This is a genomic window from Pseudomonas sp. ABa2 (genome assembly GCF_056676075.1).
This window is the reverse complement of the sequence record NZ_CM155239.1, coordinates 1173091-1282403: the sequence shown is the minus strand read 5'-3', so window position 1 is coordinate 1282403 and position 109313 is coordinate 1173091. Positions and strand designations below refer to the sequence as shown.

Annotated in this window: 106 protein-coding genes, 1 other RNA gene and 2 pseudogenes (2 of these 109 only partly in view); 43 read left to right on the top strand and 66 right to left on the bottom strand. The window is 67.7% G+C overall.

Going from position 1 to position 109313, the window contains the following annotated elements; all coding sequences use genetic code 11:
- From folM to AC1G9C_RS06105, 7 genes are all read left to right on the top strand, one after another.
- On the top strand, positions 1 to 282 hold the end of the coding sequence (gene folM, locus AC1G9C_RS06135; protein WP_480409704.1) for a dihydromonapterin reductase. 429 nt of this gene lie to the left of the window's left edge; 282 of the gene's 711 nt are visible here — the last part of the coding sequence; its start codon lies beyond the left edge, outside the window; its stop codon occupies positions 280 to 282.
- 22 nt (positions 283 to 304) lie between these two features.
- A complete protein-coding gene (gene folE, locus AC1G9C_RS06130) occupies positions 305 to 865 on the top strand; it encodes a GTP cyclohydrolase I FolE (RefSeq protein WP_457787745.1) in 561 nt (186 codons plus the stop codon).
- Complete coding sequence (gene folX, locus AC1G9C_RS06125) at positions 865 to 1236, top strand: dihydroneopterin triphosphate 2'-epimerase (protein ID WP_031303127.1); 372 nt, start codon at positions 865 to 867, stop codon at positions 1234 to 1236. Before folE ends, folX begins: the two co-directional genes overlap by 1 nt.
- A 77-nt stretch (positions 1237 to 1313) precedes the next feature.
- A complete protein-coding gene (locus tag AC1G9C_RS06120; RefSeq protein ID WP_021444042.1) occupies positions 1314 to 1607 on the top strand; it encodes a DUF1244 domain-containing protein in 294 nt (97 codons plus the stop codon).
- Complete coding sequence (locus AC1G9C_RS06115) at positions 1604 to 1945, top strand: HopJ type III effector protein (RefSeq protein WP_480409703.1); 342 nt, start codon at positions 1604 to 1606, stop codon at positions 1943 to 1945. The genes AC1G9C_RS06120 and AC1G9C_RS06115 overlap by 4 nt, the downstream gene beginning before the upstream one ends.
- A gap of 157 nt (positions 1946 to 2102) precedes the next feature.
- Entirely contained in the window at positions 2103 to 2228 is a 126-nt protein-coding gene (locus AC1G9C_RS06110) for a hypothetical protein (protein ID WP_480410447.1), read from the top strand.
- Positions 2225 to 2689 carry a putative glycolipid-binding domain-containing protein gene (locus AC1G9C_RS06105; protein WP_480410390.1) on the top strand — a complete coding sequence of 155 codons (465 nt, stop codon included), beginning with the start codon at positions 2225 to 2227 and terminating at the stop codon, positions 2687 to 2689. The genes AC1G9C_RS06110 and AC1G9C_RS06105 overlap by 4 nt, the downstream gene beginning before the upstream one ends.
- Before the next feature lie 9 nt (positions 2690 to 2698).
- Here the strand turns inward: AC1G9C_RS06105 and AC1G9C_RS06100 are convergent, their stop codons facing one another.
- The 4 genes from AC1G9C_RS06100 to AC1G9C_RS06085 form a co-directional block, all read right to left on the bottom strand.
- Positions 2699 to 3028, bottom strand: coding sequence for an AzlD domain-containing protein (locus AC1G9C_RS06100; protein WP_480409702.1), 330 nt, complete (start codon positions 3026 to 3028; stop codon positions 2699 to 2701).
- Positions 3028 to 3738: an AzlC family ABC transporter permease gene (locus tag AC1G9C_RS06095; RefSeq protein WP_021444038.1), complete on the bottom strand. Its 711-nt coding sequence runs from the start codon at positions 3736 to 3738 to the stop codon at positions 3028 to 3030. Before AC1G9C_RS06095 ends, AC1G9C_RS06100 begins: the two co-directional genes overlap by 1 nt.
- A gap of 110 nt (positions 3739 to 3848) precedes the next feature.
- Complete coding sequence (locus AC1G9C_RS06090; protein ID WP_480409701.1) at positions 3849 to 4685, bottom strand: AraC family transcriptional regulator; 837 nt, start codon at positions 4683 to 4685, stop codon at positions 3849 to 3851.
- 3 nt (positions 4686 to 4688) lie between these two features.
- Positions 4689 to 5258, bottom strand: coding sequence for a GNAT family N-acetyltransferase (locus tag AC1G9C_RS06085; RefSeq protein WP_480409700.1), 570 nt, complete (start codon positions 5256 to 5258; stop codon positions 4689 to 4691).
- A 191-nt stretch (positions 5259 to 5449) separates the two neighbouring features.
- Here AC1G9C_RS06085 and AC1G9C_RS06080 point away from each other — a divergent pair, with 191 nt between their 5' ends.
- Both AC1G9C_RS06080 and AC1G9C_RS06075 read left to right on the top strand, forming a co-directional pair.
- Positions 5450 to 8932: a hybrid sensor histidine kinase/response regulator gene (locus tag AC1G9C_RS06080; RefSeq protein ID WP_480409699.1), complete on the top strand. Its 3483-nt coding sequence runs from the start codon at positions 5450 to 5452 to the stop codon at positions 8930 to 8932.
- 175 nt (positions 8933 to 9107) lie between these two features.
- Positions 9108 to 10361, top strand: coding sequence for an MgtC/SapB family protein (locus tag AC1G9C_RS06075; RefSeq protein WP_480409698.1), 1254 nt, complete (start codon positions 9108 to 9110; stop codon positions 10359 to 10361).
- 14 nt (positions 10362 to 10375) lie between these two features.
- Here the strand turns inward: AC1G9C_RS06075 and AC1G9C_RS06070 are convergent, their stop codons facing one another.
- Positions 10376 to 11188, bottom strand: coding sequence for a MerR family transcriptional regulator (locus AC1G9C_RS06070; RefSeq protein ID WP_397488073.1), 813 nt, complete (start codon positions 11186 to 11188; stop codon positions 10376 to 10378).
- A gap of 293 nt (positions 11189 to 11481) precedes the next feature.
- Between AC1G9C_RS06070 and AC1G9C_RS06065 the strand changes: the two genes are divergently transcribed.
- A complete protein-coding gene (locus AC1G9C_RS06065) occupies positions 11482 to 12408 on the top strand; it encodes an alpha/beta fold hydrolase (protein ID WP_480409697.1) in 927 nt (308 codons plus the stop codon).
- Between the two features lie 89 nt (positions 12409 to 12497).
- Here the strand turns inward: AC1G9C_RS06065 and AC1G9C_RS06060 are convergent, their stop codons facing one another.
- The 4 genes from AC1G9C_RS06060 to AC1G9C_RS06045 all read right to left on the bottom strand — a co-directional run bounded on the left by AC1G9C_RS06060 (position 12498) and on the right by AC1G9C_RS06045 (position 16114).
- A complete protein-coding gene (locus AC1G9C_RS06060) occupies positions 12498 to 13859 on the bottom strand; it encodes a DNA recombination protein RmuC (RefSeq protein WP_177342898.1) in 1362 nt (453 codons plus the stop codon).
- A gap of 165 nt (positions 13860 to 14024) precedes the next feature.
- Positions 14025 to 14438, bottom strand: a complete 414-nt coding sequence (locus tag AC1G9C_RS06055; protein ID WP_122108769.1) for a tetratricopeptide repeat protein — start codon at positions 14436 to 14438, stop codon at positions 14025 to 14027.
- Positions 14439 to 14817: 379 nt separating this feature from the next.
- Positions 14818 to 15570 (bottom strand): RES family NAD+ phosphorylase, encoded by a 753-nt coding sequence (locus tag AC1G9C_RS06050; protein ID WP_021445018.1) that lies wholly within the window; start codon positions 15568 to 15570, stop codon positions 14818 to 14820.
- A 172-nt stretch (positions 15571 to 15742) separates the two neighbouring features.
- The gene (locus AC1G9C_RS06045) at positions 15743 to 16114 is read right to left on the bottom strand and encodes an XRE family transcriptional regulator (protein WP_021445017.1); all 372 of its coding nucleotides are present in this window, start codon (positions 16112 to 16114) and stop codon (positions 15743 to 15745) included.
- A gap of 131 nt (positions 16115 to 16245) precedes the next feature.
- On the opposite strand from AC1G9C_RS06045, the gene AC1G9C_RS06040 reads away from it, so the two are divergent.
- Genes AC1G9C_RS06040 through AC1G9C_RS06030 form a run of 3 tightly spaced genes read left to right on the top strand, consistent with a single transcriptional unit; the run spans position 16246 to position 19356 of the window.
- The gene (locus tag AC1G9C_RS06040; protein WP_480409696.1) at positions 16246 to 18810 is read left to right on the top strand and encodes an intermembrane phospholipid transport YdbH family protein; all 2565 of its coding nucleotides are present in this window, start codon (positions 16246 to 16248) and stop codon (positions 18808 to 18810) included.
- 4 nt (positions 18811 to 18814) lie between these two features.
- Positions 18815 to 19006, top strand: coding sequence for a YnbE family lipoprotein (locus AC1G9C_RS06035; protein ID WP_021445189.1), 192 nt, complete (start codon positions 18815 to 18817; stop codon positions 19004 to 19006).
- 11 nt (positions 19007 to 19017) lie between these two features.
- Positions 19018 to 19356 (top strand): YdbL family probable chaperone protein, encoded by a 339-nt coding sequence (locus AC1G9C_RS06030; protein ID WP_021445190.1) that lies wholly within the window; start codon positions 19018 to 19020, stop codon positions 19354 to 19356.
- A 70-nt stretch (positions 19357 to 19426) separates the two neighbouring features.
- Here the strand turns inward: AC1G9C_RS06030 and grxD are convergent, their stop codons facing one another.
- The 3 genes from grxD to AC1G9C_RS06015 form a co-directional block, all read right to left on the bottom strand.
- Entirely contained in the window at positions 19427 to 19753 is a 327-nt protein-coding gene (grxD, locus tag AC1G9C_RS06025; RefSeq protein ID WP_003246056.1) for a Grx4 family monothiol glutaredoxin, read from the bottom strand.
- A gap of 100 nt (positions 19754 to 19853) precedes the next feature.
- On the bottom strand, positions 19854 to 21962 hold the full coding sequence (locus AC1G9C_RS06020; RefSeq protein WP_480409695.1) for a molybdopterin oxidoreductase family protein: 2109 nt from the start codon (positions 21960 to 21962) through the stop codon (positions 19854 to 19856).
- A gap of 145 nt (positions 21963 to 22107) precedes the next feature.
- The gene (locus AC1G9C_RS06015) at positions 22108 to 22539 is read right to left on the bottom strand and encodes a hypothetical protein (protein WP_021445192.1); all 432 of its coding nucleotides are present in this window, start codon (positions 22537 to 22539) and stop codon (positions 22108 to 22110) included.
- 336 nt (positions 22540 to 22875) lie between these two features.
- On the opposite strand from AC1G9C_RS06015, the gene argF reads away from it, so the two are divergent.
- Together argF and AC1G9C_RS06005 are read left to right on the top strand one after the other, a co-directional pair.
- Positions 22876 to 23796 (top strand): ornithine carbamoyltransferase, encoded by a 921-nt coding sequence (argF, locus tag AC1G9C_RS06010; protein ID WP_480409694.1) that lies wholly within the window; start codon positions 22876 to 22878, stop codon positions 23794 to 23796.
- Positions 23793 to 24899 (top strand): ABC transporter ATP-binding protein, encoded by a 1107-nt coding sequence (locus AC1G9C_RS06005; RefSeq protein ID WP_480409693.1) that lies wholly within the window; start codon positions 23793 to 23795, stop codon positions 24897 to 24899. Before argF ends, AC1G9C_RS06005 begins: the two co-directional genes overlap by 4 nt.
- Before the next feature lie 72 nt (positions 24900 to 24971).
- On the opposite strand, the gene AC1G9C_RS06000 is transcribed toward AC1G9C_RS06005, so the two are convergent.
- From AC1G9C_RS06000 to ybaK, 3 genes are all read right to left on the bottom strand, one after another.
- Complete coding sequence (locus AC1G9C_RS06000; RefSeq protein ID WP_480409692.1) at positions 24972 to 25778, bottom strand: PhzF family phenazine biosynthesis protein; 807 nt, start codon at positions 25776 to 25778, stop codon at positions 24972 to 24974.
- Positions 25779 to 25907: 129 nt separating this feature from the next.
- Positions 25908 to 27395, bottom strand: coding sequence for a glycerol kinase GlpK (gene glpK, locus AC1G9C_RS05995; RefSeq protein ID WP_480409691.1), 1488 nt, complete (start codon positions 27393 to 27395; stop codon positions 25908 to 25910).
- A gap of 51 nt (positions 27396 to 27446) precedes the next feature.
- Positions 27447 to 27917 (bottom strand): Cys-tRNA(Pro) deacylase, encoded by a 471-nt coding sequence (gene ybaK / locus AC1G9C_RS05990; RefSeq protein WP_031303518.1) that lies wholly within the window; start codon positions 27915 to 27917, stop codon positions 27447 to 27449.
- A gap of 97 nt (positions 27918 to 28014) precedes the next feature.
- Here ybaK and AC1G9C_RS05985 point away from each other — a divergent pair, with 97 nt between their 5' ends.
- From AC1G9C_RS05985 to bfr, 3 genes are all read left to right on the top strand, one after another.
- Positions 28015 to 28773, top strand: a complete 759-nt coding sequence (locus AC1G9C_RS05985) for a DeoR/GlpR family DNA-binding transcription regulator (protein WP_021445198.1) — start codon at positions 28015 to 28017, stop codon at positions 28771 to 28773.
- A gap of 122 nt (positions 28774 to 28895) precedes the next feature.
- The gene (glpD, locus tag AC1G9C_RS05980) at positions 28896 to 30416 is read left to right on the top strand and encodes a glycerol-3-phosphate dehydrogenase (protein ID WP_480409690.1); all 1521 of its coding nucleotides are present in this window, start codon (positions 28896 to 28898) and stop codon (positions 30414 to 30416) included.
- Positions 30417 to 30670: 254 nt separating this feature from the next.
- Entirely contained in the window at positions 30671 to 31141 is a 471-nt protein-coding gene (gene bfr / locus AC1G9C_RS05975) for a bacterioferritin (RefSeq protein WP_021445200.1), read from the top strand.
- A 235-nt stretch (positions 31142 to 31376) separates the two neighbouring features.
- Here the strand turns inward: bfr and AC1G9C_RS05970 are convergent, their stop codons facing one another.
- Positions 31377 to 34451, bottom strand: a complete 3075-nt coding sequence (locus tag AC1G9C_RS05970; RefSeq protein ID WP_480409689.1) for an efflux RND transporter permease subunit — start codon at positions 34449 to 34451, stop codon at positions 31377 to 31379.
- Between the two features lie 6 nt (positions 34452 to 34457).
- Positions 34458 to 35561: an efflux RND transporter periplasmic adaptor subunit gene (locus tag AC1G9C_RS05965; protein WP_021445202.1), complete on the bottom strand. Its 1104-nt coding sequence runs from the start codon at positions 35559 to 35561 to the stop codon at positions 34458 to 34460.
- A 94-nt stretch (positions 35562 to 35655) separates the two neighbouring features.
- Here AC1G9C_RS05965 and AC1G9C_RS05960 point away from each other — a divergent pair, with 94 nt between their 5' ends.
- Positions 35656 to 36291: a TetR/AcrR family transcriptional regulator gene (locus AC1G9C_RS05960; protein ID WP_122108779.1), complete on the top strand. Its 636-nt coding sequence runs from the start codon at positions 35656 to 35658 to the stop codon at positions 36289 to 36291.
- 42 nt (positions 36292 to 36333) lie between these two features.
- Here AC1G9C_RS05960 and AC1G9C_RS05955 read toward each other — a convergent pair whose 3' ends face one another.
- Positions 36334 to 37083: a class I SAM-dependent methyltransferase gene (locus tag AC1G9C_RS05955; RefSeq protein WP_371921468.1), complete on the bottom strand. Its 750-nt coding sequence runs from the start codon at positions 37081 to 37083 to the stop codon at positions 36334 to 36336.
- Positions 37084 to 37222: 139 nt separating this feature from the next.
- Here AC1G9C_RS05955 and AC1G9C_RS05950 point away from each other — a divergent pair, with 139 nt between their 5' ends.
- The gene (locus AC1G9C_RS05950) at positions 37223 to 37990 is read left to right on the top strand and encodes a hypothetical protein (protein ID WP_480409688.1); all 768 of its coding nucleotides are present in this window, start codon (positions 37223 to 37225) and stop codon (positions 37988 to 37990) included.
- Between the two features lie 14 nt (positions 37991 to 38004).
- Here the strand turns inward: AC1G9C_RS05950 and AC1G9C_RS05945 are convergent, their stop codons facing one another.
- The 6 genes from AC1G9C_RS05945 to ppc form a co-directional block, all read right to left on the bottom strand.
- Positions 38005 to 38865, bottom strand: a complete 861-nt coding sequence (locus AC1G9C_RS05945) for a DUF72 domain-containing protein (RefSeq protein ID WP_480409687.1) — start codon at positions 38863 to 38865, stop codon at positions 38005 to 38007.
- Between the two features lie 141 nt (positions 38866 to 39006).
- Positions 39007 to 39351, bottom strand: coding sequence for a hypothetical protein (locus AC1G9C_RS05940; protein WP_021445036.1), 345 nt, complete (start codon positions 39349 to 39351; stop codon positions 39007 to 39009).
- 113 nt (positions 39352 to 39464) lie between these two features.
- On the bottom strand, positions 39465 to 40148 hold the full coding sequence (gene tsaB, locus AC1G9C_RS05935) for a tRNA (adenosine(37)-N6)-threonylcarbamoyltransferase complex dimerization subunit type 1 TsaB (protein WP_457787764.1): 684 nt from the start codon (positions 40146 to 40148) through the stop codon (positions 39465 to 39467).
- A gap of 107 nt (positions 40149 to 40255) precedes the next feature.
- On the bottom strand, positions 40256 to 41041 hold the full coding sequence (locus AC1G9C_RS05930; RefSeq protein WP_021444677.1) for a 5'-nucleotidase, lipoprotein e(P4) family: 786 nt from the start codon (positions 41039 to 41041) through the stop codon (positions 40256 to 40258).
- A 197-nt stretch (positions 41042 to 41238) separates the two neighbouring features.
- On the bottom strand, positions 41239 to 41886 hold the full coding sequence (gene adk, locus AC1G9C_RS05925; RefSeq protein WP_021444676.1) for an adenylate kinase: 648 nt from the start codon (positions 41884 to 41886) through the stop codon (positions 41239 to 41241).
- A gap of 222 nt (positions 41887 to 42108) precedes the next feature.
- Complete coding sequence (gene ppc / locus AC1G9C_RS05920) at positions 42109 to 44745, bottom strand: phosphoenolpyruvate carboxylase (protein WP_457787766.1); 2637 nt, start codon at positions 44743 to 44745, stop codon at positions 42109 to 42111.
- 184 nt (positions 44746 to 44929) lie between these two features.
- Here ppc and AC1G9C_RS05915 point away from each other — a divergent pair, with 184 nt between their 5' ends.
- Positions 44930 to 45274 (top strand): hypothetical protein, encoded by a 345-nt coding sequence (locus AC1G9C_RS05915; protein ID WP_021446420.1) that lies wholly within the window; start codon positions 44930 to 44932, stop codon positions 45272 to 45274.
- A gap of 28 nt (positions 45275 to 45302) precedes the next feature.
- Here the strand turns inward: AC1G9C_RS05915 and AC1G9C_RS05910 are convergent, their stop codons facing one another.
- The 8 genes from AC1G9C_RS05910 to prfB form a co-directional block, all read right to left on the bottom strand.
- Positions 45303 to 45623 carry a PA3694 family proteiin gene (locus tag AC1G9C_RS05910; protein WP_021446419.1) on the bottom strand — a complete coding sequence of 107 codons (321 nt, stop codon included), beginning with the start codon at positions 45621 to 45623 and terminating at the stop codon, positions 45303 to 45305.
- Positions 45620 to 46513 (bottom strand): alpha/beta hydrolase, encoded by an 894-nt coding sequence (locus tag AC1G9C_RS05905; protein ID WP_480409686.1) that lies wholly within the window; start codon positions 46511 to 46513, stop codon positions 45620 to 45622. The genes AC1G9C_RS05910 and AC1G9C_RS05905 overlap by 4 nt, the downstream gene beginning before the upstream one ends.
- Positions 46503 to 47249, bottom strand: coding sequence for a TIGR00266 family protein (locus AC1G9C_RS05900; RefSeq protein ID WP_021446417.1), 747 nt, complete (start codon positions 47247 to 47249; stop codon positions 46503 to 46505). The genes AC1G9C_RS05905 and AC1G9C_RS05900 overlap by 11 nt, the downstream gene beginning before the upstream one ends.
- Positions 47250 to 47393: 144 nt before the next feature.
- A complete protein-coding gene (locus AC1G9C_RS05895) occupies positions 47394 to 48683 on the bottom strand; it encodes a flavohemoglobin expression-modulating QEGLA motif protein (protein WP_021446416.1) in 1290 nt (429 codons plus the stop codon).
- 8 nt (positions 48684 to 48691) lie between these two features.
- A complete protein-coding gene (locus AC1G9C_RS05890) occupies positions 48692 to 49243 on the bottom strand; it encodes a hypothetical protein (protein WP_021446415.1) in 552 nt (183 codons plus the stop codon).
- Between the two features lie 43 nt (positions 49244 to 49286).
- Positions 49287 to 50000 carry a TetR/AcrR family transcriptional regulator gene (locus tag AC1G9C_RS05885; RefSeq protein WP_021446414.1) on the bottom strand — a complete coding sequence of 238 codons (714 nt, stop codon included), beginning with the start codon at positions 49998 to 50000 and terminating at the stop codon, positions 49287 to 49289.
- 144 nt (positions 50001 to 50144) lie between these two features.
- Positions 50145 to 51662 (bottom strand): lysine--tRNA ligase, encoded by a 1518-nt coding sequence (gene lysS / locus AC1G9C_RS05880; protein ID WP_021446413.1) that lies wholly within the window; start codon positions 51660 to 51662, stop codon positions 50145 to 50147.
- 46 nt (positions 51663 to 51708) lie between these two features.
- Positions 51709 to 52804 (bottom strand): peptide chain release factor 2 gene (gene prfB, locus AC1G9C_RS05875; RefSeq protein WP_156350974.1). Its coding sequence is split into 2 segments (ribosomal slippage): positions 51709 to 52731 and positions 52733 to 52804, totalling 1095 coding nucleotides; the frame shifts between segments, so codons are not numbered across the junction.
- Between the two features lie 167 nt (positions 52805 to 52971).
- On the opposite strand from prfB, the gene AC1G9C_RS05870 reads away from it, so the two are divergent.
- Positions 52972 to 54618, top strand: coding sequence for a sensor domain-containing diguanylate cyclase (locus AC1G9C_RS05870; protein WP_480409685.1), 1647 nt, complete (start codon positions 52972 to 52974; stop codon positions 54616 to 54618).
- Here AC1G9C_RS05870 and AC1G9C_RS05865 read toward each other — a convergent pair.
- Both AC1G9C_RS05865 and AC1G9C_RS05860 read right to left on the bottom strand, forming a co-directional pair.
- Positions 54608 to 56263 carry a GMC family oxidoreductase gene (locus AC1G9C_RS05865; RefSeq protein WP_480409684.1) on the bottom strand — a complete coding sequence of 552 codons (1656 nt, stop codon included), beginning with the start codon at positions 56261 to 56263 and terminating at the stop codon, positions 54608 to 54610. The two genes, AC1G9C_RS05870 and AC1G9C_RS05865, sit on opposite strands and share 11 nt — an antisense overlap.
- 104 nt (positions 56264 to 56367) lie before the next feature.
- Complete coding sequence (locus AC1G9C_RS05860) at positions 56368 to 57117, bottom strand: tellurite resistance TerB family protein (RefSeq protein ID WP_021446409.1); 750 nt, start codon at positions 57115 to 57117, stop codon at positions 56368 to 56370.
- 183 nt (positions 57118 to 57300) lie between these two features.
- Between AC1G9C_RS05860 and AC1G9C_RS05855 the strand changes: the two are divergent.
- The 8 genes and pseudogenes from AC1G9C_RS05855 to AC1G9C_RS05820 all read left to right on the top strand — a co-directional run.
- Positions 57301 to 57738: pseudogene (locus AC1G9C_RS05855) on the top strand (LysR family transcriptional regulator); the annotation flags it as partial.
- A 103-nt stretch (positions 57739 to 57841) separates the two neighbouring features.
- Positions 57842 to 58993 carry a putative ABC transporter substrate-binding protein YdcS gene (gene ydcS / locus AC1G9C_RS05850; RefSeq protein WP_480409683.1) on the top strand — a complete coding sequence of 384 codons (1152 nt, stop codon included), beginning with the start codon at positions 57842 to 57844 and terminating at the stop codon, positions 58991 to 58993.
- 119 nt (positions 58994 to 59112) lie between these two features.
- Positions 59113 to 59188: non-coding RNA, sX9 sRNA (locus AC1G9C_RS05845), on the top strand.
- A 122-nt stretch (positions 59189 to 59310) separates the two neighbouring features.
- On the top strand, positions 59311 to 60345 hold the full coding sequence (locus tag AC1G9C_RS05840) for an ABC transporter ATP-binding protein (protein WP_480409682.1): 1035 nt from the start codon (positions 59311 to 59313) through the stop codon (positions 60343 to 60345).
- Position 60346: 1 nt separating this feature from the next.
- Entirely contained in the window at positions 60347 to 61291 is a 945-nt protein-coding gene (locus AC1G9C_RS05835; protein ID WP_480409681.1) for an ABC transporter permease, read from the top strand.
- Entirely contained in the window at positions 61281 to 62087 is an 807-nt protein-coding gene (locus AC1G9C_RS05830; RefSeq protein ID WP_021443129.1) for an ABC transporter permease, read from the top strand. Before AC1G9C_RS05835 ends, AC1G9C_RS05830 begins: the two co-directional genes overlap by 11 nt.
- A 99-nt stretch (positions 62088 to 62186) precedes the next feature.
- The gene (locus tag AC1G9C_RS05825) at positions 62187 to 63611 is read left to right on the top strand and encodes a gamma-aminobutyraldehyde dehydrogenase (RefSeq protein WP_480409680.1); all 1425 of its coding nucleotides are present in this window, start codon (positions 62187 to 62189) and stop codon (positions 63609 to 63611) included.
- 47 nt (positions 63612 to 63658) lie between these two features.
- Positions 63659 to 64135 carry an ester cyclase gene (locus AC1G9C_RS05820; protein WP_480409679.1) on the top strand — a complete coding sequence of 159 codons (477 nt, stop codon included), beginning with the start codon at positions 63659 to 63661 and terminating at the stop codon, positions 64133 to 64135.
- 40 nt (positions 64136 to 64175) lie between these two features.
- On the opposite strand, the pseudogene AC1G9C_RS05815 reads toward AC1G9C_RS05820, so the two are convergent.
- Positions 64176 to 64599, bottom strand: a pseudogene (locus tag AC1G9C_RS05815) (nucleoside deaminase).
- A 29-nt stretch (positions 64600 to 64628) separates the two neighbouring features.
- Positions 64629 to 66338: a single-stranded-DNA-specific exonuclease RecJ gene (recJ, locus tag AC1G9C_RS05810; protein ID WP_480409678.1), complete on the bottom strand. Its 1710-nt coding sequence runs from the start codon at positions 66336 to 66338 to the stop codon at positions 64629 to 64631.
- A 299-nt stretch (positions 66339 to 66637) separates the two neighbouring features.
- Here recJ and pxpB point away from each other — a divergent pair, with 299 nt between their 5' ends.
- Together pxpB and AC1G9C_RS05800 are read left to right on the top strand one after the other, a co-directional pair.
- On the top strand, positions 66638 to 67342 hold the full coding sequence (gene pxpB / locus AC1G9C_RS05805) for a 5-oxoprolinase subunit PxpB (RefSeq protein ID WP_480409677.1): 705 nt from the start codon (positions 66638 to 66640) through the stop codon (positions 67340 to 67342).
- Positions 67339 to 68256, top strand: coding sequence for a 5-oxoprolinase subunit C family protein (locus AC1G9C_RS05800; protein WP_122108798.1), 918 nt, complete (start codon positions 67339 to 67341; stop codon positions 68254 to 68256). Before pxpB ends, AC1G9C_RS05800 begins: the two co-directional genes overlap by 4 nt.
- 22 nt (positions 68257 to 68278) lie before the next feature.
- Here the strand turns inward: AC1G9C_RS05800 and AC1G9C_RS05795 are convergent, their stop codons facing one another.
- Entirely contained in the window at positions 68279 to 68821 is a 543-nt protein-coding gene (locus tag AC1G9C_RS05795) for a YaeQ family protein (RefSeq protein ID WP_480409676.1), read from the bottom strand.
- Between the two features lie 132 nt (positions 68822 to 68953).
- On the opposite strand from AC1G9C_RS05795, the gene AC1G9C_RS05790 reads away from it, so the two are divergent.
- Together AC1G9C_RS05790 and AC1G9C_RS05785 are read left to right on the top strand one after the other, a co-directional pair.
- A complete protein-coding gene (locus AC1G9C_RS05790) occupies positions 68954 to 70153 on the top strand; it encodes a CaiB/BaiF CoA transferase family protein (RefSeq protein WP_480409675.1) in 1200 nt (399 codons plus the stop codon).
- Between the two features lie 4 nt (positions 70154 to 70157).
- On the top strand, positions 70158 to 70409 hold the full coding sequence (locus tag AC1G9C_RS05785) for a hypothetical protein (RefSeq protein ID WP_480409674.1): 252 nt from the start codon (positions 70158 to 70160) through the stop codon (positions 70407 to 70409).
- A 104-nt stretch (positions 70410 to 70513) separates the two neighbouring features.
- On the opposite strand, the gene thrC is transcribed toward AC1G9C_RS05785, so the two are convergent.
- From thrC to xerD, 4 genes are all read right to left on the bottom strand, one after another.
- The gene (thrC, locus tag AC1G9C_RS05780; protein ID WP_122108800.1) at positions 70514 to 71923 is read right to left on the bottom strand and encodes a threonine synthase; all 1410 of its coding nucleotides are present in this window, start codon (positions 71921 to 71923) and stop codon (positions 70514 to 70516) included.
- Between the two features lie 57 nt (positions 71924 to 71980).
- Entirely contained in the window at positions 71981 to 73285 is a 1305-nt protein-coding gene (locus AC1G9C_RS05775) for a homoserine dehydrogenase (RefSeq protein WP_397498375.1), read from the bottom strand.
- Positions 73286 to 73388: 103 nt separating this feature from the next.
- On the bottom strand, positions 73389 to 74114 hold the full coding sequence (locus AC1G9C_RS05770; RefSeq protein ID WP_397498376.1) for a thioredoxin fold domain-containing protein: 726 nt from the start codon (positions 74112 to 74114) through the stop codon (positions 73389 to 73391).
- 92 nt (positions 74115 to 74206) lie between these two features.
- On the bottom strand, positions 74207 to 75103 hold the full coding sequence (gene xerD / locus AC1G9C_RS05765; RefSeq protein ID WP_480409673.1) for a site-specific tyrosine recombinase XerD: 897 nt from the start codon (positions 75101 to 75103) through the stop codon (positions 74207 to 74209).
- Positions 75104 to 75311: 208 nt separating this feature from the next.
- Here xerD and AC1G9C_RS05760 point away from each other — a divergent pair, with 208 nt between their 5' ends.
- On the top strand, positions 75312 to 75992 hold the full coding sequence (locus AC1G9C_RS05760) for a cyclic di-GMP-binding domain-containing protein, MshE-related (protein ID WP_122108803.1): 681 nt from the start codon (positions 75312 to 75314) through the stop codon (positions 75990 to 75992).
- On the opposite strand, the gene AC1G9C_RS05755 is transcribed toward AC1G9C_RS05760, so the two are convergent.
- The 6 genes from AC1G9C_RS05755 to ffh form a co-directional block, all read right to left on the bottom strand.
- Positions 75976 to 76413, bottom strand: a complete 438-nt coding sequence (locus tag AC1G9C_RS05755) for an acyl-CoA thioesterase (protein WP_021446145.1) — start codon at positions 76411 to 76413, stop codon at positions 75976 to 75978. The genes AC1G9C_RS05760 and AC1G9C_RS05755 overlap by 17 nt on opposite strands.
- A 115-nt stretch (positions 76414 to 76528) precedes the next feature.
- The gene (gene rplS, locus AC1G9C_RS05750) at positions 76529 to 76879 is read right to left on the bottom strand and encodes a 50S ribosomal protein L19 (protein ID WP_021446146.1); all 351 of its coding nucleotides are present in this window, start codon (positions 76877 to 76879) and stop codon (positions 76529 to 76531) included.
- A gap of 42 nt (positions 76880 to 76921) precedes the next feature.
- Complete coding sequence (trmD, locus tag AC1G9C_RS05745) at positions 76922 to 77665, bottom strand: tRNA (guanosine(37)-N1)-methyltransferase TrmD (protein WP_480409672.1); 744 nt, start codon at positions 77663 to 77665, stop codon at positions 76922 to 76924.
- 5 nt (positions 77666 to 77670) lie between these two features.
- Positions 77671 to 78207, bottom strand: a complete 537-nt coding sequence (gene rimM, locus AC1G9C_RS05740) for a ribosome maturation factor RimM (RefSeq protein ID WP_021446148.1) — start codon at positions 78205 to 78207, stop codon at positions 77671 to 77673.
- Between the two features lie 8 nt (positions 78208 to 78215).
- On the bottom strand, positions 78216 to 78467 hold the full coding sequence (rpsP, locus tag AC1G9C_RS05735; protein ID WP_003246162.1) for a 30S ribosomal protein S16: 252 nt from the start codon (positions 78465 to 78467) through the stop codon (positions 78216 to 78218).
- 141 nt (positions 78468 to 78608) lie between these two features.
- The gene (gene ffh / locus AC1G9C_RS05730) at positions 78609 to 79985 is read right to left on the bottom strand and encodes a signal recognition particle protein (protein WP_480409671.1); all 1377 of its coding nucleotides are present in this window, start codon (positions 79983 to 79985) and stop codon (positions 78609 to 78611) included.
- A 158-nt stretch (positions 79986 to 80143) separates the two neighbouring features.
- Between ffh and AC1G9C_RS05725 the strand changes: the two genes are divergently transcribed.
- Positions 80144 to 80944, top strand: coding sequence for a cytochrome C assembly family protein (locus tag AC1G9C_RS05725; RefSeq protein WP_480409670.1), 801 nt, complete (start codon positions 80144 to 80146; stop codon positions 80942 to 80944).
- A gap of 10 nt (positions 80945 to 80954) precedes the next feature.
- The gene (locus AC1G9C_RS05720) at positions 80955 to 82241 is read left to right on the top strand and encodes an HlyC/CorC family transporter (RefSeq protein ID WP_021446151.1); all 1287 of its coding nucleotides are present in this window, start codon (positions 80955 to 80957) and stop codon (positions 82239 to 82241) included.
- On the opposite strand, the gene AC1G9C_RS05715 is transcribed toward AC1G9C_RS05720, so the two are convergent.
- From AC1G9C_RS05715 to AC1G9C_RS05695, 5 genes are read right to left on the bottom strand one after another with little or no spacing between them, the layout of a single operon-like run.
- Complete coding sequence (locus tag AC1G9C_RS05715; RefSeq protein ID WP_480409669.1) at positions 82213 to 82947, bottom strand: SGNH/GDSL hydrolase family protein; 735 nt, start codon at positions 82945 to 82947, stop codon at positions 82213 to 82215. The two genes, AC1G9C_RS05720 and AC1G9C_RS05715, sit on opposite strands and share 29 nt — an antisense overlap.
- Positions 82944 to 84125, bottom strand: a complete 1182-nt coding sequence (purT, locus tag AC1G9C_RS05710) for a formate-dependent phosphoribosylglycinamide formyltransferase (RefSeq protein ID WP_480409668.1) — start codon at positions 84123 to 84125, stop codon at positions 82944 to 82946. Before purT ends, AC1G9C_RS05715 begins: the two co-directional genes overlap by 4 nt.
- A 22-nt stretch (positions 84126 to 84147) precedes the next feature.
- Positions 84148 to 84348 (bottom strand): DUF1289 domain-containing protein, encoded by a 201-nt coding sequence (locus AC1G9C_RS05705; RefSeq protein WP_480409667.1) that lies wholly within the window; start codon positions 84346 to 84348, stop codon positions 84148 to 84150.
- Complete coding sequence (locus AC1G9C_RS05700; protein ID WP_397498379.1) at positions 84341 to 84865, bottom strand: gamma carbonic anhydrase family protein; 525 nt, start codon at positions 84863 to 84865, stop codon at positions 84341 to 84343. Before AC1G9C_RS05700 ends, AC1G9C_RS05705 begins: the two co-directional genes overlap by 8 nt.
- A gap of 22 nt (positions 84866 to 84887) precedes the next feature.
- Complete coding sequence (locus AC1G9C_RS05695) at positions 84888 to 85493, bottom strand: CoA pyrophosphatase (RefSeq protein ID WP_021444538.1); 606 nt, start codon at positions 85491 to 85493, stop codon at positions 84888 to 84890.
- A gap of 150 nt (positions 85494 to 85643) precedes the next feature.
- Between AC1G9C_RS05695 and AC1G9C_RS05690 the strand changes: the two genes are divergently transcribed.
- Together AC1G9C_RS05690 and AC1G9C_RS05685 are read left to right on the top strand one after the other, a co-directional pair.
- On the top strand, positions 85644 to 86198 hold the full coding sequence (locus AC1G9C_RS05690; protein ID WP_021444539.1) for an NUDIX hydrolase: 555 nt from the start codon (positions 85644 to 85646) through the stop codon (positions 86196 to 86198).
- 22 nt (positions 86199 to 86220) lie between these two features.
- Complete coding sequence (locus AC1G9C_RS05685) at positions 86221 to 86724, top strand: L,D-transpeptidase family protein (protein ID WP_021444540.1); 504 nt, start codon at positions 86221 to 86223, stop codon at positions 86722 to 86724.
- Positions 86725 to 86785: 61 nt separating this feature from the next.
- On the opposite strand, the gene AC1G9C_RS05680 is transcribed toward AC1G9C_RS05685, so the two are convergent.
- From AC1G9C_RS05680 to purL, 3 genes are all read right to left on the bottom strand, one after another.
- Positions 86786 to 87103, bottom strand: a complete 318-nt coding sequence (locus AC1G9C_RS05680) for a YqfO family protein (protein ID WP_021444541.1) — start codon at positions 87101 to 87103, stop codon at positions 86786 to 86788.
- A gap of 160 nt (positions 87104 to 87263) precedes the next feature.
- Positions 87264 to 87440 (bottom strand): CDGSH iron-sulfur domain-containing protein, encoded by a 177-nt coding sequence (locus AC1G9C_RS05675; protein ID WP_480409666.1) that lies wholly within the window; start codon positions 87438 to 87440, stop codon positions 87264 to 87266.
- A gap of 232 nt (positions 87441 to 87672) precedes the next feature.
- Positions 87673 to 91569, bottom strand: coding sequence for a phosphoribosylformylglycinamidine synthase (purL, locus tag AC1G9C_RS05670; RefSeq protein WP_480409665.1), 3897 nt, complete (start codon positions 91567 to 91569; stop codon positions 87673 to 87675).
- Between the two features lie 167 nt (positions 91570 to 91736).
- Between purL and mltF the strand changes: the two genes are divergently transcribed.
- Positions 91737 to 93203: a membrane-bound lytic murein transglycosylase MltF gene (gene mltF / locus AC1G9C_RS05665; RefSeq protein ID WP_480409664.1), complete on the top strand. Its 1467-nt coding sequence runs from the start codon at positions 91737 to 91739 to the stop codon at positions 93201 to 93203.
- Position 93204: 1 nt separating this feature from the next.
- Here the strand turns inward: mltF and tadA are convergent, their stop codons facing one another.
- The 5 genes from tadA to AC1G9C_RS05640 form a co-directional block, all read right to left on the bottom strand.
- On the bottom strand, positions 93205 to 93681 hold the full coding sequence (tadA, locus tag AC1G9C_RS05660; protein WP_021444545.1) for a tRNA adenosine(34) deaminase TadA: 477 nt from the start codon (positions 93679 to 93681) through the stop codon (positions 93205 to 93207).
- Between the two features lie 77 nt (positions 93682 to 93758).
- Positions 93759 to 95123 (bottom strand): multicopper oxidase family protein, encoded by a 1365-nt coding sequence (locus AC1G9C_RS05655; protein ID WP_480409663.1) that lies wholly within the window; start codon positions 95121 to 95123, stop codon positions 93759 to 93761.
- 177 nt (positions 95124 to 95300) lie between these two features.
- Positions 95301 to 96878 (bottom strand): glutamine-hydrolyzing GMP synthase, encoded by a 1578-nt coding sequence (gene guaA, locus AC1G9C_RS05650; RefSeq protein WP_021444549.1) that lies wholly within the window; start codon positions 96876 to 96878, stop codon positions 95301 to 95303.
- A gap of 75 nt (positions 96879 to 96953) precedes the next feature.
- On the bottom strand, positions 96954 to 98423 hold the full coding sequence (gene guaB / locus AC1G9C_RS05645; protein ID WP_480409662.1) for an IMP dehydrogenase: 1470 nt from the start codon (positions 98421 to 98423) through the stop codon (positions 96954 to 96956).
- Between the two features lie 150 nt (positions 98424 to 98573).
- Positions 98574 to 99125, bottom strand: a complete 552-nt coding sequence (locus tag AC1G9C_RS05640; protein ID WP_480409661.1) for a sugar ABC transporter ATPase — start codon at positions 99123 to 99125, stop codon at positions 98574 to 98576.
- Positions 99126 to 99220: 95 nt separating this feature from the next.
- Here AC1G9C_RS05640 and xseA point away from each other — a divergent pair, with 95 nt between their 5' ends.
- Positions 99221 to 100600 (top strand): exodeoxyribonuclease VII large subunit, encoded by a 1380-nt coding sequence (gene xseA / locus AC1G9C_RS05635; protein WP_480409660.1) that lies wholly within the window; start codon positions 99221 to 99223, stop codon positions 100598 to 100600.
- 53 nt (positions 100601 to 100653) lie between these two features.
- Positions 100654 to 101475, top strand: coding sequence for a peptidoglycan DD-metalloendopeptidase family protein (locus AC1G9C_RS05630; RefSeq protein ID WP_480409659.1), 822 nt, complete (start codon positions 100654 to 100656; stop codon positions 101473 to 101475).
- Between the two features lie 226 nt (positions 101476 to 101701).
- Here the strand turns inward: AC1G9C_RS05630 and AC1G9C_RS05625 are convergent, their stop codons facing one another.
- Positions 101702 to 102100 (bottom strand): DUF6491 family protein, encoded by a 399-nt coding sequence (locus AC1G9C_RS05625; protein WP_480409658.1) that lies wholly within the window; start codon positions 102098 to 102100, stop codon positions 101702 to 101704.
- Between the two features lie 385 nt (positions 102101 to 102485).
- On the opposite strand from AC1G9C_RS05625, the gene leuA reads away from it, so the two are divergent.
- Entirely contained in the window at positions 102486 to 104156 is a 1671-nt protein-coding gene (leuA, locus tag AC1G9C_RS05620; RefSeq protein WP_021441912.1) for a 2-isopropylmalate synthase, read from the top strand.
- A gap of 148 nt (positions 104157 to 104304) precedes the next feature.
- Here leuA and AC1G9C_RS05615 read toward each other — a convergent pair whose 3' ends face one another.
- The 5 genes from AC1G9C_RS05615 to AC1G9C_RS05595 form a co-directional block, all read right to left on the bottom strand.
- Positions 104305 to 105087 carry an amidohydrolase gene (locus AC1G9C_RS05615; RefSeq protein ID WP_480409657.1) on the bottom strand — a complete coding sequence of 261 codons (783 nt, stop codon included), beginning with the start codon at positions 105085 to 105087 and terminating at the stop codon, positions 104305 to 104307.
- Positions 105088 to 105187: 100 nt separating this feature from the next.
- Entirely contained in the window at positions 105188 to 106336 is a 1149-nt protein-coding gene (locus AC1G9C_RS05610; protein WP_480409656.1) for a pyridoxal phosphate-dependent aminotransferase, read from the bottom strand.
- A gap of 140 nt (positions 106337 to 106476) precedes the next feature.
- Positions 106477 to 107952, bottom strand: a complete 1476-nt coding sequence (gene der, locus AC1G9C_RS05605) for a ribosome biogenesis GTPase Der (RefSeq protein ID WP_031302559.1) — start codon at positions 107950 to 107952, stop codon at positions 106477 to 106479.
- 103 nt (positions 107953 to 108055) lie between these two features.
- Complete coding sequence (gene bamB / locus AC1G9C_RS05600) at positions 108056 to 109207, bottom strand: outer membrane protein assembly factor BamB (RefSeq protein WP_122108825.1); 1152 nt, start codon at positions 109205 to 109207, stop codon at positions 108056 to 108058.
- Positions 109200 to 109313, bottom strand: partial view of a tetratricopeptide repeat protein gene (locus AC1G9C_RS05595; RefSeq protein WP_397498536.1) — the 3' end only. 531 nt of this gene lie beyond the right edge of the window; the window shows 114 of its 645 coding nt (coding positions 532-645); its start codon lies off the right edge, out of view; it ends in the stop codon at positions 109200 to 109202. Before AC1G9C_RS05595 ends, bamB begins: the two co-directional genes overlap by 8 nt.

The window sequence follows — 109313 nt, the reverse complement described above, 5'->3', positions numbered from 1 at the left end:
AAGCGCCCCGCCTACTGCGCCAGCAAGGCCGGCCTGGAGAGCCTGACGCTGTCGTTCGCCGCACGCTTCGCGCCGCACATCAAGGTCAACGGCATCGCCCCGGCGCTGCTGATGTTCAACCAGGACGACGACGCCGAGTATCGCCAGCAGACCCTGGCCAAGTCGGCGCTGGGCATCGAACCCGGCCCGGAAGCCTTCTACCTGAGCCTGCGCTACCTGCTGGACAACCCCTACCTGACCGGCACCACCCTGACCCTCAACGGCGGCCGCCACCTCAAGTGAGGCGGCGCCAAGGACAACTGCCATGCACCCACACCTGCCCCAGCACTACCGCGAGATCCTCATCGGCCTGGGCGAGAATCCCGAGCGCGAGGGCCTGCTCGACACCCCCAAGCGCGCGGCCAAGGCCATGCAGTACCTCTGCCACGGCTACCAGCAGTCGCTGGAAGAGATAGTCAACGGCGCGCTGTTCGCCTCGGACAACGACGAGATGGTGATCGTCAAGGACATCGAGCTGTACTCGCTGTGCGAGCACCACCTGCTGCCCTTCATCGGCAAGGCGCACGTCGCCTACATCCCCACCGGCAAGGTGCTGGGCCTGTCCAAGGTGGCGCGCATCGTCGACATGTTCGCCCGCCGCCTGCAGATCCAAGAGAACCTGACCAAGCAGATCGCCGATGCGATCCAGCGCGTGACCAACGCCGCCGGCGTCGCCGTGGTGATCGAGGCCAAGCACATGTGCATGATGATGCGCGGGGTGGAGAAGCAGAACTCGGTGATGAGCAGCTCGGTGATGCTTGGCGCCTTCCGCGAGTCCTGCAACACTCGCCACGAATTTTTGCAACTGATCGGACGGAACAAGTAATGCCGCGACTGGAACCCGGAATGGCGCGCATCCGCGTCAAGGACCTGCGCCTGCGCACCTATATCGGCATCAAGGAGGAGGAGATCAACAACAAGCAGGACGTGCTGATCAACCTGACCATCCTCTATCCGGCGGTCGACGCCGTGCAGGTCAACGACATCGACCACGCGCTGAACTACCGCACCATCACCAAAGCGATCATCGCCCACGTCGAGGGCAACCGCTTCGCCCTGCTCGAACGCCTGACCCAGGAAATCCTCGACCTGGTCATGGCCCACCAGGCGGTGCGCTACGCCGAGGTGGAAGTGGACAAACCGCACGCCCTGCGTTTCGCCGAGTCGGTGTCCATTACCCTGGCCGGCCACCGCTAAGCGGCGCCGCGGTCGGCTTGCCGGCCCCGCGAGGGGCTCTTATCATCGCCGCCACCGCCCGCCCCGGAGAGCCCGAGATGACCGAGCAAGAACGCCTCGAACTGGAAGCCGCCGCCTTCCGCAGCCTGGTGCAGCACCTGCGCACCCGCCCCGACGTGCAGAACATCGAGCTGATGAACCTGGCCGGCTTCTGCCGCAACTGTCTGTCCAAGTGGTACAAGGCCGCCGCCGACGACCTCGGCGTCGAGCTGAGCCCCGACCAGGCCCGCGAAGCGGTCTACGGCATGCCCTATGCCGAGTGGAAGGCCAAGTACCAGAAGGACGCCACACCCGAACAGCAGGCCGCCTTCGACAAGGGGAACAAGGCATGAGCGCCCTCGCCGACTTCCGCCGCCGCCTGCAGCAGGACGACTTCGCCTTCGCCGAGACCCTGGCCTTCGTCGCCGCGCACTACCACTACCAGCCCAGCGCCTTTCGCAACGGCGGCGTGGACAACGCCGCCGGGCAGAACGAAGGCTCGTGCAAGACCCTCGGCCTGGCCCGGCTCGAAGGCTTCAGCCTGGACGAAACCCTGCGCTGCTTCGGCGAGCACTACCGCAGCGTGCTGGCCACCCCGGACGGCAGCGACCACGGCAATATCCGCGCGCTGATGGCCCACGGCCTCGATGGCGTGCAGTTCGAGCAGGCGCCGCTGCGCCGCCAGGACTGATCCAGCCGCGCAACAATTTGCGCAACTGTCGGCAAAAGCTGACAGACATCACAAAGCCAAGCGCTTATCCTGCGCGCCATGAAGAGTCACCAGGGAAGGGGCTCGGCGCGATCCGTGCGGCACTTCCCGTGGTGCGTACACGGCATGGAGTCGCCCGATGCAGCAAACCCTAGTATGGAAACCCTGGAGCAACCCCGGCGTGGAGACCCTGCGCCTGAGTCAGGACGAGGCCGGCATCCACGCCAGCAGCCACCTGATGCAGAGCCTCAGGGCGACAGCATAGTCGCCAGCTACCTGCTCGACTGCGACCCGCGCTGGCGCTTTCGCCGCCTCTGGCTCAAGGTGGACAACCACGGCCCGCGCAAGCTCTGCCTGCAACGCGATCTCCGCGGCAACTGGCTGCACAACGGCGAGCCGCGCCCCGATCTGCAGGGCTGCCAGCACGTCATGCTGTCCGCCTCGCCCTTCACCCACACCCCGCTGCTGCAACGCTGCGCCCTGGAAACCGGGCAGAGCGACGAGGTCCAGGTGGCCTACATAGACCTGCTCAGCTTGCGGATCGAGCCGCGCCGCCAGCACTACCAGTGCCTGCAGCGCCGTCCGGGGCAAAACCTCTACCGCAGCCAGGCCGAAGGCAAGCCGAGCTGCGAGCTGACGGTGGACGACCAGGCCCTGCTGCTCAAGGCCAGCGAGCAATACCTGCGCATGAGCCAGCGCGGGCTGAAGATCAGCACCCTGGTCTAGCGCGTAGCGCTAGATCGGCAATTGCCCGAACGCCCAGCGCAGCAGGAAGAACACCAGCAGGCCGCCGCCGATGGTCGCCAGCAGATGGCGAGTGAAGGTGGCGATGGCGATGGTCGCCAGGCCGGCGAGCAGGTAGGCGTTGTCCAACGCCAGCGCCCAGTGCGTGCCGTCCGGCAGCAGCATGCCGGGCACCACGATGGCGCTCAGCACCGCCGTCGGCACGTAATGCAGGCCCTGGCGCACCAGCGGCGGGAAACGCAGGTCGGGAAAGGCGAACAGGCTGTAGCGGGTGGCGAAGGTGATCGCCAGCATGCCCAGGATCAGCAACCAGATATCCATCACACCAGTTCCTCCTGCAAGTCCGGCTCGCGCCGCTCCAGCCACACCCCGACCACAATACCGCTGGCCGCCGCGGCCATCAGCCCGAGCTTGTAGGGCAGCGCATGACAGGCCAGCGCCACCGCCGCGGCGACCAGCGCCGCCGCCACCTGTGGCTGGCTCCTGAGCATCGGCACGACGATGCCGATAAAGGTCGCCAGCATGGCGAAATCCAGCCCCCAGTCGCCGATATTCGGCACCGCCTGGCCGAACAGCACGCCGATCAGGGTGCACAGCAGCCAGTTGCCGTACATCGCCAGCGCGGCGCCGAGAAAGTACCAGTGCCGATACGGCGCGCTGTCGCCGCGGGCGTAGCGCTGCAGCACCACCGCATAGGCCTCGTCGGTCAGCCAGAAGGCCAGCGGCATGCGCCAGCGCTTGGGCAGGTGGCGCACGTAGGGCTGCAGGCTGGCGCTGTACAGGGCATGGCGCAGGTTGACCACGAAGGTGGTGAGCAGCACCACCGCCATGCCGGCGCCGCCGGCCAGCAGGCTGACGGCGATGAATTGTGCCGAACCGGCGAACACCAGCGCCGACATGCCCAGGGTCTGCCAGGGGCTGAGTCCGGCGGCGCCAGCCAGGCTGCCGAAGATGATGCCGAAGGGCATGGCGCCGAGCAGCATCGGCAGCATATCGCGGGCGCCCTGGGTGAATTCGAGATGACGGGACATGGAACCTCCTTGGGCCGCTCAGTCTAACCGGCGCCCGCGAGCAGGTTCTTGAACGATCTTGCGCCGCCAGGGGGCGCCGTGCGCAGCGAGTCGGGGCCGATCTCGCGGATTTACTGGCGACAGGCCCTGCGGTATTCGCCCGGCCCCACGCCATAGGCCTGTTTGAACTGCCGCGTCAGATGGCTCTGGTCGGCGAAGCCCAGTTGCGCGGCGACGCCGGCCGCGCTGCAGCCGCCCTTGAGCAGGGCGCGCGCCTGCTCCAGGCGGCGCTGCTTGAGCCAGGCATGCGGCGGCAGGCCGGTGGCGCGGCGAAACACCCGGGCGAAGTGAAAGGGCGACAGATTGACCGCCGCCGCCAGCGCCTCCAGCGACGGCGGCTCGCTCAGCTGGCTGGCCAGCAGTTCCTTGGCCAGCGCCACCGCCCGCGGTTCCTGGCCGACGCCACGCGGCGCCGGCTGGCGCGCGTAACGCTGCAGCAGCTCGAGCATCGCCTCGCGCCACAGGGTCTGACGCTGCAGCGCCTCGCTGTGCGGATCCTCCAGCAAGCGGTGCAGTGCGCTCAACCGCGACGCCAGGACCGGATCATGGTGCACGCTGTCGTGGAACATCGGCGGCGCAGCCGGCGGCAGCTCGAGTTCGGCCAGCAGCGCCTCGAAGGTGCCGGGCTGCGGGTAGAACACCCGGTACTGCCAGCCCTGCTCGACGCCCTTGGAACCGGTGTGCACCTCGTCCGGATTGAGCAAGGCGATGCTGCCGGCGCCCGCCAGGTGGTCGACGCCGCGATAGCGATAGCGCTCGGCGCCGGCTTCGAGCACGGCGATCACATGGCCGTCGTGCACGTGCGGGGCGAAACGGTGCTCGATGAAGCGCGCGGACAGCAGCTCCAGCCCGTGCAGATCGTCGCTGGCGCTGAACCGAGCGCGTTCGCCTCCCGCCAATGGCTGCATGGCTCAGGCGCCGAAGCGCGCCTCCAGCTTCTCGCGCACCTGCGGCCACTCCTGATCGGTGATGCTGTACAGCACGGTGTCGTCGAGGCGGCCGTCGGCCAGGCGCCGGTGGTTGCGCAGCAGCCCCTCGCGCACGGCGCCGAGCTTCTCGATGGCGCGCTGCGAGCGCAGGTTGCTGGCGGCGGTTTTCAGTTGCACGCGGACCATGCCCCAGTTGTCGAAGGCATGCTTGAGCATCAGGTACTTGATGCTGGTATTCAGCCCGCTGCCGTGCTGGTCGCGGTCGAGCCAGGTCCAGCCGATCTCGCAGGCCGGCAGGTTGTTCATGAAGTCGCCGAAGCGGGTGGTGCCGACCAGCTGCTCGCCGAGGCGGATGACGAACGGCAGGGCGCGCAACTCGCGCAGATCGCTCAGGGCGCTGCGATACCAGTCCAGGCGCTGGGTGCCGCTCATGTACAGCAGCTCGTCGCGATTGGCCTCGGCCAGCGCCACCAGCGCCGGGATATCGGCGTCGGCCAGCGGCTCCAGGCGCAGGGCGCCGCGTTGCAGAGTCACCAGTTGCGGCTTGAACATAGGGTCCCTCCTCGGACAGCCTCGCAAGCCGGTCACGCTATCAGGCGCGCGCCTGCGGCACAATTGGCCTGCGCTGCCCCGCTCGCTGCGACCTTGGTCGCAACTGACGCGCGCGGGCTTTGGTGCAACACTGCTGCATATCGCCGCCGGCCGTGCCGGCGTTCCGTTCTCTCCTGCGTTCCGGAGTCCGCATGTCGCTGTCCCCCGGGCTGATCGCCGCGGTCGCCCTGATCTACATGGCCATCCTCTTCGCCATCGCCTTCTATGGCGACCGGCGCAGCACGCCCATGCCACCGAAGGTGCGCGCCTGGGTCTACTCGCTGTCGCTGGCGGTGTATTGCACCAGCTGGACCTTCTTCGGCGCGGTCGGCCAGGCCGCCGAACAGCTGTGGTCGTTCCTGCCGATCTACCTGGGGCCGATCATCCTGCTGCTGAGCATGCCCTGGGTGCTGCAGAAGATGGTGATGATCAGCAAGCAGGAGAACATCACCTCGATCGCCGACTTTATCGCCGCCCGTTACGGCAAATCCCAGTCGCTGGCCGTGGTGGTGGCGCTGATCTGCCTGGTCGGCGTGCTGCCCTATATCGCCCTGCAGCTCAAGGGCATCGTCCTCGGCGTCAACCTGCTGATCGGCGAGCACGCGCTGGATACCGGCACCAGTGCCCAGGACACTGCGCTGATCGTGTCGCTGGCGCTGGCGCTGTTCACCATCCTGTTCGGCACGCGCAACCTCGACGTCACCGAGCACCACCGCGGCATGGTGCTGGCGATCGCCTTCGAGTCGCTGGTCAAGCTGCTGGCCTTCCTCGCCGTCGGCGCCTTCGTCACCTTCGGCCTGTACAACGGTTTCAACGACCTGCTCGATCAGGCGCACAACACCGCCGAACTGGAGGCTTTCTGGAACGAGGCGGTGAACTGGCCGGCGCTGCTGGTGCAGACCGGCATGGCGATGATCGCCATTGTCTGCCTGCCGCGGCAGTTCCACGTCACCGTGGTGGAGAACATCGAACCCAAGGACCTGCGCCTGGCGCGCTGGGTGTTTCCCGCCTACCTGGTGCTGGCCGCACTGTTCGTGGTGCCCATCGCCCTGGCCGGGCAGATGCTGCTGCCGGCCGGTATCACCCCGGACTCCTTTGTCATCAGCCTGCCGCTGGCCGAGGCCCATCCGGGTCTGGCGGTGCTGGCCTTCATCGGCGGCGCCAGCGCCGCCACCGGCATGGTGATAGTCGCGTCCGTCGCCTTGTCGACCATGATCTCCAACGACATGCTGCTGCCCTGGCTGCTGCGCCGGCAGAGCACCGAGCGGCCGTTCGAGGCCTTCCGCCACTGGATGCTCACCGCGCGCCGGGTCAGCATCGTGCTGATCCTGCTGCTGGCCTACGTCTGCTACCGCCTGCTCGGCGAGGGCGCCAGCCTGGCCACCATCGGCCAGGTGTCGTTCGCCGCCATCGGCCAGCTGGCGCCGGCAATGTTCGGCGCTCTGGTGTGGAAACAGGCCAACCGCCGCGGCGTGTTCGCCGGACTGATCTTCGGCGCCCTGTTGTGGTTCTACACCCTGGTCCTGCCGCTGGCGGCGCGCGGCATGGGCTGGTCGCTGGCCAGCTTCCCCGGGCTGAGCACCCTGCTCTACGCGCCCATCGGTCTGCAGGTCGACCCGCTGACCCGCGGCGTGGTGCTGTCGCTGGCCGGCAACCTGCTGCTGTTCGCCTGGGTCTCCTGGTTCTCCCGCACGCGGGTGTCGGAGCACTGGCAGGCCGGGCGCTTCATCGGCCATGACCTGGGCACCAAACCGAGCAACCGCAGCCTGCTGGCGGTGCAGGTCGAGGACCTGCTGCTGCTGGCCAGCCGCTTCGTCGGCGAGGAGCGCGCGCGGCAGAGCTTCGTGCGCTTCGCCGAGCGCCAGGGCAAGCCGTTCGAGGCCAACCAGCCGGCCAACAGCGAATGGATCGCCCACACCGAACGCCTGCTGGCCGGCGTGCTCGGCGCCTCCAGTACCCGCGCGGTGGTCAAGGCGGCCATCGAAGGCCGCGAGATGCAGGTCGAGGACGTGGTGCGCATCGTCGACGAGGCGTCCGAGGTGCTGCAGTTCAATCGCGCCCTGCTGCAGGGGGCGATCGAGAACATCACCCAGGGCATCAGCGTGGTCGACCAGAACCTGCGCCTGGTGGCCTGGAACCACCGCTACCTGGAGCTGTTCGACTACCCCGAGGGGTTGATCTACGTCGGCCGGCCGATTGCCGAGATCATCCGCTTCAACGCCGAACGCGGCATGCTCGGCGGCGGCGACGTCGAGGAGAACGTGGCCAAGCGCCTGTACTGGATGCGCCAGGGCACCGCGCACAGCTACGAGCGGGTATTCCCCAACGGCCGGGTGATCGAGCTGATCGGCAACCCCATGCCCGGCGGCGGCTTCGTCATGAGCTTCACCGACATCACCGAATTCCGCGAGGCCGAGCGTGCGCTCAAGGAAGCCAACGAGAGCCTGGAGCGACGGGTCGCCGAGCGCACCCAGGAGCTGTCCAAGCTCAACCAGGCGCTGACCGAGGCCAAGGCCCACGCCGAGGCCGCCAACCAGTCGAAGACGCGCTTTCTCGCCGCGGTCAGCCACGACCTGATGCAGCCGCTCAACGCCGCGCGGCTGTTCTCCGCGGCGCTGGCTCACCAGGACGAGGCGCTGCCGCACGAGGCCCAGGAGCTGGTGCGCCACCTGGACAGCGCGCTGCGCTCGGCCGAAGACCTGATCACCGACCTGCTGGACATCTCGCGCCTGGAGAACGGCCGCATCGCCCCGGACCGCCACCCCTTCGCCCTCTCCAGCCTGTTCGACACCCTCGCCGCCGAGTTCGGCGTGCTGGCCGCCGAACAGGGCATCGACCTGCGCGTGCGCGGCAGCCGCCAGTGGATCGACAGCGACAGCAAGCTGCTGCGGCGCATCCTGCAGAACTTTCTGACCAACGCCTTCCGCTACGCCAAGGGCCGCGTGGTGCTCGGCGTGCGCCGCGAGGGCCAGCATCTGCGCCTGGAGGTGTGGGACCGCGGCGCCGGCATCCCCGAGGACAAGCGCAAGGTGATATTCGAGGAGTTCAAGCGCCTGGACAGCCACCAGACCCGCGCCGAGAAGGGCCTGGGTCTGGGCCTGGCGATCGCCGACGGCCTGTGCCGGGTGCTCGACCACCGCCTGGAGGTGCGTTCCTGGCCGGGCAAGGGCAGCGTGTTCAGCGTCAGTGTGCCGCTGGCGCGCCAGCCGGCGGCCAAGCCCAAGGCGGCGGTCGGCAGCGAGCTCAACGGCCAGCCGCTGCAGGGCACCCAGGTGCTGTGCATCGACAACGAGGACAGCATCCTCACCGGCATGCACAGCCTGCTGTCGCGCTGGGGCTGCCAGGTGTGGACGGCGCGCAACCGCCTGGAATGCGAGCACCTGCTGAGCGAGGACGTGCGCCCGCAACTGGCGCTGATCGACTACCACCTCGACGAGGGCGAGACCGGCACCGAGCTGATGGCCTGGCTGCGCACGCGCCTGGGCGAACCGGTGCCCGGCGTGGTGATCAGCGCCGACGGCCGCCCGGAGCTGGTGGCCGAGGTGCATGCCGCCGGCCTCGACTACTTGCCCAAGCCGGTCAAGCCGGCCGCCCTGCGCGCCCTGCTCAGCCGTCATCTGAGCCTGCGCGGCTAAGCCCGCGATTCGCCGCTGTGAAGCGACTTCCGCGCGCGGCGCGGATGCCATCCGGGGAGTGCCTGCCCCGGCGGCATCCGGGCTGCCTCGGGTTTGTCCGGGCCAACTGATCTGCCGCAATACCCGCCGGCGCCGGCCGACTAGACTGCCAGCATCCCCCGCCCAAGGACGCGCCATGCCCGACGAGCTGCAGACCCTGCTGAATTTCGCCAGCGCCCTGGCCGCCGGTCTGCTGATCGGCGCCGAGCGCGGTTGGCAGGAACGCCATGGCGACGACACCCGCCTGGCCGCGGGCATTCGCACCTACGGCCTGGTTGGCCTGCTCGGCGGCTTCGCCCTGCTGCTCGGCGAGCGCTTCGGCGTGCTCGCCTGGGCGGCGATCTTCCTCGGCTTCGCCGCCCTGGTGCTGACCGCCTATGCCGGCGACCTGCTGCAGCTGGGCGACCGCGGCCTGACCAGCGAGATGGCGCTGCTGATCACCTTCCTCCTCGGCAGCCTGGCCGTCGCCGACCAGGCGCCGCTGGCCGCCGCCGGCGCGGTGGCGGTGGCCTTGCTGCTGGGGCTGAAACAGGCGTTGCACGGCGCCCTGCGCCGCCTCAGCGAGGGCGAAGTGCTCGGCGCGCTGAAGCTGCTGTTCATCTCCCTGGTGCTGCTGCCGGCGCTGCCGAACCAGGGCTACGGTCCCTGGCAGGCGTTCAACCCCTACGTGATCTGGTGGATGGTGGTACTGATCGCCGCCATCGGCTTCGCCGCCTACGTGGCGATCCGCCTGGTCGGCACCCGCCACGGCCTGCTGATCACCGCCCTGCTCGGCGGCATCGTCTCGTCCACGGCGATGACCCTCACCCTCGCCCGCCTGCACGGCGAACGCCGCCTGCATGCGCTGCTGGCCTGCGGCCTGCTGGCCACCTCGGCGCTGATGTTCCCGCGAGTGCTGCTGGAGGTCGGGCTGATCAATCCGGCATTGCTGGCGCAGCTGTTCTGGCCGCTGACCGCCGCCGCGCTGGTCTACAGCGGCGGCGCCCTGGCGTTCTACCGCCTGGCCGGACGCGAGTCGGACGAAAGCGGCGAGCCGCCGCTGAAGAACCCCTTCGAGCTGGGCCCGGCGCTGCGCTTCGCCGCCCTGCTGCTGCTGATCCTGTTTCTGGTCGAAGGCGCGCGGCGCTGGCTGGGCGATGCCGGGGTGTATCTGGTGGCGCTGGTCTCGGGCCTGGCCGACGTCGACGCCATCACCCTGTCGCTGGCGCGCAGCGCGCAGCTGGACCTCGACCAACAGGTGGCGGTACGCGGCATCTTCCTCGCCGCGCTGAGCAACAGCCTGGTCAAGGCCGGCCTGATCGCCCTGATCGGCGGCCGCCAGCTGGCGCTGCGCACGGCGCCGGTGATGCTCGGCGGTTTGCTGGTCGGCGCGGCGCTGCTGCTGTTCTGAACGCCGGACGCCGCTCAGGGGCGCTGCAAGAACCCCTGCAACAGGCGATGCACCCGCTCGCTCAGCTCGCGGTTAGCGGCCACCGGCAGGCCGCGCGCCAGCTCCGCTTCCACCACCTGCTCGACCAGCGGGCGCAGCTGCAGCAGCTGGGCGCTGAGCGGCTCCAGCTGGTCGGCATGCGGCAGCGAGGTCTGCAGCAGCGGGTTGACCAGGTGGCCGACGATCATCTGCACGATGCCGGTGGCGACCTGCTCGACGTGGCCGCGAATCGACTCCAGCTCGTCCAGCAGCGCCGGCAGCGGGATGCCGGCGCGGTACAGCTCGATCCCGGCGGCCAGCAGCCGCGGGCTGGGCACCGCCAGGTGATCGCCGGCGAACTGCAGCAGGCCGAGGGCCTGGGCGCGGTCGATCACCGCGTCATCCAAATCCGCGCCGAAGATCGCCTGCAGCTCGGCGAACTCCAGGCGCCCAGGCTGCTCGGGCTCTCCCGGGCCGCGGATGGCCTGCTCCAGGCCCAGCACGTGGGCCAGGTCGCGGCCCTGAGCCCAGGCCTCGAACAGCTCGCGAATGCTGGCGATGCTGTAGCCGCGCTCGAGTAACTGGCCTATCAGCTGCAGCCGCGCCAGGTGCTCGCCGCTGTAGATGCCGACTCGCCCGCGCCGCTCGGGCGGCGGCAGCAGGCCGCGATCCTGATAAGCGCGCACGTTGCGCACGGTGGTCTGCGCTGCCTGGGCCAGCTCGTCGACCGTGTATTCGGCGGCCGCCGCCGCGGCCATGGGTGCGGCGCTGCCGAGCAGGCGCTGGAAGAACAGGGAGGCTTGGGTCATGGCGCGATCATAGCCGCGCGCTTCGCCCGCCAACAACCGCGCCGACGCCCCCAACCAAGGGCTGGACTTGCCCTGCCCGGCTCCCGCGGCAAAGTCGCGCCATGCGCTATAACCCCTGATTTAGAGCGGCTGCAAGGCGCTCGGTAACGCCGTAACGCGGCCACCTGCCAGGCGCCGGATCGGCTAGGCAAGCGCGCAGCGGCCCTGAACAATGACGATGACATCGAGCGATGTAACCGTCACTTGCCGGAGCCCGCCATGCCCACCTCTTCCACCCCTGCCGGATTCGCCCCATGAACGCGCCGCTGCCCCGCCACGAGCCGCCACCGCAGCGCCTGGAGGTCTTGGGCGACGGCGTGCGCCTGCAAACCTATGCGTGGGGCCGGGCCGACGGCCCGACCCTGCTGCTGGTGCACGGCTACCCGGACAACCACGAGATCTGGCTGCCGCTGGTGCGCGAGCTGGCCGCCGAGTACCGCATCGTCGCCTACGACGTGCGAGGCCATGGCGCCTCGCAGGTGCCGCGGCGCCTGCGCGACTACCGCCTGGACCGGCTGGCGAACGACCTGGAAGCGGTGATCCGCGCCGTCAGCCCGCAGCGCCCGGTGCATCTGGTGGCTCACGACTGGGGCTCGATCCAGAGCTGGGAGGCAGTCACCGAGCCGCGCATCCAGCCGCTGCTGGCCTCCTACACCAGCATCTCCGGGCCCTGCCTGGACCACGTCGGCCACTGGCTGCGCGAGCGCCTCAGCCTGCGCCGCCCGCTGGCGCTGATGCAGGCGCTCAGGCAGCTGCTCAGCTCCTGGTATATCGCCTTCTTCCACACCCCGTGGCTGCCGGAGCTAACTTGGCGCCTGGGCCTGGATCGCGCCTGGCCCTGGCTGCTGCGCCGCCTCGAAGGGGTACGCGGCCTGCCGCCGAGCAGCAGCCAGCGCGGCGACGGCATGCGCGGCGTGCAGCTGTACCGCGCCAATTTCATCCGCAGCCTGCTGCGCCCGCGCGCACGCAGCACCCGGGTGCCGGTGCAACTGATAGTGCCGCTGGGCGACCGCTTCGTCCGCCCGCAGCTGTTCGACGACCTGGCGCACTGGGCGCCGCTGCTGACCCGCCGCGAGGTGCGCGGCGGCCACTGGCAGCTGCTGGCCGAGCCGAGCGCGCTGGCCGGCTGGCTGCGCGAACATGTCGGCCGGCTGGAGGCCGTTCAGGGCGTCTCGAGATAGGCCGCTGGCGGCCGACTGCAGCGCGGAGAAGCAGGGCTGTGGTGCGCGCGGCGCCCCCTGCGCGCCTTAACTTGTAGCCTCGCCGCCGGCTACTCGCCCAGCTCGTCCAGCGCCGGCAGGTCGGCGGCGCGCTCCAGCAGCTCGGCCGGCAGACTCTTGCTGGCGCGGGCGCCGAGCAGCTTGAGGTTCTCCGCGCGACCGATCAGGTTGCCGCGGCCCTCCACCAGCTTGTTGCGCGCGCCGGCGTAGGCCTTGTCCAGCTGCTGCAGGCGGCTGCCCATCTCGTCCAGATCGGCGATAAAGGCGACGAACTTGTCGTACAGCTGACCGGCGCGCTCGGCGATCTCGCGGGCGTTCTGGCCCTGGCGCTCCTGGCGCCAGAGGCTGTCGATGACGCGCAGGGTGGCCAGCAGGGTGGTCGGGCTGACGATCACCACCTGCTGCTCGAAGGCCTCCTGGAACAGATTCGGCTCGGCCTGCAACGCCGCGGCGAAGGCCGCCTCGATGGGCACGAAGAGCAGGACGAAATCCAGGCTGTGCAGGCCTTCCAGGCGCTGATAGTCCTTGCCGGACAGGCCCTTGAGGTGGCTGCGCAGCGACACCAGGTGCTGCTTGAGCGCCTGCTGACGGATCACCTCGTCGTCGGCGGCGACATATTGCTGATAGGCGCTGAGGCTGACCTTGGCGTCGACTATCACCTGCTTGTCGCCCGGCAGGCGAATCAGCACGTCGGGCTGGAAGCGCTCGCCGCCGGCGCCCTTGAGGCTGACCTGGGTCTGGTATTCGCGGCCCTTCTCCAGGCCGGCATGCTCCAGCACCCGCTCCAGCACCAGCTCGCCCCAGTTGCCCTGGGTCTTCTGGCCCTTGAGCGCGCGGGTCAGGTTGGTCGCCTCGTCGCCCAGGCGCTGGTTGAGCTGCTGCAGGCGCTCCAGCTCCTTGCCCAGGGAAAAGCGCTCGCGCGCCTCCTGCTGGTAGCTCTCGTCGACCCGCTTCTCGAACGCCTGGATGCGCTCCTTGAGCGGGTCGAGCAACTGGCCGAGGCGCTGCTGGCTGCTCTCGGCGAAACGCTGCTCGCGCTCGTCGAAGATCTTCGTCGCCAGCTCGGCGAACTGTGCGCGCAGCTCGTCGCGCGCGCCCTGCAGATCGTCCAGGCGCTGCTGCTGGTTGTCCCGCTGTTCCTGCAGCTCGGCGCTCAGCGCCGCGCACTCGGCGGTCAGCCGGCGCAGCTCGGCCTCGTTGCGCTCACGCTGCTGGTTCCAGCTCTGCGCCGCCTCGCGGGCGATCTGTCGCTCCTGCTGGAGCAATTCGTTCTCGCGGCGCAGGCCGGCCAGCTCGCTCTGCTGCTCGACCTTGATCTCGCTGACCTCGGCCAGCTCGGCGCGGCAGTCGTCGAGCTGAGCGGTCAGCCCGGCCTGGGTCAGCTGGGCATGCTCCAGACGTTCCTGCAGCAGCGCCTGCTCGCGCTCGGCGCGCGCCAGACGCCGCTGCCAGGCCCACAGCCCGGCCAGCAGAGGCAGCAGCGCAGCGGCGAACCCGAGCGCGAGGGATAACGGATCGAAAGACATAGACACTCCCAGTGGAACCGCCGGGCAGTATAACCAGCGGTGCAACCAGGGTCAGCGCGGCAGGCGTGCGAGCAGGCGCTTGGCCTCGTGGGAACCCTGGGCCGCGGCCTGCTCCAGCCAGTGACGGGCCTGCTGCGGCTCGCCGGCACCCGGCTGGCTGCACAGCCTCCCGAGCTCCAGCTGGGCGCGGCGGTCGCCGGCGCGGGCGGCCTGGCGCAGCAGCTCGAAGCCGATTCGGCGGTCGCGCGGGTTGCCGCAGTCGCGGCAGAGCAATTGGCCCAGGCGGCTCTGCGCCTGCACGCAACCCTTGCGCGCCGGCTGCTTGAGCAGGTTGCCGGCCAAACGCTTGACGCTGTGGGCATGGCCCAGGCGCGGACTGTCGAGCAGCCAGAGGGCGACGCGCATGGGCAGGCGCGAACTGACGGGAACCGTATCGAGGGAGGTGGCGGATAAAGCGCGGGACATAAGACTGGGGGGCTGGGGCAAGGGCGCGCCACTCTACTCCTTTTTTCGCCAAGGTAAAGCCTTGGCAAAAACGCCGAGCGGCGTTCTAGAGCAAGCGCTTGGGACAATCCACAGAAGTTGTGGATAACTCCGTGCACAACTTGGGCGAAAGGCGCTTCAAGCCCGATGCCATGGGCCTCGCAGACAAACTGTCGATTTTTTCACCAACGAAAAAATTGCATATTTTTCATTGACTTAAAAATCAAGCGCGGAAAATCAAGCGGTTACCGGCGATTCTGACAGTGACGTGACAGGCTGCTTCATCAATGTGCACAACTCGCTGCGGCATAACCGCGCAACGCTCTGTTTCGGGGCATCGCCAGGCGCTTGGCGCAGGGTTTCAGGCCGGTTGCGGCAGCCGTCCCTGCACCAAGAACTGCTCCCAGCGAAACAGCCGCGGCTGGTCCGGGGCCTGGGCATGCTTGAACGCTACGTACGCGGCGGTGGTTTCGCACAGCCAGGGCGTCAGGTTGCGCGGACGCGTCTCGGCGAAGGCCTGCGGCGCATAGAGCGCGACATTGCTGCCACCGTCCGGGCAGCGCGCCGAACGGTACTCGAAGGCCTGCACCCCGGCCGCGCGCATCGCCGCGCCCAGCTGCTGGGTCGCCCGGTAGTCGCTGGGATGAGCGAGCAGGCGCTGATGCTCGCTGAACGGCGGGCGCTGCAGCTGGATGCCGCGCTCGACCCGGTAACGCGCCTCGAAGGTGGAATGCTCGGAGAGGATGCGCCCGCTGGGCGGCGGGCTGGCCATGCCGTGCCACAGCACGAAGCGGTAGTAGGCGGCCTCGGCCATGGCCGTCTCCAGACGCTGCGCGGCATAGAACAGACTCGGCTCGTGCACGCCGCCGAAACGCGAGCCCCAGCGCAGCGGCGGGTAGCGAAACGGCGTCTTCAGCAGGTAATGCAGCGGCTCAGCCGCGCTCGGCAGCGGCGGCTTGCTGCTTTCCAGCAGTTCTTCGAGCAGCGCCTGCTCGGCCAGGTTGTCCACCAGCTGCAGGGTCGCCACCTGCACCTGGCTCTCCACCATGCGCAGCAGCTTGCCGCGCAGCGGCCGGATCTGCCGAGCGCCGTCGCAGCTGTGCCAGATATCCATGCCATCGCCCTCCCTGGTTTATGTCGTGCCTAGAACCTGTTTACGAGCTTGCGAGCTAGAGGTAAACGGTGGCGAAAACGGCCGAGAAAGCGGAGTTTACGCATGTAAATGAGCATTTCGAGACCGTTTTCAACACCGTTTAACCGACGCGCAGCAGGTCGTGAAAAGGTTCTCAGACCTTGCCGCGGATGGCGTCCAAGTACTCCACCACCCGCACCAGGCCCTGCACCTGGCTCATCTGCTGCAGCGGCACGCCGGCCAGGTGGCGGTTCTCGGTGCGCAGAAAGTGGCGCATGTCCTGCTGATTGCCGCCGAACAGGGCGAACAGGGCGCGGTAGACGCGGATCAACAGCAGCGCCAGCTCGCCGGTCTTGCTCTGCGGGCGCAGGCCGCCCTGCTCGTTCCAGCGGCTGACCGCACTGCGGTGCACACCGACGATATCGGCCAGCTCCTGCTGGGTCAGCCCCAGCTGTTCACGGGTATTGAGCAGGGCCTTAGCCAGCACCGCATCGGCGTCGGGCAGGCTGCGAGTCACTGCACTCATCGCGCATTCCTCCGTGTGTTTGTATCAATAGTAATAGTAAAAGCTGCAAATGCACAGCAACGCCTACAACGGCTTGGCACTCGCCCGGGCATTGGGGTACCGTCCCGGCAGACACCGAGCAAGGAGAGAGCATGGGCCGCCGGCGCTTCTGGCTGGGCACCTGCGCCGGCGTACTGGGCGTGCTGCTGATTCTTGGCAGCTACGCCGGCTACCGCGTCCAGCGCCTGCTGAGCGAACAGGGCATCGCCCTCGACTGGCAGGCGCTGAGCCTGTCGCCGCGCGGCCTGCGCCTCGACGGCTTCAGCCTGCAGCAGGGCGGCGCCGCCGCCGGCCTGCAACTGCACGCCGGCCAGTTGCAGCTGGACTGGCTGGCCAGCGAGGCGCCGCGCTACCGCCTGCGCCTGCAGGATCTGCAACTGGACTGGCAGCCGGGCCCGGCGGACGCAACCGCAGCGCCGCCCGGCGACCTGCAGGCCCTGCTCGCGCGACTCGACGCCGCCCTGCCCTGGCTGCCGCGGCGCCTCGAACTGCAGGCGGTGCAAGCGCAACTGCCCTGCGCCAGCGGCCGCTGCACGCTGCGCGGCGACGCCAGCGTGCAGGTACGCAGCGCCGGCCTGCAGCTGCACAGCCGGCTGTTGCACGACGCGCACCGCGCCGAACTGCAGGCCGAGCTGCAGATGCCGGCGCGCGACGTCCCGCTGCAACTGCAGGCCGAGCTGCGGCTGGACGACCAGGCCCAGCTGCAACTGCACAGCCAGCTGCAGACGCAGGCCGACGCCACGCACTGGAGCGGCCGGCTGAGCATGCCGCAGCTGGGCGAGGTGGCCTGGTTCGGCGACTGGCTGAGCCAGTGGCTGCTGAGCACACCCACAGCGCTGCCGGCCACCCCGCAGCAGGCGCGCCTCGCCGCGCAGTGGCAGGTGCAACTGGCGCCCGGCCCCTGGCAACTGGACGACCTGCTCGCCGCACCGGGCTGGCTGCGTCTCGATGCCCTGCTGCAACACCCTTGGCCGCTGCCTGCGCTGGGCCTGGTCAGCGGTGAGCTGGCGGTGGATCTGTATAACGCCGCCGGTCGCTGGCAGGCCCGCGAACTGCACGCCGATCTGCTGCTCGATCCCCTGGGAGCGCCCTGGCTGACGGCGCTGCCCGACGGACTGCGCCCGCAGCAGCTGCACCTGCAGATCGCCCCGCGCGCGACGCCCACCAGCACGCCCGACGCCCTGGCCCTGCACGCGCAACTGCAGGGCCAGGGACCGCTGCGCCTGCAGGGCGAGGCCGATATCGAGCTGCAGCTGCAGAAGGACTGGGCGCTGACCCTGGCGCACCTGCGTCTCGATGCCGACGCCGCCCGAGTCCGCCTGGCCGGCAACCGGCTCGACGACCTGCAGCTGCGGTTGCGGCTAAGCGGCCTGGCCGATGCCCAACGCCTGGACGTCGTCCTCGGCGAAGGCTCGCGAATCGCGCTCCGGCGCCTGCGCAGCGGCGAGCTCGAACTGCAGCAGCTGGGCGCCGAGCTGGGCGCCCTGCACCTGCACGGCACGCCCCAGACGCCGCAGCTCGAAGGGCCGCTAACGCTGCGCACACAACGCCTGCAGCACCCCCGGTTGCAGGCGCAAGGCTGGCAATGGCAGGGCCAGCTGCAGACCACGGGCGAGCGCCAGCGCCTCGCCGGCAGCCTGCTGGGCGACGCCGGGTTGGGCCTGGCCCTGCAACTGGAGCGCGATGCCGCGGGCGAGCTGCGCGCCGCGGCGACGCTCGAAGAACTGTTTCTGCGCGCCGGCAACCCGCTGCCGCAGCTCCTCGCCGACTGGCCGCCGCTGTTGTCGCTGGACAACGGCCGCCTGCAGGGTGAGGCGCAGCTACGCCTGGCGCCGGGCCAGCCGCTGCAGGCGCAGCTGAGCCTCAACGCCCGGGGGCTGAGCGGCATCTACGACCGCAGCAGCTTCGCCGGCCTCGACGGCGAGCTGCGCCTGGCGCTCGAGGGCGAGCGCCTGGACCTGCACCTGCCGCAGTTGAGCGCGCGACAGATCGATCCCGGTATCGCCCTCGGTCCCCTGCAGCTGCAGGCCCGCTACCAGGCGACGCTGGCCCGACCGCTGGCCGGCGTGCTGAGCCAGCAGCGCGCCGAGCTCGGCATACTCGGCGGCAGCCTGAGCCTGGCGCCGCACCAATGGCGGCTGGACAGCCCCAGCCAGGTGCTGCCGCTGCGCCTGAGCGGCCTGGACCTGCAGCAGCTGTTTCGCGTCTACCCGGCCGAGGGCCTGGAAGGCAGCGGCCTGCTCGACGGCCTGATCCCCCTGCGCCTGGGCGCCGGCGGCCCCAGCGTCGAGCAGGGCCTGATCGAGGCGCGCGCACCGGGCGGCCGCCTGCGCTTTCACTCACCGCGCATCCGCGCCATGGGCCAGGCCAACCCGGGGATGAAACTGGTCACCGACGCCCTGGAAGACTTCCACTACGACCTGCTCGGCAGTAGCCTCGACTATGATCAGTCCGGCACACTCAGGCTGGGCATGCGCCTGCAGGGACGCAACCCGGCCATCGAGCAGGGCCGGCCGATCCACTTCAACATCAACCTGGAAGAGGACATCCCCACCCTGCTGGCCAGCCTGCAACTGACCGCCAAGGTGAGCGAGATCATCCAGCAACGGATCCAGCAACGGATGCGCCAGCGTGTCCCCCAAGAAACCAAGGAGTAGCGCCATGCGCCTGTGCCGCTTCCTCGCAGTCCTGAGCCTGGGCCTGCTGTGCCTGGCCTGTACCCCGACGGTACAACTGGCCATGCCCAACGAGCCGATCAATATCAACCTCAACGTCAAGGTCGAACACGAGATCTACATCAAGGTAGACAAGGCCCTGGACAACGTCTTCAACGAAGACAGCGGCCTGTTCTAAGGAGAAGCCCGATGATTCGCCATATTTCGACCCTGCTGCTGGCGCTCTGTCTGAGCCTGCCGGCCTATGCGCTGAACCTCAACCAGGCCATGAGCGCCCTCGGCGCCGCCAAGGCCAGCGGCCAGCTGGGCGAGCAGCCCAACGGCTACCTCGGCGTGGTCAAGCCGGACGGCCAGGCCGAGGAGATCGCCCGCCTGATCAACCAGGCGCGCCGCGCCGAGTACCAGAAGGTGGCCAAAGACAACGGCATCGCCCTCTCCGACGTGGAAGCCATCGCCGGCAAGAAGGCCATCGACCGCACGCCCCAGGGGCAGTTCATCCAGTTGAACGGGCAGTGGCTGAAGAAGTAGCCACTGCCCAGCCGGAGCCCAAAAGCAAAGAACCCGCCGAGGCGGGTTCTTTCGTTTGCAAGCGCAGCGATCAGGCGCCGGCCTTGCTCACGGCGTCCTTGATCAGGGTCTGCAGCTCGCCCTTCTCGTACATCTCGGTGAGGATGTCGCTGCCGCCGACCAGCTCGCCGGCCACCCACAGCTGCGGGAAGGTCGGCCAGTTGGCGTACTTCGGCAGGTTGGCGCGAATTTCCGGATTCTGCAGGATGTCGACGTAGGCGAACTTCTCGCCGCAGCCCATCACCACCTGCGCGGCGCGGGCGGAGAAGCCGCACTGCGGCGCGTTGGGCGAGCCTTTCATGTACAGCAGAACGGTGTTGTTGGCGATCTGCTCTTTGATGGTTTCGATGATATCCATGGGGCACCTCAGCGTAGACTTCCCGACCCCTCGGTCGGCACGGTGGCGCGATTGTAGCGAAAAGCCGAGCGCAATGCTCGGCCTTGCCACGGCATCCGGGCTACGCGGCCACCACCTCCACCGGCACGCCATTGAGCGCGGCGTTGCCGGACAGCGCATCGAGCTGGCGTTCGTCGGTCAGGTCGTTGGCGCTGGCGCCCGGCTGCTCGCGGGCAATCGCCATCTGCACGCCGGGGCGGGCATGGCCCCAGCCGTGCGGCAGGCTGACCACGCCGGCCATCATCTCGTCGCTGGCGGCCACCTCCACCTCGATGCTGCCGACCCGCGAGCGCACCCGCACGCGCTGGCCATCGGCCAAACCACGACTGGCCAGATCCGCCGGATTCATCAGCAACTGGTGGCGCGGCTTGCCCTTCACCAGGCGGTGGTAGTTGTGCATCCAGGAATTGTTGCTGCGCACATGGCGGCGGCCGATCAGCAGCAGCTGGTCCGCCGCTGGCGGTAGCTGCGCGGCGAAGCGCGCGAGATCGCCCAGCAGCAGTTCGGGGGCGGCCTCGATGGCTTTCGATGCGGTCTTCAGCCGCTCTGCCAGGTTCGCCTGCAGCGGCCCCAGGTCGAGCCCGTGCGGGTGATCGCGCAATGCGGCCAGGCTGAGCTTGCGCTCGCTGCGATCGCCATAGGGGCCGAAGCGCAGGCCCATGTCGATCATCTGCTCGGGGGCCATGGTCGGTTTCAGTTCCAGAGCGTTGCGCGCGGCGAAGGCCTTGGCCAGGCCGACGAAGATTTCCCAGTCGTGCAGCGCGCCGTCCGGCTTGGCCAGGATCGCCTCGTTGAAGCGGGTGACGTTGCGCACGGCGAAGACGTTGAAGGTGGTGTCGTAGTGGTCGTGTTCCAGCGGCGCGGTGGGCGGCAGGATCAGGTCGGCATGACGGGTGGTCTCGTTGATGTAGAAGTCCACCGAGAGCATGAACTCCAGACCGTCCAGCGCCTGCTCCAGCTGGCGGCCGTTGGGCGTGGACAGCACCGGATTGCCGGCCACGGTGACCAGCGCGCGGATCTGGCCCTCGCCGGGGGTGAGCATCTCCTCGGCCAGGGCCGAGACCGGCAGCTCGCCGCCGTATTCCGGCAGGCCGGACACGCGGCTCTGCCAGCGGTTGAAATGCCCGCCCGAGGTGCTCGCCACCAGGTCCACCGCCGGCGTGGTGCAGAGCACGCCGCCGACCCGGTCGAGGTTACCGGTGACCAGGTTGATCAGTTGCACCAGCCACTGGCAGAGGGTACCAAAAGCCTGGGTGGAGACGCCCATGCGCCCGTAGCACACCGCCTTGTCGGCGGCGGCGAAATCCCGCGCCAGCTGGCGAATGGCCGCGGCCGGCACGCCGCAACGCTCGCTCATGGCCTCGGCGGTAAATTCGGCAATGGCCGCGCGCACGGACTCCAGCCCCTCCACCGGCAAGTGGCTGGCGCGGGTCAGGCCTTCCTCGAACAGGGTATTGAGCAACCCCAGCAGCAGCGCCGCGTCGCCACCGGGACGCACGAACAGGTGCTGGTCGGCGATGGCAGCGGTCTCGCTGCGCCGCGGGTCGACCACCACCAGCTTGCCGCCGCGGGCCTGGATGGCCTTCAGGCGCTTCTCCACGTCCGGCACGGTCATGATGCTGCCGTTGGAGGCCAGCGGGTTGCCGCCGAGGATCAGCATGAAGTCGGTGTGGTCGATGTCCGGAATCGGGATCAGCAGGCCGTGACCGTACATCAGGTGGCTGGTCAGGTGGTGCGGCAGCTGGTCGACCGAGGTGGCCGAATAACGGTTGCGCGTCTTCAGCAGGCCGAGGAAGTAATTGCTGTGGGTCATCAGCCCGTAGTTGTGCACGCTGGGGTTGCCCTGATACACGGCTACCGCGTTCTGCCCGTGCTCCGCGCGGATCGCGCTGAGGCGTTCGGCGACCAGCTCGAACGCCTCGTCCCAGGCGATGGCCTGCCACTGCTCGCCGATGCGGCGCATGGGCTGGCGGATGCGGTCGGGGTCGTCCTGGATGTCCTGCAGCGCCACCGCCTTGGGGCAGATATGGCCGCGGCTGAAGCTGTCCTGGGCGTCGCCCTTGATCGAGCGGATCTGCGTGCTGCCGTCAGGCTGGAGCTCGGTTTCGATGGCGAGGCCGCAGATGGCTTCGCACAGGTGGCATGCACGGTAATGGAGGGACTTGGTCATGGCCTGGCCTCTTGTTCTGATGCGAGACGACCGGTCAGGTCGCAGACTTCGAACTATGGGCCGGGCAAGAGGACGACGCCAGCAGCGTTCGTCTCATGAATCGGCAGGCATCATGCCTGCCGATTCAGGGTCGCGACTATCCGGATCAACGGATGGCGGTCACGGTGCCCTTGTGGCCGGTCACGCTGACGTTGACGGTCTTGTACACGAAGTAATCCTCAACGTTCACTTCGTAACGCGGGGCGACGATCACGTCGGCACCCGAGGCCTTGACTGCCTTGTAGGCAGCTGCGGACTTGGCGGAAGCCACCGGGTCGAGACCCAGGGCGAAACCACCCTCGCCACCACCGTAGGTCACGCCGTCGGCGAACTGGGTATCGCCACCCAGCTTGAACACACCGAACAGGATGTTCACCGAAGATTGACCGGAGATGGGCTCGCCCACTTTCACGTCGGCCTGCAGGTTAGTCTTGACGGTACCGTTCAGCGGAACGGCCGGCTGGCTGACGTTCTGGCTGGCACAGCCAGTCAGCAGGGCGAGGGCGGAGAAAGCGGCGGCGTAGGCTACGTGTTTCATGCAAAACTCCTTTGCACATATATTCCATGGGTACCCCATTGCGGGGGCAATGCATTGCCTAGGAAAGGCGGCGGCATCCTAGGAGTGCGTCGCAGAGCGGCGCAAGCAGGGATGTCAGTTTTGTGACATCTCGCACGCAGCTTTGGGAAAAGGCTTACAAAACAGCCCTTTGTCATGGCCAAGCGGGCAATTTGCGCCTTCTCGTCATTTCCTTATAAGATCGCGCCTTCCCCCTGTTTCGTCGCACCCTGCGGCCTCCTGCCGCAAGCCTCGCTGTTTTCCCGGTTTTTGTCGCCGACGCGGGCTTGCGACCTGTAGTGAAAAAGGTAGTTAACGATGAGCGCCAGACACTTTCTCTCGATGATGGATTACACACCGGACGAACTGGTGGGGCTGATCCGCCGCGGCATCGAGCTGAAGGATCTGCGCAATCGCGGCGTGCTGTTCGAGCCGTTGAAGAACCGCGTGCTGGGCATGATCTTCGAGAAGGCCTCGACCCGCACCCGCCTGTCGTTCGAGGCCGGCATGATCCAGCTCGGCGGCCAGGCCATCTTCCTCTCGCCGCGCGACACTCAGCTGGGCCGCGGCGAGCCAATCGGCGACGCCGCCATCGTCATGTCGAGCATGCTCGATGCGGTGATGATCCGTACCTTCGCCCACAGCAACCTCACCGAGTTCGCCGCCAAGTCCAGGGTGCCGGTGATCAACGGCCTGTCCGACGACCTGCACCCCTGTCAGCTGCTGGCCGACATGCAGACCTTCCTCGAGCACCGCGGCAGCATCGCCGGCAAGACCGTGGCCTGGATCGGCGATGGCAACAACATGTGCAACTCCTATATCGAGGCGGCGATGCAGTTCGACTTCCAGCTGAAAGTCGCCTGCCCCGAGGGCTACGAGCCGGATGCGCGCTTCCTCGCCCTGGCCGGCGAGCGCGTACAGGTGCTGCGCGACCCACGCGAGGCGGTGGCCGGCGCCCATCTGGTGAGCACCGACGTGTGGGCCTCGATGGGCCAGGAAGACGAAGCGCAGCTGCGCGTGCAGCGTTTCAAGCCGTACCAGGTCAGCCGCGAGCTGCTCGATCACGCCGCCGAAGGCGTGCTGTTTATGCATTGCCTGCCGGCACACCGCGGCGAGGAGATCAGCGAGGATCTGCTCGACGACCCGCGCTCGGTGGCCTGGGATCAGGCGGAGAACCGCCTGCACGCGCAGAAGGCGTTGCTGGAACTGCTGGTCGAACCGGCGTACCACCACGCATGAGCGAGCCGCTGCTGCAACTGCGCGGGCTGAACTGCGGCTACCACGCACACAAGGTGGTGCAGGACCTGGACCTGCATCTGAACGCCGGCGACATCGGCTGCCTGCTCGGCCCCTCCGGCTGCGGCAAGACCACCACCCTGCGCGCCATCGCCGGCTTCGAGCCGGTGCTCGACGGTGAGATCGAACTGGCCGGCACGGTGATTTCCCGCGCCGGCTTCACCCTGGCGCCGGAGAAGCGCCGCATCGGCATGGTGTTCCAGGACTACGCGCTGTTCCCCCACCTGAGCGTGGCGGACAACGTCGCCTTCGGCATCCGCCAGCAGGAGGGCGCCGAACGCGTCACCGCCGAGCTGCTGGAGCTGGTCAAGCTCGGCCACCTGGCCAAGCGCTACCCCCACGAGCTGTCCGGCGGCCAGCAGCAGCGCATCGCCCTGGCCCGCGCCCTGGCGCCGGCACCGCAGCTGCTGCTGCTCGACGAACCCTTCTCCAACCTCGACGGCGAACTGCGCCGGCGCCTCAGCCATGAGGTGCGCGAGATTCTCAAGGCGCGCGGCACCAGCGCCATTCTGGTCACCCACGATCAGGAGGAAGCCTTCGCCGTCAGCGACCATGTCGGCGTGTTCAAGGATGGCCGCCTGGAGCAGTGGGACACCCCCTTCAACCTCTATCACGAGCCGTCGACGCCCTTCGTCGCCAGCTTTATCGGCCAGGGCTATTTCATCCGCGGCCAGCTGCTCGGCCCGGACACGGTGCAGACCGAGCTCGGCGCCATCCGCGGTAACCGCGCCTACACCTGGCCCAGCGGCAGCGCGGTGGACGTGCTGCTGCGTCCCGACGACATAGTGCCGGACCCGCAGAGTTCACTTACGGCACGTATCGTCGGCAAGACCTTCCTCGGCGCCGCCACCCTCTACCGCCTGCAACTGGCCACCGGCAGCCAGCTGGAGTCGATCTTCCCCAGCCACGCCGACCACCTGCCGGGTGACGAAGTGGGCATCCGCGTCGCCGCCGATCACCTGGTGGCCTTCCCGGCCTTGGGCAGCGTGGCGGCCCATGTGCCGCTGGGCGAGTCGGGCGGCGTGCGCCGGGTCAGCAGCAACTGATCCCGGCAACGTCCATAGGCTGTCGCGGGGCCGCCTGGGCCCTGCGCCCCAACGCCCTGCAGACGTGCCCATCTACAGAAACAGCCGGCCACTGGCGATATGCCGGGCATGGCCGGCGATCTTCACCCGCTCGCCCTCCAGCCTGCACAGCAGCTCGCCGCCACGCGCCGAGCACTGCCAGGCGCTCAGCGCGCCTCGCCCCAGACGCTCGGCCCAATAAGGCACCAGGATACAGTGGGTGGAGCCGGTGACCGGGTCCTCGTCGATGCCGATGCTCGGCGCGAAGTAGCGCGAGACGAAGTCGTGGCGCTCGCCGGGCGCGCTGATCAGCACGCCGAGACCCGGCAGTTCGGCCAGCGCCGGCAGGTTCGGGGCGAAGCCGCGCACCTCGGCCTCCGAATCCAGCACCACCATCAGCTCCTGCACGCTGCCGTCGCCATTGCGCAGCGCCAGCACCTGCCGCGGCGCACGCCCCAGTGCCTGCTCCACCGCCGTCCGCAACGCCTGCTCCACCGGCACGGCGCGACGCACCGGGAAATCCAGCTCCAGCAGCCGGCCCTGGCGGGTGACGCGCAGCGCCCCGGAGCGGCAGACGAACTCCAGCGCCTGGCCCGACTCCCGATACAGATCGAACAGCACGCAGGCCGCCGCCAGGGTGGCATGGCCGCACAGCGGCACCTCGCTGGTCGGGGTGAACCAGCGGATATGCCAGCGCTCGCCCTCGCGTACCACGAAGGCGGTCTCGGCCAGGTTGTGCTCGGCGGCGATACGCTGCATCAGCGCCTCGTCGAGCCAGGCCTCGAGGCGATAGACCATGGCCGGATTGCCGGCGAAGGGCTGGTCGGTAAAGGCGTCAACTTGATGGAATTCGAGAGGCATGCTGCATTCCTGGCCAGATGAGAGCCACCAGCATGCCTGCGCAGGGTAAGCCGCAACAGATACAGTTCCTGTTTTCCAGATGCTCTGAGAGCATCGCGGCTGAAGCCGCTCCTACGATCCTGGGGTGCTTCAGGGCTCGCTACGCACCCGTTTCACCGCGTCCAGCCAGCCGGCGTAGAGGCGCTCGCGGTGCGCCTCGTTCATCCGCGGCTCGAAGCGCTGCTGGCGGTGCCAGTGGCTGGCGATGGCCTCGAGGTCGGCGTACAGCCCCAACTGCAGGCCGGCCAGGTAGGCGACGCCGAGCGCGGTGGTCTCGGTGACCTCGGGGCGTTCGACGCCGACGCCGAGAATGTCGGCGAGAAACTGCATGACCCAGTTGTTCTCCACCATGCCGCCGTCCACGCGCAGCGCGCTGGGAGGCGCGGCGCCGTCCTGACGCATGGCCTCGAGCAGGTCGCGGGTCTGGTAGCACACCGACTGCAGGCCGGCGGTGACGATCTCCTTGATCCCAGTGTCGCGGGTCAAGCCGAAGATCGCGCCACGCGCCTTGGGGTCCCAGTAGGGCGCGCCGAGGCCGGTGAAGGCCGGCACCAGGTAGACGCCGCAGGCATCGCCGGTCTGCTCGGCCAGGGCCTCGGTATCGCGCGCGTGGCCGATCAGCTTGATGCCGTCGCGCAGCCACTGCACCGCCGCGCCGGCGACGAAGATGCTGCCCTCCACCGCGTAGGTGGCCTCGCCGTTCAGGCGGTAGCCGACGGTGGTCAACAGGCGATTCTTCGACACCACCGGCGTGCTGCCGGTGTTCTGGATCATGAAGCAGCCGGTGCCGTAGGTACTCTTGACCATGCCCGGTTCGAAGCAGGCCTGGCCGATCAGCGCCGCCTGCTGGTCGCCGGCCATGCCCAGCACCGGGATGCTGGCACCGAGCAGCTCGGCGTCGGTGTGACCGAACTCGGCGGCGCAGTCGAGCACCTCGGGCAACAGGCTGGCGGGAATGTCGAACAGGTCGAGCAGCTCCGCGTCCCACTGCTGGCTGTGGATATTGAACATCAGGGTGCGCGAGGCGTTGCTGGCGTCGGTGCGGTGCACCTTGCCGCCGCTCAGGCGCCACAGCAGGAAGCTGTCCACCGTGCCGAAACGCAACTCGCCGCGCTCGGCCCGATCCCGTGCGCCGGGCACGTTGTCGAGCACCCAGCGCAACTTGGTGGCGGAGAAATAGGGGTCGATCAGCAGGCCGGTCTTGGCCGCCACCATGGCCTCGTGGCCGGCGGCCTTGAGCCCGGCGCAGTAGTCGGCGGTGCGACGGTCCTGCCAGACGATGGCCGGGTGGATCGGCGTGCCGCTGACGGCGTCCCACACTAGGGTGGTCTCGCGCTGATTGGTGATGCCGATGGCGGCAATCGCATCGGGCTGCAGGCCGCTGCTGGCGATGGCCTCGCGGCAGACCTTGAGGGTGGACAGCCAGATTTCCTGGCCGTCGTGCTCGACCCAGCCGTCCTGCGGGAAATACTGCTGGAACTCCTGCTGGGCGCGCGCCACCGGCAGGCCCTGGGCGCTGAAGATGATGGCGCGGGAACTGGTGGTGCCCTGGTCGATGGCTAGCAGGTACTGGGACATGCGCGTTTCCTTGTTGTTATGCGGGTGTTGGCCGTAGGAGCCTTGTCGGTATCACTCGCGACCGATGGCGGCGAAGCTGCCCTGAGTGTGCTGCGCCAGCACCTCGGCCGCCAGTTCCACCTCCAGGCCGCGGCGGCCGGCGCTGACGAAGATGCTGGCATGCTCGCGCGCCGAACTGTCGATAAAGGTACGCAGGCGCTTCTTCTGCCCCAGCGGGCTGATACCGCCGAGCAGGTAGCCGGTGGCGCGCTGGGCCGCGGCCGGGTCGGCCATGTCGGCCTTCTTCACGCAGGCGGCCTGGGCCAGCGCCTTGAGGTCGAGGCTGCCGGCCACCGGCACCACCGCCACCAGCAGCTCGCCCTTGTCGCTGGCGGCGAGCAGCGTCTTGAATACCCGGGCCGGCGGCAGGTCGAGCTTTTCCGCGGCCTCCAGGCCATAGGACGGTGCCTTGGGGTCGTGCGCGTAGCTATGCACCCGGTGTTCGGCCTTGGCCTTCTTCAACAGATCGATCGCTGGAGTCATGTTCGAATGTGAAAATAATCTGAAACGATTGCCGTACCTTAGCCGAAATCCCTTTTCGCGGGCAGCCTATAATGGCAAGCCACCAAAGGAAGCCGCCATGAACCTGGCCCCTCGCCAACACGACATCCTCAACCTCGCCCGCGAACGCGGCTACGTCAGCATCGACGAACTGGCCCTGGCCTTCGCCGTGACCCCGCAGACCATCCGCCGCGACATCAACCAGCTGGCCGAACACGGCCTGCTGCGGCGCACCCATGGCGGCGCCGCCTGCGAGGCATCGAGCATCCACAACACCGCCTACGGCATGCGCGCCGGGCAGATGCGCGAGGAAAAGCAGCGCATCGCCGAGGCCGTGGCCGCGCACATCCCCGACCACGCCTCGCTGTTCATCAACATCGGCACCACCACCGAGGCCATCGCCCGCGAGCTGCTCGGTCACCAGGGCCTGAAGATCATCACCAACAACCTGCACGTCGCCGCCCAGCTCAGCGCCAAGGCCGACTTCGAGGTGCTGGTGGCCGGCGGCACGGTGCGCAGCGACGGCGGCATCGTCGGCCAGGCGGCGGTGGACTTCATCCAGCAGTTCAAGGTGGACTACGCCATAGTCGGCATCAGCGGCATCGACGAGGACGGTAGCCTGCTCGATTTCGACTACCAGGAAGTGCGCGTGTCCCAGGCCATCATCGACAACGCCCGCCAGGTGTTCCTCGCCGCCGATTCGAGCAAGTTCGGCCGCAACGCCGTGGTGCGCCTGGGCTCGATCGCCCTGGTCGACCGCGTGTTCACCGACTGCGCGCCGCCCGCCGCCGTGGCCCGCCTGCTGCACGAGCACAAGGTCCACCTCGACCTGGTCTGAATCGCCGCCAGCACCGTTCGGCGCGAAAGCGCGCGTCGGGCTGGCGTACCTGCGCGCATTCGACTAGCATATTTTCGAAAGTGAACATAACCACATTCGAATTCAATAGCGAGTGCCCTGCCATGCCCCACGACCCTCTCGCCAGCCCTGTCGCGGAAGTCTATGACCTCGCCGTGGTCGGCGGCGGCATCAATGGCGTGGGCATCGCCGCGGATGCGGCCGGCCGCGGCCTGGCGGTGTTCCTTTGCGAACAGGACGACCTGGCCAGTCACACCTCCTCGGCCAGCAGCAAGCTGATCCACGGCGGCCTGCGCTACCTGGAGCACCACGAATTCCGCCTGGTGCGCGAAGCCCTGGCCGAGCGCGAGGTGCTGCTGGCCAAGGCACCGCACATCGTCAAACCCATGCGCTTCGTGCTGCCGCACCGGCCGCACCTGCGCCCGGCCTGGATGATCCGCGCCGGCCTGTTCCTTTACGACCACCTGGGCAAGCGCGAGCGGCTGCCTGGCTCGCGCGGCGTGCGCTTCGGCGCCGGCAGCCCGCTCAAGGCCGAGATCGGCCGCGGCTTCGAGTACTCCGACTGCTGGGTCGACGACGCCCGCCTGGTGGTGCTCAATGCCATGGCGGCGCGCGAGCACGGTGCGCATATCCACACCCGCACCCGCTGCATCAGCGCGCGGCGCAGCAAGGGCCTGTGGCACATCCACCTGGAGCGTGCCGACGGCAGCCTGTTCTCCATCCGCAGCCGCGCCCTGGTCAACGCCGCCGGCCCCTGGGTCGCGCGCTTCATCGGCGAGGACCTCAAGCAGCAGTCGCCCTACGGCATCCGCCTGATCCAGGGCAGCCATATCGTGGTGCCGCGCCTGCACGACGGCGAGCAGGCCTACATCCTGCAGAACGAGGACCGCCGCATCGTCTTCGCCATTCCCTACCTGGAGCGCTTCACCCTGATCGGCACCACCGACCGCGAGTACCGGGGCGATCCGGCACAGGTGTGCATCAGCGCCGAGGAAACCGACTACCTGCTGGCGGTGGTCAACGCCCACTTCAAGCAGCAACTGAGCCGCGCCGACGTGCTGCACAGCTTCTCCGGCGTGCGCCCGCTGTGCGACGACGAATCGGACGAGCCCTCGGCCATCACCCGCGACTACACCCTGGCGCTGGCCGGCGCGCCGGGCGAGGCGCCGCTGCTGTCGGTGTTCGGCGGCAAGCTGACCACCTACCGCAAGCTGGCGGAAGCCGCGATGAACCAGCTGGCGCCGTTCTTCCCCAAGCTGGGCCCGAGCTGGACCGCCAGCGCGCCGCTGCCCGGCGGCGAGCAGCTGGACAGCCAGAGCGCCCTGATCGAAGCGCTCTGCACGCGCCATGGCTGGCTGCCGACCAGCTTGGCCAGACGCTGGGCGGCCAGCTACGGCAGCCGCAGCTGGCGCCTGCTCGACGGCGTGCACAACCTCACCGACCTCGGCGAACACCTCGGCGCCGGGCTCTATGCCCGCGAGGTGGATTACCTGCGCCGCGAGGAATGGGCGCGCAGCAGCGCCGATATCCTCTGGCGGCGCAGCAAGCTCGGCCTGTTCATGACCCCGGCGCAGCAGGCCCGCCTGCAGCAGTACCTGCAACCCCATTCGGCCCACGCCGCCTGAACTTCTGCGTGCCCCATGCCCCGCTCTGCGGGGCTTTTTTATGTTCCGGGGTACTCGCCCGCTTATTCGCCCAATGAGCCCGGGCCAAAGTTTTTATCGCGTCAATTCAACGACTTGGCACTTTGATGCGGAATTAAAACATTCGTATTCAGTTTTATTTTTACTTATGTTTCAAGCACTTAGGTTTGACAGGCGGCGAATTGGGGCAGAAGATTTGACGTTACCAATCTCACCGCAACACGGCAGGAGCGATCATGAAAGGCGACAAGAAGGTCATCCAACACCTGAACAAGATCCTCGGCAACGAGCTGGTGGCCATCAACCAGTACTTCCTGCACGCGCGCATGTACGAGGACTGGGGGCTGAAGAAGCTCGGCGAGCACGAGTATCACGAGTCGATCGACGAGATGAAGCACGCCGACAAGCTGATCAAGCGCATCCTGTTCCTCGAAGGCCTGCCCAACGTGCAGGACCTGGGCAAGCTGCTGATCGGCGAGAACACCAAGGAAATGCTCGAGTGCGACCTCAAGCTCGAACACAAGGCCCACGCCGACCTCAAGGCCGGCATCGCCTACTGCGAGAGCATCGGCGACTACGCCAGCCGCGAACTGATGGAAGAAATCCTCTGCTCGGAAGAGGACCATATCGACTGGCTGGAAACCCAGCTGGGGCTGATCGAGGCGGTCGGCCTGCAGAACTACCTGCAGTCGCAAATGGACGAATAAACCCTGTTCGCCAGATGAAGAACGGGAGCCAGTGGCTCCCGTTTTTTATTGCTGCTGTTCACTGGTTCAAGAAGGTCGTGGGAGGGGCTTTCGGCTCGGGCATCCTGCCTCGCAATCCACGGGGATGTGGTGAATGCCGCAGCCCGTAAGGAACGGGCGCGGCGCTACCCCCTGCATCCATGCAGTCGTGGCCGCAACGAGGAGCGCCGCGAAAGCGCCGCCCCACCCTGGAACTTCAGCGCGCCTCCTCCTCCTTGACCCGGAACCAGGCGGCGTAGAGCGCCGGCAAAAACAGCAGGGTGAGCGCCGTGGCCACCACCAGGCCGCCCATGATGGCCACCGCCATCGGCCCGAAGAACACGCTGCGCGACAGCGGGATCATCGCCAGCACCGAGGCCAGCGCGGTCAGCACTATGGGCCTGAAACGCCGCACCGTGGCCTCGATGATGGCGTGCCAGCGGTCCAGGCCGGCGGCGATATCCTGCTCGATCTGGTCGACCAGGATCACCGAGTTGCGCATGATCATGCCGGCCAGGGCGATGGTGCCGAGCATGGCGACGAAGCCGAACGGCTGGCGGAAGATCAGCAGGAACAGGGTCACCCCGATCAGCCCCAGCGGCGCGGTGAGAAACACCATGGCCGAGCGCGAGAAGCTTTTCAGCTGCAGCATCAGCAGGGTCAGCACCACCACAATGAACAGCGGCACCCCGGCGTTCACCGATTTCTGCCCGCGCGCCGAATCCTCCACCGTGCCACCCACATCCAGCAGGTAGCCGTCCGGCAGCTCGGCGCGGATCGGCTCCAGAGTCGGCAGGATCTGCGCCACCAGGCTGGCCGGCTGCTCCTTGCCGTACACGTCGGCGCGTACGGTGACGTTGGGCAGGCGATTGCGGTGCCAGATGATGCCTTCCTCGAAGCCGTATTCCAGGGTCGCCACCTGCGACAGGGCCACGCTACGGCCGCTGTCGGTGGGCACCGCCAGACTCGGCAGCAGGCTCAGCGACTGGCGCTCCTGCACGGTGCCGCGCAGGAGAATCTCGATCAGCTCGTTGCCTTCGCGGTACTGGCTGACGCTGGTACCCGACAGTGCGCTCTGCAGAAAGCGCGACAGCTCGGCGGTGTTGACCCCCAGGGCGCGTGCGCGCTCCTGGTCGACGTTGAGGTAGATGACCTTGCTCGGCTCCTCCCAATCCAGGTGCACGTTGACCACATGGGGGTTCTCGCGCACCTTGGCCGCCACCTGGCGCGCCAGCGCACGCACCTCGTCGATATGCTCGCCGCTGACCCGGAACTGCACCGGGTAACCCACCGGCGGGCCGTTTTCCAGGCGACTGACGCGGCTGCGCAAGCCGGGGAATTCGTCGTTCATGGTCTGGATCAGCCAGCTGCGCAGGCGCTCGCGCTCCTCGATGCTGCCCGCCAGCACCACGAACTGGGCGAAGCTGGCCGCCGGCAGCTGCTGGTCCAGCGGCAGGTAGAAGCGCGGCGAGCCGGTGCCGACGTAGGCCACGTAGTTGTCGATCCCTGGCTGCGTCTTGAGCAGCGCCTCCAGGCGCTTTACCTGGGCCTCGGTGGCGGCGAGCGAGGCGCCCTCCTCCAGCTTGATGTCGACCATCAGCTCCAGGCGCCCGGAGGCCGGGAAGAACTGCTGGGGGACGAAGCGAAACAGCAGCACGGCGGCGACGAACAGGCCGAAGGTCAGCAGGATCACCGTCCTGCGCCTGCGCACGCACCACTCCACCGTGGCCCGCACGCGCCGGTAGAAAGGCGTCGCGTAGGGATCGTGGCCGGCGTCGCTGCCGCCGTGCTTGGCCGCGTGCAGCTTGGCCAGGTCGGGCAGCAGCTTGTCGCCCAGGTAGGGCACGAACATCACCGCGGCGATCCACGAGGCGACCAGGGCGATCACCACCACCTGGAAGATCGAGCGGGTGTACTCGCCGGTGCCGGACTGCGCGGTGGCGATCGGCAGGAAGCCGGCGGCGGTGATCAGGGTGCCGGTGAGCATGGGGAAGGCGGTGCTGGTCCAGGCGTAGCTGGCCGCCTTGAAGCGGTCGTAGCCCTGCTCCATCTTGATCGCCATCATCTCCACCGCGATGATCGCGTCGTCCACCAGCAGGCCGAGGCCGAGCACCAGGGCGCCGAGGGAAATCTTGTGCAGGCCGATCCCCAGGTAGTACATGCTGGCGAAGGTCATCGCCAGCACCAGCGGGATCACCAGCGCCACCACCAGGCCGGTGCGCAGGCCGAGGGAGAAGAAGCTGACCAGCAGCACGATCACCAGCGCCTCGACCAGCACGCGGACGAACTCGCCGACCCCGGTCTTCACCGCCGCCGGCTGATCCGACACCTTGCGCAGCTCCATGCCCAGCGGCAGGGTCTGCTGCAGGCGGGCGAACTCGCCCTCCAAGGCCTTGCCCAGCACCAGGATGTCGCCGCCGGCCTTCATCGATACCGCCAGGCCGATGGCGTCCTCGCCCATGAAGCGCATGCGCGGCGCGGGCGGATCGTTGAAGCCGCGCTTGACCTCGGCCACGTCGCCGATGCGGAAGGTGCGGTCGCCGACGCGGATGGGGAAGTCGCGGATTTCCTCCACCGACTCGAAACGCCCGGTCACGCGCAGCTGGATGCGGTCGCTGACGGTCTCGAAGAAGCCGGCGGCGGCCACCGCGTTCTGCGCCTCCAGCGCCTGCTGCACTGCGGCCAGGGGCAGGCCGAGGGTGGCCAGCTTGGTGTTGGACAGCTCGATCCAGATCTTCTCGTCCTGCAGGCCGACCAGCTCCACCTTGCCGACGTCCTTGACCCGCTGCAGCTGCAGCTGGACGCGGTCGGCGTAGTCCTTGAGCACCGCGTAGTCGAAGCCGTTGCCGGTCAGCGCGTAGATGTTGCCGAAGGTGGTGCCGAACTCGTCGTTGAAGAACGGCCCCTGGATGCCGGTTGGCAGGGTGTGGCGGATGTCGCCGACCTTCTTGCGCACCTGGTACCACAGCTCGGGGATTTCCGAGCTGCGCATGGAATCGCGCGCCATGAAGGTCACCTGCGACTCGCCGGGGCGCGAGAAGCTGGTGATGCGGTCGTACTCGCCGGTCTCCATCAGCTTCTTCTCGATGCGTTCGGTGACCTGGCGCGACACCTCTTCGGCGCTGGCGCCCGGCCAGTTGGTGCGGATCACCATGGCCTTGAAGGTGAAGGGCGGGTCCTCGCTCTGCCCCAGCTTGGTGTAGGACAGCGCGCCGACCACGGCCAGCAGCAGCATGATGTAGAGGACGATCTGGCGGTGGCGCAGCGCCCAGGCGGACAGGTTGAAGCTCATCCGGGCTTACTCCTTGGCGGCCAGTTCGACGTTGCGGTTGTCGCGGTCGACCGGGCGCACCTGCTGGCCCTCGCGCAGCACCTGCACGCCGGCGGCCACCACCCAGTCGCTCGCGGCCAGGCCTTCGAGCACCGGCACGCGGTCGTCGCCATAAGCTCCGACGCGCACCAGGCGGCGCTGCACCTTGTGTTCCTTGGGCTCGACCACCCAGACGAAGGGCTGACCCTGCTCGGCGCTGAGCGCCGACAGCGGCACCGCCAGCGGCACCTCGCCGTTGCTGGCGATGAACACCCGCGCGCTCTGCCCCAGTTCGGCCGGCACCTTGCCCTCGGTGAAGGCGACGCGCGCGGCGAAGGTGCGCGACTGCGGGTCGGCGGCCGGCGCCATCTCGCGGATGCGCCCGGGGAAACGCTGATCCGGCTGCGACCACAGCTCCACCTCGACCGCCTGGCCGATCCGGAAGCGCTCGAAACCCTGCTCCGGCAGACTGATCAGCACCTCGCGCTCGCCGTCGGCGGCCAGGGTGAACACGGTCTGCCCGGCGGCCACCACCTGCCCCACTTCCACCGCGCGGCGGGCGATCACGCCGTCCTGGGAGGCGCGCAGCACGGCGTAGCCGGCCTGGTTGCGGGCCACGTCGTACTCGGCCTTGATCTGCTTGAGGCGCGCTTCGCCGGCGCGGTAGAGGTTCTCGGTGTTGTCGTACTGCGAGCGGCTGACCAGGTTGCGCGCCAGCAGGGTCTTGTAGCGATCGCGCTCGGCGCGCACGGTCTGCAGGTTGGCCTCGGCGGCGGCCACCTGGGCGCGGATGGCCTCCAGCTGCAGGCGCACGTCCTGCGGGTCGAGCTCGGCCAGCGGCTGGTCCTTCTTCACCCGCGCGCCGACGTCCACCAGGCGCTTGGCCACCTTGCCACCGATGCGAAACGCCAGGTCCGGCTCGAAACGCGCGCGCACCTCGCCGGGGTAGCTGTCGACCAGGGCGCCGGCCGGTTGCGGCTGCACCACCATGGCCGGACGAATGGGTTGCTCGACCTGCTCGCCGTTGCCGCAGGCGGACAGCAGCAGGGCAAGGGTGAGGGACGCAACAAGAGGCATGGCATGGCGGAACATGGCGAATGACCTGTGACGACGAAGGTTTGGAATATTTGTACTGGCGGGTATAGTAAAAATAGCAAACTCACCAGTCCAGTATTAAAATCCGCCGATGCCTAACAAGTTGTTACCGCCCGCCGGTCCCGGTCGCCCCAAGGACCCCGCCAAACGCCAGGCCATTCTCGAAGCGGCCAAAACCCTGTTCCTGCGCCACGGCTACGATGGCAGCAGCATGGACGCCATCGCCGCGGAAGCCGGGGTGTCCAAGCTCACGGTGTACAGCCACTTCACCGACAAGGAGAGGCTGTTCTCCGCCGCGGTGAAGGCCAAGTGCGAGGAGCAGCTGCCCGAGCTGCTGTTCGAACTGCCGGCGGGCGTGCCGATCGAGACGGTGTTGCTGAGCATCGGCCGCGGCTTCCATGTCCTGGTCAGCAGCCGCGAATCAGTGGAGCTGCACCGCATGATGGTCAGCCTGGCCAGTCAGGATCCCAAGTTGGCGCTGATGTTCTACCAGGCCGGGCCGCAGCGCGTGCTGCAGGAGATGGCGGCGCTGCTGCGCAAGGCCAACGCCAACGGCCTGCTGCAGATCGCCGACCCGCTGGGCGCAGCCGACCAGTTCTTCAGCCTGGTCAAGGGCGGCGCGCATTTTCGCCTGCTGATCGGTTGCTGCGCCCCGCTCGAGGGCGAGGCCGCCGAGCGGCACGTGCGCGAGGCGGTGGGACTGTTCCTGCGCGCCTATCGACGCTGAAGCCCGGGCTCCTGGGGGGCGCCGCCAGCAACCGGCTGCGCCCTAAGCCCCTTCCAGCTTCTTCTTCGGGTAGATGTCGTAGCGGCTGGACTTGCCCTCCAGCACGTAGCCGGGCTTCGCCCCGTCGATGGCCGGCGCCTTGCGCGGGCGCTTGACCACCACCCGATGGCTGGCCAGCGCCAGGGCCGCCTCCAGCAGCGCCGGGGCATCCAGGTCGTCGCCCACCAGCGGGCGGAACAGACGCATTTCCTTCTTCACCAGCGCGCTCTTGTCGCGATGGGGAAACATCGGATCGAGGTAGATCACCTGCGGCGGCTCGCCCTGCCACTGGCGCATCAGCTCGATGGCATTGCCCGTCAGCAGGCGCATGCGCGCGGCAATCGGCGCCACCTCCAGGCTCAGCTCGGCACGCGCCAGGCCGTCCTCGAGCAGGGCGGCGATCAACGGCTGACGCTCGATCAGGGTCATGCTGCAGCCCAGACTGGCCAGGACGAAGGCATCGCGCCCCAGCCCGGCGGTGGCGTCCAGCACGCGCGGACGGATGCCCGGCTGCACGCCGACCGCCTTGGCGATCATCTGCCCGCTGCCGCCGCCGAACTGACGGCGATGGGCCATGGCGCCCTCGACGAAGTCGACCCGCACCGGCCCCGGCGCCTTGTCGCCCAGCTCCGCCAGCTGCAGGCCGTCCGCGCCCAGTTGCAGGGCGAACTCGGCGTCGCCGCCCAGCGCCAGGCCGAGACGCGCCGCCCAGCGGGCCGCCGCCTCGGCGTAGAAAGGTTGCAGGGCATCCATGCGGATGCTGGCGCTATGCCGCTCGTCGCTCATCGGGAAATCTGCTCAAAAAACGTTCAACTGATCGACCGCGCGGCCGACAACCTCAACCAGCGGCATTCTGCCAGACCCAGCCCCCTGCGCCGCAAAGAGTTTGCCCATGTTCGACGCCCTCTCCGCCCCCCGCCCCGCCGCCAGCCCGACACGCACACCCGCCCGCGAGGACGAACTCGACGCCGGCATGCGCGAATCGCTCGACTACCAGATCCTCCGTCGCACCCTCGGCATCGCCGAGCAGGACGCGCCGGGCGAGGCCGCCCGCGAAATCCGCGCGGCCGCCGCACCGCCGGCGGTCAGCGCGGCGGCGGCCACGGTCAGTCAGGCGCTGGTCGAGCAACGCAGCCTGGAACTGAACGTCACGGCCGGCGGCCAGGCGCAGCAGACCGACCCGCTGGTGCTCGATCTGGCCGGCGACGGGTTCGCCACCAGCGGCCTGCAACGACCGCAGCGTTTCGACCTGGACGGCGACGGCCGCCAGGACTGGATCAGCGTACCCACCGGCGACGACGCCCTGCTGGCTCTGGATCGCAATGGCAACGGCCGTATCGACGACGGCCGCGAGCTGTTCGGCGACCAGCACGGCGCCGCCAACGGTTTCGCCGAACTGGCCAGGTTCGACGACAACGGCGACGGCCGCATCGACACCGCCGATGCGGTGTTCGCCGACCTGCGCCTGCTGCGCTTCGACGCCGCCGGCCGCCAGCACAGCCAGAGCCTGGCCGAGGCCGGGGTCGGCGCCATCGAGCTGAAGGCGCGCGACGTCAGCATCGCCCTCGGCGCCTACGACCAGATCGCCCAGCTTGGCCGCTTCGAATTCGCCGACGGCCGCAGCGGCCAGGCCGCCGATCTGCTGCTGGCCCAACGCTGAATCCGGGCTACGCGCTAGAGCAACCCCAGCTGCTCCAGCTCCGGTTCGACCTGCAAGGTCGGCAGCTCCGCCAGACCGGGCAGGCGCAGGCGCAATTGCTGGTGGAAACGCCGTGCCAGCTGCGGCGCCAGGCGATTGTCGGCGGTGTGGACGAAGACATGGGGGCGTCGCCCCTCCTCGATCCAGGCGGCGACCTTGTCCAGCCAGGGCGTCATGAAGGGGTCGTTGGCGAGCAGCTCGGGATGGCCGATAAAACGCAGCTGCGGGCTCTGGCTGAAGGCCGTGGGGCGGGTCGGCAGGCGCGGCTTCTTGGCCTGGGCATGCAACACCGCCGGCGCCTGCGACGCGCAGCTGAACAGGGCGCGCGAGTCCAGGCAGATACGCTCGATACCGCGCTCCAGCAACAGGCGATTCAAGGCGCGCTCGGCCTCGCCCTTGGCGAAGAACTGTGCATGACGCACCTCGATGGCCAGCGGCCAAGCGCCCCACCACTCGACGAAGGCCGCCAGCTCGTCCAGCCGTGACGGACCGAAGCTGGCCGGCAGCTGCAGCCAGTAGGGTGCGACGCGTTCGCCGAGCGGCGCCAGCAACCGACGAAAACGCTCGACCGCCTCCAGCTGTTGGCACAGGTCGTCGCCGTGGCTGATATCGCGCGGCAGCTTGGCGCAGAAACGAAAGTGCGCCGGCATCTGCTCGGCCCAGCGCGCCACGGTCTGCTCGCTGGGGCGGGCGTAGAAGGTGGTATTGCCCTCCACGGCGTTGAATACCTGGGCATAACGACTGAGGAAGTCGGCCGCTCGGGTGTCGCCAGGGTAGAGCGTGGAACGCCAGGCCGCCTCGCTCCAGGAGGGGCAGCCGAGGTAGTACGGCAACATCAGAACCTGTTTACGATCTGCTGCGCGTCGGCCCTGCTGCGTTGAAACCAGGCTCGGAATGCTCATTTACAACAGTAAACTCCGCTTCCTCGCCTGATTTCGCCTTGCATGGCTCTAGCTCGCGAGATCCTAAACACGTTCTCAGGCGTAGAGGTCGAGACCGAGCACTTGCTGCGCGTCAGCCTCGCTGGCGTAGCTGGCGGTGGCGCCGTAGCTGGCCAGCGCCTGGGCGGCGCGGTTGCTCAGCGCGGGTTGCGGGTAGCCGATATCCTGGGCGCGCGCCGGCAGGCTGTCGCCATTGCCGCTGCTGGCCTGCACCCGGCGGATCTGCGGGGTCTGTTCCAGGCCCTGGCTGCTGGCCGGGGCGGCCGGCTGCTCACGTTGTACCTCGACCTCGCGCTGCGCCTCGCGATAGGGCGTGACCGCAGTCCCCGAACGGGGGCCGCGATCCGGCGAATAGGAAGGTAGGTAGGCGTCGATGCGCATCTACAACTGCTCGGTGGGCTCGGCTGGAAAGTAGACAGTGCTGGCAATGTAGCGGCGCCCGGCGGGCTTGGCAAATACCTTCGGGCCGCCTGCCTTTGCCGGGCGACCGGGGGTCATGCCGGCGGCGCCTTGGGCGTGGCCACCTGATCGCGCAGGTAGACCGGCTGGGCCTGGTCGGCCGCCACGGCCTCGCCGCGCGCCCAGGCGAATTGCGCCAGGCTCAGCAGATCCTCGGCGTGGGGCAGCAGGCTGCCGTCCATGGCCGCCGGTTTGAGCGCGATGCGCGCGGCATAGCTACCCCAGCCGGTGCCGGCGCCGAACCAGTCGCCGCTGGCGCCGCGCGGCGCCTCGGCCTGCTCCGGCGGCAGTACCGCCTCCTGGCCGAGCAGGCGCATCTCGCCGGCCTCGGCGCGGTAGCAGCCCCAGTACACCTCGTCCATGCGCGCATCGATGGCTGCCGCCACCTGGCGCGCGCCCTGCTCGCGCAGCGCGCGCTGGGCCAGCACCGCCAGGTTCGACACCGGCAGCACCGGACGCTCCAGGGCGAAGGCCAGGCCCTGGACCACGCCGATGGCGATGCGCACCCCGGTGAAGGCGCCCGGGCCGCGGCCGAAGGCGATGGCATCCAGCTGCGCGGCGGCGATGCCGGCCTCGCCCAGCAGTTGTTGGATCATCGGCAGCAGGCGTTGGGCGTGCAGGCGCGGCGCCACCTCGTAGTGGCTGAGCACGCGGCCATCGTGCAGCAGGGCAACGGAACAGGCTTCGGTGGCGGTATCCAGGGCCAGGATCGTGGTCATCGGGTTCGCATGGCTGAAGAAAAAGAGCCGGCATTAGACCGGCTCGAGGCTTTTTTTTCCAGCACCAGGATGGTCACAGGCCGCTAGCGTGCGACCGGCGGACGCCCTTACCAGGGCTCGACCACCGGCTCGGCTTCCCAGGCCTGCAGCGGCGCCTTGGACCAGGTGCCGTAGGTCGCGTTGGGGAACACGACCCACTCGCTGCCCCATTTGCCCGCCTCGCTGGCCACGGTAGTGCGCTGCTGGTCCAGCGGCGTCTTGCGAAAACGCGCGTCGAAATCGTGCAGGGTATCGCCGAGCAGCAGCACGATCTGGTGCTCGGCGCTGACGATGGCGCGCCGCTCGACCTTGGGTGGGCCGAGCAACAGCACGCTCTCCTCCGAGACCTGGGGCAGGCCGAGTTTGCTCAGGGTGGCCAGGGTGTGCTGCTTCTGCTCGTCGGCGCGGTCGGAGATATAGCGGATGGTCACGCCGAGATGGTCGGCGTGCTGCAGGAACTGCTTGGCACCGGGTATCAACGCGGGCGTGCCGTCGCGCTCCCAGGGCAGCCAGGTGTCCCAGGCGTCGTATTGGTGACAATTGGCCAGGTCGCGCGCCAGCAGCGCGCTGTTGTCGATCACGGTTTCGTCCAGGTCGGTGACGATGGCCAGCTTGGACGGGTCTTTCGCCGCCGCCACGGCCGCGTCCAGCTTCTGCGTGGCGATATTGTAGGCCTGCAGCTGCAGCGCCTGGATTTCCGCCGACTGCTGCTGGAAACGCAGGCCCATGGCGAACTCGGCAACCGCGCACTCCTGCTTGGCTTGTGCCTTGCTGTCGGCGAACGCCGCGCAACTGCCCAGCAGCGTTATGGCCAGGCCCAGCCAGATGACACCCTTTCCTGTTTTCTCGGTCATTGCACGCCCTCTCTTCCTTAGTGGTTCACGGATCGACATGCCCATGGCAAGCGCCGGGCAGCCGGAGACTAGCGTCGCCGATGGTAGAAAGGCTGACGAGCACAGCCATGCCCGAGAGCGACCCGGACTTATCCATGCACCACAAACGACAAAAGCCCCTTGCGGGGCCTTTGTCCATGGGCAACTGGCGGGAAAACTCAGGCCAGCGCGGCCAGGGTCTTGGCGGTGATTTCCTCGACGCTGCCGACGCCCGGGATGTGGCTGTACTTCGGCGTGCCGGTGGCGGCGGACAGCTGCTGGTAGAAGTCCACCAGCGGCTTGGTCTGCGAGTGGTACACGGACAGGCGATGACGCACGGTCTCTTCCTTGTCGTCTTCGCGCTGCACCAGGTCTTCGCCGCTGACGTCGTCCTTGCCGGCAACCTTCGGCGGGTTGTATTCGGTGTGGTAGACGCGGCCCGAGGCCGGGTGCACGCGGCGGCCGGACAGACGCTTGACGATTTCCTCATCGTCGACGGCGATCTCGACCACGTTGTCGATGGTCACACCGGCTTCCTTCATGGCCTCGGCCTGCGGGATGGTGCGCGGGAAGCCGTCGAACAGGAAGCCCTTGGCACAATCGGGCTGGGCGATGCGCTCCTTGACCAGGTTGATGATCAGGTCGTCGGAGACCAGGCCGCCCGCGTCCATCACGCTCTTGGCCTTCAGGCCGAGCTCGGTGCCCGCCTTGACCGCCGCGCGCAGCATGTCGCCGGTGGAGATTTGCGGAATACCGAATTTCTCGGTGATGTAGCGAGCCTGGGTACCTTTGCCGGCACCGGGCGCCCCCAGCAGAATCACGCGCATCGATGTGCTCCTCAAGATTTATGTAGAAATCGGTCGGACCGCCTCAAAGGGCCAGTCTCTTGGATGTTGTGCGGCAGCTGTGGCGGCCAAAAGGTTGATCAAGATACACAGCGCCCCCCAGGCACACAAGCCGCCGAAAGTCGGATAAAAACCCTCCTGCCGACGGCTCGGACGCCGCTGCGGACGCGCCTTGCCCGGGTGTCCGCGGAGCCGCGCGGCGGCTCAACCGGTATTGCGCAAACCGGCGGCGATACCCGCCACGCTGACCAGCAGCGCCTGCTCCAGAGGGCTCTCCGGCGCCTGTTCACGCAGCCGGCAGCGCGCCAGCAGCTCGGCCTGCAACAGGTGCAGGGGATCGAGGTAGGTGTTGCGCACGCTGATCGATTCCAGGGTCTCGGCGCTGTGCGCGAGCAGCCGCGACTGCCCGGTCAGCTCCAGCACCGCGGCGCAGGCCTGCGACAATAGGTCGCGTAACTGCGCCCCCAGCGGACGCAGCGCCGGCTCGACCAGACGCTCGTCGTACAGCGCGGCGATGCTGGCGTCGGCCTTGGCCAGCACCATCTCGAGCATGTCGATGCGGGTGCGGAAGAACGGCCAGTGCTCGCGCATGCCTTTCAGCAGCTCGCCGTCGCCGCCGGCCAGGGCCTGACCCAAGGCCTGCTCCCAGCCGAGCCAGGCCGGCAGCATCAGCCGCGTCTGGGTCCAGGCGAAGATCCACGGAATCGCCCGCAGGCTCTCCACCCCGCCCTCGCGGCGCTTGGCCGGACGGCTGCCCAGCGGCAGGCGCCCCAGCTCCTGCTCCGGGGTGGCCTGGCGGAAATACTCGACGAACTGCGGGTGCTCGCGCACCACGCCGCGGTAGGCACTCACGCCGGCGGCGGCCAGGCGATCCATCATCGCCCGCCAGCTCGGTTCGGGGGCAGGTGGCGGCAGCAGGGTGGCCTCCAGCACGGCGGCCAGGTAGAGGTTGAGGTTCTGTTCGGCGATATCCGGCAGGCCGAACTTGAAACGAATCATTTCGCCCTGCTCGGTGGTGCGGAAGCGTCCGGCCACCGAGCCCGGCGGCTGCGACAGGATCGCCGCGTGAGCCGGACCGCCGCCGCGGCCGACGGTGCCGCCGCGGCCGTGGAACAGCAGCAATTCGACCTGGTGCTCGCGGCACAGGCGCACCAGCGCTTCCTGGGCGCGGTACTGGGCCCAGGCGGCGGCGGTGGTGCCGGCGTCCTTGGCCGAGTCGGAGTAGCCGATCATCACCTCCTGCGGCCCGTGCAGACGCGCGCGGTAGCCCGGCAGGCCGAGCAGGCGGTCGATCACCGGGCCGGCGTTATCCAGGTCGGCCAGGGTTTCGAACAGTGGCACCACGCGTATCGGCCGGCGCAACCCGGCCTCCTTGAGCAGCAGTTGCACCGCCAGCACGTCGGAGGCGGCGCCGGCCATGGAGATCACGTAGGAGCCCAGCGAGGCAGCCGGCGCGGCGGCCACCTCGCGGCAGGTGGCGAGCACCTCGGCGGTGTCGGCCGAGGGCCGGTAGTCGCTCGGCAGCAGCGGCCGGCGGTTGTCCAGCTCGCGCTGCAAAAAGCTCAGGCGCGCCGCCTCGTCCCACTCGGCGTAGCGGCCCAGGCCCAGGTAGTCGGTGATTTCCGTGAGCGCCGCGGCATGCCGACTGGAGTCCTGGCGCACGTCCAGGCGCACCAGGAACAGGCCGAAGGTGGCCGCCCGGCGCAGGCAGTCGAGCAGCGGGCCGTCGGCGATCACGCCCATGCCGCAGGCGTGCAGCGACTGGTAGCAGAGCTGCAGCGGCGCCAGCAGGTCGTGGTTGTCCTGCAGCACCGCGGCGCTCGGCGCCACTTGCGCGGCGAGCGCCTGCTGCGCCCAGCTGCGAGTCTCGCGCAGGCGTTCACGCAGTTGCTTGAGCAGCGCCCGGTAGGGCTCGGCACTGTCGCCGACCTGGGCACGCAGCTCGGCGCTGGCCTGCTGCATGGACAGCTCGGCGGCCAGCTGGTCGACGTCGCGCAGGTACAGGTCGGCGGCCATCCAGCGCGCCAGCAGCAGCACCTCGCGGGTGACCCGGGCGGTGACGTTGGGGTTGCCGTCGCGGTCGCCGCCCATCCAGGAGGCGAAGCGGATCGGCGCCGCCTCCAGCGGCAGGCGCAGGCCGGTGGCGGCCTGCAGGCTGCGATCGGCGCGGCGCAAAAACTGCGGCACGGCCTGCCACAGCGAGTGCTCGATCACCGCGAAGCCCCACTTGGCCTCGTCCACCGGGGTCGGCCGGCTGCGGCGGATCTCCTCGGTATGCCAGGCCTCGGCGATCAGCCGCTGCAGGCGCTGGACGCTGCGCTCGCGCTCGTCCGCCAGCAGGTCGCTGTGATCCAGCGCCGCCAGCTGTGCGGCGATGGCGTCGTACTTCTGGATCAGGGTACGCCGCGCCACCTCGGTGGGGTGGGCGGTGAGCACCAGTTCGATATCCAGGCGGCCAAGCTGACGCGCCAGCTCATCGGGCTTCTGCCCGGCGGCGAGCAGGCGCGCCAGCAGCTCGTCGAGCACGCGCAGCTCGAACGGCTCGGGCTCGTCGCCGCGGCGGCGGCGCACGCGGTGCTGCTGCTCGGCGATATTGGCCAGGTTGAGGAACTGGTTGAAGGCCCGCGCCACCGGCAGCAGCTCGTCGTCGGCGAGGTCGCCGAGGGTGCTGGCCAGCTGCTCGGCGCCGGCCGCCGAGCCGCGCCGGCCGGCCTTGGCGCCTTTGCGGATGCGCTCGATCTTGTCGAGAAACTCGGCGCCCAGCTGGGTGCTGATGGTTTGTCCGAGCAGTTCGCCGAGCAGGTGCACCTCTTCACGCAGGCGCGCATCGATTTCCGCCATATCGCCCTCTCCTTCCAAGCCGCGGCTTGCGCCACACAGGCCTCAAGAGTGCCCAGCGCGCCAACTTCTTACAAGGGCGCGACGCACGGCGCGGCGGCCGCGCGTAGTGGGTCTAGGCTTGAGATAGGCGCTTGCGGCGTCCGCCAGCCGGTCACCGCCGGCGCCGTCCATCAGGAGCCCTATCATGAAAATTCGAGAGTTGGTCAACCATTGGGAACAGAACGCCCGGGGCCGCCTGACCCCGAGTCAATACCACATCCACCTGGATATCGAAGCCGCCGCGCGCCTGGCGGCCCTGACCGAGATGTATCCCAAGCATCACGCCGAGGAACTGCTCGGCGAGCTGATCGGCGCGGCGCTGGAAGAGCTGGAGGCCAGCCTGCCCTACGTGCAGGGCAGTCAGGTGGTGGCGCAGGACGAACAGGGCGACCCGCTGTACGAAGACATCGGCCCCACCCCGCGCTTTCTCGCCCTGTCGCGCAAGTACCTGCGCGAGCTGAGCGCCCAGGCCAAGGGCGCGGCGCACTGAACGCCCGCTTGTCCGCCGGCGACGCGCCTTACTGCAGCGCCGGGGTGTCCTGGCCCATGCAGCGCACGGCCTGCTTCTTGTTGTCCACCAGCACGCCGGTGAGGCCCTTCTGCTGGGTGTCGAACAGCACCAGCACGCCGTCGATGCACTGCGCCACCTGGCTGGCCGGCTTCAGCGAGACCTTGTAGTCCTCGCCGGGCACGGTCTTGAGCATGGTGAAATCCGACAGCAGCAGGGCGTCCTCGGGCTTGGCCATGTGCAGGTAGCCGTAGTACCAGAGCACGCCGATGGTGCCGACTATGCTGGCGATGCCGGTGAGGATCAGGGGAATGGGGTCACGTTCGGTCATTGCGGACTCTCGATTGCGGATTCGGTGGCCGGCGGCCGGCGTTCGACGAAAGCCTGCGGGGCACTGACGAACTCCAGCAGCAGCTGGCGCCAGGCCGGCTCGGCGAAGGTTTGCACGTGTTGCCCGCGGGTCGCCTGGAAGGCGCGCGGCGGGCGCGCAGCTTGATACAACAGGCGACCATTGGCAAATGGCACCACCTCGTCGTCAGCGCTGTGCAGGATCAGCAGCGGCAGGCCTTCGAGGGCGGCGATGCCGTGGATGGCGCTGTCGCCGTCGGGGATCAGCCAGGACAGCGGCACCTGCAGCGGCCAGGTCAGCCAGGAGCGACTCAAGGCATGGCGGGCGACGCCGCGGTAGCTGGCCGGCACCCCGTCGAGTGCCAGGGCGTGCAGCGCCGCGCGGCGCTGCGGGCGTTCGCTCAGGTAGTGCACGGCCAGCGCACCGCCCAGGCTCTGGCCGAGCAGGATCAGCGGCTTGCCCTGCACCTCGGGCGCCTGCTCCAGCCAGGCGAAGGCGGCGTCGATGTCCTGGTACACCGCCGGCAGGCTGGGCTTGCCCTCGGACAGGCCGTACCCGCGGTAATCGAGCATCAGCACCTGGTAGCCCTGGGCCGGCAGCCAGTAAGCACCGCCCAGGTGCCAGGCCAGGTTGCCGCCGTTGCCGTGCAGGTGCAGCACCGTACCCTTGACTGCCAGCCCGGGCTTGGCCGGCAACCACCAGGCATGCAGGCGCGTGCCGTCGGCGGCGCTCAGGTGGATATCGCGGTACTCCAGCTCGGCCCGCGCCGGAGTGAACGGCAGCCCCGGTTCGGGATAGAACAGCAGGCCGCTGCAGCCGCTCAGCAGGCCGCCGAGCAGCCCGACCAGCAGCAGGCGCAGTTTACTTGCCACCGCCGCGCACCTCTTCGCGGGCCTGGAAGGTGGCGGCGTAGACGCGCTCGGCCAGGCGCGAGAACGGCAGGCTCTGGATCCACACCGTGCCGCTGCCCTTGAGCGTGGCCAGGAGGATGCCCTCGCCGCCGAACAGCATGCTCTTCAGCCCGCCGGCCAGGGCGATGTCGTAGTCGATGCCGTCGCTGAAGGCCACCAGGCAGCCGGTGTCCAGGCGCAGGGTCTCGTCGTTCAGCTGCTTGCGGATCACCGTGCCGCCGGCGTGCACGAAGGCCAGGCCGTCGCCTTCGAGCTGCTGCAGGATGAAGCCCTCGCCGCCGAAGAAACCGGCGCCGATGCGCTTGTTGAAGCGGATGCCGATGCGCGTGCCGTGGGCGGCGCAGAGAAAGGCGTCCTTCTGGCAGATCAGCCGGCCGCCGACCTGGGCCAGGTCGATCGGCACCACGGTGCCCGGATAGGGCGCGGCGAAGGCGACCCGCGCCTGGGTTTTGCCGGCATTGCTGAAGTGGGTCATGAACAGCGACTCGCCGGTGAGCAGGCGCTTGCCGGCGCCCCACAGCTTGCCCAGCAGGCCGCTGGCCGAGCCATCACCCATGCGCGTCTCGAAGCGCACGCCCTCGGTCATGTAGTTCATCGCCCCGGCTTCGGCGATCACCGTCTCGCCGGGGTCGAGGACGATCTCCACCGACTGCGCCGAGCTGCCGAGGATTTCGTAGTCGAGTTGATGGCTGGGCATGAAGCAGCTCCTTGCAGGTAAGCCCGGCGGCAATCCGGGCGTCGGGCTGAGCGACGTTGGGCTTCGCCGCTGCGCGCCTCAACCCAACCTGCGACCTGCCACAGCCCCGCAGGTCGGGTTGAGCGCAGCGAAACCCAACGCAAGTCAGAGAATGTTCGCGTAGTCGGCTTCGATGCGATCCAGGCTCAGGTGGTTGAGGAAGTTTGAGAAGCACATCCAGGCCGACAGCGCATTCATGTCCTGGAACTGCGGCGGCAGGTACTTGGGCGGCCGCACCAGGCCCTCGTCCACCAGTTTGCGCAGGGTGCGCATGTCTTCCAGGGTGGTCTTGCCGCAGAACAGCAGCGGAATCTGCTCCAGCTTGCCCTTGCGCACCGCCAGCTGGATGTAGTTGTAGATCAGGATGAAACCCTTGAGGTAGGACAGGTCCTTGGTGAACGGCAGGCCGGTCGGCAAGGAGCCGCGGAACACCCGGCTGGCGTTGCTGTAGCCGCCTTCCAGGCCGTAGCCCTGCTCGCGGAAGAACTCGAACACCTCGAGGAAATCGGCGCCCTCCTCGGCCATGTGGATGGCGCGGGTGCGGTTGGTCAGCTTGCGCAGGCGCGTGGGGTAGGAGGCGAAGGCGATCACCTCCATCAGGATCGCCAGGCCCTCCTGGGTCACCGTCGACGAGGGCGGGCCCTTGGCCAGGAAGGTGCAGATCGGCTGGGCCAGACCGTTGAGCGTGGTGCCGACGTGCACCAGGCCTTCGTGCACCTCCAGCGCCTTGACGTCGCGCTCGTTGAAGCGCGCGTCGCTGCGGATCTTGATGTAGTCGGCGCCGGCCGCGGCATCGGCGAGGATGCCGTCGGACTCGAAGACGCGGATGGTGTCGTCGCCGAACACCCCGGCCAGGCGCTGCTGCAGGATGCTCACCGCATCGGTGGCGCCGAGCAGCTTGGGCTCGTCCTCGAGGTCGCCGCGGGCGGCGATGTTGTTGAGATAGTCCGAGAGCATCAGGCCAAGGTCGGCCAGGGTCGGGTCGCCGGCATGGAAGGCATCGGAGGCGGCGCCGTAGAGCTCCTGGCTGATCAGGCCGAAGTCCTCGGTACCACGCGCCTCGAGCATGCGGATGACCATGCGGTATTCCTTGCACATGCGCCGCATGATCTGCCCGACCGGGTTGAACTGGCCGAGCTGGCGGGTGATGTCGCGCTCGATGTTCTGAAATTCCAGCTTCTTCGCCGCGGCGTCGAAGGCCAGCGGGCGGCCCAGGTAATAGTCGCGATCCACCGCCGGCAGGGCCTTGCCCTTGGCCTTGAGGAAGGCGTCGCGGACGCCGTCGTCCCACTTCACCGCATCGAGCACGCGGATCGGCGTCTGCGCCTCGACGATGCGGTCGCTCAGGGCACGGATGCCCAGTTGGTAGTCGTCCAGTTTCTGCTGGCTGTTCATCGCAATTCCTAGTCGCCGGCCCGCTGGTAGCGCGCCACCTCGACGAACAGATCGGCGTTGGCCGGGTCGTCGAGGTAGGCGAACACCTGGTCCAGCGAGCTGGTGATCAGCGCACCGTCGCCTTCGGGCATGCTTACCGTCTCGCCCTCCAGCAGGCCCTTGCTCATGTCCTGGAGGATGCGCTCGGTATCCAGGTTGTATACCACCAGCTCGTTGCTGCGGGTCAGCTCGAAACCGGCGATGGCGAAGTTGGCGCCCAGGCTCTTCGGCAAGCCGGCGGACAGGTACCAGCGGCGGCCGTGGTGGGCGACGGTGAAACCGAATTCCTCGAGGCTGTCGAGGTTGTCCGGGCTGCCCTCGTAGATGCGGGCCTTGTACAGGTTGGAGCCGGCCCGACTGACCTCCAGATAGAGCTGCTCGCCCCACTCATCCTGACGGGTCCACTCGCCCAGCAGCGGCATGGGCGCCGCCTCGTTGGCCGGAATCGGGTCCTTGAAGGTGACCAGGCAACCAGTCAACAGCAGGAAGGACAAGGCGACCACTGCGCGCCAGGCTTTCATTTCGCTCTCCTTGTGAAGACCGTTCGACCCCGTGGCCGACGGTTTACAACCCCAGAACCAGGTTCATATAGCGTTTAAGGATGGCCAGCATTCCCTCGCTGTCCAGATGCTCGACGCCGTCCAGCAGGCCCTGATACTCCATCCGCACGATGGTGGCCGTCAACAGCACGGCATCCTGCTCCGGCTGGCGCGAACCGAGCACCTCGAAGAAGTGGGTGACGCCCTGCTGGAGGATCTGCCGGTGGGCGCGCACCAGGTCGCGCAGACGCGGGTTGAGCAGCGCCTCCTGCTGGAACGCCTGCTCGGCGATCAGGTGGTCGCGGCGTTCGCGCAACTGGCGCTGCACGTACTGCACCGCCAGCGCGGCGATCTCGTCGGCCAGCTGCCGGCGCGCCGCCTCGCTGCCGTCCAGACGCCCGACCAGATTCGCCAGCAGGCCCTGGGTACTGTCCCAGAAGGCCGCCATCTGCGCCGCGCTGCGCTCGACGAACTGGGCGAAGGTGTCGGTGATGAGGTCGTCGATGTCCTTGAAGTAGTAGGTGGTGGCCGACAGCGGCACCTGCGCCTCGGCCGCCACCGCGCGATGGCGCACGGCGCGCACGCCGTCGCGCACGATGATGCGCATGGCGGCGTCGAGAATCGCCTGGCGGCGCTGCTCGCTGCCCTGACGACTGGCCTTGCGGCCCTGGTACTGGACGCTTTCGGCGACGGCATTGGCCGCCTGGGTGGCACTCGGGGGGGCAGGCGCACGGCTCACGGCAGGTCGATCCTCTACGTTCCGGTTATGACATAGCAGAGTAATGGGTTCGGTAGACAAGCAAAAGATTGCGCAGTTGCCGGCGCCAGGCAGGCGGCCCGCGCGCAACAAAAAGCCGCCCGAAGGCGGCTTGTGGCGAGAACCTCAGGCCTGCGGGCGCATGTGCGGGAAGAGGATCACGTCGCGGATCGACGGCGAGTTGGTCAGCAGCATCACCAGGCGGTCGATGCCGATGCCTTCGCCGGCGGTCGGCGGCATGCCGTACTCCAGGGCGCGGACGAAGTCGGCATCGTAGTGCATGGCCTCGTCGTCGCCGGCGTCCTTGTCGGCCACCTGCTGCATAAAGCGCGCGGCCTGGTCTTCGGCGTCGTTGAGCTCGGAGTAGGCGTTGGCGATCTCGCGGCCGCCGATAAACAGCTCGAAGCGGTCGGTGACGCTCGGATCGTCGTCGCTGCGACGGGCCAGCGGCGAAACCTCGAACGGATAGCGGGTGATGAAATGCGGCTGCTCCAGCTTGTGCTCGACCAGCTCCTCGAAAATCATCACCTGCAGCTTGCCCAGGCCTTCAAAGCCGAGCACCTTGGCGCCGGCCTGCTTGGCGATGGCGCGAGCCTTGTCGATGTCGTTGAGATCTGCCGCCGTAATTTCCGGGTTGTACTTGAGGATCGAGTCGAACACCGACAGGCGCACGAAGGGCTCGCCGAAGTGGAACACCTTGTCGCCGTAGGGCACGTCGGTGCTGCCGAGCACGGCCAGGGCCAGCTCGCGGAACAGCTCCTCGGTCAGGTCCATGTTGTCTTCGTAGTCGGCGTAGGCCTGGTAGAACTCGAGCATGGTGAACTCGGGGTTGTGCCGGGTGGAGACGCCTTCGTTACGGAAGTTGCGGTTGATCTCGAAGACTTTCTCAAAGCCGCCGACCACCAGCCGCTTGAGGTACAGCTCCGGGGCGATGCGCAGGAACATCTGCATGTCCAGGGCATTGTGGTGGGTCTCGAAGGGCTTGGCCGCGGCGCCGCCGGGGATGGTCTGCAGCATCGGGGTTTCCACTTCGAGGAAACCGCGCTCGCTGAGGAAGCGGCGGATATGACCGATCACCTGCGAGCGCACGCGGAAGGTGTCGCGCACCTCCTCGTTGACGATCAGATCGACGTAGCGCTGGCGGTAGCGCTGCTCGGTGTCGGTCAGGCCGTGGTGCTTGTCCGGCAGCGGGCGCAGCGACTTGGTCAGCAGGCGCACGTTCTGCATGTCGACGTACAGGTCGCCCTTGCCGGAACGGGCCAGGGTGCCCTCGGCGGCGATGATGTCGCCCAGGTCGAAGTGCTTGACCGCGTCCAGCTGCTCGGCCGGCAGGGTCTTGCGGTTGACGTAGACCTGCAGGCGCCCGGAGGTGTCCTGGATGACCATGAAGGCGCCGCGGTTGAGCATGATGCGCCCGGCGACCTTGACCGGAATGGCGGCCGCTTCCAGCTCTTCCTTGGTCTTCTCCGCGTACTCTTTCTGCAGCTCGGCGCACAGGCTGTCGCGGCGGAAATCGTTGGGGAAGGCATTGCCCTGCTCACGGACGGCAGCCAGCTTTTCCTTGCGCTGGGCAATCAGCTTGTTTTCTTCGTGCTGCCGTTCTTCGTGGGAGAGGCTTTGCGGGTCGAGTTGTTGGTCGCTCATGGTCGTTATCTGCCTGACGCGTAAATGCAAATGGGGTTTGGGAGGGTTACAGGCCCTGCTTGAGGCTGGCCTCGAGGTACTGGTCGAGGTCGCCATCGAGGACCTTCTGGCAGTCGCTGCGCTCGACGCCGGTACGCAGATCCTTGATGCGCGAGTCATCGAGCACGTAGGAGCGGATCTGGTGGCCCCAGCCGATGTCGGACTTGGAGTCTTCCAGGGCCTGGGACGCGGCGTTGCGCTTCATCATCTCCAGCTCGTACAACTTGGCCCGCAGCATCTTCATGGCGGTGTCCTTGTTGGCGTGCTGGGAACGCTCGTTCTGGCAGGCCACCACGGTGTTGGTCGGCACGTGGGTGATACGCACCGCCGAGTCGGTGGTGTTGACGTGCTGACCGCCGGCGCCGGAGGAGCGGTAGGTGTCGATGCGCAGGTCGGCCGGGTTGATCTCGATCTCGACCTTGTCGTCGATCTCGGGCGAGACGAACACCGCCGAGAACGAGGTGTGGCGACGGGCGCCGGAGTCGAACGGGCTCTTGCGCACCAGGCGGTGCACGCCGATCTCGGTACGCAGCCAGCCGAAGGCGTACTCGCCCTTGATGTGCACGGTGGCGCCCTTGATGCCGGCGACTTCGCCCTCGGACAACTCGATGATGGTGGCATCGAAGCCGCGCTTGTCGGCCCAGCGCAGGTACATGCGCAGCAGGATATTGGCCCAGTCCTGCGCTTCGGTGCCGCCGGAACCGGCCTGGATATCCAGGTAGCAGTTGTTGGGGTCCATCTCGCCGCTGAACATGCGGCGGAATTCCAGCTTCTCGAGGATGTCGCGCAGGCGTTCGACTTCGGCGACGATGTCGTTCACCGCGCCTTCGTCGTTCTCTTCGGCGGCCATTTCCAGCAGATCCTTGGAATCGGCCAGGCTGCCGGTGAGGTCGTCGATGGTCTCGACGATCTGCGCCAGCATGGCGCGCTCACGGCCCAGGTTCTGCGCGTACTCGGGGTTGTTCCAGACGCTGGCGTCTTCCAGCTCGCGGTTTACTTCGACCAGACGATCATGCTTGTGATCGTAGTCAAAGATACCCCCGAATGCTCTGGGTCCGCTCGGACAGGTCCTTGATGGCGTTGAGGATCGGATTGATTTCCATGGTAGTCGGCGCTCGCGGCAAATCGGACGGAAAAGCCGGCGATTATACCCGAGCGCATGCGCCCTGGCAGCCCATCATCGGCAACCGATCACAGCGTTCTGGATCAACGGCGCACTATACTTGGGCAACAGCCGACAGCAGTGGCCGCCCCCTGGAAATCCCCCGTCATGCCCGCATCGCACAGCCTGCGCAGCCGTATCGCCCTCCTTATCGCCCTCCTGGTCGGCGCCCTCAGCTGGCTGCTGGGCACCCTGATCGGCCAGTACAGCAGCGAACAACTGCGCAACGAGGTCGGCCGCGACCTGGCGGAGCTGTCCTACGTCATGGTCGACCGCCTGGATCGCGATATGGCCGCCCGCGCCGCCGTGCTGCGGGTGCTGGGCAACCTGCAGGCGCTGCGCCAGCCGGACGATATCGGCGAGGTACGGCGCCTGCTCGACAGCCTGCAGCAGGAAATACCCAGCATCGCCTGGATCGGCTTCACCGACCCACAGGGCAACGTGCAGGCCTCCAGCAATGGCGTGCTGGAGGGCGCCAGCATCGCCCAGCGCCCGGTGTATCTGGAGGGTCGCCAGGGCCTGTTCATCGGTGACGTGCACGAGGCGCTGCTGCTGGCCAAGTTGCTGCCCAACCCCAGCGGCGAGGCGATGAAGTTCGTCGACATCAGCCTGCCGGTGCTGGCCGGCGACGGCGGCCTGAGCGGCGTGCTGGCCTGCCACCTGTCCTGGGGCTGGGCCGACGAGGTGCGCCAGTCGATCCTCGGGCCCATGCAGGATCGCCGCAACGTCGAGTTCTTCGTCATCGGCCGGGACCGCGACATCCTCCTCGGCCCGCGGGCGATGATCGGCCAGCGCCTGCACCTGCCGACGCTGGACGAGCTGGCCCCGGGCAACAGCCAGTGGACGGTGCAGCAGTGGCCGGACGGCGTCGACTACCTCACCGGCCTGACCCTGAGCCAGGGCTATCACGACTACCCCGGCCTGGGCTGGACCGTGGTGGCGCGCCAGCCGCTGGAGCAGGCCTACGCCCCGGCGCGCCGCCTGTTGTTCAGTATCCTGCTGTGGGGCAGCGGCCTGGCCCTGCTGTTCGCCGTGCTCGGCTGGCTGCTCAGCGGCTATTTCATCCGTCCGCTGCGGCAGATCGCCGACGCCGCCGACCGCCTCAGCGCCGGCGAGATCACCGAGATCCCCGACCTGCGCGGCAGCCGCGAGATCGAGCAGCTGAGCCAGTCGATCCGCCACCTGGTGGAAAGCCTGACCCAGCAGCAGACCGCCCTCGGCGCCATGGAGACCCTGGCCCACCACGACGTCCTCACCGGCCTGCCCAATCGCATGGCGCTGGAGAAATTCCTGCCCCAGGCGCAGCAGCGCGCGCGCCTGCAACAGGGCTGCCTGGCCCTGCTGTATCTCGACCTGGACGGTTTCAAGCCGATCAACGACAGCTTCGGCCACGCCGCCGGCGACCACCTGCTGCGCGAAATCGCCCAGCGCCTGCGCCATTGCCTGCGCGACGGCGACATGGTGGCGCGCCTGGGCGGCGACGAGTTCCTCATGGTGCTGCAGGTGCCCGGCCAGGAGGCGCTGCAGCAGGCCAGCCTGGTCGCCGAGCGGGCCATCGCCGCGCTCGGCCAGCCGGTGCTGCTGGAAGTCGGGCGCGTCGCCATCGGCTGCAGCATCGGCGGCGCCATCTGGCCGCTGGATCACGCCGAGCTGGACCAGGCCCTGCAACTGGCCGACCAGGCGCTGTACCGGGCCAAGCAGGGCGGGCGCAATCGCGCCGAATTCCAGCGTCAGGCGGCTGCGCTCAGCCCGTAACCGCGACCACCCGAGGCGACGCGGCCAGCGCCGGCCGCCGCGCGTCCTCGGCGATCAGCGTTGCGGCCTTCTCGGCGATCATCAGCACCGGCGAGCAGGTGTTGCCGGAGACGATGCTCGGCATGATCGAGGCATCGGCGACGCGCAGCCCGGCGATGCCGTGCACGCGCAGGCGGGCGTCGACCACCGCGTCGCGGCCCTGGCCCATGGCGCAGGTGCCCACCGGGTGGAAGATGGTGGTGCCGATCTCCCCCGCCGCCCGCCGCAGATCGTCCTCGCTGCGATAATCCGGCCCCGGTTTGTATTCCTGCGGGCCATAGGGCGCCAGCGCCGGCGCGGCGACGATGCGCCGGGTGAGGCGGATGGCGTCAGCCGCCACCTGCAGGTCGCGTTCGTCGCTCAGGTAGTTGGGCCGGATCGACGGCGCGACGCCGGCCTCCGCCGCGGCGATCTCGATGCGCCCGCGGCTGTGCGGACGCAGGTTGCACACCGAAGCGGTGAAGGCCGGGAAATCGTGCAACGGCTCGCCGAAACGCTCCAGCGACAGCGGCTGCACGTGGTACTGCAGGTTGGCGCGGGCCTGGCCGGGGTCGGATTTGGCGAAGGCGCCGAGCTGGCTGGGCGCCATTGCCAGCGGCCCGCTGCGCTTGAGCAGGTACTCCAGGCCCATGCCCAGCTTGCCCCAGGGGCTGGCGGCGATGCGGTTGAGGGTCTTTACGCCGTTGACCCGGTAGATCAGGCGCAGCTGCAGGTGATCCTGCAGGTTCGCGCCGACCCCGGGCAGCTCATGGCGCAGGCCGATGCCCAAGCGTTCGAGCAGGGGCCTGGGGCCGATGCCCGAGCGCTGCAGCAGCGCCGGGGTGCCGATCGCGCCGGCGCACAGGACGATCTCGCGACGCGCCGCCACGCCGAGCGTGCGCCCCTGCCAGCGCAGCTGCAGGGTGCGGGCCCGTCCCTCGGCCAGTTCCAGGCGCTCGACCTCGGCACCGGTCAGCACCTGCAGATTGGCGCGCTGGCGGATACCGCGCAGGAAGGCCTTGGACGCATTCCAGCGCACGCCGCGCCGCTGGTTGACCTGGAAGTAGCTACAGCCCTCGTTGTCGCCGCCGTTGAAGTCCTCGACGCTGGCGATACCGCTCTGCGCCGCGGCTTCCCGGAAGGCCTCGAGGATCTCCCAAGACAGCCGCTGGCGCTCGACCCGCCACTCGCCGGCACCGCCGTGCAGCGCGCTGGCGCCGGCGAAGTGGTTTTCCGTGCGTTTGAACAGCGGCAGCACGTCGCGCCAGGCCCAGCCAGAATTGCCCGCCGCGGCCCAGGCGTCGTAGTCGGCGGCCTGGCCACGCATGTAGATCATGCCGTTGATCGACGAGCTGCCGCCGAGCACCCGCCCGCGCGGGTACTTCAGCGCGCGGCCGTGCAGGCCTGGCTCGGCCTCGGTGCTGTAGCACCAGTCGGTGCGCGGGTTGCCGATGCAGTAGAGGTAGCCGACCGGAATATGGATCCAGGGGTGGTTGTCGCGCCCACCGGCCTCGATCAGCAGCACGCTGACGCCGGGGTCGGCGGACAGGCGGTTGGCCAGCAGGCAGCCGGCAGGACCGGCGCCGACGATCAGGTAGTCATAGGCATCCAGGGGCGCTGGCGACATGGGCATCCTCGCGTGTCGTTCTGGTCATTGGCCACCAGCCTAGAACAGGCCGGGTGCGAGGATGAATGATCTTTTGGTCTGATAGCCCCGCCCGGCGCCCCGACTCAGACCGCGCTCAGTTCGACCCGCACCTGGGCTTCCAGCTCGCGCTTGAGCGCCGGATCGAGCTTGAGCTGGCGGGACAGCTCCTCGAGGTAGGCGCGTTCCATAAAGTGCTCCTCGTCCACCATCAGCACGCTGGCGATATACATCTCCGCGGCCATCTCCGGGGTGCTGGCGGCGCGCGCCACCTCGGCCGGGTCGAGCGGCTTGTTCAGCTCGGCATCCAGCCAGCGCAGCAGCTCGGGATCACCCGCCAGGGCACCGATCTGCTCCTCGATCAGCTGGCGCTCCCTGGCATCCACGTGACCATCGGCCTTGGCCGCCGCCACCAGCGCCTTGAGGATCGCCTGGCTGTGCAGTTCGGCCTGTGGCGCCGGCAGGCGATCCACCGTCTGCGGCTCGGCGACCGGCCGCGCATTGGCCGCGCGCTGCTGCTCCTGCCAGTTGCCATAGGCCTTGTAGGCGATCACCCCGAGAGCGGCCAGGCCGCCGTAGGTGATGGCCTTGCTGCCGACCTTGCGCGCGCTCTTGTTGCCCAGCAGCAGGCCCAGCGCACCGGCCGCCAGGGCGCCACCGCCGGCGCCCTTGAGCAGCGTGCCGAGGTCACCACCACCCTTGCCACCGCTACTCGCGCCACCTGCAATGCCGCCGAGCAATCCACCCAGGCCGCCGGACGACGATGAGCCGGACTTCTGCTGCAGCAGGTCCTGGCCGGATTTGAGCAACTGGTCGAGCAGTCCACGAGTGTTCATCTGAGCCCTCCTTCAGGGGCGGAAAGTGACCCGATTCTAGCCCCGCGACTTGCCGGGCGGGGCGTGGGCTGTGCTTCCGAATATTGCAGGCGCCAGGCAAAGCCCTTTTCGTTCGGTTAAAAAACGGCTTTATCCATTTTCGATGAACCATAACCCTGACAGCCTGCCCCCGGATAGCCCGTCATGCTGACCCCGCGCCAGATCCGCCACTTCATCGCCGTCGCCGAAACCGGCGCGATCTGCGCCGCCGCCCAGGCGGTGTTCATCTCCCAGTCGACCCTGACCCTGGCCATCCAGCAGCTGGCGGAAGAGATCAGCGTCAGCCTGTTCAACCGCCACGCCTGGGGCATGAGCCCGACCCACCGGGGCCACCAGTGCCTGCGGCAGGCGCACCTGAGCCTGGCCACCGCGGACAACGCCAAGCGCATCCTGCAGCAGAGTACCGACCAGGTCGCCGGTTACTACCTGGCCGACCTGATCACCCGTTTCCAGCGCGCCTAGCCCAACGTGCGGACCCGCATGATGGAGGACGAGCGCCCCCACATCGAACACCTGCTGGTCAGCGGCGAGATCGACGTCGGCGTGCTGATCCTGTCCAACCTGGAAGACCGCCACATCATGACACCCCACGGACAACAACTAGACTGAATGAATACCCTGTTCGGCAGCGGTATCGCCGACATTTTGCTGCCCCAGTAACAGTCCACAAGAAGAGGGAATCCCAATGTCCGCGCCGAAAACCGCAGTGCTCAGCGCTCTCGCCACCGCCCTGCTCGCCGCAGGCGCCGTGCAGGCCGCCGAACCGCTCAAGACCCTGGGCCAGGCCGAGGGTCAGCTCAACATCATCGCCTGGCCCGGCTACATCGAGCGCGGCGAGACCGACAAGAACTACGACTGGGTGACCCAGTTCGAGAAGGCCAGCGGCTGCAAGGTCAACGTCAAGACCGCCGCCACCTCCGACGAGATGGTCAGCCTGATGGCCAAGGGCGGCTACGACCTGGTCACCGCCTCGGGCGACGCCTCCCTGCGCCTGATCGCCGGCAAGCGCGTGCAGCCGGTGAACATCGACCTGATCCCCAACTGGAAGAATGTCGACGAGCGCCTGAAGAACGCCCCCTGGCATGTGGTGGATGGGCAGCACTACGGCACCCCCTACCAGTGGGGCCCGAACGTGCTGATGTACAGCACCCAGGCCTTCAAGGAGGCGCCGACCAGCTGGAAGGTGGTGTTCGAGGAAATGACCCTGGCCGACGGCAAATCCAACAAGGGCCGCGTGCAGGCCTACGACGGCCCCATCTACATCGCCGACGCCGCCCTCTACCTGAAGGCGCACAAGCCGGAGCTGGGCATCAGCGACCCCTACCTGCTCAACGAGGAGCAGTACGCCGCCACGCTGCAACTGCTGCGCCAGCAGCACGCCCTGACCCACCGCTACTGGCACGACGTCACCGTGCAGATGAACGACTTCAAGAACGAGGGCGTGGTCGCCTCCAGCGCCTGGGGCTACCAGGTCAACGCCCTGCAGATGGAAAAGCAGCCGATTGCCTCGACCGTGCCGGCCGAGGGTGCCACCGGCTGGGCCGACACCACCATGCTGCATGCCGAGGCCAAGAACCCCAACTGCGCCTATGCCTGGATGAACTGGTCACTGGAACCCAAGCTGCAGGGCGACCTGGCCGCCTGGTTCGGCTCCAACCCGGCAGTGCCGGCAGCCTGCAAGGGCAACGCCCTGCTGACCGACGAAGGCTGCAAGACCAACGGCTTCGACAACTTCGACAAGATCGCCTTCTGGAAGACCCCGCAGGCCGAGGGTGGCAAGTACGTGCCCTACAGCCGCTGGACCCAGGACTACATCGCCATCATGGGCGGCCGTTGAAAACCGTCCTGGCGGCTGCGCAGGCCTGATCCGCGCCCGGGCAGTGCTCTGACAGTGGCCGAACGGTCACTGGACGCCTGCCCAGGCGGCCCGAAGGGCGAGCAGCGCGAGCCAGCCTCACGTACTCCAAGTACGTTGCGGTTCCTTCGCGCTGGCCGGGCGCGGCTGAGGCCCGCTCGCGACGCTGCCAGAGCGATTTTCGAATCCCTGATGCCTTGGCACAGCTTCACCGTTGTACCCACCACCGACTCTCCCATCTCGGGTCGGCAGATCGGACTGGGCAGTGGTGGGGTGGCTTTCCTCCTGGAGTGCTCGAGATGACCCTTGCAGTGCAATTCACCGATGTGTCCCGCGTGTTCGGCGAGGTCAAGGCCGTCGACCGGGTGTCCATCGACATCCGGGACGGCGAATTCTTTTCCATGCTCGGCCCCTCCGGCTCGGGCAAGACCACCTGCCTGCGCCTGATCGCCGGCTTCGAGCAGCCCAGCGCCGGCTCCATCCGCATCCACGGCGCCGAGGCCGCCGGGCTGCCGCCCTACCAGCGCGACGTCAACACGGTGTTCCAGGACTACGCCCTGTTCCCGCACATGAACGTGCTGGAGAACGTCGCCTACGGCCTCAAGGTCAAGGGCGTAGCCAAGGCCGAACGCCTGGCTCGCGCCGAGGAGGCCTTGGCCCTGGTCGCCCTCGGTGGCTACGGCGTGCGCAAGCCGGCGCAGCTGTCCGGCGGCCAGCGCCAGCGCGTGGCCCTGGCCCGCGCCCTGGTCAATCGTCCGCGCGTGCTGCTGCTCGACGAGCCGCTGGGCGCGCTCGACCTCAAACTGCGCGAGCAGATGCAGAGCGAGCTGAAGAAGCTGCAGCGCCAGCTCGGCATCACCTTCATCTTCGTCACCCACGACCAGGGCGAGGCGCTGTCCATGTCCGACCGGGTGGCGGTGTTCAACAAGGGCCGCATCGAGCAGGTCGACACCCCGCGCAACCTGTACATGAGCCCGGCCAGCGCCTTCGTCGCCGAGTTCGTCGGCACCAGCAACGTGCTCAAGGGCGAACTGGCCGCACGCATCGGCGGCTCGCCGCGCCCGCTGTCGATCCGCCCGGAGCATGTACGCCTGGTGGCCACTGGCAGCAGCCTGCCGGCCAGCGACGAGGTGGAGATCAGCGGCCTGCTGCACGACATCCAGTACCTGGGCGCCGCCACCCGCTACGAGCTGCAGCTGGACAACGGGCAGAACTTCGCCGTCAGCCAGGCCAACAACCAGTGGGGCGTCGGCGATGCGCCCTGCCAGCCGGGCCAGCGCGTCACCGCGCGCTGGGCCCGCGCGGCCATGGTCGCCCTGCGCGAGGAGGCCTGAGATGAACCAGGCCCTCGCCCTGCAGGCGGACGGCGGCGGACCGCTGCGCCGGCTGTCCAGCCTGCTCTACCGCAAGCCGACGCTGTACCTGGCGCTGCTGCTGATCCCGCCGCTGCTGTGGTTCGGCGCGATCTACCTGGGCTCGCTGCTGACCCTGCTGTGGCAGGGCTTCTACACCTTCGACGACTTCAGCATGACGGTCACCCCCGACCTCACGCTGGCCAACTTCAAGGCCCTGTTCCAGGCCGCCAACTTCGACATCATCCTGCGCACCCTGACGATGGCCGTGGCGGTGTCGCTGGCCGCCGGACTGCTGGCCTTCCCCATCGCCTACTACATGGCGCGCTATACCGACGGCAAGACCAAGGCCTTCTTCTACATCGCGGTGATGCTGCCGATGTGGGCCAGCTACATCGTCAAGGCCTACGCCTGGACCCTGCTGCTGGCCAAGGGCGGCGTGGCCATGTGGTTCGTCCAGGCGCTGCACCTGCAGCCCGTGCTGGAGTTCATCCTCGGCATCCCCGGTGTCGGCGGCAACACCCTGTCCACCTCGCATCTGGGGCGCTTCCTGGTGTTCGTCTACATCTGGCTGCCGTTCATGATCCTGCCGATCCAGGCGTCACTGGAACGCCTGCCGCCGTCGCTGCTGCAGGCCTCGGCGGATCTCGGCGCCAGGCCGCGGCAGACCTTCATGCAGGTGATCCTGCCGCTGTCGATCCCGGGCATCGCCGCCGGCTCGATCTTCACCTTCAGCCTGACCCTCGGCGACTACATCGTGCCGCAGCTGGTGGGGCCGCCCGGCTACTTCATCGGCAGCATGGTCTACGCCCAGCAGGGTGCGATCGGCAACATGCCGATGGCCGCCGCCTTCACCCTGGTGCCGATCGTGCTGATCGCCGTCTACCTGTCCATCGTCAAGCGTCTGGGGGCCTTCGATGCACTCTGAGCAAGCTTCCCTCGGCCTGAAGCTGGCCGCCTGGGGCGGGCTGGTGTTCCTGCACTTCCCGATCCTGATCATCTTCCTCTACGCCTTCAACACCGAGAGCGCCGGCTTCAGCTTCCCGCCCAAGGGCCTGACCCTGGACTGGTTCAGCGTGGCCTTCGCCCGCGCCGACGTGCTCGAAGCCATAGTGCTGTCGCTCAAGGTGGCGGCCATCGCCACGCTGATCGCCATGCTCCTCGGCACCCTGGCCGCGGCGGCGCTGTGGCGGCGCGACTTCTTCGGCAAGGAGAGCGTGTCGCTGCTGCTGATCCTGCCGATCGCCCTGCCCGGCATCGTCACCGGCATCGCCCTGCTCTCGGCGTTCAAGACCTTCGGCATCGAGCCGGGCCTGCTGACCATCGTCATCGGCCACGCCACCTTCTGCGTGGTGATCGTCTACAACAACGTCATCGCCCGCTTCCGCCGCACCAGCTACAGCCTGATCGAGGCCAGCATGGACCTGGGCGCCGACGGCTGGCAGACCTTCCGCTACATCGTCCTGCCCAACCTCGGCTCGGCCCTGCTGGCCGGCGGCATGCTGGCCTTCGCCCTGTCCTTCGACGAGATCATCGTCACCACCTTCACCGCCGGCCACGAGAAGACCCTACCGATCTGGCTGCTCAACCAGCTGTCGCGCCCGCGCGACGTACCGGTGACCAACGTGGTCGCCATGCTGGTGATGCTGGTGACCATGCTGCCGATCCTCGCCGCCTACTACCTGACCAAGGGTGGCGAGGGCGTGGCCGGCAGCGGCAAGTAAGACGTTCCTCCCCTCGCCCGCTTGCGGGAGAGGGGCCGGGGGAGAGGGCCAGACGCCCTCCCCGCTCATTCATGCAAACCCGATAGCGAGGTTCTAGCGATGCAAACCAAACTGCTGATCAACGGCGAACTGGTCGCCGGCCTGGGCGCCGCCCAACCCGTGCTCAACCCCTCGCTGGGCAGCACCCTGGTACAGATTCCCGAGGCCAGCGCCGAGCAGATCGACGCCGCCGTGCGCGCCGCCGACGCCGCCTTCGACGCCTGGTCGCAGACCACCCCGGGCCAGCGCTCGGCCCTGCTCCTGGCCCTGGCCGACGCCATCGACGCCAATGCCGACGAACTGGCCCGCCTGGAGTCGCAGAACTGCGGCAAGCCCTACGCCGCCGCGCGGGGCGACGAGCTACCGGCCATCGCCGACGTGTTCCGCTTCTTCGCCGGCGCCGCGCGCTGCCTGCAGGGTTCCGCCGCCGGCGAATACCTGCCCGGCCACACCTCGATGATCCGCCGCGACCCGATCGGCGTGGTCGCCTCCATCGCACCCTGGAACTACCCGCTGATGATGGCCGCCTGGAAGCTGGCCCCGGCCCTGGCCGCCGGCAACTGCGTGGTGCTCAAGCCTTCCGAGCAGACCCCGCTGACCGCCCTGCGCCTGGGCCAGCTGATCGCCGGGATCTTCCCGGCCGGCGTGGTCAACATCGTCTTCGGCCGTGGCGCCAGCGTCGGCGAACCGCTGGTCACCCACCCCAAGGTGCGCATGGTGTCGCTGACCGGCTCCATCCCCACCGGCGCCAACATCATCGCCAGCACCGCCGCCTCGGTGAAGCGCATGCACATGGAGCTAGGCGGCAAGGCCCCGGTGATCATCTTCGACGACGCCGACATCGACGCCGCCGTGGAGGGCATCCGCACCTTCGGCTTCTACAACGCCGGGCAGGACTGCACCGCCGCCTGCCGCATCTATGCGCAGAAAGGCGTCTACGAGAAGTTCGTCGCCGCCCTCGGCGCCGCAGTCGGTTCGATCAAGCACGGCCTGCAGGACGACGCCAGCACCGAGCTCGGCCCGCTGATCACCGAGGTGCACCGCCAGCGCGTGGCCGGTTTCGTCGAACGCGCCAGCGCGCAGTCGCACATCGAGGTGGTCACCGGCGGCAAGGCCGCGGCCGGCAACGGTTTCTTCTTCCTGCCCACGGTGCTGGCCGGCGCCAAACAGAGCGACGAAATCGTCTGCCGCGAAGTGTTCGGCCCGGTGGTCTCGGTCACCCCGTTCGACGACGAGGCGCAGGCCCTGGCCTGGGCCAACGCCTCCGACTACGGCCTGGCCAGCTCGGTGTGGACCCGCGACGTCGGCCGCGCCCATCGCCTGTCGGCGCGCCTGCAGTACGGCTGCACCTGGGTCAACACCCACTTCATGCTGGTCAGCGAGATGCCCCATGGCGGCCTCAAGCTCTCCGGCTACGGCAAGGACATGTCCATGTACGGGCTGGAGGACTACACCGCCCTCCGCCACGTGATGATCAAGCACTGATCTGAGCGCCGATATTTCCCATCCGAAAATCAGCTGGAGCAACGACAATGAAAACCGCACTGCGCAGCATCGCTTTCCTCGCCCTCGGCACCCTCGCCGGCCTGGCCCAGGCGGCCGACGACGCCAAGGCCATAGTCGACGGCTACATGGCCGCCTGGAACGCCCACGACGCCGACCGGGCCGCGACCTTCCTGGCCGAGGACGCGGTGTATTTCGACGCCACCGTCGGCACTCCGCAGAACGGCAAGGCCGCCGCCCGCGACAACGTGATCAAGGTGTTCATCGGCGCGGTGCCGGACCTCAAATGGGAGATGACCAGCGCGCCCATCGTCGGCGCCGACGGCATCGCCTTCCAGTGGAAGTTCAGTGGTACCAACAGCGGCGACTGGAGCGCCGAGACCAAGGCCACCGGCAAACCGCTGAGCTTCGAGGGTGTCAGCTTCATCCGCATCAAGGACGGCAAGATCGTCTACCAGGGCGACTACTACGATGCCCTGGGTTTCAACAAGCAACTGGGTTGGTAAAACCGCTGCGGCGCCCGGCCGGCGGGCGCCGTCTCACCCACTACTCGCCGATATCCTCGTGCCACAGCTCGGCACGGGCGGCGATGAAGTTCTCCATCAGCCGTACGCAATCGGCGTCCTGCAGCACGTCCAGCTGCACGCCGCGCTCACGCAGCAGCGCCTCCTCGCCGAGGAAGGTGCGGTTCTCGCCGATCACCACCCGCGAGGATGGCGCCGCTGCACATAACGCAAGGCGACAGGGTGGTGTAGAGCACCGCCTCGCGGTAGATGCGGGCCGGCTACCGGCCGGCATTCTCGAAGGCATCCATCTCGCCGTGGCGGATGACGCTGCCCTGCTGCACCCGGCGATTATGGCCGCGGCCGATGATGCGGCCGTCATGCACTATCACCGAGCCGATGGGAATGCCACCCTCGGCCAGGCCCAGGCGGGCCTCGTCGAGGGTGGCGTGCATGAAGGGGTCCATCTCGTCGAAGCTCCCCCCTGGGCGGCGCCTCAGCGTGGGGCGATATGCGCCACCAGCAGCTGCACGCTCTCGTTGCCGCGGAACTCGTTGAGGTCGAGCTTGTAGGCCAGCTCGGCCCAGCGCAGCGTCGGGTTGGGCCAGACCTCGCGGTCGATGTTGAAGGCGATGCCGTCGAGCTGCACGCTGCCGCATTCGGTCTTGAGCACCAGCTTGAGGTGACGTTCGCCGACGATGCGTTGCTGGACGATCTGGAACACGCCATGAAACAGCGGCTCGGGGAAATGCTGGCCCCAGGGCCCGGCATTGCGCAGGGCGCGAGCCAGCTCCAGGTGGAACTCGGTGGCGTCGAGCTGGCCGTCGGAGAGCAGGCGCCCGGTCAGGTCGTCCTCGCTGAGCTGGCGGCGCACCTCGGCGTCGAAGGCGGCGGCGAAGGCGCCGAAATTTTCCTGCGGCAGCGACAGGCCGGCGGCCATGGCATGCCCGCCGAACTTGCTGATCAGCCCCGGGTGTTTGGCCGCCACGGCGTCCAGCGCATCGCGGATATGCAGCCCCGGCACCGAGCGCGCCGAGCCCTTGAGCAGGCCGTCGCCGGCATCGGCGAAGGCGATGGCCGGGCGGTGGTAACGCTCCTTCAGGCGCGAGGCGAGGATGCCGATCACCCCCTGGTGCCAGTCGGCCTCGAACAGGCACAGGCCGAACGGCATGTCCTGCAGCGGCAAGTCCTTGAGCTGGGCCAGCGCCTCGCGCTGCATGCCCTGCTCGATGGCCTTGCGGTCCTGGTTGAGCTGATCGAGCTGCACCGCCATGTCGCGGGCCAGCGCCTCGTCGTCACAGAGCAGGCATTCGATGCCCAGGCTCATGTCGTCCAGGCGCCCTGCCGCATTTAGCCGCGGGCCGAGGATGAAGCCGAGGTCAGTGGAGGTGATGCGCCGATGGTCGCGCCCGGCGACTTCGAGGATCGCCCGCAGCCCAGGTCGCGCCCGCCCGGCACGAATGCGCGCCAGGCCCTGGTGCACCAGAATGCGGTTGTTGGCATCCAGCGGCACCACGTCGGCGACGCTGCCCAGCGCCACCAGGTCGAGCAGCTCGCCCAGGTTCGGCTCGGCGCGGCTGGCGAACCAGCCCAGCTCGCGCAGGCGCGCACGCAGCGCCAGCAGCACGTAGAACATCACCCCGACGCCGGCCATGGCCTTGCTCGGGAAGTCGCAGCCCGGCTGGTTGGGATTGACGATGGCATCGGCCGCCGGCAGTTCCGGGCCCGGCAGATGGTGGTCGGTGACCAGCACCTTGAGCCCGGCGGTCTTGGCCGCAGCGACGCCGTCGACGCTGGAGATGCCGTTGTCCACGGTGAGCAGCAGGTCGGGCTGGCGCTGCAGCGCCACCGCGACGATTTCCGGGGTCAGGCCGTAGCCGTATTCGAAGCGGTTCGGCACCAGGTAATCGACATGCGCGGCGCCGAGCAGGCGCAGGCCGAGCACGCCGACCGAGCTGGCGGTGGCACCGTCGGCATCGAAGTCGCCGACGATGAGGATGCGCTGGCGCTGCTCCAGCGCCTCGACCAGCAACTGCACCGCCGCCTCGATGCCCTTGAGCTGCTGATAGGGGATCAACCGCGCCAGGCCCTTGTCCAGCTCCTCGGCGGACTGCACGCCGCGAGCGGCATAGAGGCGGGTCAGCAGCGGCGGCAGGTTGCCCAGGTCGGGCAGTTGCACGGGCAGCGGGCGAAGGTCGATGCGCATCAATCGGATTCCGGCATGGCGGCGCGCGCCATAGTGGGCGCAGGCAACGGGGTCAAGGCCAAGCGGCGGCGCTGGGCACGGCCCCTGCGTCCGGCCGCCCGGGCCGCGAGTCGGCAAGCATACAGCAAAGCAGCCCGGCCACGGCTTGCGAGCGGCGGCTGGCCTCTCCCAGAATGAAGGCGACCTTTCCATACGCCGGCCCCAAGGCCCAGGCAGGCCGCCAGAGGACACCGATGCAGCGCCCCTTCCCCGTTGCCGAGCTCGCCGCCCACCGCCCCGGGGACGCGGAGCCTGCGGCCATGATCCCGCGCATCGAGGTGGTCGGCATCGACTGCCTGATCCTGCGCCTGTTCGAGCGGATCGAGGAAAGCAACATGCCCTGGCTGCTGGCCGCCGGCGAACGGCTGCGCGCCGCCTTCGGCCCGGCGCTGGTGGACCTGGTGCCCTCCTACACCACCCTGCTGCTGCACTACGACCTGCAGCAGCTGGACGACCGCCAGGCCCGTGCGCGGATAGCCCAGGCCTTCGAAAACCTCTCTCCGCAGGCCGATACCAACGGTCGCGAGCTGCACATTCCGGTGTGGTACCACCCCAGCGTCGGCCCCGAGCTGGCGCTGCTCGGCCAGCGCAGCGGGCTGGGCATCGGCGGCGTGATCGAGCGCCACAGTGCACACAGCTACCAGGTATTCGCCCTGGGTTTCGCCCCCGGCTTCGCCTTCATGGGGCTGGTCGACGAATGCCTGGCCAGCCCGCGCCTGAGCACCCCGCGCCAGCGCGTGGCGGCCGGCAGCCTGGGCATCGCCGACCGCCAGACCGCGATCTACCCACTGGTTTCACCCGGCGGCTGGAACCTTATCGGGCGCAGCCCGAGCCAACTGTTCGACCGCCGGCTGGACGGCTACAGCCTGCTGCGCCCGGGCGACCGGGTGCGTTTCGTGGCGATCGAGCGCGACGAGTTCGTGCGCCTGGGCGGCGACGACAGCCCCTTCGAGGAGACGCCATGAGCCTGTTGATCGAACGCAGCGGCGCCCTCGCCAGCCTGCAGGACGGCGGCCGCTTCGGCGTGCGCCACCTCGGCGTGACCCAGGGCGGCAGCGCCGACTGGTGCTCGCACCACTGGGCCAACTGGCTGCTGGGCAACCCGCTGGCGGCGCCGGTGGTGGAGATCGTCCTGGGTAATTTCGAGCTGCTCGCCGAGCGCGACAGCTGCCTGGCGCTGACCGGCGCCGACCTCGGCGCCAGCCTCGACGGCCAGGCGCTGGCGCCTGGGCGCAGCTTCCGCATCGGCCAGGGCCAGCGCCTGCGCTTTGCCCAGCCGCGCCAGGGCGTGCGCGCCTACCTGGCGGCGCCCGGCGGCTTTCGCGCCGAAGCGGTGCTGGGCAGTTGCGCCACGGTGCGCCGCGAAGCGCTCGGCGGCCTGCAGGGCGACGGCCGCCCGCTGACGGCCGGCGACTGCCTGCAGTGGCAGGGCCCGGCGCCGGCGCCACGCGCCCTGGCCGCCGCGCAGATCGCCCGGTTCGACGGCGATGCCCTGCTGCCGGTGATCCTCGGCGCGCAGATCGGCGACTTCAGCGGGCAGAGCCTGTTCGATGCGTTCAACCTCGAATGGCGGGTCGACCAGCGCGCCGACCGCATGGGCATCCGTCTGAGCGGCCCCGTGCTGCAGTGCGCGCGCCGGTCGATGGTGTCCGAGGGCGTGCCGCTGGGAGCGATCCAGGTGCCCAGCGACGGCCAGCCCATCGTCCTGCTCAACGACCGCCAGACCATCGGCGGCTACCCGCGCCTGGGCGCCCTCACCCCGCTGGCGGTGGCGCGTCTGGCGCAATGCCTGCCCGGCAGCCGGGTGCGCCTGCGACCCATCGCCCTCGACGAGGCGCAGCGTCAGCAGCGTCGCATACTGGCGCAGTGGTGCGCCTGAGCCACCGCTCCCGCAAGCCGCCTCAGCCGCGCTCGCCGGCCAGCCACTCCAGGGGAATCTCGTGCTGGCCGCGCTCGTCGGTGACGAACAGCTCGCCGTCGCTGATCATCAGGCTCCAGGACAGCGAGCGCGGCAGGTCCAGCGCCAGGTCGGCCAAGGCCTCCTGGCCGAGGGCGACCACGTTGATGTTCTTCAGGCTGCGCACCGGGTCCAGTTCCTTGCTCTGCCACACGCGCAGATTGCCGTAGGCCACCAGGCTGAACTTCTCGGTACGCCGCGAGCACCAGGTGATGCGCTCGCTGTCCGGCTGGCCGACCTCGATCCAATGCAGCACGCGGCCGTCCAGGCTCTTCTCCCACAGCGCCGGCTCGTCGACGTCCGACAGACCGCGGCCGAAGGCCAACTGCTCGTGATAGAACAGCACATAGGCGATCAGCCGCGCGGCCAGGCGCTCCTCGGTCTCCGAAGGGTGCCGGGCGACGGTGAAACGCAGGCTCTCGTAGACGCTGCGGTCCATGTCGGTGAGGTTCAGGTCGATCTTGTAGGTGGTCGATGGCAGGGCCATGGCGGGCTTCTTGGCTGGTCGTAAAGGCGGCAAGTCTACCCTGATCTGTCGGCCCGTGCCCTAGCGATGCGCCCGTGGCCAGGCCACCGCCAATGCAATAGGCTTGCAGGCATTGCAGCCACAGGAGCCACCATGAGCGCGCCCAGCAAACCCCTCGCCGGCCTGAAAGTGATCGAACTCGGCAGTCTGATCGCCGGCCCCTTCGCCGCGCGCATCTGCGCCGAGTTCGGCGCCGAGGTGATCAAGGTGGAATCGCCCGATGGTGGCGACCCGCTGCGCAAGTGGCGCAAGCTCTACGAGGGCACCTCGCTGTGGTGGTTCGTGCAGGCGCGCAATAAGCGCTCGATCACCCTTAACCTCAAGCACGAAGCCGGCCGCGAGGTATTACGCAAGCTGCTGGCGGACGCCGATATCCTGATCGAGAACTTCCGCCCCGGCGTGCTGGAGAAGCTCGGCCTGGGCTGGGACGTGCTGCACGCGCTGAACCCCAAGCTGGTGATGGTGCGCCTGTCCGGCTTCGGCCAGAGCGGGCCGCTGAAGGATCAGCCGGGCTTTGGCGCAGTCGGCGAGTCCATGGGCGGGCTGCGCTATATCACCGGCTTCGAGGACCGCCCGCCGGTGCGCACCGGCATCAGCATCGGCGACTCCATCGCCGCGCTGTGGGGCGTGATCGGCGCGCTGATGGCGCTGCGCCAACGCGAGGTCAACGGCGGCAGCGGCCAGGTGGTGGACGTGGCGCTGTACGAGGCGGTGTTCGTCATGATGGAGTCGATGGTGCCGGAGTTCGACGTGTTCGGCTTCGTGCGCGAGCGCAGCGGCAATATCATGCCCGGCATCACCCCCTCCTCCATCCACACCTGCGCCGACGGCCGGCATATCCAGATCGGCGCCAACGGCGATGCGATCTTCCAGCGTTTTATGCGCGCCATCGACCGTGCCGATCTGGCCGAGGCCCCGGACCTGGCCGACAACGCCGGGCGCGATGCGCGGCGCGACGAGCTGTACGGGGTGATCGACCGCTGGGCGGCGAGCCTGCCGTTGAGCGAGGTGGAAGCACTGCTCAAGCGCGCCGAGGTGCCGGCCAGCCGCATCTACTCGGCGGCGGACATGCTCGACGACCCGCAGTTTCTCGCCCGCGAGATGTTCCTTTCGGCCAAGCTCCCCGACGGCAAGGCGTTCAAGATGCCCGGCATAGTGCCCAAGCTGTCCGACACCCCCGGCTCGGTGGAATGGACCGGCCCGGCACTGGGCGAGCACAACGACCAGGTGCTCGCCAGCCTGGGCTACGACGCCGCGCAGATCGTCGCGCTGCGCGATTCGGGCGCGATCTGAGGCCGTGGACGAGCTGCCGGAGGAGGTACGCCGCCTGCTGCGCCTGGAGCAGCGCGAGGCGGCCATCGAGCTGCTGCGCCTGCGTCAGCGCCTGAGCGAGGAAGAGGCGACCCGGCGCGTTGATCTGTATCTGGAAGAGAATCCGCCGATTCGCCCGCGCGGGCCGGCCATCCTCCTCGCCAGCAGGCTCAACGCCCTGATCTGGCTGGTGCTGATCGGCCTGAGCGCACTGCTGGCACTGATCTTCGGCGGCTGACTCGGCCATCGACCCCGGGGATCGCTGCGCTCGGGTTGGGGCGCCAGCCAGCGAAACGAAACCGGCGCCACGAGGGCGCCGGTTTGCGTTGCCAGGGATGACGCTTACAGCGGCTTGCCGCGGTTGCCGTGAGCGGCGACGAACTGCTGCACGGTCTTCAGGTCGTTGGCCAGCACGGTGCAGCGCTCCTCGCGCTGGAACAGGTCGGCCAGGTGCGGCGGCAGCGCCGGCACCGCGTCGATGCCGGCCTTTTCCACCGCTTCGGGGAACTTGACCGGGTGCGCGGTGCCCAGCACCACCATGGGCGTGGCCAGGCTGCGCCGGCATTCGCGGGCGGCGCGCACGCCGATGGCGGTGTGCGGGTCGAGCAGCTCGCCGCACTCGGCATAGACCTCGGCGATGGTCTCGCAGGTCTGCGCGTCATCCACCGCCAGCGAATCGAACAGCTTGCGCGCCTCGGTCCAGCGATCGTCCTCGACACTGAAGCCGCCGCCCTGCTTGAAGGTTTCCATCAGCCCGGCGATGGCGGCGCCGTTGCGGCCATGCAGGTCGAACAGCAGGCGCTCGAAGTTGGACGACACCATGATGTCCATCGACGGCGACAGGGTCGGGTGCAGGGTCTCTTTCACATACCGATTGCCACTCATGAAGCGGTGCAGGATGTCGTTGCGGTTGGTGGCGACGATCAGCTGGCTGACCGGCAGGCCCATGTTGCGAGCCAAATACCCCGCAAAAATGTCGCCGAAGTTGCCGGTCGGCACCGAGAAGGCGATGGAGCGAGCCGGCGCGCCGAGCTGCAGCGCAGCGTGGAAGTAGTAGACGATCTGGGCCATGATCCGCGCCCAGTTGATCGAGTTGACCGCCACCAGGCGGGTGCCCTTGAGGAAGCCCTGGTCGGCGAAGCTGGCCTTGACCATCTCCTGGCAGTCGTCGAAGTTGCCCTCGATGGCGATGTTGTGGATGTTCTCACCGAGGATGGTGGTCATCTGCCGGCGCTGCACTTCGGACACACGGTTGTGCGGGTGCATGATGAAGATGTCGACGTTGTCGCAGGCCTTGCAGCCTTCGATGGCCGCCGAGCCGGTATCGCCGCTGGTGGCGCCCATGATCACCACGCGCTCGCCGCGCTTGGCCAGCACATGGTCGAGCAGGCGGCCGAGCAGCTGCAGGGCGAAGTCCTTGAACGCCAGGGTCGGGCCGTGGAACAGCTCCAGCACCCACTCGTTGCCGTTGAGCTGGCGCAGCGGCGCCACAGCGTTGTGGGCGAACACGCCGTAGGTTTCCTCGAGGATCTTCTTGAAGTCGGCGTCAGCGATGCTGCCGGCAACGAACGGACGCATCACCCGGAAGGCCAGCTCGTGATAGGGCAGGCCGGCCCAGGAGGCGATTTCCTCGACGGTGAAACGCGGCAGATTTTCCGGCACGTAGAGGCCGCCGTCGCTGGCCAGGCCAGCCAGCAGCACGTCTTCGAAATTTAGGGCCGGCGCCTGGCCGCGGGTACTGATATAGCGCATGGGATAAACCTTCGTTCTGCTGCACCCGCAGGCCAAGACCTGCGGGCGGACACGGGATTAGTTGAGCTGCTCGACGCGGATACGGACGATGGGCGAGGCCACGCCGTCCAGCGCTTCCATGGCGGCGATGGCATCGAGGATACTCGCCTCCTCCACGCGATGGGTGACCAGGATCATCGGCACCAGGCCGTCCTGCTCCTCGGCTTCCTTCTGCATGATCGACTCGATGTTGATGCCGCGCTCGGAGAGGATGCTCGCCACCTGGGCCAGCACGCCCGGATGGTCCTTGGCCTGGATGCGCAGGTAGTAGGCGCTCTCGCACTGCTCGATGGGCAGGATCGGGTGATCGGACAGCGAATCCGGCTGGAAGGCCAGGTGCGGCACGCGGTTGGTCGGGTCGGTGGTCAGCGCACGCACCACGTCGACCAGGTCGGCCACCACCGCCGAGGCGGTCGGCTCCATGCCGGCGCCGGCACCGTAATACAGGGTGCTGCCCACGGCATCGCCATTGACCATCACCGCGTTCATCACGCCGTTGACATTGGCGATCAGGCGATCGGCCGGGATCAGCGTCGGGTGCACGCGCAGCTCGAAACCGGCCTCGGTACGGCGGGCCACGCCCAGGTGCTTGATGCGATAGCCCAGCGCCTCGGCGTAGTTGACGTCCGCCGTGGTCAGGCGGGTGATGCCTTCGGTGTAGGCCTTGTCGAACTGCAGCGGGATACCGAAGGCGATGGAGGCGAGAATGGTCAGCTTGTGCGCGGCGTCGATGCCCTCGACGTCGAAGGTCGGGTCGGCCTCGGCGTAGCCCAACGCCTGGGCTTCCTTGAGCACGTCGTCGAAGGCGCGGCCCTTCTCGCGCATTTCGGTCAGGATGAAGTTGCCGGTGCCGTTGATGATCCCGGCCAGCCAGTTGATGCGGTTGGCGGCGAGGCCCTCGCGGATCGCCTTGATCACCGGGATGCCGCCGGCCACGGCGGCCTCGAAGGCGACGATCACGCCCTTCTCGCGCGCCTTGGCGAAGATCTCGTTGCCGTGCACGGCGATCAGCGCCTTGTTGGCGGTGACCACGTGCTTGCCGTTGTCGATGGCCTTGAGCACCAGATCGCGGGCCAGGGTGTAGCCACCGATCAGCTCGATGACGATATCGATCTCGGGATTGCTCGCGACGGCGAACACGTCATCGGTGGTGGCGATGCCGGTAATGTCGTACTGCGGCTTGGGCGAGCGAATGGCGATCTGGGCAATCTCGATGCCGCGACCGGCGCGCCGGGTAATTTCCTCGGCGTTGCGCTTGAGTACATTCAAGGTACCGCCACCGACGGTACCCAACCCACAGATGCCCACTTTGACCGGCTTCACACTCAATTCCCCATCAGCACTGCACGAAACGGCCGGAGCATGCCCCGGCCGCGGATAAAGAGCCGCACCTTACGAAGCGGCTGTTTGTTAGTCAATCCACGGCTCAGTTGGACTCCAGGGCGATCTTGGCCAGCTGCGGCGCCGGCTGATAACCCGGGATCATCTTGCCGTTGGCCAGGACGATGGCCGGCGTGCCGTTGACCCCGATCATCTGGCCCAGCTCGTACTGCTTGGCTACCGGGTTGTCGCACTGTGCCTCGGCCACGCTCTGGCGGGCCTTGGCGCGGTTCATCGCTTCCTGCTGGTCCTTGGCGCACCAGACGTTGACCAGCTCCTGGGCCGCCGGGCTGCTCAGGCCCTGGCGCGGGAAGGCGACGTAGCGCACCTCGACGCCCAGGCGGTTGAGCTCGGGCACTTCGCTGTGCAGCTTCTGGCAGTAGCCGCAATCGGTGTCGGTGAACACGGTGATATGGGTCTTCGGCGCCTTGGGCGCGAACACCACCATTTCCTTGGCCGGAATGGCGTTGATCTGCTTGGCCACCGCGCGGCTTTCCTCGATCTCGGTGAGGTTGACCGCCTTGCCGTCCTTGACCTGGAACAGGTAGCCCTGCATGAGGAACTGGCCGTCGGCGCTGGTGTAGAGCTGGCGCCCGCCCTTGAGCTGAACCTGATAGATGCCCGGCATCGGGCTCTCGGCGATGGCCTCGATCGGCAGGCTGGCATCCAGCGAGGTCAGGCTCTGGCGGATGGCCTGATCGGGATCGGCGGCCAGGCTGAAACTGCTGCCCAGCACCAGCGCCAGGGCAACGGAAATACGGGTTAGGGACATGAACACTCCTGTCGAACGAGGGACGGGCGAAGATCGGCACAGCCTACCACAGATGGCCGGCCAGGCAGCTCGCCGGCGACCGGACGGCAGGCCTAGCCGCGCGGATGGTGCAGCGCGTGCAACTCCTGCAGACGCGCCCTGGCGATATGGGTGTAGATCTGCGTGGTGGACAGGTCGCTATGGCCCAGCAGCATCTGCACCACGCGCAGGTCGGCGCCATGGTTGAGCAGGTGGGTGGCGAAGGCATGGCGCAGGGTATGCGGCGACAGCGGCTTGGCGATGCCGGCCACCCGGGCCTGATGCTTGATCCGGTGCCAGAAGGTCTGGCGGGTCATCTGCTCGCCACGCAGGCTGGGGAACAGCACGTCGCTGGGCTTGCCGCCGAGCAGCAGCGGGCGCGCCTCGCGGTTGTAGCGCTCGATCCAGGCAATGGCCTCCTCGCCCAGCGGTACCAGGCGTTCCTTGCTGCCCTTGCCGAACACCCGCAGCACGCCCTGGCGCAAATTGACCTGCTCCAGGCTCAACGACACCAGCTCGGTCACCCGCAGGCCACAGGCATACAGCACCTCGAGCATGGCACGGTCGCGCAGGCCGATGGGGTCGTCCAGATCCGGCGCCTGCAGCAGCGCCTCGACGTCCGCCTCGGACAGCGACTTAGGCAGCGGCCGGCCGATCTGCGGCAACTCGACCTGCAGGCTGGGGTCTTCACCGATCAGCCCCTCGCGCAGCAGAAAGCGGTAGAAGCCGCGCAGCCCGGAGAGAAAACGCGCGGTGGAGCGCGCCTGATAGCCCTGCTCCAGGCGCCAGGCCAGGTGATCGAGCAGCGCCTCGCGGCCGATCTGCGCAAGCGCCAGGCCGCGCGCGTCGAGCCAGGCATTGAAGTGTTCCAGGTCGCTGCGGTAGGCGGCACGGGTATGGGCGGACAGCCCCTTCTCGAACCACTGGGCCTCGAGGAAACGCTCGATCAAGGGATGGGACAGGGTGGCCATGAGGACTCTTCGCAGGCAGAGGGCGCCTAGTGTTCCACAGCCGAGACCGGCAGGACGAGTGCAACCAATGGAAACAGCCGGACAACCGTCGGTCGGTCGTCGCGCCGCGCCATACGACCAGTGGCCCGGCAAGCCTATCCTTGGTTGGGTGACAGCCGGAGTGGGCGGCGCCATGATTGCACCCTGCCATCACGCCACCGGTAGCGCCATGCCCAATCACGCCCACTCCCGTCTCGGCCAGATCCTGATCAACAAGGGCCTGATCACCCCCGCACAGCTGGACGCGGCGATCAAAGTGCAACTCGTCAGCCACAAGCGCCTGGGCGAAGTACTGATCGAGCAAGGGCTGCTGACCCAGAAGCAGCTGAGCAAGGCCCTGAAGAAGCAGAGCAACTTGCGCCTGGCCGCCACCCTGGTGGCCGCCCTGATGAGCCCCTTCCAGATGGCCAGCGCCGACATCCAGCGGCTGCAGCCGCCCAGCAGCATCAGCCGCCAAGAGACCACGCGGGGCATGCAGGCGCTGAGCGACACGGAAATGAGCGCGGTCAGCGCCCAGGGCCTGGACGACGCCCTGCAAGGCCTGCTACTGCGCGCCGAAAGCGGCGACGGCCTGGGCACGATCAAGCAGCTGGCCAAGCTGGTGATGCCGGCGCTGGACAACCTGGATGCCGAGACCGGCCTGCGCGACGTGCAGTACGACACCAGCAAGCTGCGTTCGACGCTGAACGACGACGGCTCGTTCAACGTCAACCTGCCCAGCTCCATCGGCGAACTGCGCTTCGACAATATCCGCGTCAAGGACGCCCCCGCCGGACAGAGCTTCGGCAGCCTCAGCCTGCACAACATCGACCTGTCGCAGGCCAGCCTGAAGATCAGCCTGCGTCCCTGACGCCCGCCTCCGGCGCAAAGCCCGGCAGCACCGGCACCGGCTTCTGCCGCTCGTCGACCGCGACGAAACTGAAACTGCCACTGATGGCGTGCTCGCGCCCTTCCTGATACAGCCCCTCGACGAACACCTCGACCGCAACCTTGAGGCTGGTGTTGCCCACCTTGCTCACCCGCCCGACCAGCTCGACGATGGAGCCGGCCGGAATCGCATGCTTGAAGTCGATGCGGTCGCTGGACACGGTGACCAGCGGCAAGCGGCAGAACCGCGTGGCGGCGATAAAGGACACCTCGTCCATCCAGGCCAGCGCCGTGCCACCGAACAGGGTGTTGTGGTGATTGGTACTCGGCGGGAACACCGCCTTGGTCACGCGGGTTTCCGACAGCGCGATGCGCCGCTGGATTTCTTGCTCTCTCGGACTCATGCCACTACTGCTCGCAATCGATGTGGTTCGGCCGGGCCGCGAAACCCGCCGGTCGACGGGCCCAGAAACGAAAAAAGCAGCCCGTAGGCTGCTTCTTTCAGAAAGGCGTCCGAACTTAGGACAGCTTTTCCTTGATGCGCGCGGCTTTGCCGGACAGGTCGCGCAGGTAGTACAGCTTGGCCTTGCGCACGTCGCCGCGACGCTTGACGCTCAGGCTGTCGACCAGCGGCGAGTAGGTCTGGAAGGTACGCTCGACGCCCACACCGCTGGAGATCTTGCGCACGGTGAAGGCGCTGTTCAGGCCGCGGTTACGCTTGGCGATGACGACGCCTTCGAAGGCCTGCAGACGCTGACGGTCGCCTTCCTTCACCTTCACCTGAACGATCACGGTGTCGCCCGGGGCGAAGCTCGGGATTTCTTTGTTCATCTGCTCGGCTTCGAGCATCTGGATAATCTTGTTGGTCATGCTGCGCTCCTAAGACAAGCCTCCCGGCCTGCCATCGATACGTTAACTATCGTCCCGCTGGCGGATGTATTCCTCCAGCAGCTTTTTCTCTTCTCCAGAAAGCGAGCGGCTATCCAGAAGATCGGTGCGACGTTCCCAGGTCCGCCCAAGGGACTGCTGCAAACGCCAGCGCCGGATGTGTTCGTGGTTGCCACTAAGCAACACCTCGGGAACACGTTTATCCGCATACACCTCCGGACGGGTGTAGTGCGGGCAGTCGAGCAGGCCATCCGTAAAGGAGTCCTCCTCGGCCGAATCGGCATGACCCAATGCACCAGGCAAAAGGCGCGTCACCGCGTCGATCAGCACCATGGCCGGCAGCTCGCCGCCGGACAGGACGTAGTCGCCAATCGACCATTCCTCGTCGACATGCGTTTCGATGAAACGCTCGTCGATACCTTCGTAACGACCGGTGATCAGGATCAGTGCCTGCTCCTGCGCCAGCTCGCGGACCGCCGCCTGATTCAGACGACGTCCCTGCGGCGACAGGTAGATCACCTTCGCCGCCTCCCCCGCGGCCTGCCTGGCACTGGCCAGGGCGTCCTCGAGAGGCTTGATCTTCATCACCATCCCCGGGCCGCCGCCGAAGGGGCGGTCGTCCACCGTATGGTGGCGATCCGTGGTGTAGTCCCGCGGATTCCAGCAGTGCAGCTTGAGCAGCTCCTGCCTGACCGCACGACTGGTGATGCCGTACTCGCCGATGGCGGCAAACATTTCCGGGAACAGGGTGATGACTTCGACGCGCATAGGCCTTAGAAGTCCGCATCCCAGTCGACCCGCATCTCGCCGGCTGCCAGGTCCACCGCCAGCACGCACTGCCCGGTATAGGGCAACAGGCGCTCGCGCTCGTCCAGGCTGCCCGCGCAGGGCTTGACCACCATCACATCGTTGGCACCGGTCTCGAACAGATGATCGACCACGCCGAGCAACTGCCCCGCCTGATCGACGACCTTCAGACCTTGCAACTGGTACCAGTAGAACTCGCCATCATCCAGGTCGGGCAGCTCGCCACGCGGCACGCAGATCTCGAAACCGGCGTAGGTACGCGCAATCTCGCGATCATCCAGACCTTTCAACTTGGCAACCAGCACCTTGCCTTGCAGGCGGCCGCTGGCCAGTTCCACTTGCTTTACCTCGCCGTCACGCCTGAGCGTCCAGCGCGGGTAATCGAGCACGTTATCGATGGGATCGGTAAAGGAATAGACCTTCACTTCGCCCCTGACGCCGTGCACCGAAACAATCTTGCCGAGAACCACCAGATCCTCGGCGACGGCCGGCGTCGTACTCATAAAAGTGCTTAGGCGGCAGCCTTGGCAGCTTCCTTGAGCAGCTGAGCAACACGCTCAGACGGCTGAGCGCCCTGGCCCAGCCAGTAGGTCGCGCGCTCCTGGTCGACGGACAGACGCACTTCGCCACCGGCAGCGATCGGGTTGAAGAAGCCGATGCGCTCAACGAAACGACCATCGCGCGCATTGCGGCTGTTGGTCACGGTCAGGTGGTAGAAGGGGCGCTTTTTGGAGCCGCCACGAGCAAGACGGATGGTTACCATGTGAACATCGTTCCTGTAGTCGGTGCTAACTTAAGGCACACACTTAAAATGGGCCTAGGCCCGAAAGGCCGCATATTTTAAGGATTATGCGGCGGTTTGCAAATCTCTTTTTCCGCCCGGCCATCGGCCGGGGCGCAGCCCCTAGAATTTCGGCATGCCGCCGCCGGGCAACATGCCGCCCATGCCGCGCATCATCTTGGCCATGCCGCCCTTGGCGGTGAATTTCTTCATCATCTTCTGCATCTGCTTGTGCTGTTTGATCAGCCGGCCGATGTCCTGCACCTGGGTGCCGGAACCCAGGGCGATACGGCGCTTGCGCGAGCCGCTGATGATGTCCGGGTCACGACGCTCGGCCGGGGTCATCGAGTTGATGATCGCCTCCATCTGCTTGAACTGCTTCTCCGCCGCGCCCTGGGCATTGCCCATCTGCGCCAGGTTGACCCCGCCGATGGACGGCAGCTTGTCCATCAGGCCGCCGAGGCCGCCCATGTTCTTCATCTGCTGCAGCTGGTCGCGGAAGTCTTCCAGGTCGAAGCCCTTGCCCTTCTTCAGCTTCTTGGTGAGCTTCTCGGCCTTCTCGCGATCGAGGGTCTGCTCGGCCTGTTCGATCAGGCTGAGCACGTCGCCCATGCCGAGGATGCGCGAGGCGATACGGTCCGGGTGGAAGGGCTCGAGCGCGTCGCTCTTCTCGCCCATGCCGATGAACTTGATCGGCTTGCCGGTGATATGCCGCACCGACAGCGCGGCACCGCCGCGGGCGTCGCCGTCGACCTTGGTCAGCACCACGCCGGTCAGTGGCAGCGCGTCGCTGAAGGCCTTGGCGGTATTGGCGGCGTCCTGGCCGGTCATGGCATCGACCACGAACAGGGTTTCCACCGGCTTGACCGCGGCGTGCAGGGCCTGGATCTCGGCCATCATCTCGGCGTCGATGGCCAGACGACCGGCGGTATCGAGAATGACCACGTCGATGAACTTCAGCTTGGCTTCGCGGATCGCCGCATTGGCGATTTCCACCGGCTTCTGGCTGGCATCGGAGGGGAAGAAGGTCACGCCCAGGTCACCAGCCAGGGTTTCCAGCTGCTTGATCGCCGCCGGACGGTAGACGTCGGCCGAGACCAGCAACACCGACTTCTTCTTGCGCTCCTTGAGGAACTTGGCCAGCTTGCCGGCAGTGGTGGTCTTGCCCGCCCCCTGCAGACCGGCCATCAGCACCACGGCCGGCGGCGCGGCATTCAGCGCCAGATCCTCGTTGGCCGCACCCATCAGCTCTTCCAGCTCGGCGCGGACGATCTTCACGAAAGCCTGGCCCGGAGTCAGGCTCTTCGACACCTCGGTGCCGACCGCGCGCTCCTTGACCTTGGCGACGAAGTCCTTGACCACCGGCAGGGCCACGTCGGCCTCGAGCAGGGCCATGCGCACTTCGCGCAGGGTGTCCTTGATGTTGTCTTCGCTGAGCTTGGCCTTGCCCGTGACGTTACGCAGGGTCTGGGACAGGCGATCGGTAAGATTTTCGAACATGCGCGTTCCTTTGGAAGTGCGGCTCGACCGGAGTCGGGTGTACGACAGGCGGCGGATTATAGCCAAGTCGCCGCGCCACCGACACCGCCAGCGGTCTTTCGTGCGGGCGATCATCTGTGCCACACTCAGCGCCTTTCGGGCTCGCCTTACACGGATTTATGCACCCTCTGCTGCCCAGCCTCGCCGCCGCCTGCCTGTACGCCGGCGCCGCCACCTACCAGGGCCTGCGCCTGACTCAGCGCAGCACCCCCGACAAGCGCCTGCTGGCGTTGCTCGGCGTGCTCGCCCTGTGCTTCCACGGCGGCAGCCTGTTCCTCCAGCTGCACGACGTCCACGGCCTGACCCTGGACTTCTTCAATGCCGCGAGCCTGATCGCCTACGCGGTGATTGCCCTGACCCTGCTGGCCTGCCTGCGCATCCCGGTGGAGAACCTGCTGCTGCTGCTGTTCCCCCTGGGCGGGCTGACCGTGCTGGCTGCCGAGTTCCTGCCCTCGGGTACCATCCGCCCGATCGACGAACACCCTGGCATCCTGGCCCACATCCTGCTGTCGATCCTGGCCTACGGCATGCTCACCATCGCCGTGTTCCAGTCGATCCTGCTGCTGCTGCAGGACTATCAGCTCAAGCACAAGCACCCCTCCGGGCTGATCAAGAACTTCCCGCCGCTGCAGACCATGGAGAGCCTGCTGTTCGGCTTCCTCTGGGGCGGCTGGCTGCTGCTGTCGTTGTCGCTGCTGTCCGGCGCGCTGTTTCTCGACGACCTGCTCGCCCAGCACCTGGCGCACAAGACCATCCTTTCCAGCTTCGCCTGGGTGGTGTTCGCCGTGCTGCTGTGGGGTCGCCACCGCCTGGGCTGGCGCGGGCACAAGGCCATTCGCTGGACCCTGGCCGGGTTCTGCCTGCTGATGCTGGCCTACTTCGGCAGCAAGCTGGTGCGCGAATTCATCCTGCACATCTGAGGCGCCTTCCTTGGACGACCTTCATGCGAGCTACCTGCTCGGCCTGCTGATCTTTCTCATCCTCTGCTCGGCGTTCTTCTCCAGCTCCGAGACCGGCATGCTCAGCCTCAACCGCTACCGGCTCAAGCACCTGGCCAAGGAAGGGCACAAGGGCGCCAAGCGGGTGACCCGCCTGCTCGACCGCCCGGACCGCCTGCTCGGCACCATCCTGGTCGGCAACAACGTGGTCAACATCCTCGCCGCCTCCATCGCCACGGTGCTGGCGGTGGACCTGTGGGGCGAGGCCGGCATCGCCATCGCCACCGCCGGCCTGACCATCGTCGTGCTGATCTTCGGCGAGATCACCCCCAAGACCCTGGCCGCGCTGCGCCCGGAACTGGTGGCCTTCCCCGCCAGCCGCCTGCTCAACCTGCTGCAGCGCCTGCTCTACCCGGTAGTCTGGCTGACCAGCGCGATCAGCAACGGCCTGCTGCGCCTGTTCGGCATCGACCCGGCGCAACGCGCCAGCGACAGCCTGTCCACCGAGGAACTGCGCAGCGTGGTGCGCGAGTCCGGCGCAGAGCTGCCGAAGAACCGGCAGAACATGCTGCTGGGCATCCTCGACCTGGAACGGGTGACGGTGGACGACATCATGATCCCGCGCAACGAGGTGGCCGGCATCGATCTGGACGACGACCTGGAAAGCATCGTCGGCCAGCTGCGCACCACCCCGCACACCCGCCTGCCGGTGTTCCGCGGCGACATCAACCAAATCGAGGGCGTCGTGCACATGCGCCAGATCGCCCGCCTGCTCAGCCACAACCAGCTGACCAAGGAAGCCCTGCTGGCGGCCTGCCACGAACCCTACTTCGTGCCGGAGAACACCCCGCTGTCGACCCAGCTGATCAACTTCCAGAAGCACAAGCGGCGCATCGGCATAGTGGTCGACGAGTACGGCGAGGTGATCGGTATCGTCACCCTGGAAGACATCCTCGAGGAGATAGTTGGCGACTTCAGCAACCAGGACAGCCTGCGCAGCCCCGACATCCACCCGCAGGACGACGGCACCTACGTGATCGACGGCGCCGCCTACATTCGCGAACTGAACAAGACCCTCGGCTGGCACCTGCCCAGCGAGGGCCCCAAGACCCTCAACGGCCTGATCACCGAGGCGCTGGAGAGCATTCCCGACAGCGCCGTGTGCCTGAAGATCGGTCCCTACCGCCTGGAGATTCTGCAGGCGACGGAAAACCGGGTGAAAAGCGTGCGGGTCTGGCAAACGGAAAAGCTCAAAGCGGACGCCGCAGCAGCGGAGTGAGACGCTCGGCCAGGCCCTCGGCCCACAGCCGGTAACCCAGCGCCGAGGGGTGATAGCCGTCCTCGGCCAGGTAACGCGGCTCGAACGGCAACTCCAGCGCGCAATACTCTGCCCCCAGACACCCACTGAGCTTGCGCAGCTCGGCGTCGAGCAGGCGCGCGCGCCAGCCCATCAGCTGGCGCAGCAGCCAGGGCAAGGCGCTGAAGTGCTGCAACGGCGGCACCGCGCTGAACGCCACGCGCACCCCGCGCCCGCGCAAGCCGTCGGCCATGCCGGCAAGCGCCTGCATCCAGCGCGCACTCGGTGTGAGATGGGTGGTGTCGTTGACGCCGAATACCAGCAAGGCCAACTCGGCCGGCTCGGCCAGTGCCTGCGGCAGCAGGCGCTCGTGGGCCTGGGCCGCGGTGATGCCGTTCTCGCCGCAGGCCCGCCAGCGCACCGGACGCTGCAGACGCTCGGCCAGCGCCGCCGCCAGACAGGCGGCCAGGGCCTGATCCAGGCTCGCCACGCCGACGCCGGCCACGGTGGACTCGCCGATCAGCAGCAGGCGCAGCGGCTCGCCGGGCCACTGCGCGCCGCACAGGCCGTGCGTCGCTCCCGCCGCCGGCGGCAGACGTAACGCCGTGCGCCGGGTATGCAATGCCAGCGGCAGCGCCAATGGCAGCAGCGGCAGCGTCGCCAGCCACCACAGCGCGTGCCGGCTCACAGCTGCACGCGTACCGCGCGGGCGCTGCGCAGCGCCTTGGCCCGCGCCGCCTCGATCGACTCGTCGCGCGCCAGGGCCACGCCCATGCGCCGCTGGCCCTTGACCTCGGGCTTGCCGAACAGACGCAGCGCGGTGTCCGCCTCACTCAGCGCCGCGCCCAGATTGGCGAAACTGGCCTGCCGCGAGTCGCCTTCGACCAGAATCACCGCCGACGCCGACGGGCCCATCTGGCGGATCGCCGGAATCGGCAGGCCGAGGATGGCCCGCGCGTGCAGGGCGAACTCGGACAGTTCCTGGGAAATCAGGGTGACCAGGCCGGTGTCGTGCGGCCGTGGAGAAACCTCGCTGAACCACACCTGGTCGCCCTTGACGAACAGTTCTACGCCGAACAGCCCGCGACCACCGAGCGCCTCGGTCACCGCCAGCGCCACGCGTTCGGACTCGGCCTGCGCCTGCGCGCTCATCGCTTGCGGCTGCCAGGACTCCTGATAGTCACCATTCTCCTGACGGTGGCCAATCGGCGCGCAGAAGCTGGTGCCGCCGGCGTGGCGCACGGTAAGCAGGGTGATCTCGTAGTCGAAGTCGATAAACCCTTCCACGATGACCCTGCCCTTGCCGGCGCGCCCGCCCTCCTGGGCATAGTCCCAGGCGCGCTGCAGGTCGGCGTCGCTCTTCAGCACGCTCTGGCCCTTGCCGGAAGAACTCATGATCGGCTTGACCACGCAGGGGTAACCGACGGATTTCACCGCCGCGGCGTAGTGCTCGAAGGTGTCGGCGAAATGGTAGGGCGAAGTGGGCAAGCCCAGCTCCTCGGCGGCCAGGCGACGGATGCCCTCGCGGTTCATGGTCAGCTGTGCGGCGCGTGCGGTGGGCACCACGTTGAAGCCCTCGGCCTCCAGCTCGACCAGGGTGGCGGTGGCGATGGCCTCGATCTCGGGCACGATGAAATGCGGCTGCTCGGCCTCGATCACCGCACGCAGGGCGGCGCCGTCGAGCATGTCGATCACGTGGCTGCGGTGCGCCACCTGCATGGCCGGGGCGTTGGCGTAACGGTCCACGCCTATCACCTCGCAGCCCAGGCGCTGCAACTCGATCACCACTTCCTTGCCGAGCTCGCCGCAGCCGCACAGCAGCACGCGGGTCGCGGAAGGCGACAGGGGGGTTCCAATACGGGGCATGAAGGGCTCCTCGAACAGAGAATCAGAAAGGCATCAGCAGATGACCGGAGGCGCGGGCACGCTGCAGACAGAGTTGCAACACCGCACGCCGCTCGGCGTTGTCCATGCGGCCCCAGCGGGTGATTTCGTCAGCCGTGCGCTGGCAACCGATGCAGACGTCCTGCTCGTCCAGCGCGCAGACCTGCACGCAGGGCGAGCGCACCGGCTTTTCCACATCACTCATCGTCAGGCACCAGTTCGCGGGCATAGCGCTGGGCGTTGTGTACGTAATGGGCGGCGCTGGCCTCGAGCATCTTCTTCTGCTGCTCGGTCAGTTCGCGCACCACCTTGCCGGGGCTGCCCATGACCAGGCTGCCATCGGGAATCACCTTGCCTTCGGGGATCAGGCTGTTGGCGCCGATGATGCAGTACTTACCGATCTTCGCGCCGTTGAGGATCACCGCATTGATGCCGATCAGGCTGTAATCGTCCACCGTGCAGCCATGCATCATCACCTTGTGCCCCACGGTGACGCCCTTGCCCAGGGTCAGCGGGAAGCCCATGTCGGTGTGCAGCACGCTGCCGTCCTGCACGTTGCTGTGCTCGCCGATATGGATCAGTTCGTTGTCGCCGCGCAGCACGGCACCGAACCAGACGCTGGCACCGGCCTCCAGGCGCACCTTGCCGATCAGGTCGGCGCTCGGCGCGACCCAGCTGTCGGGGTGGGCTTCGACACGGGAGCTTCCCAGGCGGTATTTCATGGCTCGGTTTTCCTCGACGGGTTCAACGCAGATGAATGAAGTGTTCGGGCGGCTGGTGCAGGGCGATCTGCGCGTCGTCGTACAGCAGATTGACCAGCTCCACCACCATGATCGCGGTCAGGCCCCAGATGCGGTACTCGCCATAGGTGTAGGACGGCACGTACCAGCTGTGCCCGAGGTAGTCGATACGGTGGGTCAATTCGCGCGGGTCATCGCGGAAGAACGCCAGCGGCACCGAGAACACCGAGGCGATCTCGGCATCGTTGGCCTTGTACTCCACATAGTCTGGCACCAGGCCGACATAGGGGGTGACCTGGATGCCGTGGCGTGACACCAGGCTGCTGAGCGGTCCTATCACCTCGACCAGCCCCGGCGGCAGGCCGATTTCCTCCTCGGCTTCGCGCAGGGCGGTATGCACCAGGTCGCGATCCTCCGGGTCGCGCCGACCGCCGGGGAAGGCCACCTCGCCACTGTGGGTCGACAAACCGCTGGCGCGCAGGGTCAGCACCAGTTCGGGTTCGTCACTGCGGGTGATGGGGACCAGCACCGCCGCCTCGGGGAAGCTGCGCTCGGTCTCCAGAGGGCGCGGCCGATGACCGCGCACGCGATGGAGCAACTCGTCCAGCATGGGCACACTCGGGGATTGTTATGCCCGGCATCATGGCATGAAAGCGTCGCCGCGCCCAAGCCCGAAGACAGGGCAAGGCGGCCGAGTTGGCGGGCTTGCCGGCCATGCCGCCGGCGCGCCAAGATAGTCCCAACAGGCCGAGGACAAGCCATGAAATATTGCAGCCAATGCGGCCAGCCGCTGACCCGGGCGATCCCCGCCGGCGACAACCGCCTGCGCCACGTGTGCAACCACTGCCATACGGTGCACTACGAGAACCCGCGCATCGTTGCCGGCTGCCTGCCGGTGTGGGGCGAGCAGGTGCTGCTGTGCCGCCGCGCCATCGAACCGCGCCGCGGCTACTGGACCCTGCCGGCCGGCTTCATGGAAAACGGCGAAACCATCGAGCAGGCGGCGGCGCGGGAAACCCTGGAGGAGGCCTGCGCGCGGGTGCGCGACCTCAATCTCTACACCCTGTTCGACCTGCCGCATATCAGTCAAGTGTACATGCTGTTTCGCGCCGAGCTGGTCGACCTGGATTTCGCCGTGGGCGAGGAAAGCCTCGAGGTGCGCCTGTTCGCCGAAGCGGAAATCCCCTGGTCGGAGCTGGCTTTCCCGACCATAGGCCGTACCTTAGAATGCTTCTTCGCCGACCGCCGGCAGAACCTGTTTCCGGTGCGCAACGAGCCGCTGGAAGCCCTGCGCGCTCATTACCGACCCCGTTGACCCCTTGCCGAGAAGTATTCCGATGCGCTGGCTGTTGCCCCTGTTGTGCCTGACCCTCAGCCTGAACGTGCAGGCCAACGCCACCCCCATCGACGCCACGCGCCAGGTGGACAAGGTGCTGGTGCTCAAGTCCGAACGCCAGCTGCACCTGCAGCGACGCGGCGAGACCATCAAGTCCTACCGCATCTCCCTCGGCAAGCAGCCCAACGGCGCCAAGCAGCGCGAAGGCGACCTGCGCACGCCGGAAGGCTTCTACTGGATCGACTGGCGCAAGGCCAGCGACAAGTACCAGCTGTCGCTGCACATCTCCTACCCCAACGCCCGCGACCTGGCCAACGCGAGCCAGGCCGGCGTGCCGCCGGGCGGCATGATCATGATCCACGGCACGCCGCTGGACGAGGAATACCCCGAGTGGTTCTTCCATACCCTGGACTGGACCGAAGGCTGCATCGCCATGAAGAACGACGACATGCGCGAGGTGTGGGAGCTGGTCAAGGACGGCACGCTGATCGAGATCCGCCCCTAGGGTGTCGCGGGGCCGCCCAGGCCGTGCGCACCGCATGAACGATATCTCCGCACCACACCACCTAGAACTGCAGATCCGACAGGCGCCAGACATCGAACGCCGGCGTCTCGTAGGGATGGGCCTGCTTGAGCGCCTTGACCGCGTCGTGGATCAGCTCGTCGGCCACCACCAGCTCGACCTTCCACTCCGCCACCTGCTCGACGCCGCCGATCTGGCCGAGAAACGGCTGGCTGCCCTCCAGCGCACGGAACTGGCCCTGGCCGAGCGCCTGCCAGCAGCAGCTGTCGTAGCGGCCGATGCGGCCGCCGCCGGCGGCGAACACCGCCTTCTTCACCGGCTCCAGATGGCTTTCCGGCACGTAAAAACACAGTTTGTACATCAAGTTCTCCGCAGATGGGGCAACCGAACAACAGACAAGCCATGATGCTGAAATGATGGCATTTTGCCTCAGCGCAATACTGAGAACCACCTCGGAAATTCCGCATCCGCCAGCTCGCTCGTTACTTTCGACTCGCCGCCCGGGCAGGCGTTCCGCGGCCTCAGCCCTTGCCGATAAAGCGCCGCCACTTGTCGCCCAGACCGGGCGTCGGCGGACTGTGGCTGCCATCGCAATAGGGTAGATCGGCCGAACGGCCGCAGCGGCAGAGCAGCAGACGCTGTTCGCGCTCGGCGGTCAGCCGCAACGCCTCGGCGCAGGCACGGTTGCAGTCGGGCAAGGCCGAGGAAGCTCCGCAGCGGCAGAGGCGCAGGCAATCCCCCGGACGAACCAGGCGGACTTCGGGAAGGATGGGTGGAGCATCGTCGGCCATGAGGGGGCCTGCCGGTGTAGCCCGGATGAAATCCGGGAGGAATTGCACGTGCTTCCCCGGATTGCATCCAGCGAGGGGATTGGCAAACCCTCTCCCGCATGCGGGAGAGGGTCAGCGGAAGGCCGCTGCGCGGCCGCTTTTAGTTCACCCAGACGCGGGCGTTGCGGAACATGCGCATCCAGCCGCCGTCTTCCTGCCACTCGTCCGGGCGCCAGGAGTTCTGCACAGCGCGGAACACCCGCTCCGGGTGCGGCATCATGATGGTCACACGGCCGTCGCGACTGGTCAGGCCGGTGATGCCACGCGGCGAACCGTTGGGGTTGGCCGGGTAGCTCTCGGTGACCTTGCCGTGGTTGTCGACATAGCGCAGGGCCACGGTGCCGGACAGATCGGCTTCCAGCAGCGCCTCCTCGCTCTCGAACTCGGCATGGCCTTCGCCGTGGGCGATGGCGATCGGCAGACGCGAGCCGGCCATGCCCTGCAGGAAGATCGACGCCGATTCCTGGATCTGCACCATGGCCACGCGCGCCTCGAACTGCTCGGAGCGGTTGCGCACGAAGTGCGGCCAGAACTCGGTGCCGGGGATCAGCTCGTGCAGGTTGCTCATCATCTGGCAGCCGTTGCACACGCCGAGGGCGAAGCTGTCGCGCCGCTCGAAGAAGCCCTGGAAGGCATCGCGGGCGCGGGCGTTGAACAGCACCGACTTGGCCCAGCCCTCGCCGGCGCCGAGCACGTCGCCGTAGGAGAAGCCACCGCAGGCGACCAGCCCCTTGAACTCTTCCAGGCTAACGCGGCCGGCGAGGATGTCGCTCATATGCACGTCGACGGCGGCGAAGCCGGCGCGGTCGAACGCCGCGGCCATCTCCACCTGACCGTTGACGCCCTGCTCGCGGAGGATCGCCACCTGCGGCCGTACGCCCTTCTTGATATAGGGCGCGGCCACGTCCTGGTTGACGTCGAAGCCGAGCTTGACCGACAGACCGGGGTTGTCCTCTTCCAGCAGCAGGTCGAACTCCTGATCGGCGCCCTGGGCGTTGTCGCGCAGGCGCTGGATGCGGTAGCTGGTCTCGGCCCACTGACGCTGCAGCAGGCGACGCTCGCCGGCGAATACCGGCTCGCCGTTGAAGCTGATGCCGATTTCACCGTTGTTCACCGCCTGACCGATCACCGCCACGCAGTCACCCAGACCGGCGGCGCTGAACTGCGCCAGCACTTCCGGAGTGGCGTCCTGGCGCACCTGGATCACCGCCCCCAGCTCCTCGTTGAACAGCACGGCCGGCAGCTCGGCGCTAGCGTCGGCCAGCGCGTCGAGGTTCAGCGCCAGGCCGCAGTGACCGGCGAAGGCCATTTCCAAGACGGTGGTCAGCAGACCGCCGTCGGAGCGGTCATGGTAGGCCAGCAGATGGCCGTCGGCGTTCAGGCCCTGGATCACGGCGAAGAAGGCCTTGAGGTCCTCGGCGTCGTCGAGATCCGGCGCCTGCTGGCCGATCTGCGCGTAGACCTGCGCCAGGATCGAGCCGCCCATGCGGTTCTGCCCGCGGCCGAGGTCGATCAGGATCAGGTCGGTCTCGCCCTTGTCCATGCGCAGTTGCGGGGTCAGGGTCTGGCGGATGTCCTGCACCGGGGCGAAGCCGGAAATCACCAGCGACAGCGGCGCGGTGACGCTCTTGTCGACGCCCGCGTCCTGCCAGCGGGTCTTCATCGACATGGAGTCCTTGCCCACCGGAATGGTGATGCCGAGCTGCGGGCACAGCTCCATGCCGACCGCCTTGACGGTGTCATAGAGACGGGCGTCTTCGCCGGGGTGGCCGGCGGCAGCCATCCAGTTGGCCGACAGCTTGATGTCGGACAGCTTGCCGATACGCGCCGCGGCCAGGTTGGTGATGGTCTCGCCCACCGCCATGCGGCCCGACGCCGGGGCGTCGAGCAGCGCCAGCGGGGTGCGCTCGCCCATGGCCATGGCTTCGCCGGTGTAGACGTCGAAGCTGGTGGCGGTCACGGCGCAGTCGGCCACCGGCACCTGCCAAGGGCCGACCATCTGGTCGCGGGCCACCAGGCCGGTGATGCTGCGGTCGCCGATGGTGATCAAAAAGCTCTTGCTGGCCACGGCCGGGTGACGCAGCACGCGCTCCAGCGCTTCGTCGATCGCCACGCCGGCGGCGTCGAAATCATCGCCCTGCTCGGCTTCGCGGGCGACGCTGCGGTGCATGCGCGGCGGCTTGCCGAGCAGCACTTCCAGCGGCATGTCCACCGGCGTGTTGCCGAAGTGGCTGTCGGTCACGGTCAGCTGCGGTTCGGCAATGGCCTCGCCGACCACGGCGAAGGGGCAGCGTTCGCGTTCGCAGATGGCCTTGAAGTGCTCGAAGTCGGCCGCATCAACCGACATCACGTAGCGTTCCTGGGATTCGTTGCACCAGATTTCCAGCGGGCTCATGCCCGGCTCGTCGTTGGGCACCTTGCGCAGCTCGAAGCGACCGCCGCGGCCACCGTCGTTGATCAGCTCCGGCAGGGCATTGGAGATACCGCCGGCGCCGACGTCGTGGATGAACTTGATCGGGTTGGCCTCGCCCAGCTGCCAGCAGCGGTCGATGACCTCCTGGCAGCGGCGTTCCATTTCCGGGTTCTCGCGCTGCACCGAGGCGAAGTCCAGGTCGGCCGAGCTGGCGCCGGTGGCCATCGACGAGGCGGCGCCGCCACCCAGGCCGATCAGCATGGCCGGGCCGCCGAGCACGATCAGCTTGGCGCCGACGCTGATTTCACCTTTCTGCACATGGTCTTCGCGGATGTTGCCGAGGCCGCCGGCGAGCATGATCGGCTTGTGGTAGCCGCGCACTTCCTCGCCGCGCGGGCTCTGCACGGCCTGCTCGAAGGTGCGGAAGTAGCCGTTGAGCGCCGGACGACCGAACTCGTTGTTGAACGCGGCGCCGCCCAGCGGGCCCTCGATCATGATGTCCAGCGCGGTGACGATGCGCTCGGGCTTGCCGTAGGGCTTCTCCCAGGGCTGCACGAAATCGGGGATGTTCAGGTTGGAGACCGAGAAACCGGTCAGGCCGGCCTTGGGCTTGGCGCCGCGACCGGTGGCGCCCTCATCGCGGATCTCGCCGCCGGAGCCGGTGGAAGCGCCCGGGAACGGTGCGATGGCGGTCGGGTGGTTGTGGGTTTCCACCTTCATCAGGATATGCACCGGCTCGACGCTGGCGCCGTACTCGCGAGTCTCCGGGTTGGGGAAGAAACGCCCGGCGGTGAAGCCTTCGATCACCGAGGCGTTGTCCTTGTAGGCGCTCAGCACGCCTGCGCGGTTCATCTCGTAGGTGTTCTTGATCATGCCGAACAGCGACTTGTCCTGAGCCTGACCGTCGATGTCCCAGCTGGCGTTGAAGATCTTGTGCCGGCAGTGCTCGGAGTTGGCCTGAGCGAACATCATCAGCTCGATGTCGTGAGGGTTGCGCCCCAGCTCGGTGAAGCTCTTGACCAGGTAGTCGATCTCGTCCTCGGCCAGGGCCAGGCCCAGATCCTGGTTGGCCTGCTCCAGCGCGGCGCGGCCGCCGCCGAGGATGTCCACCGCGGTCAGCGGCTTGGGCTGGGCATGGCTGAACAGCGCCGCGGCGTCTTCCAGGGCGTTCAACACCAACTGGGTCATGCGGTCGTGCAGCAAGGCGGCGACGGCGGCGCTGTCGGCCTCGCTCAGCTCGCCGGCCACGTAATAGGCGATGCCGCGCTCCAGGCGCTGGATCTTGGCCAGACCGCAATTACGGGCGATGTCGCTGGCCTTGCTCGACCAGGGCGAGATGGTGCCGAAGCGCGGGATGGTCAGGAACAGCTTGCCGTTGGGCTCCTGCACCGGCACGCTGGGGCCGTACTTGAGCAGACGGGCGAGCACCTGTTCCTCATCGGCGTTGAGCACGCCGGTGACCTCGGCGAAATGCGCGAACTCGGCGTACAGCCCGGTCACGGCCGGCACCTTGCTGGTCAGTTGCTCGAGCAATTTGCCATGGCGGAAAGCGGAAAGGGCGGGAGCGCCGCGCAGAATCAACATCGTCGGAACAGCCTCTGGGAAGGGGGAGTGCTAGAGGCCGTGCATTCTAGCCTAAAGCGCCGCCCGCGGCACCCGTGGCCTGGCGCTTTCAAGACGGATGCGCGCTAGCAGAGAAGCGCGCCGCTGTCGAGATATGGCGCCGCCAGCGCTTTGCGTATACTGCGCCGATGTTTGCACGACCTGCGATACGCATGCGTTGCGCCACAGGGCTGTTGGCGATTGGAATCCTCCTGATGCTCGGCGGCTGTGGCGAAGAACTCAAGCCCAGCGTACTCGAGCAGGTAAAGGCGGAGGGTGAGCTGCGCGTGATCACCCGCAACAGCCCGGCCACCTATTTCCAGGACCGCAACGGCGATACCGGCTTCGAATACGAGCTGGCCAAGCGCTTCGCCACCGATCTGGGCCTGGAGCTGAAGGTCGAAACCGCCGACAACCTCGGCAGCCTGTTCGCCAGCCTAGGCCGTCCCAACGGCCCGGTGCTGGCCGCCGCCGGGCTGGTGGAAACACCGGCGCGGCAGAGCCAGGCGCGCTTCTCCATTCCCTATCTGGAAGTCACCCCGCAGGTCGTCTACCGCCAGGGCCAGCCACGCCCGACCAAGGCCGCCGACCTGGTCGGCAAGCGCATCCTGGTGCTGGCCGGCAGCAGCCACGCCGAACAGCTGGCCGCCCTCAAGCTGGAATTGCCGGAGCTGGCCTTCGAGGAATCCGACGCGGTGGAAGTGGTCGACCTGCTGCGCATGGTCGACGAGGGCCAGATCGACCTGACCCTGGTCGACTCCAACGAACTGGCGATGAACCAGGTGTACTTCCCCAACGTGCGCGTCGCCTTCGACCTCGGCGATGCCAACCATATGCGCTGGGCGGTGGCGCCCGGCGAGGACGACAGCCTGCTGCAGGAGGCCAACGCCTTCCTCGAGCGGGCCGAGGCCAACGGCACCCTGCAACGCCTGAAGGAGCGCTACTACGGCCATGTCGACGTGCTCGGCTACGTCGGCGCCTACACCTTCGCCCAGCACCTGCAAAAGCGCCTGCCGCGGTACGAACAGATGTTCCGCCAGGCCGCCCGCGCCAACCAGGTGGACTGGCGCCTGCTGGCCGCCATGGGCTATCAGGAATCGCTGTGGCAACCCAACGCCACCTCCAAGACCGGCGTACGCGGGCTGATGATGCTGACCCAGCGCACCGCACAGTCGGTCGGCGTGTCCAATCGCCTCGATCCCAAGCAGAGCATCGATGGCGGCGCACGCTACTTCGTCCAGGTCTACGAGCAGTTGCCGGAAGGCATCGAGGAGCCGGATCGCACCTGGTTCGCCCTGGCCGCCTACAACGTCGGCGGCGGCCACCTGGAGGATGCGCGCAAGCTCACCGAGGCCGAGGGACTGAACCCCAACAAGTGGGCCGACGTGCAGAAGATCCTGCCGCGCCTGGCGCAGAAGCAGTGGTACAGCAAGACCCGTTACGGCTACGCCCGCGGCGGCGAGCCGGTGCATTTCGTGCGCAACATCCGCCGCTACTACGACATTCTCACCTGGGTGACCCAGCCGCAGCTGGAAGGCACCCAGGTGGCCGAACGCGGCGTGCACCTACCGGGCATAGACAAGCGCCAGCCCAGCGAAGAGACCCCGCCGCTCTGATTCAGCCGCGCCGAACCTTGAAAAACGCCTTCAGCAACGCCCCGCTCTCCTCCGCCAGCAACCCACCCTCCACCAGCACCCGGTGATTGAGAAAGCCCTGCTCGAAGAACTGGCCCTGGCTGATCGCCACCCCGGCCCGCGGCTCGCTGGCGGCGTAGACCACGCGGGCGATGCGCGCATGCACGATCAGCCCGGCGCACATGCTGCAGGGCTCCAGGGTCACGTACAGGGTGCTGCCGGGCAGGCGGTAGTTCTGCGCGGACTCGGCCGCTGCGCGGATCGCCACCATCTCGGCATGGGCGCTGGGGTCACTGCGCGAGATCGGACAGTTGAAGCCGCGACCGACGATCTCGCCCGCCTGCACCAGTACCGCGCCCACCGGCACCTCGCCCTGCTCCGCGCCCAGGCGTGCCTGGGCCAGCGCCTCACGCATGAAATGCTCGTCGCGCGAGCGGTCGATGATCTGCGGTCTTTTCATTGAATCAATCCGTAGGGCGGAAAACCGCGCGGCGGTTTCCACCCATCAAGCTTGCGACTGCCAAAACGGCGCCCACCCTACACCACTTCGATCGCCGCCATCAGCCCGGTTTCCATATGGTCGATGACGTGGCAGTGGAACATCCACACCCCGGGATTATCGGCCACCAGCGCCACCCTGGCGGTCTCGTTCCTGCCCAGCAGATAGGTATCGGTGAACCAGGGCTCCGCGATGCGTCGGCGGTTGGAGCCCAGCACCTTGAAGGTCATGCCGTGCAGATGAATGGGGTGCTGGTACTGGCTGAGGTTGCGCAACTCGAGGATATAGCTCCGGCCGCGCTGCAGGGTGGCAATGGGCCGCTCGTAGCAGTTCTTGTCGGCGATATCCCAAGCCTGGCCGTTGATCTGCCAGAAACTGTGCGCGGCGCCCTGCTCCAGGCCGACCGAGACGGCGCCGGCCCACTCGAAGTTGAAGCGCAGGGTCTCGGCACTGGCCAGGTCCGGCTCGGCCACCGGGTTGGCCGGCAGCGCCGCCGGCCAGTCACCGGCCGGCTCGCTGGACGCCACCGAACTCAGGGTGGCCAGACGCAGCGGGCCGTTGCGCAGCGACAACGCCTGGCCGGCCGGCGGCACCTTGAGGCCCAGCTCGATACGCATGCCCGGCCCCAGCCAGTACTCCTTGCCCAGCGGCCGCGGCGTCACCGGATTGCCGTCCAGCGCGTAGATGCGCGCCTCGCCGCCCGGCAGGTTGAGGCGATAGGTCAGGGTGTTGTCCAGGTTGAGCAGACGCAGGCGCACCACCTGGCCGGCCGGCAGTTCCACAGTCGGCGCATGCACGCCGTTGACCGTGCTCAGCACGCCGGGCGTGCCGCCGCGCGCCGCCTCGCGCGGCACGCTGAAGGCGGTGAAGGCGCCCTGCCCGTCCACGTGCCAGCTCTTCAGGCTCAGCGTGCGCTCGTGGCGAAAGCCGGTGGGCTGACGCTCCTCGACGATCAGCGGGCCGACCAAGCCGCGCCCCAGCTGCTCGCCGCTGGCGGTATGCGGGTGATACCAGAAGCTGCCGGCATCCGGCACGCGGAACACATAGTCGAAATACTCCCCCGGTAGCACCGGCAACTGCGAGAGATAGGGCACGCCGTCCATCTCCAGCGGCAGACGAATGCCGTGCCAGTGAATGGTGGTGGGCTCCGGCAACTGGTTGATGAAGCGCACCCGCAGCCAGTCGCCCTGGCGTGCGCGCAACTCCAGCCCCGGCGCCTGGCCGCCATAGGCCCAGGCCGGAGTCTGGTGCCCGGGCACCAGCTCGATATCCAGCGGCGCGGCGATTAGCTCGTAGTCGTGGCTGGCGCTCTGGCTGCGGCGCAACCAGTAACCGGCGCCGCCGAGGGCGAGCAGGCTGACGCCGCCGAGGCCGGCGAGAATTTGTCTGCGGGAAAAGGTCATGGTCGTATCCGTGGCCCGGCGGCAATCCGGGAAGGCCGCACCCGACTGGCATCCGGGCTATAAGTTGCGACATCTTCTCATTTACAACGCCAGGCTGACGACCCCGGAAACGAGACAGGTTGCCGCAGCGGCCGACAAAAACGACAAGGGCAGCTTGCGCTGCCCCTGTCGGTCACTTCACTCCCACTCGATGGTGGCAGGCGGCTTGCTCGACACATCGTAGGTGACGCGAGAGATGCCTTCGATTTCGTTGATGATGCGGCCGCTGACGGTTTCCAGCAGCTCGTAAGGCAGGTGCGCCCAGCGAGCGGTCATGAAGTCCACGGTTTCCACGGCACGCAGGGCGACGACCCAGGCGTAGCGACGACCGTCGCCGACCACGCCGACCGATTTCACCGGCTGGAACACCACGAAGGCCTGGCTGGTCTTGTGGTACCAGTCGGCCTTGCGCAGCTCTTCGATGAAGATGTGGTCGGCGCGGCGCAGCAGGTCGGCGTATTCCTTCTTCACTTCGCCGAGGATGCGCACGCCCAGGCCCGGGCCCGGGAAGGGGTGGCGGTAGACCATGTCGTAGGGCAGGCCCAGCTCCAGGCCGATCTTGCGCACCTCGTCCTTGAACAGTTCACGCAGCGGCTCGACCAGCTTGAGGTTCATCTCCTCCGGCAGGCCGCCGACGTTGTGGTGGCTCTTGATCACGTGGGCCTTGCCGCTCTTGGCGCCGGCCGACTCGATCACGTCCGGGTAGATGGTGCCCTGGGCGAGGAACTGGATGTTGGGAAGCTTGCTGGCCTCGGCATCGAACACGTCGATGAAGGTGCGGCCGATGATCTTGCGCTTCTTCTCCGGATCGGCTTCGCCGGCCAGGTTGTTGAGGAACTGCTCTTCGGCGTTGGCGCGGATCACCTTGACGCCCATGTTCTCGGCGAACATGGCCATCACCTGCTCGCCTTCGTGCAGACGCAGCAGGCCGTTGTCGACGAACACGCAGGTCAGCTGGTCGCCGATGGCCTTGTGCAGCAGGGCGGCGACCACCGAGGAGTCCACGCCGCCGGACAGGCCGAGCAGCACGTTGGCGTCGCCGACCTGGGCACGCACCGCGGCAACGGCGTCGTCGACGATATTGGCCGGGGTCCACAGGGCCTCGCAGCCGCTGATCTCCAGGACGAAGCGCGAGAGGATGCGGCCGCCCTGCTTGGTGTGGGTCACTTCCGGGTGGAACTGCACGCCGTAGTAGTGGCGGGCGTCGTCGCTCATGGCGGCGATCGGGCAGCTCGGGGTGCTGGCGAGGATATGGAAGCCCTCGGGCATGCGGGTGACCTTGTCGCCGTGGCTCATCCACACGTCGAGGCCGAGCACGCCGTCGGCGTCGACATGGTCCTCGATGCCTTCGAGCAGCTGGCTCTTGCCGACCACGTCGACGCGGGCGTAGCCGAACTCGCGCAGGTCGGAACCTTCCACCTTGCCGCCGAGCTGCTCGGCCATGGTCTGCATGCCGTAGCAGATGCCCAGCAACGGCACGCCGAGGTCGAACACGGCTTGCGGCGCGCGCGGGCTACCCTCCTCGTGCACCGACTCCGGGCCGCCGGCGAGGATGATGCCGCGCGGGGCGAAGGCGCGGATGTCCTCGTCGCTCATGTCCCAGGGGTGCAGTTCGCAATAGACGCCGATCTCGCGCACGCGGCGGGCGATCAGTTGGGTGTACTGGGAACCGAAGTCCAGAATGAGGATGCGGTGGGCGTGAATGTCGTGGGCCATGGCCGTCTCTCGTTGGTATTCACAAATGACACGGGGCTGATCGAACAGCCCCGTTATTCATAGCATTGCGGCGAATCAACCGACCCGATAGTTCGGGGCTTCTTTGGTGATCTGCACGTCGTGCACGTGCGACTCGGCCATGCCGGCGCCGGTGATGCGCACGAACTCCGGTTTGGTGCGCATCTCCTCGATGGTGGCGCAGCCGGTGTAGCCCATGGAGGCGCGCAGGCCACCCATCAACTGGTGAACGATGGCGCTCATCGCACCCTTGTACGGCACGCGGCCTTCGATACCTTCCGGCACCAGCTTTTCGGCACCGGCCGAGGAGTCCTGGAAGTAACGATCCGAGGAGCCCTGCGCCTGGGCCATGGCGCCCAGCGAGCCCATGCCGCGGTAGGCCTTGTAGGAACGGCCCTGGAACAGCTCGACCTCGCCCGGCGCTTCTTCGGTACCGGCCAGCATGGAGCCGATCATCACCGCAGAGGCGCCGGCGACTATGGCCTTGGACAGGTCGCCAGAGAAGCGGATGCCGCCATCGGCGATCAGCGGTACGCCGCTGCCGGCCAGGGCGGCGGCGACGTTGGCCACGGCGCTGATCTGCGGCACGCCGACGCCGGCGACGATACGAGTGGTGCAGATCGAGCCCGGACCGATGCCGACCTTGACCCCATCGGCGCCGGCTTCGACCAGGGCCTTGGCGGCTTCGCCGGTGGCGATATTGCCGCCAATGACTTGAACGTCCGGGAAGGTCTGCTTGACCCAGCGCACGCGGTCGATCACGCCCTTGGAGTGGCCGTGGGCGGTGTCGACGATGATCACGTCGACACCGGCGTTGACCAGCGCGGCGACGCGGTCGCCGGTATCGGCCCCGGTGCCGACGGCGGCGCCGACGCGCAGGCGACCCTGGTCGTCCTTGCTCGCCAGCGGGTAGGCCTTGGCCTTCTCGATGTCCTTGACGGTCATCATGCCCTTGAGGGTGAAGGCGTCGTCGACGATCAGCACCTTCTCGATGCGGTGCTTGTGCAGCAGCTCGCGCACGGTTTCCTTGGCGGCGCCTTCCTTGACGGTGACCAGACGCTCTTTCGGCGTCATCACGTCGCGCACCAGGGCGTCCAGACGATTCTCGAAGCGTACGTCGCGGGAGGTGACGATGCCCACCAGGTCGCCATTGCTCAGCACCGGTACGCCGGAGATGTTGTTCTGCCGGGTCAGCTCGAACAGGTCGCGCACGGTGGCATCGGCTTCGATGGTGATCGGGTCCTTGACCACGCCGGCCTCGAACTTCTTGACCTTGCGCACCTCGGCAGCCTGCTGCTCGATGGTCATGTTCTTGTGGATGATGCCGATGCCGCCTTCCTGGGCCATGGCGATGGCCAGACGCGCCTCGGTGACGGTGTCCATGGCGGCGGACAGCAGCGGGATATTCAGTTCGATGCCGCGGGTCAGGCGGGTCTTCAGGCTGACGTCCTTGGGCAACACCTCGGAATAACCGGGGATGAGCAGGACGTCGTCGAAAGTGAGTGCTTCTTGGCTGATGCGCAGCATGGCGGGCTCCCGGGCGGGAAAATAAGAAGCGCGGCATTATACCCAGCCACCCCCGCCCGCTCAATGCAAAGTGTGGCAGGTGCGGCCAGAAAACGGCCGACCGGTCAGTGGGCAGACGCCCAGCCCTACCCGACCTCGGCCAATCCGCCCTCAGCAGTCGACCCGCACCAGACGCACGGCGAAGCCGATGCGCTCGGCCAGTTCGTCGAGAAAGTCCTGGCGAAAGCCGGCGTCCGCCCAGTTGTTGAATACCAGGCCCAGGTCGGAGAAGCCGCAGGGCTGCGGGAACAGGAAGCCGTTGATGTCGTCCTCAAAGCCGCATTCGGGGCAGACGAAGTTGTCGGTCTCCCCTGGCCACCAGCGCTCCAGGCTGTCGAACAGCGGCGGGCCGATCTCCTGGCGGCACTCGGGGCAGCCGGCTTCTTCGCGAAAGCCCTGGGTCGGGGTGTAGATGCAGCGCTTGGTCACCAGCTCCAGGCCGTTGATCGGCCGGCCGAACGGCAGCCGCTCCGGGCGCTCGACCACCCGCCGCGCACCCGCGGCGATGGCGAAGGCCATGCGATTGCCGCTGCGCCCGCAGGTGCTGACCTGCGCCTGGACGATCTCGCGCTGTGCCAGCCAGCGCAGCAGACGCGCGGCCAACGCCTCGTTGCCCGGCAGGCTGGAGATCTGCGGCACGATGATGGCCTGGTTCTCGCCCATGGCGTGCTCCATACGAAGAAAAGTCGCGCAGCTTAGCGGTAGTGGTGCAGCGGTCAACTATGGCCGCGACGCCAAAGCCTTTATCATGCCGGCCCATGATCAACGATCCCTTTGCCCGCCTGAACCTCGACCGCGAGGTGCTCAGCGTCAGCCAACTGAACAACCGCGCCCGCCTGCTGCTGGAGGACGTGTTCGCCAGCATCTGGGTCGAGGGGGAAATCTCCAACCTGGCGCGGCCGGCCTCCGGGCATATCTACTTCACCCTCAAAGATAGCCAGGCCCAGGTGCGCTGCGCGCTGTTCCGGCAGAACGCCGCTCGAGTGCGCCAGGCGCTGCGCGATGGTCTGGCGGTGAAGGTACGCGGCAAGGTCTCGCTGTTCGAGGGCCGCGGCGACTACCAGCTGATTCTAGATGCGGTCGAGCCGGCCGGCGACGGCGCCCTGCGCCTGGCCTTCGAAGCGCTCAAGGACAAGCTGTCCGCCGAAGGGCTGTTTGCCACCGAGCGCAAGCTCGCCCTGCCCGCCCATCCCAAGCGTATCGGCATCGTCAGCTCGCCCACTGGAGCCGTCATTCGCGACATCATCAGCGTGTTCCGCCGCCGCGCGCCGCAGGTGCAGCTGACCCTGATTCCCACCGCGGTGCAGGGCCGTGAGGCCACCGCGCAGATCGTCCGCGCCCTGCAGCTGGCCGACGCGCAGGGCTTCGACGCACTGATCCTGGCCCGCGGCGGCGGCTCGCTGGAGGACCTGTGGTGCTTCAACGAGGAAGCCGTGGCCCGCGCCGTGGCCGCCTGCGTGACGCCCATCGTCAGCGCCGTGGGCCACGAGACCGATGTGTCCATCGCCGACTTCGTCGCCGACGTGCGCGCGCCGACGCCGTCGGCCGCCGCCGAGCTGCTGGCCCCCGACAGCAGCGAGCTGGTGCAGCGTCTGCACAACCTGCAGCGCCGCCTGGTGCTGCACATGCAGGGGCGCCTGGCCCGCGAACGGCTGCGCCTGGAGGGCGTGAGCCGGCGTCTGCGTCATCCCGGCGAGCGTCTGCGCCAGCAGGCCCAGCGCCTGGACGATCTGGATATGCGCCTGCGCCGCGCCTTCAACCAACAGCTCATCAACCAGCGCGAACGCCTGGCGCGCCTCGACGCCCGTCTCGCCGCCCAGCATCCGGGGCGCAACCTGGCCCTGCTGCGCCAGCGCCTGGATGGCCTGGCCGCGCGCCTGCCGCGCGCCATGCAGGGCCAGTTGCGCAGCCAGCGCCAGCAACTGGGCGCGCTGGCTGCGCAACTGCAGATCGTCAGCCCGCTGGCCACCCTCGGCCGCGGCTACAGCATCCTCCTCGACGAGCGCGGCCACGCCGTGCGCCGTGCCGCCCAGACCCGCCCGGGGCAACGCCTCAAGGCCCGCCTGGGCGAGGGCGAACTGGATGTGCGGGTCGAAGACAACCATATTCAACCGGCGACGCTGTCGCTGCTCGATTGACCTTTTGCCGGGTGGATAAGCGCCGTGTGCCGATTCACCCCAGGGATAGCCGCATGCGCCTGATCGCGTTCCTTCTGTGCACCGCCTTCGCCCTGCCCGCTCAGGCCGAAGGCTTTATCACCCGCCTGTTGAACAAGCCGGTGCCCGGCGGCGTCGCCGTGCTCGATCTCGGCGACGCCGCCAGCGCGCCAAAGGCGCGTTACCAGGACAAGCCGGTGCTGACCATCCGCGAGGACGGCCAGCGCTGGATCGCCATCGTCGGCATCCCGCTGACGGTGAAACCCGGCGCCCAGCAGCTGGCAGTCGATGGCCGGCCACACAGCTTCCAGGTCGGCGCCAAGCACTATCGCGAACAGCGCATCAACATCAAGAACCAACAGCAGGTCAGCCCCAACGCCGAGAATCTCAAACGCATCGAGCGCGAACTGGCCGAGCAGACCCGCGCCTACCAGCGCTTCAGCGCGCGCCAGCCGAGCAACCTGCTGTTCGACCGACCGGTCAACGGCCCGTTGTCGAGCCCCTTCGGCCTGCGCCGCTTCTTCAACGGCGAGGAGCGCAACCCGCACTCGGGCCTGGATTTCGCCGCCAATCGCGGCACGTCGATCAAGGCGCCGGCGGCCGGCGAGGTGATCCTGATCGGTGACTACTTCTTCAACGGCAAGACGGTGTTCCTCGACCACGGCCAGGGTCTGATCAGCATGTTCTGCCACATGTCGGAGATCGACGTGAAGCTCGGCGAGGAGATCGCCCGCGGCGGCCATATCGGCAAGGTCGGCGCCACCGGCCGCGCCACCGGGCCGCACCTGCACTGGAACGTAAGCCTCAACGACGCACGGGTCGACCCGGCTATCTTTATCGGCGCCTACACCCCCTGATCGGCGCGAGCAGGCCGTTGAAAAACGTAGGCGAGGCAGGCAAGACAAGGCAAAAACGGCCGAAACGCAGCGTAGCGCAGTAACAGCCGTAGGCTGGCCCCGAAGGGGTGAGCGCAGCGAATCAAAAGCGGAGTTTACGAGCTGTAAATGAGCATTTTGACTGGGCTCGCACGCGAGGCCGTTTTTAACGCTGGATTGCCAACGCAGGTAGTTTTTCAACAGCCTGCTAATGCCGGGCGATCCGCTCCAGGGCATGAATCTCGTCGATCAGGCAGGGCTCGGCAAAGCCGCCCTGGTCATGCACCAGGATGTGATCCAGCGGAGTCAGCATGCCGAGGGTGGTGCGGTAGCTGAGCAGGCTGGAGAAGTTCAGGTTGTTGCAGGGCCGGGTGAAACTCACCAGATAGGCCCGCCCCGGGCCGCGGCCGAACAGCAGGTGCTGCTTGTCCAGGTACTGCCAGCCGTCGAGGTCATGGCGCAATACGCTGCGCAGCGACTCGCCTTGGCGATAGCCGAGCTGCTGCAGGCGCTCGTCCAGCGGCAGCGCTTCCGGCGCCGGCCGCTGCGCACAGGCGCCGAGCGCCAGGGCAAGGGACAAGGCGATGAGTGCGCTGAATCTGACCATGACATGCCTCCTCCCGGCCGAACCGCCGGATTCTCGCGGGGCCGTCGCGTTCGGCGCAACCAAGCCCCAGGCCAGTTACCAGCCTACGCCTGATGGGGCCGCCGCGCAGCCTCGGCCCGCCGGACATCGCACCAGGCAATATCTCACGCGATAACGCCAGATACCGGCAATAAAATCTCGCCACCCAATGCCGTACGCAACGAAACGGCGTTTTTCACAGCTAGCTTGCCATCTTTACCCTCGCGCATTAGGGTTGGCCTCATGAACGACGCCCATACCCTCATTCTCCTGCGACAGCACGCCTGCCTGCGTCTGGTCAGCCCGCGACTGCGTGGCTGAATCCGCTCGCCGCCCCCCCTTTCGCTGCCGCTCCAAGGATTTCGCCATGACCATGCTCAAAGACCCGTCGCAGAAGTACCGTCCCTTCACCCAGATCCAATTGCCCGACCGCACCTGGCCGGACAAGATCATCGACCGCGCACCGATCTGGCTGTCCACCGACCTGCGCGACGGCAACCAGTCGCTGATCGAGCCGATGGACGCCGAGAAGAAGATGCGCTTCTTCAAGTGCCTGGTGGGCGTGGGCCTGAAGGAAATCGAAGTGGGCTTCCCCTCCGCTTCGCAGACCGACTTCGACTTCGTGCGGGAACTCATTGAGGGCGGCCATATTCCCGACGACGTGACCATCCAGGTGCTGACCCAGGCGCGCGACGACCTGATCGAACGCACCTTCGAGTCGCTCAAGGGCGCCAAGCGCGCCATCGTCCACTACTACAACGCCTGCGCGCCGAGCTTCCGCAAGATCGTCTTCAACCAGGACAAGGCCGGGGTCAAGGCCATCGCCGTGGCCGCCGGCCAAACCATCAAGCGCCTGGCTGCCGCTCAGCCGGAGACCCAGTGGGGCTTCGAGTATTCGCCCGAGGTGTTCAGCTCGACCGAGACCGATTTCGCCGTCGAGGTGTGCAACGCGGTGATCGCGGTGTTCCAGCCGACCCCAGCCAGCAAACTGATCCTCAACCTGCCGGCCACCGTCGAGTGCGCCACGCCGAACAACTACGCCGACCAGATCGAATGGTTCGGCCGCCATATCGACCGCCGCGACAGCGTGCTGATCAGCGTGCACACCCATAACGACCGCGGCACCGGCGTCGCCGCCTCGGAGCTGGCGGTGATGGCCGGCGCCGACCGCGTCGAGGGCTGCCTGTTCGGCAACGGCGAGCGCACCGGCAACGTCTGCCTGGTGACCCTGGCGCTGAACCTCTACACCCAGGGCGTCGACCCGCAACTGGACTTCTCCGACATCGATGCGGTGCGCAAGGTGGTCGAGGACTGCAACCAGATTCCGGTGCACCCGCGCCACCCCTATGCCGGCGACCTGGTCCACACCGCCTTCTCCGGCTCGCACCAGGACGCGATCCGCAAGGGCTTCGCCCAGCAGCAGGCCGATGCGGTCTGGGAAGTGCCCTACCTGCCGATCGACCCGGCCGATATCGGCCGCGACTACGAGGCGGTGATTCGGGTCAACAGCCAGTCCGGCAAGGGCGGCATCGCCTTCCTGCTCGAACAGGAATACGGCATCAACCTGCCGCGGCGCATGCAGATCGAGTTCAGCCAGGTGGTGCAGCGCGAGACCGACCGCCTGGGCCTGGAAATGACCGCGGCGCAGATTTACCAGCTGCTTGAAAGCGAGTACCTGCAGGCCAGTGCGCCCTACGCCCTGAAAGGCCACCGCCTGCAGGAAGAGAACGGCACCAGCGCGGTCGACGTGGAAGTGCTCAGCGCTGGCGAAAGCCAGCACTGGCGCGGCATCGGCAAGGGCCCGCTGGAGGCTCTGGTGGCCGGCCTGCCGGTGGCCGTGGAGATCATGGACTACAGCGAGCACGCCATCGGCGCCGGCACCAATGCCAAGGCCGCGGCCTATATCGAGCTGCGCGTCAATGGCGGCCGCGCCCTGCACGGCATCGGCATCGACGAGAACCTGACCACGGCCAGCTTCCGCGCCCTGTTCAGCGCGCTGAACCGCGCCCTGAGCCAGGCCGAGGCACAGGCCGCCTGATCGAGCCGCCGCCGAAACGACAACGCCGGGCATTGCCCGGCGTTTTCATTTCCGCACGCCGTCCTACCGGCGTCGGTTGCGCCTCGTCAGCAGCAGTGCGCGCGGCGCACCCTACGGCCTCGACCGCACCGGCCATCGTCCACCGGCACTAGCGCAGGGCAAAGCCATCGGCATCCAGATGCGCCGGGAAGCGTTCGCGGTAGGCGGCCAGTTCGCCGGCATTGAGGGTCAGGCGAAACACCCCGTCGCCGGTCTCGGCCGCCAGCAGCGGCTCGCCCTGGAAATCCAGCACCTGTGAGTCGCCGGCATAGGCATGGCCCTTGCCGTCCTCGCCGATGCGGTTGACCGCCGCGACATAGCACAGGTTCTCGATGGCCCGCGCCGGCAGCAGGCGGTTCCAGTGCAGGCGCCGCGCCGCCGGCCAGTTGGCGGTGTAGAGCAGCAGGTCGGTGCCGCCGGCATCGCGGCTCCACACCGGGAAGCGCAGGTCGTAGCAGATCAGCGGACGCACCCGCCAGCCCTTGAGCTCCAGCAGCACCTGCTCGGCACCGGCGGCGTAATGCTTGTGCTCACCGGCCATGCGGAACAGATGGCGCTTGTCGTAGTGCGCCAGCGAACCGTCCGGGCGTGCCCAGAGCAGGCGGTTGCGGTAGCTGCCGTCGGCGGCCTGGATGATCAGGCTGCCGCAGATCGTCGCGCCGAGGGCACGCGCCTGTTCGCGCAGCCAGCTCGTGGTCGGGCCGTCCTCGGGTTCGGCCAGGGCGGCGGACTCCATGGAAAAGCCGGTGGAAAACATCTCCGGCAGTATCACCAGGTCGGCGCCGCGCGCCTGCGCCAGCAGCGCCTGGAAATGCGCGCGGTTGGCGGCCGGGTCGTGCCAGGCCAGGCGGGTCTGGACCAGCGCCAGTGTGAGATCGGGTTTGTCGCTCATCTCAAGGCCTCGATAGCCGTGGGGGCGAACGCCCCGAAGGCTTGTCCGCCATTGCAATTGCCAGGTGGACCAGGCTTGGCCATGCCCACCCTACGCCCGCCTAGACCGCGCAGAGCTTTTCCGCGGCCTGGCGCAGGGTGTCCTCGCGCTTGGCGAAGCAGAAGCGCACCAGACGCAGGTCCGCCGGCGGGCTCTGGTAGAACACCGATACCGGAATCGCCGCCACGCCGTGCTCGCGGGTCAGCCATTCGGCCATGGCCACGTCGTCCAGTTCGGGGCGAATCGCCGAGTAGTCGACCAGCTGGAAATAGGTGCCGGGCGCGCGGCGGAAGCTGAAGCGCGAACCGGCCAGCAGGTCGCAGAACAGGTCGCGCTTGGCCTGGTAGAAGGCCGGCAACTGCTCGACATGCTCGGGGCAGGCGGCCATAAAGTCGGCCAGCGCGTGCTGCAGCGGGGTCACCCCGCAGAAGTTCACGTACTGGTGGATCTTGCGCAGTTCGGCGGTCAGAAGAGGCGGCGCCACCACGTAGCCGGTCTTCCAGCCGGTGACGTGGTAGGTCTTGCCGAAGGAGCTGACCACGAAGGCGCGGGCATAGAGTTCTTCGTGGGCCAGTACGCTGGCATGGCGCACGCCGTCGTAGATCAGGTGCTCGTAGACCTCGTCGCTGACGATATGGATGTCGCGGCCGCGGATCAGTGCGGCCAGGCGGTCCAGGTCGGCGCGGGTGAGCAGCGCGCCGCTGGGATTGTGCGGCGAGTTGAGGAAGATCAGCCGGGTGCGCGGGGTGATGGCATCGGCCAGGCGCTGCCAGTCCACGGCGAAGTCCGGTAGCGCCAGCGGCACGTGCACGCAGCGCCCGCCGGCCAGCTCCACCGAGGGCTCGTAGCTGTCGTAGCAGGGGTCGAGGACGATGGCCTCATCGCCCGGATGGATCAACGCCTGCACCGCGCAGAAGATCGCCTCGGTGGCGCCGGGGGTGATGGTGATCTCGCTGTCGGCATCGCGCTGCACGCCGTAGCTGCGGGCGATCTTGGCCGCCACCTGCTGACGCAGCGCCGGCAGGCCGGTCATCGGGCAGTACTGGTTGCGCCCCTCCAGCACATGGCGCGCCACCGCCTCGCGCAGCGCCTGCGGGCCGTCGAAGTCGGGAAAGCCCTGGGACAGGTTGAGCGCGCCGACGTCCGCGGCGAGCTGGGACATGCGGGTGAAGATGGTGGTGCCGACGTTGGGCAGTTTGCTGACGAGCATCGCGACTTCCTGCGGGGGCTTGAGCAAGCCGCGAGGATAGCCGATGCCCGCTGCCAAGGGCAGCAGCAGGGATTATGAAAAGCGGGAAGAAGCTTATGCCCTGCCCGCCGCCAAGGCGGCGGCGGGCAGGGCGGCGGCGCTTACTTGCGCTTGTCCTTGCGCTTCTTCTCGGCCTTCTTGTGGTGGCTCATCAGGCGGCGCTTCTTGTTCACCTGACGGTCGGTGAGGGTGTTCTTGTTGCCCTCGTAGGGGTTTTCGCCGCCCTTGTACTCGATGCGGATCGGCGTGCCGACCAGCTTGAGCACGCGGCGGTAGGTGTTCTCTAGGTAACGGGTATAGGCGCGCGGCACCGCGTCGACCTGGTTGCCGTGGATCACGATCAGCGGCGGGTTGGCGCCGCCGAGGTGGGCATAGCGCAGCTTGATGCGGCGGCCGTTGACCAGGGGCGGCGCATGGTCGCTGACGGCATCCTCGAGAATCTGCGTCAGGCGGCTGGTCGGCCAGCGGGCGATGGCCGACTGGAACGAGGCCTGCACCGACTTGTACAGGTGGCCGACGCCGGTGCCGTGCAGCGCCGAGATGAAGTGGATATCGGCGAAGTCGACGAAGAACAGCCGGCGCTCCAGCTCGGTCTTGACGTAATCCTTCTGCCCCTGGTCCATGCCGTCCCACTTGTTCAGGGCGATGACCAGCGCGCGGCCGCTTTCCAGGACGAAGCCGAGCAGGTTGAGGTCGTGGTCGACCACCCCTTCGCGGGCGTCCATGACGAACACCACCACGTTGGAGTCCTGAATCGCCTGCAGCGTCTTGACCACCGAGAACTTTTCCACCGCCTCGAAGATCTTGCCGCGGCGGCGCACGCCGGCGGTGTCGATCAGGGTGTACTTCTCGTCGTCGCGCTCGAAGGGGATATAGATGCTGTCGCGCGTGGTGCCGGCCTGGTCGTAGACGATGACCCGCTCTTCGCCGAGCATGCGGTTGACCAGGGTCGACTTGCCGACGTTGGGCCGGCCGATGATGGCCAGCTTGATGCCGTCCTTCTCGCTCGGGCCGGGGATGCGCTTGGCCTCCTGGCCTTGCTGCACCTCTTCCTCTTCGCCGCCCTCTTCCGGCTCGCCGGCATCCTTGGGGAAGGCGCCGAGCACGGCTTCGAGCATCTGGGTGATGCCGCGACCATGGGCGCTGGCGATCGCCAGCGGCTCGCCCAGGCCCATCGGGCTGAACTCGGCGCGGGCCAGGTCGACGTCGAGGTTGTCGACCTTGTTCACCACCAGGAAGCTCTGCTTGTTACGCCGGCGCAGGTGCTCGCCGATCATCTGGTCGGAGGCGGTCATGCCGGCGCGGGCGTCGACCAGGAACAGCACGGCATCGGCCTCTTCGATGGCCTGCAGCGACTGTTCGGCCATCTTCGCGTCGATGCCTTCCTCGTCACCGGAGATACCGCCGGTGTCGATCACGATATAGGTGCGCCCCTGCCACTTCGCCTCGCCGTACTGGCGGTCACGGGTCAGACCGGAGAGGTCGCCGACTATGGCGTCGCGGCTGCGGGTCAGGCGGTTGAAGAGCGTGGACTTGCCGACATTGGGCCGGCCCACCAGGGCTATTACGGGAACCATCAGGCTCTCCACTAGGTTATTTCATAAAATGCAAAGGCCGCTGCACGGGCAGCGGCCGGAATGTTTCAGGCTGCCGCCAGGATCACCTGGCAGCATAGCCGGTTCACTTGATGGTCAGCGCCACCAGCTTGCCGCCGTTACCGAAGGCATACAGCCAGTCGCCCACCACCAGCGGACGGGCGCGCAGGCCGGCGCTGTCGATGCGCTCGCGACCGACGAAGCGGCCATCCACCTGGCTCAGCAGGTGCAGGTAGCCTTCCAGGTCGCCGACCGCGACGTAGCTGGAGAACACCTCGGGCGCCGACAGCTGGCGACGGGCCAGGGCGTCGTTGCTCCACAGCGCCGAGGCGCTGCGCTCGTCGATGCCTTCCACGGTGCCGTTGGCCAGGCTGACGTAGACGTTGCCGAAGCCCTGCGCCACGTTCACCGAACTGGACGCCTCGCGCTGCCAGAGTATGCGGCCGCTCTCCAGGTCGAGTGCGGCGACGCGGCCCTGGTAGCTCACGGCATAGACGGTGCCGCCGGACTGCAGCAGGCCGCCGTCGATATCCACCACTCGCTCCAGCTCGGAACGGCCCTGGGGAATGGCCACGCGCTGCTCCCACACCGGCAGGCCGCGCTGGGCATCCACCGCGATCACCTTGCCGCTGGACAGACCGGCCACCACCAGGCGGTTGGTCACCAGCGGGCTGCCGGTGCCGCGCAGGGTCAGCACCGCCGGGGTGTTCTCGAAGATCCAGCGCTGGCTGCCGGTATCGGCGTCGAAGGCGATCAGGCGGTCGTCCTGGGTCTGCACCACGACCACGTCGCCGTTGCTCGCCGGGGCCGCCAGCACTTCGCTGGTCACCCGCGAACGCCACTGCTCCTCACCGGAGCTGGCATCCAGGGCGATCACCTCGCCCTTCAGCGTGCCCAGCAGCACCTGGCCGTAGCCGGCGCCGACCGCGCCGGATACCGGAATGTCCAGTTTCTTGCGCCAGATCACCTTGCCGCTCATGCGGTCCAGGGCCATCACCAGGCCTTCGACGTCGGCGGCGTAGATCACCTCGCCGTCGATGGCCGGCACCAGCATGTTGAAGGTCTCGCCCTGGCCTTCGCCAATGGAGCGGCTCCACTCGGTGCGCAGTTCGACTTCCTCGTCGAACTTGGTCAGTTCGGCCGGCGGCAGTTCCTTCTTGCTATTGCTGCTGCAACCCACGGCCAGTACGGCCAGGGCCAGCAGTGCGGCATTCTTCCAACGCATCACGTCACGCATCCCCTTTTGCCAGGTCGTCCAGCTTCATCTGCAGGCCACCGACGGCGGCGTCCTCGGCCAGGGCCGCCTTGGCTTTCTGGTAAGCGGCATGCGCCTCGTCGGCACG

Excerpts from the sequence above, each read along its gene's own strand:
- AC1G9C_RS05825 (WP_480409680.1), top strand. The coding sequence starts at position 62,187 with ATGCAAACCAAACTGCTGATCAACGGCGAACTGGTCGCCGGCCTGGGC.
- AC1G9C_RS05755 (WP_021446145.1), bottom strand. The coding sequence starts at position 76,413 with ATGAGTCCGAGAGAGCAAGAAATCCAGCGGCGCATCGCGCTGTCGGAA.
- grxD (WP_003246056.1), bottom strand. The coding sequence starts at position 19,753 with ATGGATATCATCGAAACCATCAAAGAGCAGATCGCCAACAACACCGTT.
- ydcS (WP_480409683.1), top strand. The coding sequence starts at position 57,842 with ATGTCCGCGCCGAAAACCGCAGTGCTCAGCGCTCTCGCCACCGCCCTG.
- AC1G9C_RS05835 (WP_480409681.1), top strand. The coding sequence starts at position 60,347 with ATGAACCAGGCCCTCGCCCTGCAGGCGGACGGCGGCGGACCGCTGCGC.
- AC1G9C_RS05790 (WP_480409675.1), top strand. The coding sequence starts at position 68,954 with ATGAGCGCGCCCAGCAAACCCCTCGCCGGCCTGAAAGTGATCGAACTC.
- AC1G9C_RS05970 (WP_480409689.1), bottom strand. The coding sequence starts at position 34,451 with ATGAGCTTCAACCTGTCCGCCTGGGCGCTGCGCCACCGCCAGATCGTC.
- AC1G9C_RS05795 (WP_480409676.1), bottom strand. The coding sequence starts at position 68,821 with ATGGCCCTGCCATCGACCACCTACAAGATCGACCTGAACCTCACCGAC.
- AC1G9C_RS05960 (WP_122108779.1), top strand. The coding sequence starts at position 35,656 with ATGCCTAACAAGTTGTTACCGCCCGCCGGTCCCGGTCGCCCCAAGGAC.
- AC1G9C_RS05895 (WP_021446416.1), bottom strand. The coding sequence starts at position 48,683 with ATGAACAGCCAGCAGAAACTGGACGACTACCAACTGGGCATCCGTGCC.
- AC1G9C_RS05615 (WP_480409657.1), bottom strand. The coding sequence starts at position 105,087 with ATGAGCGACAAACCCGATCTCACACTGGCGCTGGTCCAGACCCGCCTG.
- AC1G9C_RS06085 (WP_480409700.1), bottom strand. The coding sequence starts at position 5,258 with ATGTTCAAGCCGCAACTGGTGACTCTGCAACGCGGCGCCCTGCGCCTG.
- glpK (WP_480409691.1), bottom strand. The coding sequence starts at position 27,395 with ATGTCCCAGTACCTGCTAGCCATCGACCAGGGCACCACCAGTTCCCGC.
- AC1G9C_RS05860 (WP_021446409.1), bottom strand. The coding sequence starts at position 57,117 with ATGAACACTCGTGGACTGCTCGACCAGTTGCTCAAATCCGGCCAGGAC.
- rplS (WP_021446146.1), bottom strand. The coding sequence starts at position 76,879 with ATGACCAACAAGATTATCCAGATGCTCGAAGCCGAGCAGATGAACAAA.
- tadA (WP_021444545.1), bottom strand. The coding sequence starts at position 93,681 with ATGAAAAGACCGCAGATCATCGACCGCTCGCGCGACGAGCATTTCATG.
- guaB (WP_480409662.1), bottom strand. The coding sequence starts at position 98,423 with ATGCTGCGCATCAGCCAAGAAGCACTCACTTTCGACGACGTCCTGCTC.
- AC1G9C_RS06120 (WP_021444042.1), top strand. The coding sequence starts at position 1,314 with ATGACCGAGCAAGAACGCCTCGAACTGGAAGCCGCCGCCTTCCGCAGC.
- folE (WP_457787745.1), top strand. The coding sequence starts at position 305 with ATGCACCCACACCTGCCCCAGCACTACCGCGAGATCCTCATCGGCCTG.
- AC1G9C_RS05930 (WP_021444677.1), bottom strand. The coding sequence starts at position 41,041 with ATGACCGAGAAAACAGGAAAGGGTGTCATCTGGCTGGGCCTGGCCATA.
- der (WP_031302559.1), bottom strand. The coding sequence starts at position 107,952 with ATGGTTCCCGTAATAGCCCTGGTGGGCCGGCCCAATGTCGGCAAGTCC.
- AC1G9C_RS05760 (WP_122108803.1), top strand. The coding sequence starts at position 75,312 with ATGCCCAATCACGCCCACTCCCGTCTCGGCCAGATCCTGATCAACAAG.
- AC1G9C_RS05985 (WP_021445198.1), top strand. The coding sequence starts at position 28,015 with ATGAACCTGGCCCCTCGCCAACACGACATCCTCAACCTCGCCCGCGAA.
- adk (WP_021444676.1), bottom strand. The coding sequence starts at position 41,886 with ATGCGCGTGATTCTGCTGGGGGCGCCCGGTGCCGGCAAAGGTACCCAG.
- AC1G9C_RS06100 (WP_480409702.1), bottom strand. The coding sequence starts at position 3,028 with ATGGATATCTGGTTGCTGATCCTGGGCATGCTGGCGATCACCTTCGCC.
- lysS (WP_021446413.1), bottom strand. The coding sequence starts at position 51,662 with ATGAGCGACCAACAACTCGACCCGCAAAGCCTCTCCCACGAAGAACGG.
- recJ (WP_480409678.1), bottom strand. The coding sequence starts at position 66,338 with ATGCGCATCGACCTTCGCCCGCTGCCCGTGCAACTGCCCGACCTGGGC.
- xseA (WP_480409660.1), top strand. The coding sequence starts at position 99,221 with ATGATCAACGATCCCTTTGCCCGCCTGAACCTCGACCGCGAGGTGCTC.
- AC1G9C_RS06115 (WP_480409703.1), top strand. The coding sequence starts at position 1,604 with ATGAGCGCCCTCGCCGACTTCCGCCGCCGCCTGCAGCAGGACGACTTC.
- mltF (WP_480409664.1), top strand. The coding sequence starts at position 91,737 with ATGTTTGCACGACCTGCGATACGCATGCGTTGCGCCACAGGGCTGTTG.
- AC1G9C_RS05915 (WP_021446420.1), top strand. The coding sequence starts at position 44,930 with ATGAAAATTCGAGAGTTGGTCAACCATTGGGAACAGAACGCCCGGGGC.
- trmD (WP_480409672.1), bottom strand. The coding sequence starts at position 77,665 with ATGCGCGTCGAAGTCATCACCCTGTTCCCGGAAATGTTTGCCGCCATC.
- AC1G9C_RS06015 (WP_021445192.1), bottom strand. The coding sequence starts at position 22,539 with ATGAAACACGTAGCCTACGCCGCCGCTTTCTCCGCCCTCGCCCTGCTG.
- AC1G9C_RS05900 (WP_021446417.1), bottom strand. The coding sequence starts at position 47,249 with ATGCCCAGCCATCAACTCGACTACGAAATCCTCGGCAGCTCGGCGCAG.
- AC1G9C_RS06080 (WP_480409699.1), top strand. The coding sequence starts at position 5,450 with ATGTCGCTGTCCCCCGGGCTGATCGCCGCGGTCGCCCTGATCTACATG.
- AC1G9C_RS06045 (WP_021445017.1), bottom strand. The coding sequence starts at position 16,114 with ATGAGTGCAGTGACTCGCAGCCTGCCCGACGCCGATGCGGTGCTGGCT.
- AC1G9C_RS06005 (WP_480409693.1), top strand. The coding sequence starts at position 23,793 with ATGAGCGAGCCGCTGCTGCAACTGCGCGGGCTGAACTGCGGCTACCAC.
- xerD (WP_480409673.1), bottom strand. The coding sequence starts at position 75,103 with ATGGCCACCCTGTCCCATCCCTTGATCGAGCGTTTCCTCGAGGCCCAG.
- AC1G9C_RS05910 (WP_021446419.1), bottom strand. The coding sequence starts at position 45,623 with ATGACCGAACGTGACCCCATTCCCCTGATCCTCACCGGCATCGCCAGC.
- AC1G9C_RS05945 (WP_480409687.1), bottom strand. The coding sequence starts at position 38,865 with ATGTTGCCGTACTACCTCGGCTGCCCCTCCTGGAGCGAGGCGGCCTGG.
- AC1G9C_RS06065 (WP_480409697.1), top strand. The coding sequence starts at position 11,482 with ATGAACGCGCCGCTGCCCCGCCACGAGCCGCCACCGCAGCGCCTGGAG.
- AC1G9C_RS05870 (WP_480409685.1), top strand. The coding sequence starts at position 52,972 with ATGCCCGCATCGCACAGCCTGCGCAGCCGTATCGCCCTCCTTATCGCC.
- AC1G9C_RS05725 (WP_480409670.1), top strand. The coding sequence starts at position 80,144 with ATGCACCCTCTGCTGCCCAGCCTCGCCGCCGCCTGCCTGTACGCCGGC.
- AC1G9C_RS05705 (WP_480409667.1), bottom strand. The coding sequence starts at position 84,348 with ATGAGTGATGTGGAAAAGCCGGTGCGCTCGCCCTGCGTGCAGGTCTGC.
- rpsP (WP_003246162.1), bottom strand. The coding sequence starts at position 78,467 with ATGGTAACCATCCGTCTTGCTCGTGGCGGCTCCAAAAAGCGCCCCTTC.
- AC1G9C_RS05700 (WP_397498379.1), bottom strand. The coding sequence starts at position 84,865 with ATGAAATACCGCCTGGGAAGCTCCCGTGTCGAAGCCCACCCCGACAGC.
- AC1G9C_RS05610 (WP_480409656.1), bottom strand. The coding sequence starts at position 106,336 with ATGCTCGTCAGCAAACTGCCCAACGTCGGCACCACCATCTTCACCCGC.
- glpD (WP_480409690.1), top strand. The coding sequence starts at position 28,896 with ATGCCCCACGACCCTCTCGCCAGCCCTGTCGCGGAAGTCTATGACCTC.
- AC1G9C_RS06035 (WP_021445189.1), top strand. The coding sequence starts at position 18,815 with ATGCGCCTGTGCCGCTTCCTCGCAGTCCTGAGCCTGGGCCTGCTGTGC.
- AC1G9C_RS05685 (WP_021444540.1), top strand. The coding sequence starts at position 86,221 with ATGCGCTGGCTGTTGCCCCTGTTGTGCCTGACCCTCAGCCTGAACGTG.
- AC1G9C_RS06075 (WP_480409698.1), top strand. The coding sequence starts at position 9,108 with ATGCCCGACGAGCTGCAGACCCTGCTGAATTTCGCCAGCGCCCTGGCC.
- AC1G9C_RS05655 (WP_480409663.1), bottom strand. The coding sequence starts at position 95,123 with ATGACCTTTTCCCGCAGACAAATTCTCGCCGGCCTCGGCGGCGTCAGC.
- AC1G9C_RS05950 (WP_480409688.1), top strand. The coding sequence starts at position 37,223 with ATGTTCGACGCCCTCTCCGCCCCCCGCCCCGCCGCCAGCCCGACACGC.
- argF (WP_480409694.1), top strand. The coding sequence starts at position 22,876 with ATGAGCGCCAGACACTTTCTCTCGATGATGGATTACACACCGGACGAA.
- folX (WP_031303127.1), top strand. The coding sequence starts at position 865 with ATGCCGCGACTGGAACCCGGAATGGCGCGCATCCGCGTCAAGGACCTG.
- AC1G9C_RS05640 (WP_480409661.1), bottom strand. The coding sequence starts at position 99,125 with ATGGGCGAGAACCAGGCCATCATCGTGCCGCAGATCTCCAGCCTGCCG.
- AC1G9C_RS05965 (WP_021445202.1), bottom strand. The coding sequence starts at position 35,561 with ATGTTCCGCCATGCCATGCCTCTTGTTGCGTCCCTCACCCTTGCCCTG.
- ybaK (WP_031303518.1), bottom strand. The coding sequence starts at position 27,917 with ATGACTCCAGCGATCGATCTGTTGAAGAAGGCCAAGGCCGAACACCGG.
- AC1G9C_RS06055 (WP_122108769.1), bottom strand. The coding sequence starts at position 14,438 with ATGTCCCGCGCTTTATCCGCCACCTCCCTCGATACGGTTCCCGTCAGT.
- guaA (WP_021444549.1), bottom strand. The coding sequence starts at position 96,878 with ATGGCCCACGACATTCACGCCCACCGCATCCTCATTCTGGACTTCGGT.
- AC1G9C_RS06000 (WP_480409692.1), bottom strand. The coding sequence starts at position 25,778 with ATGCCTCTCGAATTCCATCAAGTTGACGCCTTTACCGACCAGCCCTTC.
- AC1G9C_RS06090 (WP_480409701.1), bottom strand. The coding sequence starts at position 4,685 with ATGCAGCCATTGGCGGGAGGCGAACGCGCTCGGTTCAGCGCCAGCGAC.
- AC1G9C_RS05680 (WP_021444541.1), bottom strand. The coding sequence starts at position 87,103 with ATGTACAAACTGTGTTTTTACGTGCCGGAAAGCCATCTGGAGCCGGTG.
- purT (WP_480409668.1), bottom strand. The coding sequence starts at position 84,125 with ATGCCCCGTATTGGAACCCCCCTGTCGCCTTCCGCGACCCGCGTGCTG.
- AC1G9C_RS06030 (WP_021445190.1), top strand. The coding sequence starts at position 19,018 with ATGATTCGCCATATTTCGACCCTGCTGCTGGCGCTCTGTCTGAGCCTG.
- ffh (WP_480409671.1), bottom strand. The coding sequence starts at position 79,985 with ATGTTCGAAAATCTTACCGATCGCCTGTCCCAGACCCTGCGTAACGTC.
- AC1G9C_RS05830 (WP_021443129.1), top strand. The coding sequence starts at position 61,281 with ATGCACTCTGAGCAAGCTTCCCTCGGCCTGAAGCTGGCCGCCTGGGGC.
- AC1G9C_RS05695 (WP_021444538.1), bottom strand. The coding sequence starts at position 85,493 with ATGCTGGACGAGTTGCTCCATCGCGTGCGCGGTCATCGGCCGCGCCCT.
- bfr (WP_021445200.1), top strand. The coding sequence starts at position 30,671 with ATGAAAGGCGACAAGAAGGTCATCCAACACCTGAACAAGATCCTCGGC.
- AC1G9C_RS05840 (WP_480409682.1), top strand. The coding sequence starts at position 59,311 with ATGACCCTTGCAGTGCAATTCACCGATGTGTCCCGCGTGTTCGGCGAG.
- AC1G9C_RS06070 (WP_397488073.1), bottom strand. The coding sequence starts at position 11,188 with ATGACCCAAGCCTCCCTGTTCTTCCAGCGCCTGCTCGGCAGCGCCGCA.
- ppc (WP_457787766.1), bottom strand. The coding sequence starts at position 44,745 with ATGGCGGAAATCGATGCGCGCCTGCGTGAAGAGGTGCACCTGCTCGGC.
- AC1G9C_RS06110 (WP_480410447.1), top strand. The coding sequence starts at position 2,103 with ATGCAGCAAACCCTAGTATGGAAACCCTGGAGCAACCCCGGCGTGGAG.
- AC1G9C_RS06095 (WP_021444038.1), bottom strand. The coding sequence starts at position 3,738 with ATGTCCCGTCATCTCGAATTCACCCAGGGCGCCCGCGATATGCTGCCG.
- AC1G9C_RS05630 (WP_480409659.1), top strand. The coding sequence starts at position 100,654 with ATGCGCCTGATCGCGTTCCTTCTGTGCACCGCCTTCGCCCTGCCCGCT.
- AC1G9C_RS06050 (WP_021445018.1), bottom strand. The coding sequence starts at position 15,570 with ATGGATATCTGGCACAGCTGCGACGGCGCTCGGCAGATCCGGCCGCTG.
- AC1G9C_RS05820 (WP_480409679.1), top strand. The coding sequence starts at position 63,659 with ATGAAAACCGCACTGCGCAGCATCGCTTTCCTCGCCCTCGGCACCCTC.
- AC1G9C_RS05690 (WP_021444539.1), top strand. The coding sequence starts at position 85,644 with ATGAAATATTGCAGCCAATGCGGCCAGCCGCTGACCCGGGCGATCCCC.
- AC1G9C_RS06040 (WP_480409696.1), top strand. The coding sequence starts at position 16,246 with ATGGGCCGCCGGCGCTTCTGGCTGGGCACCTGCGCCGGCGTACTGGGC.
- rimM (WP_021446148.1), bottom strand. The coding sequence starts at position 78,207 with ATGAGTACGACGCCGGCCGTCGCCGAGGATCTGGTGGTTCTCGGCAAG.
- AC1G9C_RS05625 (WP_480409658.1), bottom strand. The coding sequence starts at position 102,100 with ATGGTCAGATTCAGCGCACTCATCGCCTTGTCCCTTGCCCTGGCGCTC.
- bamB (WP_122108825.1), bottom strand. The coding sequence starts at position 109,207 with ATGCGTGACGTGATGCGTTGGAAGAATGCCGCACTGCTGGCCCTGGCC.
- AC1G9C_RS05955 (WP_371921468.1), bottom strand. The coding sequence starts at position 37,083 with ATGGATGCCCTGCAACCTTTCTACGCCGAGGCGGCGGCCCGCTGGGCG.
- thrC (WP_122108800.1), bottom strand. The coding sequence starts at position 71,923 with ATGCGCTATATCAGTACCCGCGGCCAGGCGCCGGCCCTAAATTTCGAA.
- leuA (WP_021441912.1), top strand. The coding sequence starts at position 102,486 with ATGACCATGCTCAAAGACCCGTCGCAGAAGTACCGTCCCTTCACCCAG.
- AC1G9C_RS05800 (WP_122108798.1), top strand. The coding sequence starts at position 67,339 with ATGAGCCTGTTGATCGAACGCAGCGGCGCCCTCGCCAGCCTGCAGGAC.
- tsaB (WP_457787764.1), bottom strand. The coding sequence starts at position 40,148 with ATGACCACGATCCTGGCCCTGGATACCGCCACCGAAGCCTGTTCCGTT.
- AC1G9C_RS06020 (WP_480409695.1), bottom strand. The coding sequence starts at position 21,962 with ATGACCAAGTCCCTCCATTACCGTGCATGCCACCTGTGCGAAGCCATC.
- AC1G9C_RS05890 (WP_021446415.1), bottom strand. The coding sequence starts at position 49,243 with ATGAAAGCCTGGCGCGCAGTGGTCGCCTTGTCCTTCCTGCTGTTGACT.
- AC1G9C_RS05865 (WP_480409684.1), bottom strand. The coding sequence starts at position 56,263 with ATGTCGCCAGCGCCCCTGGATGCCTATGACTACCTGATCGTCGGCGCC.
- AC1G9C_RS05770 (WP_397498376.1), bottom strand. The coding sequence starts at position 74,114 with ATGTCCCTAACCCGTATTTCCGTTGCCCTGGCGCTGGTGCTGGGCAGC.
- pxpB (WP_480409677.1), top strand. The coding sequence starts at position 66,638 with ATGATCCCGCGCATCGAGGTGGTCGGCATCGACTGCCTGATCCTGCGC.
- purL (WP_480409665.1), bottom strand. The coding sequence starts at position 91,569 with ATGTTGATTCTGCGCGGCGCTCCCGCCCTTTCCGCTTTCCGCCATGGC.
- AC1G9C_RS05940 (WP_021445036.1), bottom strand. The coding sequence starts at position 39,351 with ATGCGCATCGACGCCTACCTACCTTCCTATTCGCCGGATCGCGGCCCC.